Origin of the sequence: [Eubacterium] eligens ATCC 27750, assembly GCF_000146185.1 — a bacterium.
GTDB lineage: Bacteria > Bacillota > Clostridia > Lachnospirales > Lachnospiraceae > Lachnospira > Lachnospira eligens.
Genome location: NC_012780.1, coordinates 346029 through 461371 on the forward strand (window position 1 = coordinate 346029; position 115343 = coordinate 461371).

At 36.5% G+C, this 115343-nt stretch carries 103 protein-coding genes and 1 riboswitch (2 of these 104 cut by a window edge); of the genes, 11 read left to right on the plus strand and 92 right to left on the minus strand.

The window, feature by feature from the left end; all coding sequences use genetic code 11:
* From EUBELI_RS12140 to EUBELI_RS12265, 25 genes are all read right to left on the minus strand, one after another.
* On the minus strand, positions 1–910 hold the 5' portion of the coding sequence (locus tag EUBELI_RS12140) for a DUF1846 domain-containing protein (protein ID WP_012740662.1). It extends 578 nt beyond the left edge of the window; only the first 910 of its 1488 coding nucleotides appear in the window; its start codon is at positions 908–910; the stop codon falls past the left edge of the window.
* A 35-nt stretch (positions 911–945) separates the two neighbouring features.
* Positions 946–2235, minus strand: coding sequence for an amidohydrolase family protein (locus EUBELI_RS12145; RefSeq protein WP_041688938.1), 1290 nt, complete (start codon positions 2233–2235; stop codon positions 946–948).
* Positions 2236–2318: 83 nt separating this feature from the next.
* Positions 2319–4655 (minus strand): ferrous iron transport protein B, encoded by a 2337-nt coding sequence (gene feoB / locus EUBELI_RS12150; RefSeq protein ID WP_012740664.1) that lies wholly within the window; start codon positions 4653–4655, stop codon positions 2319–2321.
* 152 nt (positions 4656–4807) lie between these two features.
* A complete protein-coding gene (locus EUBELI_RS12155; RefSeq protein ID WP_012740665.1) occupies positions 4808–5974 on the minus strand; it encodes a hypothetical protein in 1167 nt (388 codons plus the stop codon).
* A gap of 22 nt (positions 5975–5996) precedes the next feature.
* Positions 5997–7079, minus strand: coding sequence for a phosphodiester glycosidase family protein (locus tag EUBELI_RS12160; RefSeq protein WP_012740666.1), 1083 nt, complete (start codon positions 7077–7079; stop codon positions 5997–5999).
* Between the two features lie 464 nt (positions 7080–7543).
* Positions 7544–8251 carry an EAL domain-containing protein gene (locus EUBELI_RS12170; RefSeq protein WP_012740668.1) on the minus strand — a complete coding sequence of 236 codons (708 nt, stop codon included), beginning with the start codon at positions 8249–8251 and terminating at the stop codon, positions 7544–7546.
* 111 nt (positions 8252–8362) lie between these two features.
* Positions 8363–9763, minus strand: coding sequence for a MocR-like pyridoxine biosynthesis transcription factor PdxR (gene pdxR, locus EUBELI_RS12175; RefSeq protein ID WP_012740669.1), 1401 nt, complete (start codon positions 9761–9763; stop codon positions 8363–8365).
* A 94-nt stretch (positions 9764–9857) separates the two neighbouring features.
* Entirely contained in the window at positions 9858–11201 is a 1344-nt protein-coding gene (locus EUBELI_RS12180) for an MATE family efflux transporter (protein WP_012740670.1), read from the minus strand.
* A complete protein-coding gene (locus tag EUBELI_RS12185; RefSeq protein ID WP_012740671.1) occupies positions 11194–11643 on the minus strand; it encodes a MarR family winged helix-turn-helix transcriptional regulator in 450 nt (149 codons plus the stop codon). Before EUBELI_RS12185 ends, EUBELI_RS12180 begins: the two co-directional genes overlap by 8 nt.
* 555 nt (positions 11644–12198) lie before the next feature.
* A complete protein-coding gene (locus EUBELI_RS12190) occupies positions 12199–14505 on the minus strand; it encodes an ABC transporter permease (RefSeq protein ID WP_041689122.1) in 2307 nt (768 codons plus the stop codon).
* 14 nt (positions 14506–14519) lie between these two features.
* Positions 14520–15218 (minus strand): ABC transporter ATP-binding protein, encoded by a 699-nt coding sequence (locus tag EUBELI_RS12195; protein WP_012740674.1) that lies wholly within the window; start codon positions 15216–15218, stop codon positions 14520–14522.
* Between the two features lie 228 nt (positions 15219–15446).
* Entirely contained in the window at positions 15447–15842 is a 396-nt protein-coding gene (locus tag EUBELI_RS12200) for a C-GCAxxG-C-C family protein (protein WP_012740675.1), read from the minus strand.
* Positions 15843–15873: 31 nt separating this feature from the next.
* Positions 15874–17235 carry an MATE family efflux transporter gene (locus tag EUBELI_RS12205; protein WP_012740676.1) on the minus strand — a complete coding sequence of 454 codons (1362 nt, stop codon included), beginning with the start codon at positions 17233–17235 and terminating at the stop codon, positions 15874–15876.
* On the minus strand, positions 17228–17440 hold the full coding sequence (locus tag EUBELI_RS12210; protein ID WP_012740677.1) for a hypothetical protein: 213 nt from the start codon (positions 17438–17440) through the stop codon (positions 17228–17230). The genes EUBELI_RS12205 and EUBELI_RS12210 overlap by 8 nt, the downstream gene beginning before the upstream one ends.
* 3 nt (positions 17441–17443) lie before the next feature.
* Complete coding sequence (locus EUBELI_RS12215) at positions 17444–18811, minus strand: Y-family DNA polymerase (protein ID WP_012740678.1); 1368 nt, start codon at positions 18809–18811, stop codon at positions 17444–17446.
* Positions 18812–18886: 75 nt separating this feature from the next.
* Positions 18887–19363 (minus strand): chemotaxis protein CheX, encoded by a 477-nt coding sequence (locus EUBELI_RS12220; RefSeq protein WP_012740679.1) that lies wholly within the window; start codon positions 19361–19363, stop codon positions 18887–18889.
* Positions 19364–19397: 34 nt separating this feature from the next.
* Positions 19398–20351: an SseB family protein gene (locus EUBELI_RS12225; RefSeq protein WP_012740680.1), complete on the minus strand. Its 954-nt coding sequence runs from the start codon at positions 20349–20351 to the stop codon at positions 19398–19400.
* Between the two features lie 80 nt (positions 20352–20431).
* Positions 20432–21322 (minus strand): L-asparaginase family protein, encoded by an 891-nt coding sequence (locus tag EUBELI_RS12230; RefSeq protein ID WP_012740681.1) that lies wholly within the window; start codon positions 21320–21322, stop codon positions 20432–20434.
* Positions 21323–21370: 48 nt separating this feature from the next.
* Complete coding sequence (locus EUBELI_RS12235) at positions 21371–22771, minus strand: sodium-dependent transporter (RefSeq protein ID WP_012740682.1); 1401 nt, start codon at positions 22769–22771, stop codon at positions 21371–21373.
* 123 nt (positions 22772–22894) lie between these two features.
* The gene (gene carB / locus EUBELI_RS12240) at positions 22895–26113 is read right to left on the minus strand and encodes a carbamoyl-phosphate synthase large subunit (RefSeq protein ID WP_012740683.1); all 3219 of its coding nucleotides are present in this window, start codon (positions 26111–26113) and stop codon (positions 22895–22897) included.
* A gap of 4 nt (positions 26114–26117) precedes the next feature.
* A complete protein-coding gene (locus EUBELI_RS12245) occupies positions 26118–27191 on the minus strand; it encodes a carbamoyl phosphate synthase small subunit (protein ID WP_012740684.1) in 1074 nt (357 codons plus the stop codon).
* Positions 27192–27452: 261 nt separating this feature from the next.
* Positions 27453–28949: an InlB B-repeat-containing protein gene (locus EUBELI_RS12250; protein WP_041688939.1), complete on the minus strand. Its 1497-nt coding sequence runs from the start codon at positions 28947–28949 to the stop codon at positions 27453–27455.
* A gap of 152 nt (positions 28950–29101) precedes the next feature.
* A complete protein-coding gene (locus EUBELI_RS12255; protein ID WP_012740686.1) occupies positions 29102–30529 on the minus strand; it encodes a WD40/YVTN/BNR-like repeat-containing protein in 1428 nt (475 codons plus the stop codon).
* A gap of 15 nt (positions 30530–30544) precedes the next feature.
* Positions 30545–31360, minus strand: coding sequence for a hypothetical protein (locus EUBELI_RS12260; protein ID WP_012740687.1), 816 nt, complete (start codon positions 31358–31360; stop codon positions 30545–30547).
* On the minus strand, positions 31347–32021 hold the full coding sequence (locus EUBELI_RS12265) for an ATP-binding cassette domain-containing protein (RefSeq protein ID WP_012740688.1): 675 nt from the start codon (positions 32019–32021) through the stop codon (positions 31347–31349). The genes EUBELI_RS12260 and EUBELI_RS12265 overlap by 14 nt, the downstream gene beginning before the upstream one ends.
* A gap of 158 nt (positions 32022–32179) precedes the next feature.
* On the opposite strand from EUBELI_RS12265, the gene EUBELI_RS12270 reads away from it, so the two are divergent.
* Positions 32180–32827, plus strand: a complete 648-nt coding sequence (locus tag EUBELI_RS12270) for a phosphatase PAP2 family protein (protein WP_012740689.1) — start codon at positions 32180–32182, stop codon at positions 32825–32827.
* Here the strand turns inward: EUBELI_RS12270 and phnE are convergent.
* The 9 genes from phnE to EUBELI_RS12325 all read right to left on the minus strand — a co-directional run bounded on the left by phnE (position 32824) and on the right by EUBELI_RS12325 (position 42850).
* On the minus strand, positions 32824–34365 hold the full coding sequence (phnE, locus tag EUBELI_RS13815) for a phosphonate ABC transporter, permease protein PhnE (RefSeq protein ID WP_012740690.1): 1542 nt from the start codon (positions 34363–34365) through the stop codon (positions 32824–32826). The two genes, EUBELI_RS12270 and phnE, sit on opposite strands and share 4 nt — an antisense overlap.
* Positions 34349–35101 (minus strand): phosphonate ABC transporter ATP-binding protein, encoded by a 753-nt coding sequence (gene phnC / locus EUBELI_RS12285; protein WP_012740691.1) that lies wholly within the window; start codon positions 35099–35101, stop codon positions 34349–34351. Before phnC ends, phnE begins: the two co-directional genes overlap by 17 nt.
* A gap of 33 nt (positions 35102–35134) precedes the next feature.
* Positions 35135–36184: a phosphate/phosphite/phosphonate ABC transporter substrate-binding protein gene (locus tag EUBELI_RS12290; RefSeq protein WP_012740692.1), complete on the minus strand. Its 1050-nt coding sequence runs from the start codon at positions 36182–36184 to the stop codon at positions 35135–35137.
* The gene (gene bioB / locus EUBELI_RS12295) at positions 36184–37146 is read right to left on the minus strand and encodes a biotin synthase BioB (protein ID WP_041688940.1); all 963 of its coding nucleotides are present in this window, start codon (positions 37144–37146) and stop codon (positions 36184–36186) included. The genes EUBELI_RS12290 and bioB overlap by 1 nt, the downstream gene beginning before the upstream one ends.
* A gap of 116 nt (positions 37147–37262) precedes the next feature.
* Positions 37263–38048, minus strand: coding sequence for a PocR ligand-binding domain-containing protein (locus EUBELI_RS14855; protein WP_012740694.1), 786 nt, complete (start codon positions 38046–38048; stop codon positions 37263–37265).
* 118 nt (positions 38049–38166) lie between these two features.
* Entirely contained in the window at positions 38167–39342 is a 1176-nt protein-coding gene (locus EUBELI_RS12305) for a phosphoribosylaminoimidazolecarboxamide formyltransferase (RefSeq protein WP_012740695.1), read from the minus strand.
* Between the two features lie 15 nt (positions 39343–39357).
* Entirely contained in the window at positions 39358–40077 is a 720-nt protein-coding gene (locus EUBELI_RS12310) for an IMP cyclohydrolase (RefSeq protein WP_012740696.1), read from the minus strand.
* Positions 40078–40295: 218 nt separating this feature from the next.
* A riboswitch (ZMP/ZTP riboswitch) is annotated at positions 40296–40396 on the minus strand.
* 23 nt (positions 40397–40419) lie between these two features.
* Positions 40420–41646, minus strand: coding sequence for a UTP--glucose-1-phosphate uridylyltransferase (locus EUBELI_RS12320; protein WP_012740698.1), 1227 nt, complete (start codon positions 41644–41646; stop codon positions 40420–40422).
* A gap of 61 nt (positions 41647–41707) precedes the next feature.
* Positions 41708–42850, minus strand: a complete 1143-nt coding sequence (locus EUBELI_RS12325; protein WP_012740699.1) for a bifunctional chorismate mutase/prephenate dehydratase — start codon at positions 42848–42850, stop codon at positions 41708–41710.
* A gap of 131 nt (positions 42851–42981) precedes the next feature.
* Here EUBELI_RS12325 and EUBELI_RS12330 point away from each other — a divergent pair, with 131 nt between their 5' ends.
* Positions 42982–44004 carry a DUF5050 domain-containing protein gene (locus EUBELI_RS12330; RefSeq protein ID WP_012740700.1) on the plus strand — a complete coding sequence of 341 codons (1023 nt, stop codon included), beginning with the start codon at positions 42982–42984 and terminating at the stop codon, positions 44002–44004.
* 68 nt (positions 44005–44072) lie between these two features.
* On the opposite strand, the gene aspS is transcribed toward EUBELI_RS12330, so the two are convergent.
* The 11 genes from aspS to EUBELI_RS12385 all read right to left on the minus strand — a co-directional run bounded on the left by aspS (position 44073) and on the right by EUBELI_RS12385 (position 57989).
* A complete protein-coding gene (gene aspS, locus EUBELI_RS12335; RefSeq protein WP_012740701.1) occupies positions 44073–45869 on the minus strand; it encodes an aspartate--tRNA ligase in 1797 nt (598 codons plus the stop codon).
* A 30-nt stretch (positions 45870–45899) separates the two neighbouring features.
* Positions 45900–46538, minus strand: a complete 639-nt coding sequence (locus tag EUBELI_RS12340; protein ID WP_012740702.1) for an HD domain-containing phosphohydrolase — start codon at positions 46536–46538, stop codon at positions 45900–45902.
* Positions 46528–47823 (minus strand): EAL domain-containing protein, encoded by a 1296-nt coding sequence (locus tag EUBELI_RS12345; RefSeq protein ID WP_041688941.1) that lies wholly within the window; start codon positions 47821–47823, stop codon positions 46528–46530. The genes EUBELI_RS12340 and EUBELI_RS12345 overlap by 11 nt, the downstream gene beginning before the upstream one ends.
* An 82-nt stretch (positions 47824–47905) precedes the next feature.
* Positions 47906–49345, minus strand: coding sequence for a polysaccharide deacetylase family protein (locus EUBELI_RS12350; RefSeq protein ID WP_228003392.1), 1440 nt, complete (start codon positions 49343–49345; stop codon positions 47906–47908).
* 106 nt (positions 49346–49451) lie between these two features.
* Positions 49452–51101 (minus strand): ABC transporter ATP-binding protein, encoded by a 1650-nt coding sequence (locus EUBELI_RS12355; protein WP_012740705.1) that lies wholly within the window; start codon positions 51099–51101, stop codon positions 49452–49454.
* Positions 51091–52842: an ABC transporter ATP-binding protein gene (locus EUBELI_RS12360; protein ID WP_012740706.1), complete on the minus strand. Its 1752-nt coding sequence runs from the start codon at positions 52840–52842 to the stop codon at positions 51091–51093. The genes EUBELI_RS12355 and EUBELI_RS12360 overlap by 11 nt, the downstream gene beginning before the upstream one ends.
* Positions 52843–52972: 130 nt before the next feature.
* A complete protein-coding gene (locus tag EUBELI_RS12365) occupies positions 52973–53398 on the minus strand; it encodes a hypothetical protein (RefSeq protein WP_012740707.1) in 426 nt (141 codons plus the stop codon).
* Positions 53395–54144: a zinc ribbon domain-containing protein gene (locus EUBELI_RS12370; protein ID WP_012740708.1), complete on the minus strand. Its 750-nt coding sequence runs from the start codon at positions 54142–54144 to the stop codon at positions 53395–53397. Before EUBELI_RS12370 ends, EUBELI_RS12365 begins: the two co-directional genes overlap by 4 nt.
* Entirely contained in the window at positions 54144–54947 is an 804-nt protein-coding gene (locus EUBELI_RS12375; RefSeq protein ID WP_012740709.1) for a zinc ribbon domain-containing protein, read from the minus strand. The genes EUBELI_RS12370 and EUBELI_RS12375 overlap by 1 nt, the downstream gene beginning before the upstream one ends.
* A 56-nt stretch (positions 54948–55003) precedes the next feature.
* Positions 55004–57208 carry a hybrid sensor histidine kinase/response regulator gene (locus EUBELI_RS12380; RefSeq protein ID WP_012740710.1) on the minus strand — a complete coding sequence of 735 codons (2205 nt, stop codon included), beginning with the start codon at positions 57206–57208 and terminating at the stop codon, positions 55004–55006.
* Positions 57198–57989 carry a substrate-binding periplasmic protein gene (locus tag EUBELI_RS12385; RefSeq protein ID WP_012740711.1) on the minus strand — a complete coding sequence of 264 codons (792 nt, stop codon included), beginning with the start codon at positions 57987–57989 and terminating at the stop codon, positions 57198–57200. The genes EUBELI_RS12380 and EUBELI_RS12385 overlap by 11 nt, the downstream gene beginning before the upstream one ends.
* 299 nt (positions 57990–58288) lie before the next feature.
* On the opposite strand from EUBELI_RS12385, the gene pdxS reads away from it, so the two are divergent.
* The 3 genes from pdxS to EUBELI_RS12400 all read left to right on the plus strand — a co-directional run bounded on the left by pdxS (position 58289) and on the right by EUBELI_RS12400 (position 60877).
* The gene (gene pdxS, locus EUBELI_RS12390) at positions 58289–59167 is read left to right on the plus strand and encodes a pyridoxal 5'-phosphate synthase lyase subunit PdxS (protein WP_012740712.1); all 879 of its coding nucleotides are present in this window, start codon (positions 58289–58291) and stop codon (positions 59165–59167) included.
* Between the two features lies 1 nt (position 59168).
* On the plus strand, positions 59169–59732 hold the full coding sequence (pdxT, locus tag EUBELI_RS12395; RefSeq protein ID WP_012740713.1) for a pyridoxal 5'-phosphate synthase glutaminase subunit PdxT: 564 nt from the start codon (positions 59169–59171) through the stop codon (positions 59730–59732).
* A gap of 227 nt (positions 59733–59959) precedes the next feature.
* On the plus strand, positions 59960–60877 hold the full coding sequence (locus EUBELI_RS12400; protein ID WP_012740714.1) for a calcium/sodium antiporter: 918 nt from the start codon (positions 59960–59962) through the stop codon (positions 60875–60877).
* A gap of 74 nt (positions 60878–60951) precedes the next feature.
* Here the strand turns inward: EUBELI_RS12400 and EUBELI_RS12405 are convergent, their stop codons facing one another.
* From EUBELI_RS12405 to EUBELI_RS12475, 15 genes are all read right to left on the minus strand, one after another.
* Positions 60952–61281, minus strand: coding sequence for a type II toxin-antitoxin system RelE family toxin (locus tag EUBELI_RS12405; protein WP_012740715.1), 330 nt, complete (start codon positions 61279–61281; stop codon positions 60952–60954).
* The gene (locus tag EUBELI_RS12410) at positions 61278–61601 is read right to left on the minus strand and encodes a type II toxin-antitoxin system Phd/YefM family antitoxin (RefSeq protein WP_041688947.1); all 324 of its coding nucleotides are present in this window, start codon (positions 61599–61601) and stop codon (positions 61278–61280) included. The genes EUBELI_RS12405 and EUBELI_RS12410 overlap by 4 nt, the downstream gene beginning before the upstream one ends.
* Before the next feature lie 74 nt (positions 61602–61675).
* The gene (locus EUBELI_RS12415) at positions 61676–64111 is read right to left on the minus strand and encodes a 6-pyruvoyl-tetrahydropterin synthase-related protein (RefSeq protein WP_041688948.1); all 2436 of its coding nucleotides are present in this window, start codon (positions 64109–64111) and stop codon (positions 61676–61678) included.
* Between the two features lie 27 nt (positions 64112–64138).
* Positions 64139–64603: a 6-carboxytetrahydropterin synthase gene (locus EUBELI_RS12420; RefSeq protein WP_012740718.1), complete on the minus strand. Its 465-nt coding sequence runs from the start codon at positions 64601–64603 to the stop codon at positions 64139–64141.
* 31 nt (positions 64604–64634) lie between these two features.
* A complete protein-coding gene (locus tag EUBELI_RS12425; RefSeq protein WP_012740719.1) occupies positions 64635–65717 on the minus strand; it encodes a hypothetical protein in 1083 nt (360 codons plus the stop codon).
* A 1-nt stretch (position 65718) separates the two neighbouring features.
* The gene (locus tag EUBELI_RS12430; protein WP_012740720.1) at positions 65719–67116 is read right to left on the minus strand and encodes a TIGR03111 family XrtG-associated glycosyltransferase; all 1398 of its coding nucleotides are present in this window, start codon (positions 67114–67116) and stop codon (positions 65719–65721) included.
* A complete protein-coding gene (gene xrtG / locus EUBELI_RS12435) occupies positions 67097–67696 on the minus strand; it encodes an exosortase family protein XrtG (RefSeq protein ID WP_012740721.1) in 600 nt (199 codons plus the stop codon). Before xrtG ends, EUBELI_RS12430 begins: the two co-directional genes overlap by 20 nt.
* 5 nt (positions 67697–67701) lie before the next feature.
* Positions 67702–69447 carry a Firmicu-CTERM sorting domain-containing protein gene (locus EUBELI_RS12440; RefSeq protein ID WP_012740722.1) on the minus strand — a complete coding sequence of 582 codons (1746 nt, stop codon included), beginning with the start codon at positions 69445–69447 and terminating at the stop codon, positions 67702–67704.
* 520 nt (positions 69448–69967) lie between these two features.
* Positions 69968–70261, minus strand: a complete 294-nt coding sequence (locus EUBELI_RS12445) for a hypothetical protein (protein WP_022098168.1) — start codon at positions 70259–70261, stop codon at positions 69968–69970.
* 99 nt (positions 70262–70360) lie between these two features.
* The gene (locus tag EUBELI_RS12450; RefSeq protein ID WP_012740724.1) at positions 70361–71272 is read right to left on the minus strand and encodes an alpha/beta hydrolase; all 912 of its coding nucleotides are present in this window, start codon (positions 71270–71272) and stop codon (positions 70361–70363) included.
* The gene (locus EUBELI_RS12455) at positions 71269–71826 is read right to left on the minus strand and encodes an NUDIX hydrolase (RefSeq protein ID WP_041688950.1); all 558 of its coding nucleotides are present in this window, start codon (positions 71824–71826) and stop codon (positions 71269–71271) included. The genes EUBELI_RS12450 and EUBELI_RS12455 overlap by 4 nt, the downstream gene beginning before the upstream one ends.
* A 179-nt stretch (positions 71827–72005) precedes the next feature.
* Positions 72006–72848, minus strand: a complete 843-nt coding sequence (locus EUBELI_RS12460) for a zinc ribbon domain-containing protein (protein ID WP_041688951.1) — start codon at positions 72846–72848, stop codon at positions 72006–72008.
* A 31-nt stretch (positions 72849–72879) separates the two neighbouring features.
* Positions 72880–73122 carry a zinc-ribbon domain-containing protein gene (locus EUBELI_RS12465; protein WP_041688952.1) on the minus strand — a complete coding sequence of 81 codons (243 nt, stop codon included), beginning with the start codon at positions 73120–73122 and terminating at the stop codon, positions 72880–72882.
* A 59-nt stretch (positions 73123–73181) separates the two neighbouring features.
* Positions 73182–73367: a hypothetical protein gene (locus tag EUBELI_RS12470; RefSeq protein ID WP_041688953.1), complete on the minus strand. Its 186-nt coding sequence runs from the start codon at positions 73365–73367 to the stop codon at positions 73182–73184.
* Positions 73368–73719: 352 nt separating this feature from the next.
* On the minus strand, positions 73720–75120 hold the full coding sequence (locus EUBELI_RS12475) for an AAA family ATPase (RefSeq protein ID WP_041688954.1): 1401 nt from the start codon (positions 75118–75120) through the stop codon (positions 73720–73722).
* An 867-nt stretch (positions 75121–75987) separates the two neighbouring features.
* On the opposite strand from EUBELI_RS12475, the gene EUBELI_RS12485 reads away from it, so the two are divergent.
* Positions 75988–77202 carry an IS256 family transposase gene (locus EUBELI_RS12485; protein ID WP_041687873.1) on the plus strand — a complete coding sequence of 405 codons (1215 nt, stop codon included), beginning with the start codon at positions 75988–75990 and terminating at the stop codon, positions 77200–77202.
* Here EUBELI_RS12485 and EUBELI_RS12490 read toward each other — a convergent pair.
* From EUBELI_RS12490 to EUBELI_RS12510, 5 genes are all read right to left on the minus strand, one after another.
* Positions 77169–77924, minus strand: coding sequence for a hypothetical protein (locus tag EUBELI_RS12490; protein WP_012740732.1), 756 nt, complete (start codon positions 77922–77924; stop codon positions 77169–77171). The two genes, EUBELI_RS12485 and EUBELI_RS12490, sit on opposite strands and share 34 nt — an antisense overlap.
* Before the next feature lie 17 nt (positions 77925–77941).
* On the minus strand, positions 77942–79768 hold the full coding sequence (locus EUBELI_RS12495) for a dynamin family protein (protein WP_012740733.1): 1827 nt from the start codon (positions 79766–79768) through the stop codon (positions 77942–77944).
* 23 nt (positions 79769–79791) lie between these two features.
* The gene (locus EUBELI_RS12500; RefSeq protein ID WP_012740734.1) at positions 79792–80976 is read right to left on the minus strand and encodes a hypothetical protein; all 1185 of its coding nucleotides are present in this window, start codon (positions 80974–80976) and stop codon (positions 79792–79794) included.
* 57 nt (positions 80977–81033) lie between these two features.
* On the minus strand, positions 81034–81984 hold the full coding sequence (locus EUBELI_RS12505) for a helix-turn-helix transcriptional regulator (protein WP_041688955.1): 951 nt from the start codon (positions 81982–81984) through the stop codon (positions 81034–81036).
* Positions 81985–82147: 163 nt separating this feature from the next.
* Complete coding sequence (locus tag EUBELI_RS12510) at positions 82148–82438, minus strand: hypothetical protein (RefSeq protein ID WP_041688957.1); 291 nt, start codon at positions 82436–82438, stop codon at positions 82148–82150.
* 254 nt (positions 82439–82692) lie between these two features.
* Here EUBELI_RS12510 and EUBELI_RS12515 point away from each other — a divergent pair, with 254 nt between their 5' ends.
* On the plus strand, positions 82693–83013 hold the full coding sequence (locus tag EUBELI_RS12515; RefSeq protein ID WP_041688958.1) for a helix-turn-helix domain-containing protein: 321 nt from the start codon (positions 82693–82695) through the stop codon (positions 83011–83013).
* On the opposite strand, the gene EUBELI_RS12520 is transcribed toward EUBELI_RS12515, so the two are convergent.
* The 3 genes from EUBELI_RS12520 to EUBELI_RS12530 all read right to left on the minus strand — a co-directional run bounded on the left by EUBELI_RS12520 (position 82987) and on the right by EUBELI_RS12530 (position 86016).
* A complete protein-coding gene (locus EUBELI_RS12520; protein ID WP_041688960.1) occupies positions 82987–83235 on the minus strand; it encodes a hypothetical protein in 249 nt (82 codons plus the stop codon). The genes EUBELI_RS12515 and EUBELI_RS12520 overlap by 27 nt on opposite strands.
* Positions 83236–83427: 192 nt before the next feature.
* Positions 83428–84603, minus strand: a complete 1176-nt coding sequence (locus tag EUBELI_RS12525; protein ID WP_012740739.1) for a M20 family metallopeptidase — start codon at positions 84601–84603, stop codon at positions 83428–83430.
* A 21-nt stretch (positions 84604–84624) separates the two neighbouring features.
* Entirely contained in the window at positions 84625–86016 is a 1392-nt protein-coding gene (locus tag EUBELI_RS12530; RefSeq protein ID WP_022098173.1) for a YfcC family protein, read from the minus strand.
* 187 nt (positions 86017–86203) lie between these two features.
* Between EUBELI_RS12530 and EUBELI_RS12535 the strand changes: the two genes are divergently transcribed.
* A complete protein-coding gene (locus EUBELI_RS12535) occupies positions 86204–87124 on the plus strand; it encodes a LysR family transcriptional regulator (protein WP_041688961.1) in 921 nt (306 codons plus the stop codon).
* Positions 87125–87180: 56 nt separating this feature from the next.
* On the opposite strand, the gene EUBELI_RS12540 is transcribed toward EUBELI_RS12535, so the two are convergent.
* The 19 genes from EUBELI_RS12540 to EUBELI_RS12630 all read right to left on the minus strand — a co-directional run bounded on the left by EUBELI_RS12540 (position 87181) and on the right by EUBELI_RS12630 (position 110178).
* Positions 87181–88095: an FKBP-type peptidyl-prolyl cis-trans isomerase gene (locus EUBELI_RS12540; protein ID WP_012740742.1), complete on the minus strand. Its 915-nt coding sequence runs from the start codon at positions 88093–88095 to the stop codon at positions 87181–87183.
* Positions 88096–88163: 68 nt separating this feature from the next.
* Entirely contained in the window at positions 88164–88367 is a 204-nt protein-coding gene (locus EUBELI_RS12545; protein WP_012740743.1) for a hypothetical protein, read from the minus strand.
* Positions 88368–88389: 22 nt separating this feature from the next.
* Positions 88390–88611: a Lar family restriction alleviation protein gene (locus tag EUBELI_RS12550; RefSeq protein ID WP_012740744.1), complete on the minus strand. Its 222-nt coding sequence runs from the start codon at positions 88609–88611 to the stop codon at positions 88390–88392.
* Between the two features lie 100 nt (positions 88612–88711).
* Entirely contained in the window at positions 88712–90589 is a 1878-nt protein-coding gene (locus tag EUBELI_RS12555; RefSeq protein ID WP_012740745.1) for a fructose-bisphosphatase class III, read from the minus strand.
* Positions 90590–91030: 441 nt separating this feature from the next.
* On the minus strand, positions 91031–92911 hold the full coding sequence (locus EUBELI_RS12560) for a cytidine/deoxycytidylate deaminase family protein (protein ID WP_012740747.1): 1881 nt from the start codon (positions 92909–92911) through the stop codon (positions 91031–91033).
* 363 nt (positions 92912–93274) lie between these two features.
* Entirely contained in the window at positions 93275–93646 is a 372-nt protein-coding gene (locus tag EUBELI_RS12565; protein ID WP_012740748.1) for an ASCH domain-containing protein, read from the minus strand.
* 76 nt (positions 93647–93722) lie between these two features.
* The gene (locus tag EUBELI_RS12570) at positions 93723–94772 is read right to left on the minus strand and encodes a hypothetical protein (protein ID WP_012740749.1); all 1050 of its coding nucleotides are present in this window, start codon (positions 94770–94772) and stop codon (positions 93723–93725) included.
* A 243-nt stretch (positions 94773–95015) separates the two neighbouring features.
* Entirely contained in the window at positions 95016–95879 is an 864-nt protein-coding gene (locus tag EUBELI_RS13820) for a hypothetical protein (RefSeq protein ID WP_012740750.1), read from the minus strand.
* A gap of 686 nt (positions 95880–96565) precedes the next feature.
* Entirely contained in the window at positions 96566–97060 is a 495-nt protein-coding gene (locus tag EUBELI_RS12580; protein ID WP_012740751.1) for a mannose-6-phosphate isomerase, read from the minus strand.
* Positions 97061–97118: 58 nt separating this feature from the next.
* On the minus strand, positions 97119–97250 hold the full coding sequence (locus tag EUBELI_RS14860; protein ID WP_265416931.1) for a hypothetical protein: 132 nt from the start codon (positions 97248–97250) through the stop codon (positions 97119–97121).
* A gap of 396 nt (positions 97251–97646) precedes the next feature.
* On the minus strand, positions 97647–99212 hold the full coding sequence (locus EUBELI_RS12590; protein WP_012740754.1) for a BCCT family transporter: 1566 nt from the start codon (positions 99210–99212) through the stop codon (positions 97647–97649).
* Positions 99213–99932, minus strand: a complete 720-nt coding sequence (locus tag EUBELI_RS12595) for an NTP transferase domain-containing protein (RefSeq protein ID WP_012740755.1) — start codon at positions 99930–99932, stop codon at positions 99213–99215. It lies immediately after the preceding gene.
* Complete coding sequence (locus tag EUBELI_RS12600) at positions 99933–101702, minus strand: NTP transferase domain-containing protein (protein ID WP_012740756.1); 1770 nt, start codon at positions 101700–101702, stop codon at positions 99933–99935.
* Between the two features lie 6 nt (positions 101703–101708).
* A complete protein-coding gene (locus EUBELI_RS12605; RefSeq protein WP_012740757.1) occupies positions 101709–101993 on the minus strand; it encodes a hypothetical protein in 285 nt (94 codons plus the stop codon).
* A 182-nt stretch (positions 101994–102175) separates the two neighbouring features.
* Complete coding sequence (gene hemZ, locus EUBELI_RS12610; protein ID WP_012740758.1) at positions 102176–103591, minus strand: coproporphyrinogen dehydrogenase HemZ; 1416 nt, start codon at positions 103589–103591, stop codon at positions 102176–102178.
* 149 nt (positions 103592–103740) lie between these two features.
* Positions 103741–104364, minus strand: a complete 624-nt coding sequence (locus EUBELI_RS12615; protein WP_012740759.1) for an MBL fold metallo-hydrolase — start codon at positions 104362–104364, stop codon at positions 103741–103743.
* A 16-nt stretch (positions 104365–104380) separates the two neighbouring features.
* The gene (locus EUBELI_RS12620) at positions 104381–106681 is read right to left on the minus strand and encodes a RelA/SpoT family protein (protein ID WP_193359397.1); all 2301 of its coding nucleotides are present in this window, start codon (positions 106679–106681) and stop codon (positions 104381–104383) included.
* Between the two features lie 56 nt (positions 106682–106737).
* Positions 106738–107598, minus strand: a complete 861-nt coding sequence (locus tag EUBELI_RS12625) for a sugar phosphate isomerase/epimerase family protein (protein ID WP_012740761.1) — start codon at positions 107596–107598, stop codon at positions 106738–106740.
* A gap of 210 nt (positions 107599–107808) precedes the next feature.
* Complete coding sequence (locus tag EUBELI_RS12630) at positions 107809–110178, minus strand: beta-L-arabinofuranosidase domain-containing protein (protein WP_012740763.1); 2370 nt, start codon at positions 110176–110178, stop codon at positions 107809–107811.
* A gap of 174 nt (positions 110179–110352) precedes the next feature.
* Here EUBELI_RS12630 and nrdG point away from each other — a divergent pair, with 174 nt between their 5' ends.
* Both nrdG and dut read left to right on the plus strand, forming a co-directional pair.
* Positions 110353–110874, plus strand: coding sequence for an anaerobic ribonucleoside-triphosphate reductase activating protein (gene nrdG, locus EUBELI_RS12635; protein ID WP_012740765.1), 522 nt, complete (start codon positions 110353–110355; stop codon positions 110872–110874).
* A gap of 21 nt (positions 110875–110895) precedes the next feature.
* Positions 110896–111339: a dUTP diphosphatase gene (dut, locus tag EUBELI_RS12640; RefSeq protein ID WP_012740766.1), complete on the plus strand. Its 444-nt coding sequence runs from the start codon at positions 110896–110898 to the stop codon at positions 111337–111339.
* A 65-nt stretch (positions 111340–111404) separates the two neighbouring features.
* On the opposite strand, the gene EUBELI_RS12645 is transcribed toward dut, so the two are convergent.
* The 4 genes from EUBELI_RS12645 to infC all read right to left on the minus strand — a co-directional run bounded on the left by EUBELI_RS12645 (position 111405) and on the right by infC (position 113814).
* The gene (locus EUBELI_RS12645) at positions 111405–112457 is read right to left on the minus strand and encodes a trigger factor (protein WP_041688962.1); all 1053 of its coding nucleotides are present in this window, start codon (positions 112455–112457) and stop codon (positions 111405–111407) included.
* Positions 112458–112669: 212 nt separating this feature from the next.
* Positions 112670–113026 carry a 50S ribosomal protein L20 gene (rplT, locus tag EUBELI_RS12650; protein ID WP_012740768.1) on the minus strand — a complete coding sequence of 119 codons (357 nt, stop codon included), beginning with the start codon at positions 113024–113026 and terminating at the stop codon, positions 112670–112672.
* Positions 113027–113082: 56 nt separating this feature from the next.
* A complete protein-coding gene (gene rpmI / locus EUBELI_RS12655) occupies positions 113083–113280 on the minus strand; it encodes a 50S ribosomal protein L35 (RefSeq protein WP_012740769.1) in 198 nt (65 codons plus the stop codon).
* 39 nt (positions 113281–113319) lie between these two features.
* A complete protein-coding gene (infC, locus tag EUBELI_RS12660) occupies positions 113320–113814 on the minus strand; it encodes a translation initiation factor IF-3 (protein WP_012740770.1) in 495 nt (164 codons plus the stop codon).
* 313 nt (positions 113815–114127) lie between these two features.
* On the opposite strand from infC, the gene EUBELI_RS12665 reads away from it, so the two are divergent.
* On the plus strand, positions 114128–114997 hold the full coding sequence (locus EUBELI_RS12665; protein WP_012740771.1) for a DegV family protein: 870 nt from the start codon (positions 114128–114130) through the stop codon (positions 114995–114997).
* 18 nt (positions 114998–115015) lie between these two features.
* Here EUBELI_RS12665 and EUBELI_RS12670 read toward each other — a convergent pair whose 3' ends face one another.
* Positions 115016–115343, minus strand: partial view of a response regulator gene (locus EUBELI_RS12670; RefSeq protein WP_119211080.1) — the 3' portion only. Its footprint extends 47 nt past the window's final position; the window shows 328 of its 375 coding nt (coding positions 48–375); its start codon lies beyond the right edge, outside the window; its stop codon occupies positions 115016–115018.

The following is a 115343-nucleotide window of genomic DNA, read 5'->3' on the forward strand; positions in this document are numbered from 1 at the left end:
TAATCTCCATATTAGAAGCATAACGGCATGCTTCATCATCAACAATACAGTTACCAGCCATATTAACACCCATATCTGTTGGTGACTTATATGGACTCTCACCGGCAATGAGCTCGAACATAGCATTAAGCACAGGGAATATCTCGATATCTCTGTTATAATTAACCGTTGTTTTACCATATGCTTCCAAATGGAAAGGATCAATCATATTAACATCATTAAGGTCTGCTGTCGCTGCCTCATAAGCAAGATTAACAGGGTGCTTAAGTGGAATATTCCAGATTGGGAATGTCTCAAACTTCGCATATCCAGCCTTAACACCATGCTTATATTCATGGTAAAGCTGTGAAAGACATGTAGCCATCTTTCCGCTTCCAGGACCAGGAGCAGTAACAACTACAAGTGGTCTGGTAGTCTTAATAAATTCATTCTTTCCGTAACCATCATCACTTACAATCTTGGCAACATCATTAGGATATCCGGCAATCTTGTAATGCTTGAAATTCTTGATTCCATGTGCATCTAACACCTTGATAAAATTATCAACCTCTGGCTGCTGGAAATACTTAGTGATGCAGACACTGCCTACAAAAAGTCCATATTCCGTAAATTCATCTATAAGTCTTAATACTTCCTGATCATATGTAATTCCGTAATCGCCACGAATCTTATTACTTGCAATATCTTCTGCACTTATTGCAATAACAATCTCAGCCTGCTCCTTTAACTGTAAAAGCATCTGAAGCTTTGAGTCCGGCTTAAATCCTGGAAGAACCCTTGAAGCATGATAATCATCGAACAGCTTTCCGCCAAACTCAAGATATAACTTATTGTCAAACTTGGCAATTCTCTCCTTAATATGCTCAGACTGCATTTTTAAATATTTGTCATTATCAAATCCTATCTTCATAATCTTATTCCTTTAAGTAAATTTCTTTAATAAAATTAACATAAATCACAAAATTTATCCAGTTCTTTAGTGACAATATTTTTCGTTTTGAACTTCGGATTATTGTATAATCTGCCTCGTGCCATGACTAAATCCACGTTACGAAGTGCCCTGAGATCATCTAACGGATTATTCTTAGTTACAATCAGGTCAGCACATTTACCGGCTTCAACAGAACCCGTATCATCACCAATCCCTGCCATTACTGCACTGTTAAGCATAGCTGTGTATAATGCAAATGCATTGCTTACACCTACATATTTGTGGAAATAATAAAGTTCTCTCCAGAAATCATACTGTGTAATCCATGGACAGCCAACATCATTACCAAGTACGACCGGAATGTCGTTTGCAATTGCTGCCTTGGCACATTCCTTGATACCCTCAAACACGATATTGCCATTATATTGTTCAACCTCTGATGCATTAGATACACTTCTGTCAAAAAGTGCATATGGCAGTGCAGGTGATAATGTTGTGCATAAAAATGCATTATTCTCCTTAAACAAATGTATTATCTCATCATCAGGCTTTGCTCCATGCTCTATTGAATCAACACCATTTTCAAGTGCAACCCTTACACCCTCTGGCGACTCTACATGTGCAGCAACCTTGTATCCAAGTGCATGTGCCTTATCACATACAGCCTTAACCATCTCAGGTTTCATCTTAAGCTCACCAGGAACACCCTTAGCCTTTGCGTCGAGTACGCCGCCTGTAATCATAAGCTTAATAAGGTCAACATTCTGGCTTTTTGCAATATCAACCTGAACAAGTGCTTCATCTATATTGTTAGCAGCTACCGCAACCGAACCAGCCATATGTCCACCCGGCACAGAAATTCCTTCATTAGCTGCAAGTATTCTTGGTCCGTCAGCCTTGCCATTTCTGATATCATCCCTTACTCTTGTATCAAAATCCGCCAGGCCACCGACAGTTCTTATAGTAGTAACACCACTCATAAGCTCTGTCTTTGCAAAATCCTTTACAACCTTATATGTCACAGCCCTTGAAAGTGCTGTTCCCATAAGCAGCTTAACAGTCTTTTCATTATCTCTCTGCTTTTTCTGTGGCTTTCCATTGCCTGCAAGATGAACATGCATATTAATAAGCCCCGGCATAAGGTATTTACCCTCAAGATTAATCTCCTTAAAGCCGTCTGGTACAGTGTTACCCTTCACAACACCAGTAATCTTGTTATCTTCAACAAGCACAGAATGACCATCCAAAACTTTCATATCCTTAGTTCCATCAAGGATATGTCCATTAGTAAAAATGTATTTCATAACCATCCGCTCCTTGCTTTTAGCATAATCTTAGATTATTTTACCACATTTTCACCAGTAATGTCACATGAAATAAATGCTTTCTAGAATAGCATCACAACAGCATGCACAACAAATGCCATCACCCACGCAATCAGGCACTGCCATACAACCATTATAACAGCCCATTTCCCGCCAAGCTCACGCTTTACTGAAGCAATTGCTGCGATACAAGGTGTGTACAGAAGACTGAATACAAGCATTGCGGCTGCACCGGCTGTTGAAAGTGCTGCCTGTATACCTGTCCCGAAAAGTATCTGCATTGTTGATACGACACTTTCCTTTGCCATGACACCACACAGCAAAGATGTACATATTCTCCAGTCACCAAGTCCTAAAGGTGCAAATACAGGGGCTATTATTCCCGCAATAAGTGCAAGTATGCTGTCCTTTGAATCTGTAACAAGATTAAGGTGCAGATTGAAGCTTTGTAAAAACCAGACAATTACAGTTGCAACAAATATAACTGTAAATGCTCTCTGCAAGAAATCCCTGGCCTTTTCCCATAATAACTGCAAAACATTTTTCATGCCCGGAAGTCTGTAATTAGGAAGCTCCATAACGAAAGGAACAGCTTCGCCTTTAAACAATGTTCCTTTGTAAAGCAATGCCACAAGAATTCCCATAATAATTCCAAAGAAATATAAGCCTCCCATTATAAGTGCACCCTTTCCCGGAAAAAATGCACTGACAAAGAATGAATATATTGGCAGCTTGGCTGAACAGCTCATAAATGGTGTAAGAAGAATTGTCATCTTCCTGTCTCTCTCACTTGGAAGCGTTCTTGTTGCCATAACCGCAGGAACAGTACATCCAAATCCAATCAACATAGGAACAATACTTCTTCCTGACAGACCAATCTTTCTTAATAGTTTATCCATAAAAAATGCTACTCTTGCAATATAACCACTGTCCTCCATAAGTGATAAGAAGAAAAACAGTGTAACAATAATCGGCAGGAATGAAAGCACTGAGCCGACACCTGCAAATATTCCATCTATTACAAGACTGTGAATAACCTTATTCACGCCTGCCGCTGCAAGTGCATTGTCAACAACGCCAGTAAGTGCATCAATACCCATCTGCAGAACATTCTGTAAAAATGCACCAATCACATTGAATGTAAGAAAGAATATTGCAAGCATAATTGCTACAAAGCAAGGTATTGCCGTATATTTTCCAGTAAGAATCTTATCAATCTTCTGGCTTCGTATTCTTTCTTTACTTGCCTTAGGCTTAACAACATTAGCTTCACATATCTTCTCTATAAATGTAAATCTCATGTCCGCGATTGCCGCACTTCTGTCAAGACCTCTCTCATTCTCCAACTGAAGTACAATATGCTCAAGCATTTCTTTTTCATTCTCATCAAGCTGCAACAGTTTTAATATAAGAGGGTCACCCTCAATAATCTTACTTGCTGCAAATCTTACTGGAATATCAGCTCTCTTTGCATGATCCTCTATAAGATGAATTACTGCATGTATACATCTGTGTACTGCTCCTCCGAAATCATTCTCATCACAGTAATCAGTTCTTTCCGGCTTTTCCTGATATTCTGCAATATGAAGTGCATGCCTTATAAGCTCGTCAACGCCTTCATTCTTGGCAGCAGATATAGGAATAACCGGGATTCCAAGCATATTTTCCATGCCATTAATATCAATAGAACCTGAATTGCCTACTACCTCATCCATCATATTAAGTGCAAGAACCATAGGCACATCCATCTCTAAAAGCTGCATTGTAAGATACATATTTCTCTCAATATTAGTTGCATCAACAATATTAATAATCGCCTTTGGCTTCTCATTAAGCACAAAATTTCTCGAAACAATCTCCTCACTGCTGTACGGAGACATAGAATATATTCCCGGTAAATCCGTAACTGATGTATTCTCATGTCCCTTAATCATACCGCTCTTGCAGTCAACCGTAACTCCCGGAAAATTTCCGACATGCTGGTTAGAACCGGTAAGCTGATTAAACAGAGTTGTCTTTCCACAATTCTGGTTACCAACCAGTGCAAATGTAAGCTTTGTTCCTTCTGGAAGCTTTTCTCCATCTCCCTTAGCATGGTATTTACCAGTCTCACCAAGTCCCGGATGGTCAGACTTATATATTCGGTCTGGTCTTTCGTGTTTTCTTGTACGCTCATCTATAGGATCAATAGTAATCTCTCCTGCATCGGCAACTCGAAGTGTAAGTTCATAGCCATGTATCTGTAATTCCATTGGATCACCCATAGGTGCCAGTTTTACAAGCGTAACCTCCGCCCCGGGAATTACGCCCATATCAAGAAAATGCTGTCTTAATGCGCCTTCACCACCAACTGAGGTAATTCTTGCACATTGTCCAATCTTAAGTTCATTTAACTTCATGTGTGTTTTCCTTTTCTAAATAATCTGCCCAAATCATTATTGATAATTCTTCTCAATATTTATTGTAGCACATATGACAAGTGCAGGACACCCCTTAATTGGCATCCTGCACATTTTTCTTAATATTCTACTTCTCTTCTGCATGGAATAAATCACTTAGTAGTCGCAATCATATCCACAATCGCCCATCTGCCATCATATTTCACGAAATAGAATGTCGAATCAATAACATCTTTTCTCGCACCACCTGCGGTAAGTGTCATATTCTTTGTAAATGCAATATGGCATGAATAGCAGTCATCATTATATTCAATATAATTATCAACTGTCACTCCTGTATACGGATTTCCCGACAATGTGTGATCACTGATAAATGTAATATCCGCGCTTGAAGCATAATCTTTCGCGAGATTCCAGTAATAAGAATCCTCAATAAGATACTGCTGCACTGTTGCAAGTCCATGACCTGAACCACTTAAATCATTAGTAAGGAAATTATCCCATATTTTTGCCATATTAAGAGCTTCTTCTTTTCTTTCTGATGGCATATCGGCAGAATTGCCACTTGCAGCTACAGATACATTTCCCTTAGCATCTACATTTGCAGTAACTTCACTGCCTGATGCATTATATATCTTAATCTCTGGCTTGTTGACAAATCCTGTCAGCTTATATTCTACTGATTTTGGCATTGTTACATACTTCGAAACATTCACAAAATCAGGATTCTCTGTAACCTTACCAGTCTTGTAATCATCTGACACAGTTATTCCATTAACTGTAAATGTATATCCTTCCGGAATTGATACAGTATAATCGTTAGTCTTTGCTGAAAATACAGGCTCAATTGATTTAACCTTCCAGTCAAACACTGTGAGTATTCCAAGAACAACATGCTGGTCTTTAGCTTCCAGAGTCATTCTGGCAACCTTCTTGTCATCAGCATATATGTCATACATAGGCTCTTCTGTATTATAACTGCCCTCTGATTTCTTATATGTATAGTCAGTTGTACCATCTAATTCGGACATGTACATATTGACAAATGTATCTTTTCCCTCAAATTCACTGCTGGCTGGAAGCTCAATATTATCAGCTAATGTCTTATCAGCAGCCATCTTTGTAAAGTCATTAAGGAAATCATTCATTACCTTGTCCGACTGTGAATTCTCATATTTCTTAAGGCATGAACCCGTATATACAATCATACAGATTGCAAGAATAAGAAGAATCACTGCATATACGGCAATCCCTGTCCAGTAATTTAATGGTATATTGATTCCACCTATCTTTATAGACTTCTTAGCATTATTTTTCATATCTACACAGTTCTCCTTCCAATTACTTAGGCATTACGACAAATGCTGTTGGCAGCTTCCATGATGAATTCTGATAATAAAATGTTACACTTGTCATCTCATAGCCACCGTTATATACCATTGTTGAAGAACTTCCGCCATCAAGGTTGGCTGCATTGACTGCTCCATATTCCTGCATGACTGATATCAGGTCTGACGCAGTTGCACCAAGATGTCCTGAAGCACCTCTTCCATCTGTAACTAAAAGAAGTATTGCACCGTCAACTCTCTGTCCGATTGCTGTTCTTGGGTTAGCCCCGCTTCCCTGACCTTTCAATACTCTTGCTTCATTGTTAATAATAAGCGGAACAAAATGATTATTAGAATCAGAGCTTTCCTCCTGGAAAGCAACAGCATCCCTGATCCCGGCTTCATTTACATAGCTTTCAAAATCTGCTGCCGACATACCATCTATATCTTTAACAACTAAAAGGTTGTCCTTATTAAGTCCGATTAGGTAAAGACCGGAAAGTGCTGAAGGACTGTTATATGTAATCTTACCGTCCTGCACTACAATTCCAAGTGGTGAGCCGCCTCTGTTTCCTGATGAAACATACAGACCACCGTTAACTCCTGCAATAGCTCCTGCTCCGCTTACAATCTCATGAAGCTCCTTACCGTAATCTCCCCATGGGTATGTAGTTCCGACCTTAACCTGTGACGGATCTTTTATAATCAGCATTTTTCCAAAGAATGACCTTCCTGAAATCTCAACCATTCTTATTCCATTCCCGTCAAACTGCTCTACCTCTCCTTTATTGTCAACCGTCTGTGTATCTGTGTCTGTTGATATATTAATGAGAGATGTATCAATATCTGAATCCATTGACTCCATCTTATTAGCATTAATTACCTCATTAATCTGCGCATCTGTACAGAACCACGAAGCCAGAAACTTCATCTGACCTGATTCAAGAACTGTTGATATAAAAAGATTTCTGGCTGCAGGTGCTGAATCGCTGCATATTCTCTTAATCATAATGAATAAAGTTCCCACCAGCATTACTATAGTAACAAGTACCACCAGTAATACTCTGCCTATAATTCTGGCAATTTTCTTTCCCATAATTTTCTCCCTATTCTGTGTTATATATTATTCCAGCCTCATTGCATTAGATATCACTGAACCTGAAATACTGAAAATATTAATTATTATATCACTAATATGGCAGTGTTTGCCATATATAATTTGAAATACTCATTGCTGTCACTTTTTCTTATCTATTCTCATCGCTGTCCGCACGGACAGCTCATATGCCAGAACTGCGTTCTGGCATTGTCACGACGCTCCTCGAATATACAAGAAGAAGTCCCAGCCCATGCAAGCATGGCTGTCACTTCTTCTTGTACATTCTCATCGCTATCCGCGCAAAAAAAGAGCGACGGCAGATTAGCTCTGCCATCGCTCTCTTTAAAAATATGAGGGAGAAAAAATGTTTTCTTTACTCCATCATAATACAACATACTTTGTAATATGTTAATATATATTATATAAAGCATTTCTAAAAAAAGTATAAAATACCATTCTTCTTATTCTGGTCGTCCAAGATAAAATCCCTGCACTAAATCAATACCATTATCCCTTAAGAATTCATACTCTTCCCTAGATTCAATGCCTTCAGCAAGCACCTTAATGCCTCTCTTATGGAAGCTGTCTCTATAATAAAAATAATACTCCTGCTTATCAACATCATTCTCAATATCTGTTATAAGGCTTCTGTCAAGCTTAACGATATGCGGTGCAAATATATCCACTGCCATCATATTATTATTTCCTGTTCCAAAATCATCAAGTGCAATATTAAAACGGCTTCTGTTAATATTATTTTTCTTGGACTGCCATTTATCAATGTCAAGAGCTGTATATTCAAGAATTTCAATTATACCTTTATCACCAAGAACATCGGAATAAAATTCATCAAAAACAGCCTGTTCCTCTGCAGTGAATGATTCCGCAGGAAATGAATTAATTGCTATATATGAATGATATCCTCGCTTTGCATAACACTGTACCGCCCCAAATATGGTTGCAACCTCAAGTGTATGCAAATCATTCTTTGCCCTGAACTCTTCAATTAAATCCATAACCAAAATATTCTTAGGTCTCATTAAAGCCTCATATGCATATATATCCTTGCCATTCGGATAAAATATAGGTTGAAATGCATAACTTATTTCCAGCTTTGCAAGCTTGTCTTTAATCTCTTCATCTAGCGGAAAAATGCTGTAGTCTACCATACTTTTGTCAATACCCTCTCACATTATTTACAAATCACATAAACAGATTTTACCGCTTTATTACATTCTTTGCAACTGTTATATTCATTCACAATCAATCATAAATAATCATCATAAAGGTGTAAGTTCTGACATTTTACTGCATGCAATTCTGAAGTTTTCTATCTTCATATCAGAATAGCTGATAACAAAGCTGTGGCTGTATTCATCAGTATTATTATGATAGTACTCAGATAACGCATTTATATGGATGCCTTCTGCCTCAAGTTTTCTTTTTACCTCATTATCAGAAAGTAATGTATTAAGTTCAAGAATAAAATGCAGTCCTGAATCAGCCTCTCTTACTCTTCCAACACATTTGAACGGCTCCTCTTTAAGTACCGAAAGAACAGCCTCTCTCTGTTTCGTATAATACAGCCTCATTCTGTTTAAATGTTTCTCAAAATATCCTTCTTCTATGAATGCAGCAAGTGCATACTGCTCGAAATTAGATACAGTACATGCATAAAAATCAAGTTTTTCCTGATATGTTGCTGCAAGGTGTGGTGGCAGAACCATATAACTGATTCGGATTGTCGGTGTCAGTGTTCTTGAAAATGTATTCATATATATAACCTTTTCGCTTATATCTATGCTTTTCATAGTCGGAATTGTCTTTCCTGTCATACGGAATTCTGAATCATAATCATCTTCTATTATATATCTGTCCGGCTTTTCATTAGCCCATGCAAGCAGTTCAAATCGCCGGCTTACCGGCATTGTTATACCTGTCGGATAATGATGTGTAGGACTTATATGAACAATATCTGCCATACATTCTCTTACCGCTTCCGGTTTCATTCCTTCATCATCCATACCGGCATAACAGAATTTAACATTATTACTTGCATATATCCTGGCAATCTTAGAATATCCCGGATCTTCAACACAATACACTTTATCTCTTCCCAAAAGCTGTATAAGAAGACTATACATATATTCCGTTCCGGCGCCAATGATTATCTGTCCGGGTGTTACTTTCATATCACGAAATGAAGCCAGATGCATAGCAATCGCTTTTCTTAACTCCCATGTTCCTTCTCCCGGAGAAATTTTCATAAGATCATCCTGCCTGTCTGTTATAACACGTCTCATAAGCTTAGCCCATGTTGCAAATGGAAAGCTTCCAGGATCTGTCCTGTTTGATGATAAATCTGATTTATATCCAGTCTTCTTCTTTGCGGTTATTTCAGGAACTTCATATTTTACCGGCTTTATCCTTGCAACACCTGAAATATCTGATACATAATAGCCCTTCTTTGGAACAGAATATATATATCCTTCACTCATAAGCTGTCCATATGAATTCTCTACTGTTATGGTGCTTATTCCAAGATTGACAGCAAGCGTTCTCTTTGAAGGAAGATGTTCACCCTTAACAAGTCTGCCTTCTATTATATCTTTTTTGATACATTTGTATAAATATTCATATATTGATTCTTTTCCAATGTTTTCAAACGAGTATGTCAACATAATCTGACCTTATTTCTTTTTCAGAAATCTCCTTTTATATTAATGTCAGTTATTATAACATGCCTGATGAAATGTAGCAAATATTCTACAAATATTATATATATTTCTTATCTTTTCTGTTACACAAGATATAGAATACCACATTTAATACAATTCCAAAAATAGTTGCTACAGGAGCAGCCATACCAATCTTAGTAAGGCTCGCATCAGGCTGTATACTCATATAATACGCAAATGGCAGACGGACAAGCAGTGTCTGTGTAAGGCCCTGAATCATTACCCATACCGTCTTGTCATGACCATTAAAATATCCAATCATACTGAATAATATCGCAGTAACAATCGTCTCTAATGCAAATCCCTTAAGGTAATCATATCCATTCTGGATAACAGCCTCATCAGTTGTAAATATTGCTGTGAGAAGGTCACCCTTAAACATCACAAACAGGAATACTATACAGCCTATCACAAGTCCAACACCAATACCGGCAAACATCGTCTTCTTTGCTCTCTTTTCATTGCCTGCACCGACATTCTGTGAAACAAATGACGCCATTGACTGCATAAGTGAGCTTGGTATGAGCATTGCAAAATTAACTATTTTACATGCAACACCATATCCTGACGATGCCTGTAATCCCAGTCTGTTAACGAATGCGCATAAAGCAAGGAATGAAATCTGTGTAAGAAATTCCTGTAATGCAAGTGGAAGTCCGACCTTTAATGCTCTCCTGCAATGCCTGTTAATTGAGAAATCTTTCTTAGTTATCTTAAACGGAAGTTTTCTCTTAAAAAGTAATACAAGTGCAAATACAACACTTACCGCCTGTGCTGCGACTGTCGCAATAGCAGCTCCGGCAGCATTCATGTTAAACCCTGCAACAAGAACAAGATCCCCCACAATATTAATAACACATGCAACTGCAACGAATATAAGAGGTGATTTGCTGTCTCCAAGTCCCCTGAATATTGCTGAAAGAAGATTATATGCAACTATAAAGAATATTCCTGAGCCACATATTTTTACATATACAGATGTAAGACCTACTGCTTCTTTCGGTGCCTGCATTATAACTGCAATCTGTCTTGAAAAAATAATCATAACAACGAAAAGCACCACTGAAATCATTGTAAACACAACAATAGCTCCGCCTATCAGAGCGCCTATCTGCTCCGGTCTTTTCTCACCAATATATCTTGCAATAAGCACTGTAACCCCCATTGCAAACTGTGTTATAACAAATGTAACTAAATTAAGTACCTGGCTTCCTGTCGATACTGCTGAAAGGCCTTCAGTAGTTCCAAATCTTCCAACAACAAGCAAGTCAACTGCACCATATGCTGCCTGTAATATTAACGCCCCAAGTATTGGCATCATAAAAGGAATCAGCTTCCCTAATATTCTTCCCTGTGTAAAATCTGATTTTGAATTATTCAATGTCAACTTTCCTTTCGCTCATCACCTTGTAGAATTTTTTAATAGTTTCGATCATAGAATCAGCCTCTTCATCACTAATATCCGTAAGATATTTGCTAAGCCGGCTGTAATAGTCAGCATCATATTTCTTAGACAACTCTTCGCCCTTATCTGTAACCGTAATATAAGTTATCCTTGCATCTTCCTGTGAAGTAGTCTTCTTAAGATATCCCTTAGCTTCCATTTCCTTGACAGTACGGGTAACACCTGGTCTTGGCAGATTAAGCCAGTCACTGATGTCCGAAACCTTGACACAGTCATTTCTCTCTAACAGATGATGAATCACATCAATATACTGGATATAAGCAGGTGCAACCCCATCTGGCAGCTCCGGCAGCAGTTCCCTAATCCTTTTAGCCAGGTAACAGGCATCCAGCATTCTCTTAATCTTGTCTGGTTTCATAATACATTCGTCTCCTTAAGCTATATAATTATAGAATTGATTATCTTTGTTAATTATCATAGGTAATTATATATGCATATTCTTGTGGCGTCAACATGATTTCTATATAGAGATTCCTGCTTATCATTGTGAAATAAGCTTAATTTTGCTTATAACCTCTTGGTTTATGCCTCTTTTATTTTCATGCGGATTCTTTTATGTGATTTTTATTTTCGTATAGATTTATTCATGTGGAATTGCCGTTCCTATATATATCATTTTTCATAAGCATATATAGGTACTTTTTCACTCATTCCAATAATTTCCAACAAAAAAACACCTATAAATCCGCCGATAATACGACTACCTATAGGTATCACATCAAGGAAGCGATGTTCCCCGAAGGGGAACAAGCCCACACTCAGGCAGGCCTGTTTTATGGTGTGTTGCAGCTTCAGACCGTTGGAAGTGCGCCGGCACTTAGTGAACGCACTCCCGAAGGGAGCAGTGAACTTAGTACCGCTGCGCACTTCCACGAGCGGGAGCGTGTCTGAAGTGCAATACACCATAAAACCCTTACTCTACATTTTTCAAAGCATCCGTCTTAGGAATCTTAGAAATCTTCACAAGCTGAAGCACAGCAACAACTGCATAGCACACAATTCCAAGAATAACCATCTCAACAAAACAGCTTCTTCTTACCATATAAGGAATATATCCAGTCATCGAAGTGTACAGATATGATGAAAATGCCCATTTAAGCAAAGCATTTACTATAGGTACAGAAACAACCAGTGATATAACTACCATAATCGAAGTTGCAACTATATACAGTCCGCCAATCTCTCCATTCTTAAAGCCAAGAATCTTAGTCATAGAAATTGACTGTGCATTCTTTTCAATAATCTGTTTAGATAACAGATACATAAGAAGCACGAACATTATAATTCCAAAATACTTCAGTATATACATCATCTCGCCCATTGAAACCTTCATCTGGTTAGACACTTTGATAAGGTCTTCATATGTAACTATTGAAGCAACATATTTATCATCAATATCTGTGAGCTTCTTGTCTGTGAAGTATCCAGTGAAGTAATCATCAGCCTTGTCAAATGTATCAATAAAGTTTTTTCTTGTCATGAATACTGCAAGTGCAGCGTCATATTTATAGCTTCCTGCAATTGTGAATTCGTACTCTTCATCGGAATAAGGATCCTTCAATTTAAATGTATCACCTTTTTTAAGTCCGTATTTGACCATTACACCATTAGATACAAGTATCTCATCATCCTTGATATCCACATCAACATACCTGCTGTTATCCTGAATACCATATATCATAATATCATCTGTCATGTATTTTTCATCAGTTGTATCAAGCGATGTCACACAGTACTTTTCTGCACCAGAAACATCAGTTTCCGCCTGACTTTTTAACACATACTGATAATCACATATCTGTGACTTCTTAACAACATCAGCATAATCATCAATAAGCGGTTCAAACATGATGCTGAATACAACAAGTGCACCTGCAATCAGTATTCCTAAGAACAATGTCAGATAATTAGGTATATTCTGGAACATTATCCTTAATCTGAATCTTGTCATGAAAGGAAGCTTGTGGCTTAACTTTATAAGCTTCTTTCTCTTTCTGTTAGTAAGCTCATGTCTTAAGAATTTAAGAGGAGAAAGCCGGAGCTTCTTTTCAAGCACAATAAGATTAACAACAAAAATAATAATAATTGGAACAACTGTCGTATCAACAAATGCTTCTGCATTAAGCAGTGTCGTGTAAGTACACAGGCTGTAGCTGTTATAATATACATTTACAAAAAACTTTTCCAGAAGAGTGTAGCCAAGTATATTACCAACAACAGCAGCAACCAGTGTTACAACAACAGGAAGGACCATGTAATGTCTTACAATCTCACTTCTCTTATAACCTGATGCGCGAAGAGTTCCGATAACCCCTGCCTCCTGACTGATTGTGTTAGATGTTGTAACAGCGAATACAAATGCAATTACAACCACTACAATATAGTCAAAAAGCATAATTGTTGCCTTATCTGACCCCATATCATCTCCTGTAAAATTAATAGCCTTGTTAGTGTATCTTGGAAGATAATCAGAAACACTGATAATATCCGTATTACCACTCATTATAAGCTTTGTATCATATTCTTTGATAATATCGCCAAGATTTTCAAGAAAATCTTCAGAAGCCTCTTTTTCAGCCTTATCTCCTGTAACCTCTTTGTTATATTTCCATGCATAATTATATTTGACATGATTACTTGAAACATTTTCAAAGCCCTTATCAGTCATAACAGCAATAGAAAAATTAGTTGCGTCAAACATCATATCTGAATTATTTTCGAAAAGGCAGCTGTAATCAGGAACTGCAACAAAACCGGTAACCTTTAATTCCTTTCCTGCGAGCTTAATTGTGTCGCCTATCTTAATCTTCGCATTCTGTGCATACATACGGTCAAGTGCTATTTCATTATCGGCAGCAGGCATTTCGCCTTCCATAACGCACTCAAGATTAACCTCTGTCCTGTCTTTATACACTCTGATTGTATCACCGCTGTCAGCCTCATCTTCCTCAAAATATCTTAAGTCGTAAAGCTTGCTGTCAGTCTTATTCTCAATATCTTTTATAAGAGAACCGTCAGGCTCTTTATCTAATGCAAAATGTCCATCTTCAAGATTATATTTTTCAAAGCCCTCATCATATGAGTGCTTAACACTGTTGTCTGCTACAAGGAATCCGCTTACTAACGAAATCATCATAACCATAAATAAGAATATAACAAGATATTTACCAAAGTCATGCTTTAATTCTCTTGGCAGACGCTTATTTAAAGGATTTCTCATACTTAACTCCTCTCTTACCATTCAAGGTCTGCTGCTGCAATCTTATTATCATTAACATAGTTCTTACGGATTCTGCCATCTCTTAATGTAATAACCCTATCTGCCATATTTTTTATAGCGTCATTATGTGTAACTATTATTATAGTATTACCGTACTTCTTATTAACGTCTTCAATAAGCTTTAATATATCCTTAGATGTGTTGTAATCAAGTGCTCCTGTAGGCTCATCACACAACAGGATATCCGGATTTTTTATAATAGCTCTTCCAATTGAAGTTCTCTGCTGCTGACCGCCTGATAACTGGTTAGGCTTCTTATCAGCGTGATCTGAAAGTCCTAATGTATTAAGAATCTCATCTGTATCAAGTGCCTTGTCACTTAAGTAAGCACCAACCTCAATATTCTCTCTTACAGTAAGGTTAGGTATAAGATTATACATCTGAAAAACATATCCGAGATGCTTTCTTCTGTACTGTGTAAGACGCTTCTCATTCATATCAGCTGTCTTTTCGCCATCTATTGATATGTAACCTTCGTCTGCATCATCAATACCACCAATTATATTAAGCAGTGTTGACTTACCAGAACCTGATGGACCAAGTAATACAACGATTTCCCCTTTATTAACTTCTATGTCAATACCATTCAGTACTTCCACCCGGCTCTCGCCTTCTCCATAATGCTTTTTGATTCCCTTAATCTCTAAAAACATATATACCTCCTTCGTGTACGCCCTCTTATATTATTATATGAACACTTGTTCATATATTCATTATATTAGCACTTATTAATTTTGTGTCAATATATAAAAATTCATCATTAACAGGCACAAAAAAAGTAAGCATTGGTTAGAATGCCCTAACCACGCTTACTTTATCACATTTTACTATATAATTCACCACTTCTTATTGATAAAAGTTATCAATAGTTTCGCAGCATTTTATTTATCTTTATCAGTCAGCTCATCAATAAGCCTTATTGATTCCATAATCATACTGTCACAATGTGCCTTTTTTTCGCCACCCTTTAAAGCATTATCTCTTAAAAGGTCTGCACAGTTAGTCATTCCATCGTGATTATCCCTGATAGTTCTCTGAAATGTACCAACAGCAGCCGGACTGCTTACTCCTAATGCTCCAAGCACCATAAGTCCTCCGGTAATTGCGCCACATGTACCACCACATTTCATACCACCGCCGAAATTACATCCAAGGCATTCTGCCTGTGTCTCACTCAATCCCAGATCATCAGCATAAGCCATCATAATAGTTTCTGCACAGTTATAACATTTTTCAGGTGAACGGAGTTCTTTAGCTTTTTCTATATGTCTGTTCATATCTTATCCTCATCTTTCTGAATTATATCCGTTACTGTTCCATAAATGCGAACTTCTTCTTTCTTACCCTGATAAAGAAGAATACACTTAACGCGACTGAAGCAAGCTCTGCAATAGGCCATGCCCACCATACAAGATTAACATTCCCTGTTTTCGAAAAAATATAAGCACATGGCACAAGGAATATAATCTGTCTTACAAATGATACAAGCATGCTGTATATGCTGCTTCCAAGTGCCTGAAAGAACGAACTGCATATAATACATATTCCTGCAAATATAAAACTTATTGATATAGTCCTTAAAGCAGGAACTCCCATTCGTATCATATCTGACGATGCACTGAATATTGACAGCATTGGAACCGGGAATATCTGAACTGCAATCATAAAAAGTATCATTATTATCTCTGCATACATTACTGCAAGCTTAAGTGTCTGTATAACTCTGTCTTCTCTCTTGGCCCCATAATTAAAAGCTATTATAGGAACCATTCCACTGTTCATACCAAATATTGGCATAAATGCAAAGCTCTGCAACTTAAAATACACACCAAATACAGCAACCGCTGTTGATGTGAATACAACCAGAATCTTATTCATGCAGAATGTCATAACAGAACCAATTGCCATCATAATAACTGATGGAATTCCTATGAACAAGATATTGCAAATTCTTTTTCCTGATGGTCTGAATCCCTTAAAAGTAATATGTATCTCTTTATTAACCTTAATATTAAATATCACTGCCATAACGGCTGCAACAATCTGGCCCGCAACCGTAGCTACTGCTGCACCTACAATACCAAGCTTTGGTGCACCAAACAGACCAAATATAAGTATCGGGTCAACAATAATATTAATTATTGCACCTGTACCCTGTGTAATCATGCTGTAAAATGTTCTTCCTGTAGCCTGTAATAACCTCTCAAATATCATCTGGAACAGACAACCAAAGCTGACTATAAGAATAACTGAAAGATAATCATAACCATAGTCAGCTATCACTTCATTAGCACCCTGAATAACAAAAAACTCTCTGGCAAAGAAAAGCCCTATGGCAAGAAATATTATATAGCTGCAAGCCGTTATGAATATACCCTGCACAGCCATCTTATCAGCTTCTTCATGCCTTCCTTCTCCTAATGCCCTTGAAAGCAGCGCATTAGTACCTACACCCACGCCACCTGCAACACCAATCATAAGATTCTGCATTGGAAATGCCATTGAAACCGCTGTAAGCGCTTCCTCACTTATTCTTGCAACAAATATACTGTCAACAATATTATACAGTGCCTGTACAAGCATTGATATCATCATTGGCAGAGCCATATTAATAAGCAGCTTATTAACAGGCATTGTACCCATTTTATTTTCTTTCATTGTATTACTCATAAAATTCTTCCCCCTTATTCTCCTCGTCAAAATATTCGTATTCTTTCATATTATCTTTGGTTTTATTCTGCTCGTCAATAGCATTGCCAAGCCCCTTTAATGCTGAGAAAGGAAGGAATATCTTAGCCCTGCTTTCCATATCCATTCTTGGTCTTTTACTCGGCACCGGCCATTTCATATTGATTATATCATCATATTTTCCCATAAGCTATGCCCTGTGACCTCCTATCTGCCCGTTCCTTTCAATTGCAGTCGCTTTGCTCTGCAGATTATTAGCTTTCATCACCGCATTCTTACCGTATTTTTTCTTAATATCAAGCATTGCATGCTGCATCTTCTTTTCGCGTTCAAGCTGTGTCTGGTCTGTAAACATGTCAAACTGTTGAAAACCATCATTAGTAAGATTGGCAACTGTAAGATTTAACTTTCGGATATACAGCTTTCTGTCAGTATATTTGTCATATATATCAAGAAAAGCTTCTCTTAACTGTTTTGATGAAGATGTACATGTCGTAAGTGAAACAGATTTATTAAGTCCTTGTGGAACTTCCCTTCCATATCTGTCTACATGGATTTCACCCTTGTAAGTTCCTTTATCAACATTTACCCTGTCATAAGTTACATTTAACGCAATCGAATCGGTCACAAAACCTTTATCAACTAAATCCAATGCAAGCTCATCTGCCATCTCTCCAACTACAATTCTTGCGTCTTCAAATGTATATGGCTCTTTTAACACCTGTCCTGAACACAGGCTGCTCGCCTTGGGCTTATATTTCTTAATATCTGCAATTGTACACGGTTCATATCCCCATGCGTGGTCTATAAGAATCTCTGCGTCTACACCAAACTGCTTATACAGCCAGTCCTCATCTTCAAGGGACATTCTCGCAATATCACCCATAGTCTTTATCCCATGTTTTTCAAGCTGTCTTGATATTCCTGGTCCAACCCTCCAGAAGTCAGTAAGAGGTGTATGACCCCATAACATTTTTCTGTAATCATTAACACTTAATTCTGCGATACGCACGCCCTTGCTGTCTGCCTGTATATGCTTTGCAACTATATCCATTGCTATCTTGCACAGATACAGATTAGGTGCAATTCCTGCCGTAGCCGTTATCCCTGTCGTATCATACACATCCTCTATAACTTTTGCGGTAAGCTGTCTTGCTGTCATATTATACAGCTTCATATAATCCGTTGCATCAATAAATACTTCATCAATACTGTATACAGTTATGTCATCCTTGCTGAAATATTTAAGGTATATAGAATATATCTTTGATGAATATTCTATATAAAGCCCCATTCTTGGAACTGCTACTATATATTCAAGCTTTTTTCCTGTGCGTTTCTCTATTTCTTTTGCCTTCTGTTCTACCTCAAAAAGCCTGCTTCGTCCGGAAAGTCCATATTTCTTAAGAGAAGGAGTAACTGCAAGACATATTGTTTTGGCTGTTCTTGATTCATCAGCTACAACGAGATTAGTGGTAAGCGGGTCTGATTCTCTTTCAACACACTCAACACTTGCATAGAATGATTTAAGATCAATTGCAATATACACTCTTTCCATTACATCCTCCTATACTTAATCCTAGAAAAAGACACACCAGCATATACCAGTGTGTCTTGTAGTTTCATAATAATTCTAGCCAATTTTCATTGCAATATTCATTTCCATGAATACTTCCGAATCATCTGTAAGTAATGGTATTGCAATGTTCTTGGCATACATCGTATCTATCTTTCCAGTTCCCCGTCCAACAGTTGGAGGAGTAATATCAATGCCTATATTTCTAACTGAGAATACTGTTGCAGCATTACCCATTATCATATTACCAAGCTCGCTTATTGCACTTATAGCCATATCGTCTAATTCCGGAACAGGCATGCCCATCATCATACGCGAAGCAATCTCACACGCTTTCTTTTCATCTATGGATAATACAACCTGACCTCTCATCTCTCCGGTTACACCTATAAGGATTACCACCGTACCCTCTGTCAGTTCAACCATTTTGGCATATGGCTTTCCTATTTTTAATTCCACCTGACAGGCGTCTTTAACTATTGCAATCGCAGCCTCTAAAAATGGATTAATATAATTAACATTCATATCTGCCATAGAACTTCCTCCTTCGCCACATGCCCTGCTATATCTAATCAGCTATTATCTTTTTCATAATATCAAGTGGAACATAATAACTCACACCTAATGGATTAATAACTATTCCTGATGCACCAATCTCCGTCACTGACTTCAACAGTTCCATATATGTATATAACATATTCTCATGTTTATCAAAATAGCATTTATCAAGCTCTATACCATCTGTAAATACAGGAAGTGCCAATACCTGCTCGCCTTCTTTATGCTCTACCTTATCAGTTATATCCACATAAGGATGTGCAATCGAAACAGAATCATCTGTTTCTTCCTTAGTACAAGGAACCATAAAATCTGCATTGCGAAGTGCTACCTTTAAATCTGTCTCTTTAGATGCAAGAACTGGTGAATTATCATCAACTTTATCTTTTCTGAATTCCTGAAAGAAAGAAATAAGTGCATTCTGTAATGCAGGGTTAGTAACATATTCATCCTTAAAGAACATATCATATGTTGCAATTTCTTCTCTTGATATAGTAAGCATATTGTCCCTGCCATCTATAAATCTGATATTCTTAATACCATTTCTGTACATATGTCCAACTTCAGACATAATACCCTGACCATCTTCTATGCCAAATGAAATACTGAAGCCATATTTTTTAAGTCTTTCTTCAACTTTAAGATGATTAGCATAATCATAAAGTACAACAATATCATTATCTACAACATATGGATAGCCTGTATTATCGCAGTATATAGTCCATAAATGTTCTGCATTCATAAGCTTTTCAATAACAATTTTACGGTAAATGTCGTTAAGCCAGCTAAAGTAACCAGCATCATTAACATTCTTCTTTTCTTCCGCTTCATTAATTAATGCAGGAATAATTTTTGTAAGTACTTCAACACTGTCAGATAAAGCAAGGTTCTTAATATATTCACAGCCCTTATCCTCATCTTTAAAAATATGTCTTGTAATATCCTGTGCCTTTGTTGAATCCATTATATTCTCCAATCTTTTACTAGCTAAATCTTATACTGACAGAATACCACAATATTGATATTCTTTCAATAAATGATGTTTTAATCTGCCTTAATCAAAGCATTTTTTATAGAATCAGAATCGCTATTTTTATTCAGTAAAAACATAAGCATTAAACGTGACTTATATGGTTCTAAATCTGTATAATAAATATTATCCGCTGAGTTGTCTTTAATCTTGGTATCTAAAACATCTTTACTGCATGTGATAACCACCGGTGCAATATTCTTCTGTGATATAATTTCATAAGTTTCACTTGATATATCAGCACCAGCTGTTGATGGTATTATTACCATTCCATTGCTGATATAAATTTTCTTGGATAATTCATCCATGTTAGCACCTATATAATCATAGAAAATATCTACATCAGGCAATGTTTTTACAGAAGAAACATCAAATACATCAGATACATTTTTGTTAACCATACAATCCTGTGGCAGTGATTCTGCCTCTCCATTAATATATGACTTAACCTGTGATATAAGTGCTGCCTGCTTTGTATCATCATTAAGATTCTTAATTATAATCAACGGCTTTTTATCCTCAACAGTCAATGATATAAAATATGAAATATAATCAATATACTGTTCTTCTCCAATAAGTATTATTCCCTTTGTCTTATCGTCGTCTATATTTTCATTAATTTCTTTAACAGCCTTTAACATACCAGATACTGAATAATCTGACATCTTATCTGTACCCAATATATATATTCCATGATTTTCATTATCTTCTTCTGATAAAATCTGTTCATCAGAAGAAGTATCATTATTTCCTGTATCATTCTGTGATTCAGTCTGTTCCTGCCTTGTCTCATCCTGACTTATAACATATTTCATTGGATTACCAAACATTGAACTGCACCCTGTCAACATTAAGGATGCAATCACGAAACCTGACATTGTTATACAAAACTTTTTATTAATCATTTATTAACCTCTTGCAGAAACATTAGTAATCTGTAAACCTTACCTGTATCAGATTATAGTAAGAATTCCAAGTGATTTAAGAAGAAGAAGGAATAAAAGAATTGGAGCAACCCACTTTACCATAACTGTATAAAGGCCCTTTCTTCCCATCTTAATTCCTGTTTTCTCAACTTCATCTATAACAGTCTTTGGCTTAAGTATCCATCCAATAAGGATACATGTTCCTATAGAAACTATTGGCATAAGTACATTATTGCTGACATAATCCATAATATCAAGCACCTGTGCATGTACTCCGTTAGGGAGCTTAATATCAAATAACAGTTTATTATATCCTAAGCATACGATAACTGCAACAGCTATACCAATTACAGTTTCTATTGCTGTAGCCTTGTTTCTGTTTAACTTAAATTCATCCATAAAGCTTGAAACAATAGCTTCCATAATTGAAACTGCACTTGTAAGGGCTGCAAAGAACACCATTGCAAAGAATATTGCACCAATTACATTTCCTGCAAATCCCATAGAATCAAATACTTTAGGAAGCGAAACAAACATAAGACTTGGACCTGATGCTGTCATTCCATCTCTTCCCATGAATACAAATACAGCAGGAATAATCATTACACCTGCAAGAAATGCAACTATTGTATCAAATAGCTCAATCTGGTTAATTGACTTTCCAAGATTAGCATCATCACTTACATATGAACCATATGCAATCATAATACCCATAGCAACACTTAAACTGTAGAAAAGCTGTCCCATTGCGTCCATAAGAACTGTACAGAACTGCTTAACAGTAATTCCTTTCATGTTAGGAATTACATAAGCACCTAATCCCTGTAAACCTGTTCTTGTTGTGCCATCAATGTCTGTATATGAAATTGTAAGTGAATATACAGATACACCAAGAACAAGCACAATAAGTAATGGCATGATAATCTTTGATGATGATTCAATACCACTGTTAACACCACGGAATATAATAAATGCAACAATTATTGTAAACACAAGCATCATTATGATTGGTTCTGCTGTCTGACCGATAAATCCTGAGAAATATCCGTCCTGTGCTGCTGCATGTCCATTACCCGTAATATAAACAAGAAGATACTTAAGTACCCATCCACCGATTGTTACATAGTATGGAAATATCATTATAGGTACAATACACGCAATAATACCCAGTGGCTTCCACTTACTCTTTAACTTGCTGTAAGCTGTAAGCGGACTCTGCTTTGTCTTTCGTCCAATAGCAATTTCTGTTGTGAGTAGAGTAAAACCAAATGTTAATGCTAAAACAATGTAAATAACGAGGAATAATCCGCCTCCATCTTTAGCTGCCAGATAAGGAAATCTCCATATGTTACCAAGTCCTACAGCACTACCCGCTGCTGCAAGGACGAACCCTATAGAGCCCTTGAATGAATTACGATTTTCGTTCATTTCATAACCTTCCCTTTTTTAATATATACTTATAAATTATACCTAATAATATCAAGTCGGTCAACTGTTTAGCAAAAAAGAGACACCGTGTTTACACAGTGCCTCTTCATTAAATATCACATATTAATTATTACCACGATTATCAATCTTGGCAATATCAACTATAGATAATTCCTGATTATTGAATGCATGCTCAAGACTTGATATAAGTGCATGGGCTGTATCAAGACTTGTAAGGCAGTGAACGCCTGTCTCAATAGCATATCTTCTGATAAGGAATCCGTCCTTGGCTCTCTCAATTCCATTCTCTGGTGTATCAATTACAAGGTCAATCTTATGCTCTAAGATAAGGTCAAGAAGTGTAGGTGCTTCCTGTCCAATCTTATTAACCTGAATTGCATGTACGCCATTTTCCTTAAGAACCTTGGCTGTTCCTCTTGAAGCATATATCTTATAACCAAGTGCTTCGAATCTTTGTGCGATATCAATACCATCCTGCTTATCCTTATCTGCCAGAGTCATGATAATCTGTTTATGCTTTGGAAGTCTGATTCCTGCTCCCTCGAATGCCTTATAAAGTGCCTCATCAAAGCTCTTAGATATACCAAGACACTCACCTGTAGACTTCATCTCTGGTCCAAGGCTGATATCGGCGCCTCTGATCTTCTCAAATGAGAATACAGGCATCTTAATTGCATAGTAATCTGCTGCCTTCTGAAGTCCCGGCTCATATCCTAATTCCTTAATCGTCTTACCGATAATAACCTGTGTCGCAAGTTTAACAATAGGAATACCTGTAACCTTACTGATGTATGGTACTGTACGGCTTGAACGAGGGTTAACCTCAATTACATATACCTGGTCATTATATACGATAAACTGAATGTTAATCATACCCTTTACATGAAGAGCTCTTGCAAGTCTTCCTGTATAATCTTCAATCATGTCTACAATCTTAGGTGATATAGACTTAGCTGGATATACTGAAATACTGTCTCCTGAGTGGATACCGGCTCTCTCAATATGCTCCATGATACCAGGAATGAGAATATCCTGACCATCGCATACAGCATCAACTTCGATTTCCTTACCCATAAGGTACTTATCAACAAGGATTGGGTGATCCTGCTTAATTCTGTTGATGATATTCATGAATTCAACTACATCTTCATCAGATACAGCAATCTGCATACCCTGTCCACCAAGTACATATGAAGGTCTTACAAGTACAGGATATCCAAGCTCATTAGCTGCCTTAAGAGCTTCATCAACTGTAAATACAGTCTGTCCCTTAGCTCTTGGAATCTGTGTCTGCTCAAGAATCTCATCAAAAAGCTCTCTATCCTCAGCAGCATCTACATCTTCTGCCTTAGTTCCAAGAATAGGAACTCCCATCTTCATAAGTGCTTCTGTAAGCTTGATAGCTGTCTGTCCACCAAACTGTACAACTGCACCGTCCGGCTTCTCAAAATCTACAATTGATTCAACATCTTCTGCTGTAAGTGGTTCAAAGTAAAGCTTATCAGCAATATCAAAGTCAGTAGAAACTGTCTCTGGGTTATTATTTATAATAACTGTCTCGAAACCTTCTTTTTTGAATGCCCATGTACAATGAACTGAACAGAAGTCGAACTCGATACCCTGTCCGATTCTGATTGGACCAGAACCAAGTACAAGAACCTTCTTCTTATCCTTAGTCTCTACAGCTTCGTTCTCACTGCCATATACTGAATAATAGTATGGTGTTGTAGCTGCGAACTCTGCAGCACATGTATCAACCATCTTAAATGCTGCATGTATATTATACTTGTCTCTTAATTCCTTGATTTCTCTTTCTGTGTGACCTGTTAAATCGCCGATAACATTGTCAGGGAATTCAATTCTCTTAGCTTCTCTTAAAAGGCTCTCTGTAAGAGGTCCTCTCTTAAGAGCATTCTCCATATCAACAATAATCTGGAGCTTATCAATAAACCATAAGTCTATCTTAGTAATATCATGCATCTTGGCTGCAGAAATGTGTCTTCTTAAACCTTCAGCTATCTTCCAGATTCTTCTGTCATCTACAATTGCAAGCTCTTCAAGAAGCTCTTCATCTGTAAGTCCTGTAAAGTCATATGACATAAGGCTGTCAACATGCTGTTCAAGAGAACGTATAGCCTTCATAAGACCACCCTCGAAGTTATTAGAAATACTCATAACCTCACCTGTAGCCTTCATCTGTGTTGTAAGTGTTCTCTTAGCTGAGATAAACTTATCAAATGGAAGTCTAGGAATCTTAACTACACAGTAATCAAGTGCTGGCTCGAAACTTGCATATGTCTTTCCTGTAACTGCATTCTTAATCTCATCAAGTGTATAACCAAGTGCAATCTTAGCTGCAACCTTAGCAATAGGATAACCTGTTGCCTTAGAAGCTAATGCTGATGAACGGCTTACACGAGGGTTAACCTCAATTACACAGTACTCAAAGCTGTCTGGATGAAGTGCATACTGTACATTACATCCACCTGTAATGCCTAATTCATCAATAATTCTTAATGCAGATGTTCTTAACATCTGGTATTCCTTATCAGAAAGTGTCTGTGAAGGAGCTACTACTATACTATCACCTGTATGAACACCAACTGGGTCGATATTCTCCATGTTACAGATAGTAATACATGTTCCGTTGCTGTCACGCATTACTTCGTATTCAATTTCTTTCCAGCCGGCGATACAACGCTCAACTAAAACTTCGCCAACTCTTGAAAGTCTTAATCCATTCTCAAGAATTTCTCTTAATTCCTGCACATTGTTAGCAATACCACCGCCACTTCCACCAAGCGTGTAAGCTGGACGCAAAACTACCGGATAACCAATCTTAGCAGCAAATGCTTCGCCATCCTCAACGTTGTTAACAACAAGTGATGGTGCACATGGCTCACCAATCTTTTCCATAGTTTCCTTGAACATAAGGCGGTCTTCTGCCTTCTTGATTGTAAGTGCAGTTGTACCGATAAGCTTTACATTATGCTCCTCAAGGAAGCCTGTCTCTGCGATTTCCATTGCAAGGTTAAGTCCAGCCTGTCCACCAAGTGTAGGTAAGATGCTGTCTGGCTTTTCCTTTAAGATAATCTGCTTTAATGCTTCAACTGTAAGAGGCTCAATATATACCTCATCAGCAATATCTTTATCTGTCATAATAGTAGCAGGGTTTGAGTTAACCAGTACTACTTCAATTCCTTCCTCTTTAAGAGAACGGCATGCCTGTGTTCCGGCATAGTCAAATTCTGCTGCCTGACCAATAACGATTGGACCAGAACCTATAACTAATACTTTCTTAATACTCTCAATCTTTGGCATGTTCTTAGTCCTCCTTCTTCATCATATCCATAAATCTGTCAAACAGGTACGCTGTATCCTGTGGACCTGCGCAGGCTTCTGGATGGAACTGTACTGTGAATATATTCTTACCAACATATTCAAGTCCCTCATTAGTCTTATCATTAACATTCTCAAATGCAGGTACTGCAACCTTACTGTCTAATGTGCTTTCATCTACAACATAACCATGATTCTGTGATGATATATAACATTTGCCAGTCTTTAAATCCTTAACAGGGTGGTTAGCACCTCTGTGTCCGTACTTAAGTCTGTGAGTATCAGCTCCTGTAGCAAGTGCCATAAGCTGATGTCCAAGACAGATTGCAAATATTGGTACATTGCTGTTATACAGCTTCTTAATTTCTTCAATTATCTCTACACATTCCTTAGGATCTCCAGGACCGTTAGATAACATAATTCCATCAGGATTAGATGCAAGAATCTCTTCTGCCTTAGTATATGCAGGATATACTGTAACTTCACAGCCTCTGTTATTAAGTGATCTTGCAATATTCTTCTTTGCTCCAAAGTCCATAAGAGCAACCTTAGGTCCTTTTCCTGTAAGGACATACTTTTCTGAACATGTAACCTTTCTTACAACACCCTTAACACTGTACTCCTTAATCTTAGGAAGTACCTCATCAAGATTGTAATTCTCATTAGTTGTAATCATACCGTTCATAGTACCCTTTTCTCTTAGTATCTTAGTAAGGGCTCTTGTGTCAATCCCACAAATACCTGGGATATCATTATCAAGAAGGAATTTCTGGATAGGATCTTCATTTCTGAAGTTGCTTGCCATTCTGGAAAGCTCACGTACAATATATCCATCTGGCCATGCTTTCTGGGATTCCATATCCTTATAGCACACTCCGTAATTACCGATAAGAGGATATGTCATTGTTACTGCCTGTCCTGCGTATGAAGGATCAGTCAGCACCTCCAGATATCCTGTCATAGATGTGTTAAAGACAATCTCACTAATAACTTCGCGGGTCGAACCTATGCTGGTTCCTTCAAAGACCGTTCCATCTTCAAGTATCAAAAATGCTTTCATGAATGCCACCTTAATTCCTTTCGTTTATTTAATTTAATCATATGCCAAGAGACGCTAAAATGACTTTTGCGCAAAAAAAAAGACACAAAAATGCCTTTTTTCTCTCAAACTTTACAATATGTTACCATAGTTAAATATAATTTTCAAGCAAATATTTAACTATGTTTTGCATAAAAATGCATACTTAAATGTATATACTGAATATAACAGCCCATAACAGTTCCAAACCTTTTTAAGACCTGTTATGGGCGGCATAATAAATTATCTAATCTGTGTTATTACCTGATCATTAACTGTCCATATCTGTATGCATTTATCATCCGGCACATTCCTTCCTCCATCACTCCCACCAATGCCATATTCATCAAACCAGTTCTTGGCATTATTATACACAGAATCATTTATAAGTTCTTTATTATATATACTGCTTGAAACTTTCAGACATATTCTCTTTTTCTTCGACCACTGTGCATATATATTATATATACCTCCATCGTCATCCACCAGCTTTGAAACAACAGCACCCTTTTCATATCTTGTTCCATCCCCATCCCTGTCAGAATTCCATGAATCAAGATTATATCCCGGTCTTAAAAGTTCATTAGGAAGATGATTATCCTGCTCATAACCTGTTACAATTATTGTATCATTTCCATATCCGCCATTGACATCAATACCAATGCTATATGAGTTTTCTTTCCACACAGCATTTAAATTCACTATATCTCCATCTATATAAGATAATGTATTTCTGGCATTTTTATATGGCATTATTAATGTGTCATCATTCTTTTTCCAGCATGTTCCTGTCCACCCTGAAATTCCATATATATCAGAAACTTCCGGAAGCTCTCCTGTTCTGTCAAACACAAACATCCTTTTATAGTACCCCGATTCATCCCACTGCCAGCCTGCAGCACTTCTGTTTTCCAGATTCCCGCTGGCATCTTGTGGTTTATTCCCATACAAATGAACCTCATAAACTATCGGGCGTATATAAATATTAACAATTACATCAGCTGGTACAGTACCACTAAATTCTCCACTACAATCCCCATCAACTTTCCAGCCCGGATTAGTATTTACACTGATTGAATATATAGAATCTCCTGTTATTTTTTCTGAATATTCATACACAGAATTCTTCTCTCTCTGACCATTAATGTCTATGTTCATTCTTGCATGACTGTTATAGCTTTCTTCCTTCTTCCACTCTTCATTATCAGACAAGTAAAATATATTAACCTTAACATCATAGTCACAGCGCTTCCACTTTGCCTTTATCGTAATGTTTTTATCTGTATAAGCACCGATATCAACCCGTACACCTGCTGCTCCAAAATCATTATATGATTTCCCTGCACCATAAACTTCCCAACCTTCAAATATATAGCCTTCTCTGTAAACTCCATTAATCCTTACATATGGAGTCACACCCACACAGTCATAACAATTAGAAACAGTTGTTCCATCTTTAGGTACAGAAGCATTATAACCTTTTATTGTGTGATATTTTCCATATTTATCAGCCAGATATTCACCTATCCTCAGATCTTTAAACCACTTCCCGGCATTGGGTCCCCTGTCTTCCTGTGATTCATAATATATATCTGTGCATTTACCACCACCTAAATCAATGGTTATACTATGTTCAACTTTATACTCATCCACTGCTGCAAATATAGCAGCTCCCGTTGCACACACTGCAATAATAAAAAATATGACTCCAATAGTAATTTTTCTTTTCAAATGTTTCATAGAATTCTCCTCATACATGCTCACAATTCACACATGGCAGCATCCGAAAAATTCATAAAACAAAATACGCGCATAACAGAATACCTTTACAGATATTATATTACCACGCGTATTTATATTATGTAAATATTAAAATTGTTTTTAATAAATTTTTAATCTTTTATCTCCATCTGGCCTATATACTTCCATGTGCTTCCATTATCTGAAGACTGGTATTTTGCTGCTGTTTTACCATCATTATACATGCCATTCTTTCCCTGTGTAAGATAAATAGTTATTAATCCCGTAGAATCAACAACCGGCACTAATGCTTCTTTGTATACGTCATTCCATTTCAGTTGTTCTGTTGATTCTGATGTTCCATATGTCGTTCCGCTGTCAGATTTTGTTTCCTGGTTCTGACTATTTGCTGCCGAACTATCCAGTTCCTGTGCTTCAAGCATCACCTTTGCAAATGTTTTTCCACCGTCATCAGTCTTATATAAATTGCTGTCCATGCCATCTACATAATCATAACAGAAAAAGCCGACATCCGCAGAAACATAAACAACTCCCTTTATAATATTAGTAGCAGGGCCGCTTCCCACCATGTCCCAGCTTTCACCTCCATTAGAGGTCTTATATATCTTTGATGATTCATTAGTGTCATTACTTTTAGCATATCCACATACAACAACTCCGTTATCAGAATCAAAGAACTTCACATAATAATAATCAGCATTATATATATTATCAAGTTCACATGTAGTCCAGTTTTCTCCCTTATCATCAGAATAAATAACTGTAACCGGAACCTTAGTACTGTTAGCGGTCTTCCCTCCATAAACAAATGCTGTTTTACCTGTTGTTATCATATAACTATCCTGTTTCAGGCTTGTTGTACTGTTATCTTCATATAAAAGATATGAATACGATACAGGTACAGTTATATATTTCTCGCCGCCATCATATGTAACATATAAAGAATTCTCTTTTATAGCATAATTAGCAAGCTCGTCCTTATTGGAATTAGTCGTGACCTCTGTATCGCCACCAGAATCAATACCAAGATTAGCATAATACTGTTTTAATCCATAATCTTCTGAACTCATCATAGATGTAACATAAAGTGTAGATGTTCCATTAAAATTATCGTCCATATAAAATGTCACAACCCATTCACATTTAAGTACCCCATTATCCATTATTCCATCCCATGATGAAAAATAATCAGAATTTGTATCCTGTGGTACAATCCAAAATGACAGAAGCACTGTATTACTTGCAGAATCAAGCATAGTGACTGAATCCAGACCATATTTTCTTACAGCCATGGAATATGAAATATATTTCTGCCTGAACTGGCTTATATATCCATCAAACCATTCCTTCGAAAGTTCTTTGATATTTCTTTCTGAATAGCCCTCATCATCAGCGCCAACATCTACACTGAATGTATATCTTGACTTTATATCCAGCTTTCCCATGTGATATCTTGAAATATAGCTGTATATAAAAATACCAATAACAATCAGGCAGAATACTACCAGAACACCATATGTAAGCATTCTTGTCTGAAATCTCTTACTTTTCTGGTTCATAGCTGCCTCCTGTCATTAAAATTCTCTTTTATTATGCATTGCTTCTCTTATAATCACCCTGTAATATTTATACCACCACAAGAAGTACATGGCACCAGCTCCAAGCACCAGCATAATTACAATCACAAACGGATGAATGGCATATATCCATGTTGCTGATACACTTCTGTTAAGCACCGGCAGACCATACGCAAGAAGAACACATATTGCCATAATTGTACCATTAAGCACACTTCTGTTCTCATATATTCCTCTAAAATGATCAAATGCTATAATTGCAAACATCTCTCCTATCGGTCTTGAACATACTGTAAGAATACACAGCATAAGACTGTTAAGCACCGGCACCTGGAAAATCATAAGAATTATAAAATAGAACACAAATTCTGTCACTATTTTGTATATGAACTTTCCAAGAAAATTCATGTATGGGCTTACGAGCATTACCCTTATCATAAGATAATCCCTGTCTCCCATTGCAAAAATCGTGGTATTTGAAAAGCTTCCACATATAGTTGATAGCATTACAAAAAGATAAATTATAGTTGTATCCTGATGAAGCTTAATCAACGGGAAGAAATGTGCCATAATCATATATGGAATAAACATAAACAGCCATACATACAATAATTTTCTTATAAACTCCCATAACAGCATAATTAGCTGCGATATAATTCCTACTGCCATCCTGCCCTTTGACTTTTCACCAAAGGCATCCTCCTTTATATGCTTTTTCACTAAAGGAAGACTCTTTATCAGACGTATACCTCCCTCTGTACCCTCATAGTATCGTAATATTTTCTCAGCAAACAGCTTTCTAAATAATCTCATTGTCTGCCTCCCCAAGTATATCTAATACAGCCTTCTTAATTTCAGGAATCTGCATCGTCTCATATGAAATCAGATTAAGTTCTCCATTATTAAGCACAAGCACATCCCGTGAAATCCTGTGTGCAATATCAAGAAGTCCTGTTGACATTAATATAATATGTTCATCCTTCACCTCATTAAGCACGTCGAGCATATCATCAATATATTCTTCAGTACAATAATCAAGAGCCTCATCAAACATCATCACATATGGCTTCTGTATAAGAAATGCCGCAAGCTGCAGTCTTTTCTTCTCTTCAAAGCTATAATCTCCAATATGCTTATCCCTTATTTCTTGTGAAAGCTTAACCTTTTCAAAATAGTACTCCGGTTCTTCGCTATTCTTATTCATATCGCATAGCATGCTTATAAACTGATATCCTGTTATAAGCATAGGCAGAACGCTCTGTTTTGCGGCAAAAAACAATGTACTTTTCTCCTGAGTCTTAACCTCGCCTGAGTCCAGAGAAATATCCCCTGCTATACACTCAAAAAGAGTAGTTCTTCCGGCACCCGGACCTCCAAGAATAGGATATATCCCACCTTTATTAAATATATATTCAACATCAGTAAGAATCTCTGTCTTACCAAAACTTTTCTTCAAATGATTCAAATGTAACATTTATAAATCTCCTGCATCCAATGTGTCATATCATTATATTACATATTTATTTGGTTTGTAAACCTTCAAAACCTTATTATATTGCATTTATTCAGCAACAATGATATAATCTTGAAATATTTTGCTAATAATATAAAAAAATGTAGAGGTGTACAGTATTGAAAGATTTTTTTAAAAGAAAAGGCTGGAGAATATGCTTTGCAGCATATATATTTATATACCTTCCATGGTTTTCAACTCTTGAAAAAGTAATTAACAGTGATTATCCCGGGCTTCATATCATCAATATTCCTTTTGATAATATGATACCTTTCTGTGAATACTTTATAATTCCATATGTATTATGGTTTTTATATGTGGTTGCAGCTTGCATATATATGTATTTTAAGGCAGATAATAAAGAATTCATACAGTTTGCGTTATCACTCATAATCGGTATGTCACTCTCTCTTACTATATGCATGATATATCCTAATGGTCTTACATTAAGACCTGATTATATCCCTGATAACTTCTGTGGAAAGATAATCAATGCACTATATACAATAGATACTTCAACAAATGTATTTCCAAGTATACATGTATACAACTCACTGGCAGTTAATTTTGCATTACTGCGTTGCAAAGCTTTAAAGGGACATATAATAACAAAGACATTATCTTCCATTCTTTGCATCCTTATATGCCTTGCAACCGTATTTTTAAAGCAGCATTCTGTAGTCGATGTAATCGGAGCAATAATTCTTTATATCGTTCTTTACATTTTCATATATGTTATTGACTACAGCCGGTTAAAGAAAGCTTAGTGGATTCTCTTTAAACATTTTGAAAGAAGTTCTATAAGAAGAACTACAACAAATAATACAATAAGAATTGAGCCAACGGCGTCCCATCTGTAATTGTTCATGTAGACAATCAGTGGGGCGCCGATTCCGCCTGCTCCAACAAGTCCTAATGTACTTGCCGATCGCACATTCACATCCAACCTGTACATCACAGCATCCTTAAACTGAATCTTAAGCTCAGGTACTGCCACATACCGTAGTCTTGCTATGAATCCTGTTCCTGCACATTTGCACGCATTCCACGCCGCCATGTTCCAGTTGTCAACCGCAACTGTAAATCTCTTTGTCAGAAGTCCAATACTGCACATCATCATTGTAAGCACCCCGGCAAAGCTGCCAGGTCCCGTAACCCTTATGAATATAAGTCCATACACATACACAGGTACAGTTCTTATTGCCATAACAACAAGCCTGCCAATAAAAGCCACCGGTGCCGGAACGAATTTTCTAGAATTAATAAGAGTAAGTATTGCTGCAAACACTGCTCCGGCACATGTTCCCGCAACTGCGATTGCAATAGTTTCAAGCATAAGATACATAACGCCACTCTTTCCGGTCATAAACATGTATTCCCAGTCCGGATGTGTAATTCCGTGCATAATCGCACCAACAACCTTAATACCAAGCTTTGATGTTGATACATCTTTAACTGCACTGAGACTGTATACAAAAAATACCATGATACATACACTTATAATCACATTTGCAGTTGTATTTCTCTTAATACGTCCATCAAGATATGCTTTCAGGAATGTGCTAATTCCCTCAATCACAAGCACTGCGACAAAAAGCATAACAAGAATCATTCCAACCCTGCTGTATTCACGCCAGCTTATCTTTTCATTAAGCAGTAGTCCTATTCCACCTGCACCTACATAGCCAAGTATTGCCGCATGTCTTATATTAGCTTCCAGTACATAAAGCGAATTGCTAAGATATCCCGGCAGCAGTTCAATAATAACTGTCCGTGAAAATGCTTTAAATTTTCCTGCTCCTATAGCTGTAACTGCTTCATATGGCTTCAGTGTCAGGCTTTCAATATCCTCACCACCAATTCTTGCCATTACAGCCCATGTCGATACAGCTATTGCAATCGTACCCGCTGCCGCACCAAGTCCCCATATAAATGTTGCTACAAGTGCGAGTATAAGCACAGGAATTGTTCTTACGCACTGTACAATAACTCTCACTACAATCCTTACATAAGGCTTCTTAATAAGATTACCTGCATATAAAAATGCTGTAAAAAGTCCAAACACAGCACCAATAAATGTACCCGCAATCGACATCTGCACAGTCTTAATAAGTGGTTCTATAATCTTACCACAATATCCTGTATCTGGTGGGAACATTCTTTTTATAAATAATAAAGCCTGACTGCCTCTCTTTATAATTACATTCATATCAAAGCCTGTTACAGCAAAACAGAATATTATTATAAAAAGCATTACCAGTGCCGTAATTCTTCTGATAACCTTCATTCTATTCATGCTTTTCATACACACCACCATATATGAATTCAATATTCTCATCTGTTACCTCTGACGACTTTTTATCAAGTACAAGACTGCCATCAGCAATTCCTATAATTCTGTCTGATTTCTTCAACGCAAGCTCTACCGAATGACTGTTCATAATAACTGTTATATTGTACTGCCTGTTAAGCTGTACAAGAATATCAGTAATCTGTTCTGCACTATATGGGTCTAGCGAAGCAACCGGTTCATCCGCAAGAATGATATCAGGCTTCTGCATTAGTGCCCTTGCAATTGCAACTCTCTGTTTCTGTCCTCCTGAAAGTTTTCCCGCATATGAATACATTTTTTCAGATAATCCCACTACTTCAAGCTGCTTCCTTGCATATTCCTTCTGTTCCTTAGTAAATATGCCAAAAAGTGCCTGAAAAGCATTTCTATCTGCCAATGCCCCATTAAGCACATTGTCTAAGCAGGTAATTGTATCAACAAGGCAGAAATCCTGATATATAGTGCCTATTGTTTTCTGAATATCTCTTTTCTTTCTTCCCTTAAGCTTTGTAAAATCCTGGTTATCAATAATAATACTGCCTGCAGACGGTTTAATCATTCCATTAAGCAAGCGAAAAAGAGTGGTCTTTCCAGCACCACTCTTTCCAATTACTGATATGAATTCTCCCTGTTCTACTGAAAAACTAATGTTATCAAGGGCTTTGTCTCCACCTTTATATAATTTACTCACACTGTCTATCTGTAACATATATATTGTCCTCCCAGACAGCTTAAAGGTGAATTATTTCTTTAACATATTCTGTGCCGCACGCTCTGCATCATAATCAGAGCTTTGGGCATACTGATATCCAATATGGCTTAATACATTCAAAACTTTAAGTCCGTCTTCACTTTTTCCTATATTAATACAAGCATCTGCAAATGCTTTCTTAAAGCCTTCTGACATAATATCTGAATTCTTACTAACACATATTGTATCATCCATTATCTGATCTGTCACTGCCAAAACTGCAGTCTGTTTATAACAATCATCTGTACCACCGAATTTGCTCATCCAGTTAGCTGCATATTTTGCTCTCATATGTGCAAATCCGACAATAACATCAACCTGTCCTGCTGCAAGCCTTGACATAGATGTTGTATACGAATCAGACTGTACGACATTGGCAAGGTCACTTATCTGCTTCCCATAATTATTGTAAAGCCACAGACTTGGGTATATATAACCTGATGCTGATGAAGCACCCATTACAGCCCATGTTGCACCATTCAAATCATCCCATGTAAGCTTCTGTCCTGCATTGACCTTGGCAGCAAGCTCCTGTCCCTTAGCACTTGGTCCTGCAAGAATTATTGAACGATAATATGTTGTAAGATTATCTGTAAATGCTTCCTCCGTTCCATCATTCCAGTCCTTGGCATTAAGAGAATCCTTGTTAATAGCTTTTCTCTGTGCAGTAAGCAGAACATCACAGTCATCATCATATGTAACATAAGTTCCGCCAGAAATAAATCCTGCATCTGCTGTTCCGGCACTTAAAGCTTCTCCTACTGCACTGTAAGAAGTTCCTACTGTAATCTCAACATTGCCTACATTATACCCCTGTGTAGCAAGTTCATCTTTAATCATGCCGCCAAGAGGCTCAAGTCCTGTAAGCAGCGTATCAGCATCCTGATACGGTGCAATCATTATTCTGAATGTATCAATATCCTTAGAATCTTCTTTAGTTGTATCTTTTCCACAGCCTGTCAGCCCTGCTGATAATCCCATGCAAAATGTCGCTGTAAGTAACACAGCCATTCCTTTTTTCAAATATTTTGTTAATTTCATTATTTTGTCTCTCTTCCAATTTCCTTTAACATATTCTTATCGCTTCTAATTGTAGCACATGCAACAGTAGTAAGCATATTACCTGTAATAGTAGCAGACGCACCAGACTGAAATGCCTTGATTCCGTCTCCTGTAAGAAGTGCTCTTCCTGCACCAAGTCTTATATCAGCCTCCGGGTTAATATATCTAAAGAATGCTATTGTTCTTAATATCTCAGGCTCAGTAAGTCTTCTCTCATTCTCAAGAGGTGTACCCTTAATTGGCATAAGTGCATTAAGAGGAATAGAGTCAACTCCAACTTCCGCAAGACTTATTGCCATATCAAGTCTGTCTTCCCAGTCTTCGCCCATTCCTATTATACCACCTGAACATGCCCACATACCTTCTGCTTTTACAAGCTTTAAAGTTTCAATCTTCATATCATATGTATGTGTAGTGCATATATTAGGGAAATTTCTTCTTGAAGTCTCAATATTATGGTGATAACTTGTAACACCTGCTTCATGAAGTCTGTGAAGCTGCTCAGCATTAAGAAATCCCATAGATGCACACAGCTCAATATCACATTCTTTATTCATAATTTCATAAGCATGAACAGCCTTTTCAAATTCCTCACCGGTAAGAGCTTTTCCAGCCGTAACAATCGAGAAACGATCAACACCTTCTGACTCATTCAGCTTACATGCCTTTACAATATCCTCTTCTGGAAGAAAATCATACACTTCACAATCTGTATGGTTATGTGCTGACTGTGCACAGTACTTACAGTCTTCTGGACATTTGCCACTTCTTCCATTAATTATAGAACATAAGTCAACCTTATCCCCAACAAAATGCTTTCTTATTCTGTCCGCACCCACGCAAAGCTCATCTAAGTCACAACTAAGGAAAAATGTTAAATCATCCTGTCTTGTAATTCTTCTTCCATTAATAATCTCTTCAGCCAGTTCTAATGGTGTCATAATTGATATACCTCTTTTTAAAATTTTTATTTGATTATAGAACTGAAAATAGCGAATGTCAACAAGTTGCATCTTCCAGTTGACATTCGCTATATGTAATTACCCGCTGATATTCTTTATCTATTACCTATATCTGCCATATCATGTATAACATCAGATATATTTTCTACTGTTGAGGTTATTCTGTTATTAAGATCTGTACAGCTCTTAGCAAGCTTTCCTACCTCTAATGCTACAACTGAAAAGCCTTTTCCCGCCTCACCGGCTCTTGCAGCCTCAATAGATGCATTAAGTGCAAGAATATTCTGCTTTCTCTGTATGCCATCAAGCTGCTTGGTATTCTCCTTGATATCTCTCACATACTCTTCACAGCTCTTAACACCACCTGTAAGCTTTGTAATCAATTGTCCATTGTACTTAGAATTATATTCTGAATTAATAAAATTATTAAGTACTGCTCCTAGCAGGTTAGCTGCTGCATTAATCTCCGTCTCTGTTCTTACTGTAACTTTTCCTAACGCCTCAATATACTCATCCTCATTAATACCCAGTTCTCTTGCAACGCCTCTGAATTTCTCTTCATCTGGATGCTCAGGTAAAACCTGACCTCCGATTACAGAGCCAAGCACTGTACCATCGCTTAACTTAAGCGGAATACCAAAATCCACAAGTCCAGCATGGCAATGATATACACCTTGTCCTTCAGCATCACATTTTTCACATCTTCTGCATCCTTCCTTACTTCCTCTGGTAAGCTTCATACAGAAATCTGTAAAGTTGTAACATTCGGAAATATACTTCCCATCAGCTCCAACTGCAACCGTAGCTAATCCTGTTGCCACAGCCCAGTCAGACATAATTGATTCAAATTTCTCCATATCAGCAAAATCTTGAATCTTCATGCTTAAACCACCTCTTTTTCAATTGTTACATGTATTGATTGAATAAATTTTAACAAATAAGACCTCTAAAGTCAATGAATATGAGTAATTAGCAACATTTTTATGTACTGGCTCTGTATTAATGATGGAACAGTCTCATTCCTGTAAAGCACATAGCCATTCCACGCTTATTGGCTGTTTCAATAACCTGATCATCTCTTACAGAACCACCAGGCTGTGCTACATACTTAACGCCTGACTTATATGCTCTTTCTATATTATCTCCAAATGGGAAGAATGCATCTGAACCGATTGTTACATCAGTATTGCCTGCTAGCCATTCCTTCTTTTCCTCTGTTGTAAATACAGATGGTTTCTCTGTGAATACTCTCTCCCAGTCATTGAGAATATCTTCATACTCATCACCAATATAAAGGTCAATTGCATTATCTCTGTCAGCACGGCCTACGCCTTCCTTAAATGGAAGATTAAGGACCTTTGGATTCTGGCGGAGATACCAGTTATCTGCCTTCTGTCCTGCAAGTCTTGTACAATGGATTCTTGACTGCTGTCCTGCTCCGATACCGATTGCCTGTCCATTCTTAACATAGCATACAGAATTAGACTGTGTATACTTAAGTGTTATAAGTGCAATAATCATATCAATCTTAGCTGATTCAGGAATTTCCTTGTTCTCTGTTACAACATTTGATAAAAGCTCCTTATCAATAACGAACTCATTTCTTCCCTGCTCAAATGTTACGCCAAACACCTGCTTTCTCTCGATTGGTTCAGGCTTATACTCAGGGTCAATCTTAATGATATTATAATTACCCTTCTTCTTAGACTTTAATATCTCAAGTGCCTCCGGTTCATAGCCAGGTGCAACAATACCATCTGAAACCTCATGCTGGATAAGCTTTGCTGTAGCAACATCACATACATCTGATAATGATATGAAATCACCGAAAGATGACATTCTGTCTGCGCCTCTTGCTCTTGCATACGCACATGCGATTGGGCTTAATTCTCCGATTGCTTCATCAACCCAGTAAATCTTCTTCTCGACATCTGTAAGAGGAAGTCCTACTGCTGCACCTGCTGGAGATACATGCTTGAAAGATGTAGCTGCTGGAAGTCCTGTAGCCTTCTTTAATTCCTTAACAAGCTGGTATCCGTTAAATGCATCAAGAAAATTAATATATCCTGGTCTGCCGTTAAGAATCTCTACAGGAAGGTCACTTCCGTCTTCCATAAATATTCTTGAAGGCTTCTGATTAGGGTTGCATCCGTATTTTAACTGAAATTCGTTCATATTCTTTCTCCTTAATTACTTTACATTCTTGTTAATAATTCTTGTTTCGTATTCACCTGTAGCAATATCAATATATCTTACAAAAAGTGAAACCTTGTTATCTGCATTAAGATTATCCCAGATCATCTGTGTGAATTCTTCAATATCACCTGATATCTTAACCCATGTAGGTTCTCCCTCATAGCTTGGAAGTGGATTGCCATCACCCATATATGTATGGATATAATGTCCTTCTCCTGCAAATGCTGCATCATATGTATATGTGTGTCTTTCACAGATGTCAGGATTACCATTATGGCTCTTTAATATTGACATTGCATATGAATATTCATTATTCTCAACATGAAGCACACTTGAAATTCTTGGCGTATAGTTAGGTGCATCATGCTCATATTTTCTTACTCTTAAAGATTCTTCAAATGTTTTTCCTTCTGAAAGGCCATCATAAACCGTATCAGTCTGGTCTCCATTAGTAACTATAGTATTATTGCCAAGTACTCTTACAGGGGCATAGATAATAAGCTCTGGTGCAACTAAAAGTGTTGATGGGTCAAAAGCTTCTGTTCTGATACCCTCTCCGTCCTGTACAAATACACGGTTACGGCTGCTCTCGCTTCTTCCCATAATAAAGTAAGCTGAAACTGCCTTCTTACCATCCTCTGACATACCGGCAACAATTCCTCTGCCCGGATAAGCACATCCTGATAATTCCTCTGAAAGGTTCTTAATTGTCATAACTGACCTCCTGTTAAATGTGATGACTGCGTTCGCTCTTCATGGTTCTTTTTCGCGAGTAGCGAAGATGCCAGAATTTCATTCTGGCATTGTCGCGGTGCTCCTCGAATATCCGTGAAAAATCCCCAATCCATGCAAGCATGATTGTGAATTTTCACTCCTATTCTCATCGCTACTCGCGCAAAAAAACCGACCATCTGGGAACGCAGCTTATAGCTTAACGTTGCCCAGGCGGTCGGCTTTTTTAATATAAACTGTACTCCCTGTGGGTTATCCCACAATGCCCATAAGGCATCTTCCGCCAGTTGTACAGCACTTATTAATAACATACAACAAAATATGTTAAATTGCAACACCATTCTTCTTAAGAAGTTCTCTTGCTGATTCAACTGAATCAACACCTGTTGCATTCTTAATTGGTGCAAATTCCTTTTCTCTTACTACCTCAAATGGCAGGCAACTGTCAAGCTCATGAATCATATCAAGAACAAGACCCTCAAACTTATATCCATTAGGCTTTTCCGGCTTAACAAGATCACCATTCGCATCAATATATGGAATCTTCTTCTCAACAATATGTAAAGGAAGATTCTTTCCAACAATTCTTTCAAGATCAGAAACCCTGAACAGATAGTTAAGAATAACTCCAAAATTATATGCAGGGTCGCCTTTTGCATTCTTAGCATCCATCATCTCTTTAGTAAGTTCATAATACTCAACAATAGAAGGCTTGCCATCTTCAAGGCACATAACACCTACCTTCTCATCAGGAGCTGCTTTTCTTACAACCTTAGAACCAACTGCACAGTGCTTTTCAATTGTAGCACCGATAAATACAGGGTCTGCAATTCTCTGAAGAACATTGTCAACAGCGAATACATTCAGCCACTCAATTCCGTTCTTCTCAAGAACCTCTGTTAATCCAGCCTTCTTTAAAGAGATATACCATCCACCATTACCATTAGGTGATGTAGCCATTCTTCCCTTTTCTTCAAGGTATATCTTACCTTCATAATCAGTAGCTGCTGCCATCTCCTGCTTGAAGAAATGTACATATTCACTCTTATATCCAAAGAAATCCTTTTCTTCAAAGAAAGAAACTGTAGCATCATTATTCTTCTCACTTGTCATAACAAATAAATGTATATAAGTTCCTGTTTCCTTAACAACATCCATAAGATTATTAATAAGGCACTCGAATATATAAAGTTCCTTGTTAACACCTACATTATACATTCCTTTAGGATTATCAGAACCAAGTCTTGTTCCCATTCCACCTGCAAGAAGAATTGCTCCAACCTTTCCGGCCTTAATTGCTTCTACACCTGTATTCTTAAATGTATCATAGTCTGCTTCTATCTCATCAAGTTCCATTGCATCAAGAGGTGTAATTTCACCTTTCTTAACAAGCTCAGACTTATGTTCAATTGCCGATAAAACTTCCATATCAGTCTTATCAATCTGTTCAAGAAGTGCTACCTTCTCATCATCTGATAATTCATCATAATATCTTAATATCTGTTCCTGACCGTACTTTGAAAGCTTAAGCTTTGCTTCTTCTAAATTCACTCTAATTTCCTCACTTATCTAATAACTTATTGTCTGACGACATCTTCATAATTCTAACACATTAATAGTTTCCAAGCAACTTAATTGACTCAGCTTCCTCTTCAATACCTCTTAATGCATTCATAACTCTTGGATCATCAATATTACCTGTAAAATCAACAAAGAAACGGAAATTCCATCTCTTTCCCTCTACATTACCCTCAATTGGTCTTGATTCAATCTTATTCATATTAAGACCATTATATATAATATGACTTAAAAGATTATATAGAGTGCCTGCTTCATTAGCTGTTTCAAACACAATACTCATCTTCTGTGCATTCTTAACAAACTTTCTTGTATTAGTAACAATAACAAATCTTGTTGTATTGCCCTCCTGATCTGTAATTCCAGACTTTAAGATATCAAGACCATAAAGCTCTGCTGCTTCCTTACTCGCAATGGCAACATGGGTCTTATTATGCTCCTGAAAAATCATCTTTGCTGCAAGTGCTGTATTAGCCTGACTTATTCTCTGCCAGTCCTTGTGAGTATCTAAGAATCTGTCACACTGCATAAGTCCCTGTGGATGTGAATATACAGCAGTTACATTTTCAAGGTCAGTTCCCGGAAGTCCAAGTAACAAATGTTCAATTTTAACATAAGTTTCTGCTATTATGTAATTATTATATTCCTGTAACAAATCATACACATCAGCAACAATTCCGGCATTGGAATTCTCTATAGGAAGAACCGCATAATCAGCTTTCCCCTGCTTAACTGCTTCCATGCACTCTCTCCATGTAGGAACATTGAAATTATCAACATCCTTGCCAAAGAAATTAATCATGGCAGCATATGAATATGCACCTGGAACTCCCTGATATACTACCTTGCAATCTTTCTTATTAATCTCATCAATAGCCTCATATGGCTCTCTTAAAGTCTGTCCCATCTTTTCAAGAAGCATATACTGATTCTTTCTTGAGTTAGCCATAATCTGTGCAAACAGGTCATCAATAGCATGCACATTATCAGGATTCTTAACAAGCTTCTTGACAGATTCTAACTTAGCTTTCTCGCGTGCCGGATCAAGAACCTTCTTTCCTGTCTCAATCTTATATTCTGCAACCTCAGTTGTCAGTTTCATTCTCTCTTCAAACAGTTCTACAAGCTGACTGTCGATTTTATCAATATTATTTCGTATTTCATTAAGGTCTAACATATACTTCTCCTCTTTAAAGCGATGTATTATTCTTATTGTATCACATTTTTAATGATATGCAATAAATGTACTTTATGTTATACTTAAGAAAATGTTCTTAAATAATGTACATAAGGGAGTAGTGATAACATATGAAAAAAGCCATCACAATAAGTGTAATAACCATTATAGGATTATTACTTGCAGTATTAATATTTCTATCTATACGAAGCAGCCGCCTCGTATACAACAATGACAATGCTATTGGCAATTCGGCAGGTAACCTCAATAACGGGGGTTTGTTCTGCGAGTACAATGACAAAATATATTTTGCCAATCCATACGATTATAACAAATTATATGTAATGAATTCAGACTGCACTAATGCCATGAAATTAAATGATGACAGTGTCGCATCCATCAATGTCTGTGGCAGTTACATATATTATGTCAAGAATAATTTCAAGCAGGAAACCATTGGAACAATATTCAGGGGACAGCTATTCGGTGTTTACCGCTGTGACCTAAACGGCGAGTCATTGAAAGCATTATACGACAGTCTTTCCGGAACAATAGCCTTATCTGGTAACTCGTTATATTACCAGCATTATAGTGATACAACGCCTCTGGCTTTCCATAAAGTAGACATTGCAGGAAAGAAGGATACCAAAATTTCTGACACACCTTACTCACCTGCGTGCGTCCATAACGGAACAATATATTTTTCTGATCCTGTCGGAAAACACAACATATTAAGTTACGATACCAAAACTGATAAAACCTCTGTATTATATGATTGCAATTCATATCTTGCAGATGTTGAGAACGGCTATGCATATTATATTGACTTAAGTAAAAACTATTCACTTGTAAGACTTAATACATCTAACAAAACTCTTGAATTATTGTATGGAGAAAAAGGAAACAAAGTCGTTAATTATAATGTGTATGGAAACAAAATATTTTTCCAGGTAGAAAGCACAGATGGAATGACAGGCCTTTACAGGATGAATATTGATGGAACACAGATTGAAACTATTGCTATAGGCAATATTACCAACATTCACTGCACATCAAAATACACATTTTTCCAGTATTATGAAGATCAGGGAGTCCTTTACAGAGTAAGCACAAGTGGTGCTGATACATCTGTTGAACAGATTACTATCAAATAACATTTTTATAAATATCATATAAAATGATGCCCCGCACTTTCAAATCAGTGCAGGGCATTTATTATATCTTACTCTTCAGTTTTCTCTTCTTCAATCTTAATTGAAAGCTCATCAAGCTGCTTAGCATCTACAACATCAGGTGCATTAGTAAGGAGACAAGTTGCATCCTTTACCTTAGGGAAGGCAATAACATCTCTGATTGAATCTCTCTTAGCCATAAGCATTACAAGTCTGTCAAGGCCATAAGCAAGTCCTGCATGTGGAGGAACACCATACTTGAATGCGTCAAGCAGGAATCCAAACTTTTCATTAGCAACTTCATCTGTAAGTCCAAGCGCCTTAAACATTCTGCTCTGAACATCAGCCTGATGGATTCTTACTGAACCACCACCGATTTCTGTTCCGTTAAGAACAATATCATAAGCCTTTGCACGAACTGCACCAGGATTAGTCTCAAGCATATCAAGATCCTCATCCATAGGCATTGTGAATGGATGATGCATAGCAACATATCTTTCTTCTTCATCTGACCATTCAAACTGTGGAAACTCTGTTACCCATAAGAACTTATAATCAGACTTATCAAGAAGTCCCATTTGATTAGCAAGTTCTACTCTTAAAGCACCTAGTACATTCCATACAATCTTATTTCTGTCAGCAGCGAATAAAAGAAGATCCCCTGCTTCACCATCCATAGCCTTAACAAGGGCATTCATCTGATCCTCTGTCATAAACTTTGCAAATGATGACTTATATGAACCATCTTCGTGAATTGCAATATAAGCAAGACCTTTTGCACCATATCCCTTAGCAAAATCAACAAGTGCATCAATCTTCTTACGAGGCATGCTTCCCTGTCCCTTTGCGTTGATTCCTCTTACAGAACCGCCATTCTCAAGTGCTCCCGTAAATACTCCAAAGCCACAATCCTTAACAATATCTGATACATTCTGTAATTCCATACCAAATCTTAAATCAGGCTTATCAGAACCAAATCTGTCCATAGCTTCCTGCCATGTCATTCTCTGTATTGGAAGCTTTACATCAACATCAAGAACTTCCTTAAAAAGGTATGCAAGAAGTCTTTCATTAACATCGATTACATCATCAACATCAACGAATGATAATTCCATATCTATCTGTGTAAATTCAGGCTGTCTGTCTGCTCTTAAATCCTCATCTCTGAAGCATCTTGCAATCTGCATATATCTGTCATAGCCAGAACACATAAGCATCTGCTTAAAGAGCTGTGGTGACTGTGGAAGCGCATAAAACTTACCTGGATGAATACGGCTTGGTACAAGATAATCTCTTGCTCCCTCTGGTGTAGACTTGGTAAGCATAGGTGTTTCAATCTCTAAAAAGCCTTCATTTGCAAGAAATGCTCTTGTAAGAGTTGCAACCTTGCTTCTCATAATAATATTAGACTGGATATCAGGTCTTCTAAGATCAAGACATCTGTACTTAAGTCTGATATCTTCCTTAGTCTGGATATTTTCCTCTATTGGGAACGGAGGTGTCTCTGACTCTGAAAGAATTCTTAAAGTCTTTGCAGCAATCTCAATGTCACCTGTCTTTAAATTCTCATTAACAGCACCACTTCTCTTAATAACTTCACCCTCAACAGCGATTACGAATTCATTACGAAGTGTATATGCCTTGTCGAAGCCTTCCTTACCAATTATATTTTCATCAAAAAGAATCTGAAGGATTCCACTTCTGTCTCTTAAATCAACAAAAATAAGTGAACCAAGATTTCTTCTCTTGGCAACCCAACCCATTACAGTAACCTTCTTACCAATATCAGCCGATGAAACCTCTGTACATCTGTGCGATCTCTTTAAGCCAACCATTGACTCTGCCATCTTACTTTACCTCTTTCCTGTAATTAAATACTAATCTGCGAAGGATAGAATATCTTCAAGACTAAGACTATCTAAATCTATCTTACTATTTCTTATTATCTCAAATGTTTCTTCCTCGTGAATCATTCGCTGAAACTCAATAAACACCCTCATATCAAGATTCTTAATCTCTTCAATAAGAATATTCACAGCCGTATCAATGTCAAATGCTTTCCTATACGGTCTTTCTGAAATCAGCGCAGCAAATTCATCTGTCACCTTAAGAATTCTTGCACCCAGTGGAATATCTGTTCCTTTAAGATTATCAGGATAGCCACTTCCATCATAGCACTCATGGTGATAGAGAACAACTTTCATTATATTATCTGAATAATCATAATTTTTCAATACATCAAAGCTGATTTTAGAGTGCATTCTCATATATTTCATCTCTTCGACTGATAATTCGCCAGAATTTCTGCCATATAAGTATTCTGATAATTTAAGTTTTCCAATATCATGCAACATTCCAGCTATTTTTAATTCATGGCACTCACTATCCGTAAGTCCCATTCTCTTAGCAAGCATATATGTAAGATTTGCCACAAGAATCCCATGCTGAACGCCGCTTTTAAAATCTTTTAAAATATATTCAAGCAGTTCTTCATTGTTAATATTATTATGTCCCATAGGTAGACTCCCTGCTGCCCTTATAGTATTTCTGTATAAATTCCTTTGCCGGAAGCGGCTTGTCAAAATAAAAGCCCTGAATAACATCGCAGCCATAAGATACGACTGTATCAAGTTCTTCCTTTGTCTCCACACCTTCAAAAACAAGCTCATAATTTACCATTTTAAGCATCTGGATTAACGACTTAATAACCTGTCTTCCCTTATCATTCTTCAATGACCTGCTTGCAAAAACGCGGTCAAACTTAATAACATCAGCAGGAATATTAGCAATCTGATTTAGTGACGAATAACCCGAACCAAAATCATCAACATTTATTCTGAATCCCTGCTTTCTCAATGCATTAATTGCATCTGTCATTGCATCCAGTGCATCTATAAATGTTGTCTCTAAAATCTCCAGTTCAACAAGTGATGCATCTATATCATATTTTTGCTGAAGCTCCATCACATAACCAAGCAAGCCATCGCTTGTGAACCTCTGTCTTGATATATTGACAGATATAGGAACCGGGCGGATTCCATTATTAATGCATTCACGCTGAAATGCAAATGTTTTATCCAGCATGATATCATCAAGCTTTTCAATCATTCCTGTATGTTCAAGTACCGGAACAAACCTTACAGGTGGAATCAGCTCTCCCTCCTTGTTTCTCATTCTTACGAGAGCTTCAGCACCCACAGCTTTTCCTTCAGACACAGAAATCTTTGGCTGTAAAAATATCTCAATCCTGTTCTCATTATATGCATGCACGAATTCATTAGACATATCCATATGTTCAAGGTATTCATTACAGTTATCTTCAGAATATATGCAACAATGGATATCAAATCTTCCTTTAGTTGATTTCTTTGCCAGATTTGCCCTGTCTACCGCCATTCTCACATCAAGTTCATGGTTATCATAAAAATAAAGTCCTACATAAACATGCTGGTATACAAGTGGGTATCGTTCTGATAATTCTGCCTCAAACTTCTCATTCTTTTTTGTAATATAACTAACAACATCTTCCTGAGTCATTCCATCCACATTATATGCTCCCCTGAACTGGTCAAATCCAATTCCGTGAGCAGCTAGGCACAGTGGTTCATTAATAAAATAATAATCCGCTATGTCCTGCATTACTTTATCACCCTCATCCATACCGTAAAAATCATTAATGTACTTAAAATTACTTATGTCCAGAGCCAGTAGAACAACACTATGTTCATTCTTATGTATAATATCTTTAACCTTATTATTAAACACATTATGCCCTGCCATCCCAAGATAACAGTTTTCCATATACCCCCCTCTTTTCTTAAAATATATCACATGCCTTAAATATGCTAAAATCATAACACATTTATCTCATTAATTCCACATATTAATTGTTAATTCCATGGTGTGACATAGGCGTAGTTGATGTTATAGGAAGGAATGTATATCCTTCTGATAAGCCCCATTGTATTATTTCTTCAACCGCATCCACACTGAACTTCTTTATATCATGCTGTAATACTATAGATATATTTCTGCCTTTAATTCCATTAATCACATTACAGATTACCTGTGACGCTGTATTAGCTGAGCCTGCATCACCACTGGATACATTCCAGTCACAATATCTGAAGCCTTTTGCCTCTACAGCACATACAAGCTGGCTCATTATTCCTTCACAATAGCTCCTGCTGACTGTATTAGATGAACCTCCTGGAAATCTGATAATATCAGCATACTTACCAGTCTGGGTCAAAATTATATTATTCATTTCATTCAAATCATCAAAATATGCATCAACGCTCTGATATATTCTTGAATAATCATGACTTGCAGAATGAATCGCAACCGTATGTCCTCTTGATGCTTCCTCTGCTATCAGGTTCTGATAATCAGGTTTTCCATTTGTTACAAAAAATGTTGCCTTCACATTATATCGGTCAAGTACATCAAGAAGTTCCTGTGTATACGGTCCCGGTCCATCATCAAATGTAAGATAAACCACTTTATCCCCCGGATTAACAACATTATCAGTCATAGGTTTATATACCCTTACCGTTCTTTCTGCCTCTGCTGTATTACCCGAAGAATCAGACACCTTGTATGAAACTGTATACGAGCCACACTCACTTGTATTGACATCTCCTGTAACCTGTACCTTGTCTGTTATATCACCATCACATATATCCTCTGCATAATATCCAGCTTCCATATATTCCGTACCACATTTAACATAACAGGTACTTCCTTGAGTTAAAGTTATCTGTGGAGGTGTAGTATCAACAATATGAACAGTTCTGTTCGCAACAGCCTCATTACCTGATGAATCTTTGACAGAATATGTAATAATCACATCTTGCTTTGTACATGTGTCTATATCATTATTTTTTTCGACCTTTTCCGTTAAATCCCCATCATAATTATCATCTGCACTAAATCCAGGTTCTTCATATTGTGTTCCAGCCTCAATTGTCATTTCACTGTCACCTGAAAGTTCAATAACAGGAGCTTCCACATCCGCTACCTCAACAACAATCTTTTTAGATGCTTTTTTATTTCCTTTTCTTACTATAACATCAATATCATAGTCGCCTATCTTTCTTGTATTAACATCTCCTTCAACAGTTATATGCGTTTTATTTTTCTTTTCATGTAAATGTTGATTTTTAATCACCTGCATGTTTGATATATCTATATTATCACCATATGATACGCAGATTTTGTCAGAAATTGTAAATACAATTTTATTTTCCTGCGATTTTTTATATGTAACCATCCCCAGTACAGCAAACAGCACACATGCTGAACCGATTAATAAATATTTCATTATTGCTTTTTTCATTATATATTACCAGCTTTCTCTTTAGAACATTCTATGTTTATTCATTATACTTCTTTCCTAAATAATAAGCCAGTGAAAAGCACTTGCAAAATCAGGCAATTTCTATAATTCTCCCCATTTTTGCATTGGTTCTGTGAGATATTGATATAACAGTCCTGTTCTTGCTTACCCTGTTTAATGCATCAAGCACATTTTTCTCAGTATCAGCATCAAGATTAGCTGTTATCTCATCTAGCAGAAGCAGTTCAGGCTTTGCTGCTGCAGCCCTTGCAATTGACAATAACTGCCACTGTCCCTGTGAGAAATCTTCTGGCTTGCATATAGTATCATAGCCGTTCTCAAGCTCCATGATTGCATCATGAAGACCTGCTGTCTTAGCTGCTTCAATTACATCTTCATCAGTAATCAATGTATCATACAGTGTAATCTGGTCTTTGACAGTTCCAGGAACCATATGGAAAGTCTGCTCGACATATCCATATACCTTTCTCTTTTCGCTATCTGGAATGGCTGTCGCCTTCTGACCTGCAATCAATACGCTTCCATTATCTGGATCATAAAGACCAAGAAGGAGCTTAAATATTGTACTCTTTCCTGCACCTGTTCTTCCTGACAGAGTAACCTGCTCGCCTTTTTTAATGCTAAAGCTTAAGTTCTCCACAACATTTTTATCATCATCATAAGAAAATGTTACATTGTTGAAGTCAACAAGCACATCACTGTCAGCTGCCATGGCAGTATTCTCTACGATGTATAAATCCTTCTTAACTGAGAATTCATCCAGCTCGAAAAATTCATTAATCCTGTGTACTCCGGCTATTGCTGACTGTATAGTCTGAATCTCCATGCCAAGATTCTCAACAGGAGCAAATATCTGTGAAATATAATTAATTACCGCAACTGCTGTACCTGCTGACATGCCAAAAAATGTAAGCACTGACTGGTTATCTGATGCTGAAAAAAGCATGACCACAGCAACAACAATAGCATTGAGAATAAGGATTACCGGTGAATATAAAGCATCATAAAAATTATTTTTTTCAATTGCTGTGTAGCTTTCACATATATATTCATCATATCTTTGTGCCATATAATTTTCTTTGCCAAGAGTATGTATTGTTCTTATATTATGAAGAGTTTCCGGAACGTGTCCTGATGCCCTTCCAACAGCTCTTCTGTTCTCAATCTGTGCTGCCAGCATATTTTTCTGAATAATTCTTGTGAATACAAACAGGAAAGGAAGAATAACGAGAAGCACAATGGCAAGTCCTTTATTCTTAAACCATATAACAGCAACAATACTTATTATCTTGCAGGCATCAGCAAACATACTGATAATTCCTGATGTAAACAGATTCTCAACTGTATCAGCATCACCAACGAATCTTGAAACAACAGTTCCAGGTTCCTGACTTGTAAGACCACTTGTTGTAAGACAGCTGTACTTATACATCAACGCACTTCTTAATGAGTGTGTAATCTTTTGTCCGAATACTGTAAGAAAAGTCTCTCTTGCACTCTCCATAAGACCTGTTATAAGAAGAAATCCGAAATACATAAGAACCATATAAAATTTGGGCATTGTACCTGATGTAATTGTATCAATAATCTTTGCAAGAATAAGTGGTGGAAACAGTGCCATTACGATTGCACCAACAACAGTAATTGCAATTCCTGCTGTAAGCAGCCACTTTTCTTTTATTGTGTTCAATATAACTTTGCCAACACTTTTATTCTTCATCAGATGCGCCTCCATTCTGTTCATTATAAAGAACCGCATACTGTGGGCATTTATTCATAATCTCATCATGTGTACCGGCTATGGTTTTTCCGTTCTCCATCCATATAACCTTATCTATCTGTGGGAACAGATATAATCTGTGTGAAATAAGAATCACAACACAATCCTTGGTGTATTCTTTAAGATTAGCAAATACTTTTCTTTCAGTATCCTTATCAAGTGCTGAAAATGGATCATCTAATATAATTAACGGCTTCTTATGGCAGAGTGTTCTGGCAAGTGCAAGTCTTTGTGCCTGTCCTCCTGACAATCTCACGCCAGTATTACCAACATAAGTTTCCTGTCCGTTTTCCATCTCATTTACTTCTTCGTCAAAACACACTGCCTTAAGAAGCTTATCCACATTCTCATCATCACCCATCAGAATATTATTCTTAACTGTATCGTTAAACAATTCCGGATCATGTCCAAGATATGCTACAAGCCCTGCTTTTTTTGCATCATCGAGTTCTGAAAGTTCATTGCCGGCAATCTTAATGCTTCCTTTATATGGATATTCGCATAAAAACACCTTTCCAAAAGTTGATTTGCCACAGGCAACAGAACCTGTAACGCCAATAATGTTGCCTTTTTCTGCTTCAAATGTTACATCTTCGAATATATCAGGACCTCCCGGATAAGCAAATGTAAGCCCTTTTACTTCAAGTGTTCCACACTTCACACTGTTATCTGCATTTTCATAATTCTCATGCTTCATAAGCGGTTTAATTCTCTTCCATGACACCTGTGCCTTATGTACTGCATTAAACAGCCTTGCTGCATGTGAGGACTTCTCAGAAAGCTTTGCAAAGCATGATACAAATGTAGCTAAAGCCGCAATATCCCAGCTCTTCCAGCCTGTTCCCAGAACATTCCTGCTTCCAAAATATAATATAAATATAACTCCGCCAAGTGCTATAACCTTGTATATCGGAGGAAATGCTGTTCCCCATATATTCGCCCTGACTGCTGATTTTTCATAGGCTGTAAGATTATCTTCATAAGCCTGTTTTCTTTCCTGCTCGCACCCATATACACGGTATGTAACTGCATTTTCTGCTCTGTCAAGCGTTGCAGTGCTAAGTCTTCCTGACTGTACCTTGTATTCTGCACCTGTCTTTTGTACAACAACCTTCATCTTCTCTGCAATGATATAAGATATAGGCGGGAATATCATACATATAAGTCCAAGTCTCCAGTCATAGAAAAGAAGCATTCCTGCATATGCTGCAAGTGCAACACCCGTATCAAATATCTCAGTCGTGAACTTTCTCATCCCTTCAGCACAGTCGTCAACATCCAGGATAGCTTTAGTAAGAATATCTCCTGCGCCTTCCTCCTGTAACTGTGGTCTGCTCTTATGTACAAGGCTGTTATACAGAACCTCTTTCATGTTCTTATTAACATTATTAGCGAATCTTCTTACATAGAATCTCTTGATATACCTTGATATCTGCACTACTGCAATTGCAATCACATAACATATTACAAGAATAAGCATATCTGTAAATGTTGATTTACCGCCAAGTATATTAACAAGACAGCCTGTCATTCGTCCTTCAAACCACGGACCTGCAAGAAGTCCGAGGTTATATATAAGACCGGATATTGTTATTGTCAGAAGTATATGCCATTGTGATTTAAAATAATATGATACCCTGTCGGTCATAATATTATTCTTTCCTGTGTTACTCATCTTCATTATCCTCTATTCCTATATGCGAAACTCTTTCTGACACATGTGTGAATCCTGCCCTTCATTTCTCCCTGGAACGCCAGTACTGCTTATCAGATAGTCCACAGAAGGTCTGTTTCCCGTTAAATCAGGAAATCTATGGCAGAATAACTATATATATTCTCTTTACATTTTCGAGTGCTTCCTTAAACAGCACATTATTAAACTGTGTGCTGTCTATATCTTTAATCACCTGTTCTGCCTTGTCCTTCTCCCCATTATTCATATACACTTTATAATTAAAAGCTTTCTTATACGCATTTGCAAATGTATAATAATCTTGCGTATCTTTATCAATATCTTTGCCTATGCCTGTGTTATATTCTGTCTTTTCAAGAAGCCCTTCATAATTATTCTCTATAAAATCATTATAAAGACTGTCTTCTTCATAGCCCGACATTCTTCCCTTTCCCCTGAATACATCACCTGATATATCAGCAATACATGGGATTATAATAATCATCATAATTACACACAGCACATAAGCCAGAAGTGATATATTAAATTTCTTCTTTTTTCTCATTCAAAGCTCCTCCTTGTAATGAGTGTAAGTATATCTGCCTGTGACATATCAGGAAGTCCGGCTATGTCCTCATCTGTCAGATTGCAGTATGCCTTTAACAGTTCATGTGATTTTTCATATATATCATTTATATACTTAATACTTTCTTTCGACACACTATGATACGATAAATTTAAACGTCTGCTGAGAATATCTTCCATGTCCGCAACAGCCCTTGAAATAGTATTCATATATTCGTCGCCATAATATGATGAATTATTCCTTTCCATCATACTTATTATACCTTTTCTTATATACACATAATCACCTGCGACATTGTAAAAATCATTCCATGCGTATTTATCATCATTATCCTTTATTGAACAATCTCCCACATAATCCATACTGTACAGAGTTGCATAGTCTCCTGCTTCTAACAGAAGCTTTAGTTTTGTCTGGATTTCATCACTATGGGATGAATAATATTTCTGCTGATTTTTTCTTGCTATGTCGTATCCAATCATTGAATTTTTACCAATAATAGCCAGTGTAAGTGCAGTCATTGTTATAACAAGAGCTGTTATTGGTGCAATATATTTCACAAACCATTTGCTGTTACCAATTACTTTGGAACGCGTGCTGTTAAACTTTTTATTATATTGTTCCATATCATCAATATGCTTCTTAAATTCCACATTTGGTGAGCCGCAATTAGGACAGAACTTCTGATTCATCTGTATGGGTGCGCCGCAATTATTACATTTCATCAGTTGTTCCCTCCTTCATTATATTTTTTATAAAATGACTCTTCGTAGCTCTTTCCAAGCTTGTAATCATAATAGCCATTCTGATACAATTCATTAAGCATATCATTAATTTCTTTGTCCGTCGCCTTTGCAACATTCTTAAGATAATTCTGTGCTTCTGCAACCCAGCCGTCCACAGTTTCTTTTTCTTCTGCCGTACAGCCCTCATACCTACGGTAATTATATCCGTTTTTATTATTAATGAAATATATCATGTCAAGTGACTCTTCAAAGCCTGTTCCAAACTGATAATCACTCAGTTTTTCGCCTTTTTGAACCATAATGTAGATGTCTGCCACTCTTTTATAATAATAATCATAAATATTAATAAAATTGTAATGACTCCACTTTTCCAAAACACTTGAACTGCCATTATAACTATCTGTCAGTTCTGAAATGCCTGCATAGTCCCGCTTTTCATATAATGAATTAAGTTCACCTATATTATTATTGTACCAATCTAATGACTGGTGTATCTCTTTCCTGTTGTGTGAAGAATTATACATGCTCTTATATGAACCATATCCAAACATACTTCCGGCAAGAACTGCTGCCGCTATTGACGCACATACTATACCTACACTTTTCATTGTACTTTTTATGATGTATTTTCTGGTATTCTTATCCAGCTTCTCCATTCCTTCATTCAGATTGTACAGGTCTTTCATGTACTTCTGTTCAGAATTCTCATACTGCATAGCACCACAATATGGGCATGCTGTCTCGTTATCTCCTATATCTGCTCCACAATTACTACATATCATAGCTATCCCCTTTTATCAGTTATTGTATTATGCAGAGGCTCCTTTATCCTGCATAATTATCTTTTATAATACTCTGCAATTGTACCAACTACAACATCCATCTGTAAAGGCTTCGACAGATGTGCATTCATTCCGGCTTCAACACATTTTCTGGCATCCTCCTCAAATGCATTGGCTGTCATTGCAATTATCGGAATCTCCACAGCATCAGGTCTTTCCATAGCTCTTATAGCTTTTGTTGCGGCAATTCCGTCAAGCTTTGGCATCATAATATCCATAAGAATCACATCATATGTATGTGGTGCACACCTTGTAAATTCCCTGACAGCCTGCTCACCATCACTGACAACAGTAACATTAGCGCCTTCATCCACCAGAAGAGTCTGTGCAATCTCAGCATTAAGTTCATTATCCTCTGCTAGCAGAATCTTAATTCCCGAAATATCATTACTGCTCTTTTCCTTATCATCCGTTATTTCTTCAACTTTGCTTGCAATCTCGAAAGGAATTCTGATTACAAATGTTGAGCCTTCCCCTTCCTTGCTTGTGACACTAATTGTTCCATTCATTTTGTCAACCAGACTCTTAACAATAGCCATACCAAGTCCTGTTCCCTGATAAACACTTCTGGCATCTGTCTTTTCCTGTACAAATGGTTCAAATATATGTTCAAGAAATTCTTCACTCATGCCAATTCCCGTATCAGTAACAGTCCATTCATATGTAACAATTCCATCCTGTGTTCCAATACATTTAAAATATGTTGAAACCATTCCTCCTGCTTTATTATATTTGATGCAGTTAGCGTATATATTTAGAAATAACTGGCGTAAATGCAGAGGACTTCCGTATACATATGGATACATAACTTTTCCTGCCACCTTGTCATACTTAAGATTGACACCTGAATCTGAGGCACGCTGTTCAACTATAGTAATAATATCCTTTGCAAGCTTGTTAAGATCCACAATCTCTCTTGAAAGCTCAATCTGGCCATCCTCTAACTTACTCATCTGGAGAATGTCATTAATAAGTGATAAAAGATGATTAGCAGCTATTGACATTTTCTTTCTGTTAGTATTAATCATATCTGTATCTTCTTTATGGCTCTCATCAATTCTTAACAATCCGATTATGCCATTAAGCGGCGTCCTTATATCATGTGTCATTCTTGATAAGAAATCAGTCTTGGCAGCATTAGCCTTTTCCTCTCGGCGTACTGCCTCCTGTAGCTGTTCATTTTTTTCCTGCAGTGTCTTTGCATACTGCTGCTGCATTTCATACTGTTCACGCTCATATCCCTGAACCGTTTTCCAGCGCATCATATTAAGTACAAGTACAGCAAACATATAGGCAACAAATGTATACTGCATATTTCTTGGTGTTGTCTTAAAAACATTTCTTTCCGGCATATAAACATACACATAATAATCTCTCCCACGTTCCATAAGACCATAATTATGTGAACCCCACCTTCTGTTACTATCAGCATGTACTATTTTGCCACTTGCACCAGTCTCCTTTATCTTCTTAATAACATTATATTTATCAATATCTTCACCAACCATACTGTCATCATTAGACGCTATTATCTGATTTCCCTTTGTAACAACAATCTTTCCATCTTCCCTGTCATCATAACCTGATAATATATGTGTAAATGAAAGATTGTAATTATTAACATACTCTGCCGGTGTGTGGTAATAAACAACAACTATCCCACTTGAATCCGCCATACCACATGCTGCAAGGTCAACATATGAACCATCTTCACAGTCAATTCTTATTGCGTATGTTTTTTCAGTATTATCAACAACATCAATAAGTGAAGTACTGTCAAGATATTCGTTAAGCTCATCTGCACCATATTCATCTGTATATTCCTGTGCTATAAGATTACCTTTTGAATCCATGATTATAACTGCCGTCAGATAACATTCCTGCATATTCTTTTTGATAAATTCTTCTGTAAATATATCTTTATCTGAAAGGCTGCGCTCATATGTGATATTATGTTTTATCTGCTGCGCACTTTCAATTACCCTGAGCAGGCTCTTGGTTTCTGACGCAAGATTAAGTCTTGTAAAGCTGTTGCACTGTTCATTAATATAATGCGCAGTATCTGAAAGTGTTTCCTGTGTAGTTTTTATATCAACATTTACAGCAATAAAAAACACAATCATCATTATAAACAGGCCTGCTATAATCTCAATCGGCCATATTCTTTTTCTTTTCTTTCTGGTAATGGTATTATTTTCCATAACTGTCCACCTCCAGATATTTATCAGCATCAGGAATATATCTGCTGATTATCTTCTTCTCTGTACCATCATTTCTCATCTGGTTAAGAATTTCTGTAAGCTGCTTCTCTATCCCACGGTCATCATTTTTGTCAAATGCTACTCCCAGTCCTACTGTCTCTAATGGTTCGTCAAGAATCCTGAACTTAATATTATAATCTTCCATGTACTGGCGTATTGCAGTTTCATGAGCTGCCAGAGCATCTGCATAGCCTTTGCTTAAAAAAGGATATATAAGTTCTCTCTTCTGCAAAGCTATTAATGACCTTATAGCCGGGATACGCTCATCAGTCTTGCTAAGAAATATCTTCTCAGGTCTTGTTGTAGTCTGTACTGCAATCGTCTTTCCTTCCAGATCCTCAAGAGAATATATATCACTTTCCATATTCACAGCAACAACCTGACGGCTGGTCATATAAGGTCCTGCCCATCTGTATTCATTCTCCCTGCCATCCATGCTAAAGCTTCCCCATGCACAATCAATTGTTCTGTCAGCAAGAAGATTCTTCTTATCCTCCCAGTCAATATATATGAATCTGGCCTTATAGCCCATTCTTTTAAATGCTTCCGTAGCAAGCTCAACATCAATTCCAGTAGCATTGCCATCTGTATCAACATAATTATATGGCGGATAGTTATCACTTCCTATGACTATTTCCGGCAATCCAGCCTCATTATTGTGGCTGTCTGACCATTCTTTTTTCCCACAGCCATAAAAAGAAGCTGCATATATGCTTAGCATACATATTATAATCAAAAAGCTTTTAATCCTACGCACTTACTTTCCATCTCCTACATATTTATAAAATATGTTCTATTATAATACAAAAAGCTGCTGATTACTAATCAGACTGACAGTTTTCGTTCGACATAATTCGACAATTTCTTTATAGTCAGTTTTCATCTGACCATATTCCTGATTTATTCTGACCTTATTCTGGCATGTGATATTTTTATTAAATTGGATATTTCTTTATGACCAGTTGTGCAATATTATATGTAAAAATCAATTCATAAAATTCATTTTCAAGGAGGTCAGCTATGACAACAAATTCACAATATGAATTAAACAAAGGACTTGCACAGATGTTAAAGGGTGGCGTAATCATGGATGTTACTACTCCTGAGCAGGCTAAGATTGCAGAGGCCGCTGGTGCATGTGCTGTTATGGCACTTGAGAGAATCCCTGCCGATATCAGGGCTGCAGGTGGTGTTTCGCGTATGAGCGACCCTAAGATGATTAAAGGTATTCAGGATGCTGTAAGTATTCCTGTTATGGCAAAATGCCGTATTGGTCATTTCGTTGAAGCACAGATTTTACAGGCAGTTGAGATCGACTATATTGATGAATCTGAAGTATTATCTCCTGCTGATGATATATATCATATTGATAAAACCCAGTTCAAAGTACCTTTCGTATGTGGTGCAAGAGATTTAGGAGAAGCATTAAGAAGAATCAATGAAGGTGCTTCCATGATAAGAACAAAAGGTGAACCTGGTACGGGGGATGTTGTTCAGGCTGTACGACACATGAGAAAGATGAATTCTGAAATCAGAAAAATAACATCTATGCAAAAGGACGAGCTTTTCGAGGAAGCTAAACAGTTACAGGTTCCATATGACCTTGTCCTCTATGTACATGATAATGGAAAGCTTCCTGTAGTAAACTTTGCTGCCGGAGGTGTTGCTACTCCTGCAGATGCTGCTCTTATGATGCAGTTAGGTGCTGAAGGTGTATTTGTAGGTTCTGGTATATTCAAGTCTGGAAATCCTGCTAAGAGAGCTTCTGCCATAGTTCAGGCTGTCACTAACTACACAGATGCTGCACTTATTGCTAAATTATCAGAAGATTTGGGCGAAGCCATGGTTGGTATTAATCCTAGCGAAATACAGATAATCATGGAAGAAAGAGGCAGATAATATGAAAATAGGCGTACTTGCTGTGCAGGGTGCATTCATTGAGCATGAACATATCATTGAAAAAATCGGACATGAAGTAATTGAAATACGTCAAAGAAAAGACCTTGAAGGAATTGACGGAATTATCCTTCCAGGTGGTGAAAGCACTGTTCAGGGACAGCTTCTAAGAAAGCTGGATATGCTTGATACAATTAAGTCTTTAATAGCAGATGGTCTTCCAACACTTGCAACCTGTGCCGGTCTGATTCTTTTAGCCGGACGCATTGACAATGACGACAGTATACATATTGGAACTCTGCCTGTCACTGTAAAAAGAAATGCATATGGAAGACAGTTAGGCAGCTTTGCAATAACTGCTCCTATGAAGGGCTTTGATGAATTTCCAATGACATTTATCCGTGCGCCATACATTTCATCAATTAAGGATAACGTTGATGTTCTTGCAGCTGTTGATGACAGAATTGTTGCTGTTCAATATAATAACCAGATTGGTCTTGCATTTCACCCTGAACTTTCAGGTGACACTAGAATTCATGAGTATTTTATATCACTCTGTGAAAAATAATCCAAATTATAATATTTAATTGACACATTTATATATATATATTAGTATAATGTTAATAAGAGGGAGTAGTTAGCATCGTATCCGGTGCAATAGTAATCGTCATCACGCTGAACAGCCGGTTATTATTACAATTAACGAGACTTTTATCAATTCATTTTTGATGCGATAAAGGTCTCTTTTTATATTTTATATTATTCCATTCCTTTATCGCAAGAAAGGAGCTTATTATGGAATATTTGTTACTACTCATCGGTTTCATGCTATTAATAAAAGGCGCGGATTTCTTCGTGGAGGGAAGTTCTTCCCTTGCCAAAATCCTTAAAGTACCAAGCGTTATCATCGGACTTACCATTGTTGCAATGGGGACCAGTGCCCCTGAAGCATCTGTTAGTATTAACGCTGCCCTTTCTGGCAGTAATGACATTGCAATCAGCAATGTTGTTGGTTCTAACATATTTAATGGTCTTGTCGTTGTAGGTATCTGTGCATTTATAGCAGGATTTTCTACTAACCGTGACATTCTCAAGCGTGATATGCCTGTTAATATCATAATAACTGCTATTCTTTGCTTTATGTTTATTGATGGCAGACTTTCAAGAATTGAAGGCATTATTCTCCTTGCCGGAATGGCAGCTTACATCACATGCATGATAATATCAGCACTTAAAAACAGGGAAGAAGCTGAGGATTGTAAAATAATGCCTCTGCCTAAGAGTCTTCTTTATATTGCCGGTGGTCTTATAGCAGTAATATTCGGTGGTAATCTTGTTGTAGATAAAGCCTGTATCATAGCTGCCAACTTTGGTGTAAGCCAGAATTTCATAGGTCTTACAATAGTCGCAATCGGAACATCCCTGCCTGAGCTTGTAACTTCTATAGTTGCCACAAGGAAAGGTGACAGCGGACTCGCACTTGGCAATGCAATCGGCTCTAACATATTTAATATATTATTTATCTTAGGAATGTCTGCTGCGATACAGCCTCTTCACGTTCTTTCTGAATCACTTATTGACTGTATCATACTTCTTGCCAGTGGAATTGTATTATTTCTCTTCGCATTTACCAAGAAGACAATGAGCAGATGGGAAGGTGCTGCATGTATTCTTATGTATGTGGGATATACGGCATATCTTTTTGTACGCTAAAGGTATTTTAAATTAATTATGCATAAATAAATGCACCGTAAGTATATCTCTAACATACTTACGGTGCATTTGTGTTAAATATTATGTTCTTTTCTTTTTTTTGACGCTTCTTTATAAACCTGCTCATCAGTACGCGCTGAAATAACAATTATTTTCATAACCTCATCGACATACTCTATCTTGTATACCACTCTTATTCCTATATCCCTAAACTTAATCTTCATCAAGTTAGTAAGATTAGTATTTTCTTTATTCCCTAATGGCTTTCCATAACTGCCTTGACTTACAGGCAATGGATTCTTACTCACCTTTTTTGTCCCCTTAAGAACCTGAATCTGAACGGAATGGTCGAGCCTTTTCATATCCTTCTCTGCTTCCTGTAAAAACTCAATCCCCCATATCATTCGATATCAATATCCTCCGCATTTTCAAGCTCTTTTTCATCTATCCCAAGATTTCTCATAACATAATCCATAGAAACCGTTTCTTTATTGCCATTATCTTCAATACGCTTAGTAGCTTCAATCAGAAGATAATAATCCTCTTCAATCTCCGTTAGTCTTGTATATTCCTCTGGTGACAGAATAACTGCTGATGGCTGATTATTCTTCAAAACAATCAGCTCCTTTTCATCATGAAGTCTGTCAAATATCTTTGAAGCCTGACCTTTATTAAATTGAGAAATTGGAATCAGACATTGTAAAATATTAGTTGCTATTGCCACATTTACCACCTCCATATATTTTCTATATATAGAGTATTCTTTTTTGTAAATATGTCAACAAATTTGTTGTAAAATTAATTGTTATTTCTTCTTTTAACAATCAGCCACACAACCATTAACACAACTCCTGCAGCACTAACTAAAGCCCCCTGCCACAGATACGGGTATCTCATCTTAATAACAGTTGTTCCCTTATTCACATACATAAGATTATTCCTATGTGTTATATCCGATGAAGAGCTGAATATATCGTGATATGCAAGTGTTGTATTAACATTATCATTATTAGATGTAATTGTAATCTCATTGTTTCCGTATTCCACCTTTAAAGGAACTATCTTTCTGTCTGGAAGTTCCTCTGATGATATACCACTCATATTACTAAGCAACTGTCCAACAGATACGTCATCAGTCAGACTATAGAAATATGTAAGATTAAGGCCAGTCATTATAATATTATCGTTATTAACAGTCCCATAAAAATCGAGATTCAATCCATTATCATAAAAAGTTCCCCACACAGTATCAAGTCCATCAATATACACTGTATTCCATGTAGTATGTCCCTGAGGAAACATATCTGGATATATCGTTCCAATTCTTGTATCCATATCCGGATATCCGTTGTGAAATGTTATCAAACTGCATGTTACGCCAAGGAAATTCTGACTATGTGTACGCTTATCCTTTGGTATGCCATCGGCATATATAATCACCTTAACTCCTGCTCTGCTTAGACGCAGTACAAGGTCTTCTGCTGTTTCTTTATCATCATATGTAAAACCATTCAGGAACACCTCTTTATATCCCGACAGTTCTTCATATGTGTAATCATTAAGATTAGCAGAATCTGCTGTTTTAACTGCAGGGAACTGCATTGATATTGCTGCTGCCCCAGAGCCTATCGCAACTGCCCTGTAACTGCTGATAACTCCCCAGTTGTCAGGTGTTTCAATATGGTAAAGAATATAATCACTGTTTTGTTCCACTTTCTTATATCCAACCGTATTCGCAGCTGCTTCAAGATCATATAAAGAATTATTATATTGTTTAAGCAATGATTTTTTCACAAGTACAGAATCATCACCCAGTTCTAAGCATCTGTCGAAGACATACAGGAAATCTCCCTGTGCAAATGCTTTGTTAAGATTAACTATATTAGCAGATGTATTAGCAGCTTCTCTTCCTGCACCAAATGTAGCATCAACCGGATTGCCATAATCAGAAACCAGCCATGAACCAGTTGCCCCCAGTATGCTCTCGTCCATCAGGGCAAGTCTCTGCTTTGTGACTGCCTGAGCACTTGAAATAAGAGTACTGTCCTGTCTTGCTGCCATTCTTTCCTGAACAGATATATCATTATGTTCACCAACAATAAGGCTTAAAGATGGTATAGTATCTACCACCAGTAAAACGCAAAGCATCAAGACCAGAGTCTTCTTTAGCCTGTCCCACATAAGAAAGCTCATAAGAATCATACATAATGCAATGGATATGAATCTTAACATCCATAAATACTGGCTTCCTGGCAAGTGCTTCAAAACGGCATATGCTGATTTAGTTGTCATAAGCAGTATAATGAATCCTGTTACAAAGCCTGTTCTCGATTTCTTATATCCAAATAAAATGCCAAATACAATAACAACCAAAGCTGCAAATCCGAAATAAAAATATTCAAAACCTCTTGTTAATCTTTCAAAAGGATTAATTGTTGTCCATAAATTCTGGAAGAAATTAGCCATATTTTCAGAATTATCAAGTGAAGTTATTCCACCTCTTAAGGACGCAACCAGCCATATTCCAAGCAGCATAAATCCAAAAATCATTGATATTACAACATCAAGTACTGCCTTCTTTCTGCCCTTCTGTATCATATAAACAATTCCATATATAATCACAGCTATAGCCACCATTCCAGCATATCCAAGATGACACAATTCCATAAGTAAAAATGTAAATACCATAAGCGGTATGTATCTTAATTTATGATTGTATAAATATTTATATACAGAATATATGAATACCGGCAGAAATATCATACTGAGACTTCTGGCAAGATTTCCTTCTATAAATATTGCACACAGATTATTAGGCATAAAGAACCAGAGGAGTCCGATAAATGCTCCCAGATAAGGTCTGTTAAAGCCTCTTCCGATAAATGGCCATACACATGCGCCTAAAAAACACACTCCTCCTATATAAAAAAGATATGCACCAAACTGGCTTCCACCCGCAAGATACTGACAAAATGCCATAACATAAGCAGGAAATGGAGACCAATACCTTAAAATCTCCACGCCGTTATACCATGCAGAATCATATAAAGGATACCAGTTGCCCGATTTAATCGCATTATATACATAATCTCCTCTGTAGACATGATACATAGTATCTGAACCTGAAGGATATATTCCACTTGTCTTTACCAGCCAGACAACAAAACATGCTGTTGCAAAATACACGAATGGCATAAGAAACAGCAGGTAAATTGCTTTATTTTTCTTTTTCAACTTCTTCTCCAATCCGTCTTAACAACATCACTGCTTAACAATATCGTCCAGCACTGCGTCCATAACCTCTGATATTATCTTTTCATCAGCTTTCTTATTCAATATTGAATTACGTTCCTGCTCCGCTATATTTACAATATAGCTTCTTGTAGGAGTTTCACTAGCCTCAACTCTTGTGAGCATGCCACCTGTCTTATATATAATCTTAAAAAATTCTTCTGCAAAATAATCAGTAACATTCTCAAGTGTAGGCATCATTGAATCAAACGGCTCTGCTTCATTAAGAATCTTATTCTGATACTGTTCAAGGAACTGCGAAATTCCCTGTTCAAATATATTGAATTCAACAAATAAATTTCTTGAAAACTTAATATCCAGTGCAAACTCCCATGTATGTGGGTGAGTTTCACCTTTAACCTCATTAATGATAATATAATGTCTCATATTAAGGTAAAATTTCAGTCTGTATTCCCTGTACATATTAACTGCCATAATTCCGCCTCCCTTATATTACCTGTCTATTCTATCTGACTTCATACTTAACTCTCAACTTATCTACATCCGCTTTGCTCTTAATAGTAATTGCATACATTATCTGCATTGAATTTTCCATTAAAAGCTGAAGGCTCTGCTTAGAATGCTTTCTGTTCATTCCAACAAATATAAGAACAATGTCATTATCTTCATATGTGAATCTCAAAACATTTTTATCAAGAATATAATTAGCTCTTGCTATAAACTTTGCACATTCCTTATTATCAGCACATGCAATATGCATAAATGTTACAGGATAAATATCTCTTGCCACTAATTTATCAAGAAAAGGCATAATTGCCGTATTATCCCAGACATTATTGCGCGTATCATGCAAATCCTTCTCTAAAAGTTTCTTATTCATCTTAGAAACCATACTGTTAAGCTCCGCAACCGTCTTATCAGATTCACTAATCGACTTCTGCATCCGTCTTAGCTTATGTGCAAGCAGCATAGCTGTTATTATAAGCACAAAAAGCAGAATCACCACATAAGTCTCCATCTGAATCTTAATCTGCATATAACTGTTATTATCCATAATTGCATTCCTGCCTGTAAGCAGGCACAGCTTATATGACTGGTTCTTATATTCAAATGTAACACCTGATGCTACATAACTATTCCCATCAATTTCTATGAAATCATGAGTAACTCTGTTATTCTGAAGATTATTAAGAAATTTCGTGGCACTCTCTGACTCATAATATGTAGCTGTGGTAACACCTTTATACCTGTTAGTTTCAAGAACATCTTTTACAAAAAGGATTGACTGATTCTTAGAAAATGTCCAGTATTTATTAGAAGATGAATTCATCGTCCCAAGAATATCATTAATAATCTGTTCATCATCACGATTGCTTTTAAGATTAATCTGGTCTAAAACAAGCTGCACATAAGCGTCCTGCTGTGTTGCACACACCTCAAGGACTCCTTCTTCGTACTTATTAATCCTTGTATATGCAAATACTCCGGCAATAACCGAGAAACATATTACATAAATAGTTGTGATAACAAGCACATTTTTCGGCTTTTTATTCTTCTTAACACGCTTCTTATTAAGCTTCTTTTCCATGTTATTCCCTCTGATTATTGTTATTATTATCTTCTACAACATCATAATTAAGTGCATTTCTTACTTTCTTTATTGCATTAACAGGCTTACTGAAATCACTTTTAACCACATCTGCAAATGCCCTGCATTCCTCTGACAGATTCATTGTTTTCCATGTGCTGTCAGTTTCAATACTGTTAATAATTCCTGCAAGTCTTATAAAGAATACAGCAAAATTAAAAAATGGCAGAAACAGTATGCACCACCAGTGCCTCGTGTAATATCTTCTTATATCCTTATTAATTCTTAGGAAATATGCTACAACAATAAAATACAGATATCCGATAAGCGTATATAAACCAAATATTATTGCTGTAGATAGAATAACCGTTTTCCCAGAATAACCCACAACAATCAGGCATATAAGTGCCAGATACCATATAAGTCTTGGAAATGCAAATGTATGGTCATACAAAAGAGTTTTGACACTTATATTAGTAAAAAGGTTCTTTACCTTGAAAGACTTGTCCATAAACATCTTGGATACTTCAAGGCTTCCTCTCTGCCATCTCTGTCTCTGTGTATATAGTTTATTAACATTTTCAATCGGATCAACAAAAAACAGTGCATCCTCACACACTTCAACCCGTTCTTTCTGAAGATACCTCATCTGAAATGTAATATGTGTGTCCTCACAGATAGTATCTGTGTTATACATCCATGACTTCAGAACTGCTGATTTTCTGAAAGCTGAAAATGCACCTGACAATGTATACACGGAGTTAAGCTCTGATGCATAACTTCTTCCCGCAAGGAAAGCCTGTGCATATTCCATAAACTCAAGTTCACGGAGCAGTCTTGATGGTCCTGCTTTATATTTCTTAATCTGCTCAGGCACTGTAAGAATAGATCCTGTCATACAGTTAATAGCCGTATCATTCTCAAATCTTGTAATCATATTGACAAGTGCATTCTTCTCAAGCATTCCATCACTATCCAGATTGATAATGTACTTTCCATCACTGTTATAAAGTGCCAGATTAAGTGCTCTTGACTTTCCCTGTTCAGAATTCATCCACTGCATCAGAAGTTCTGGAAATTCCTGCTGACACTGTGCATATATATCAAAACTGTTATCTTTTCCTTTATTATTAACCAGAAAAATTCTTATCCTGTCATTCGGGTAAGTACTGTCATTAATCGATCTGATACATCCATATAGTGTATCTGCCGAATTATATACTGGTATTATAAGCGTAATCTCTGGATAAACCTCAAGTTCCTTTTTATGGATTTTATGTCTCAGATTCCTTCTTATAAGAAGAAAAACGCTTCCTATCGCAGGAACAATTTCCATAATGAAAGGAATAATTATCCATCCGCCCCAGAAAAGAAATGAATTAAGAATTATTTTTACCATATGAGAAGTTTCCTACTTTCATCTTAACAATCTGTGGTTTCGTAAATACATAAAAATACAGATACACACTGAGTACATAGAAGAATATTCTTCCTATAAATGTATGAAATACATAATATGCATTCATGCCTAAAAAATGTACCGCAAGACATATCATTACTATTCTTAAAACATTACATAACATAATGTAACAGAAGCCACCAATTCCTATCATCAGCTTCTCACTCCAGTTATACACATTAAAGAATATTAGTAATGACAGAAATGCCATGATTTCAATGATTCCCGAACACTCAAAATCAATAAGCAGTGTCATTGACGATGCACCCGTATGTATAAATATAATTCCGTATTTAAAGTATGCTGTAAATGCACCTGTTACATCCCCCACAATACCTGCCATTGTTGCAACACATCTTGCAAGAGGCATTGTAAGCAACGGCTGTACCGTCATCATCATAATTACAAACAGTCCAAGACTTCCCCACATGAAGCTCCATGCATGAAGCTTTGCTCTCTTCGTTACAGAAAGTATATAAAGCCATATTATTATAATTGCAATTACTATAATAGGATTCATTCTGCTTATACCTGTATGCTGCCTTTCTTTTTCTTATATACAACTACTCCACATGTTCCAGCTATACATATGAAAAGTCCAAGCCATGCTCCAGATGATGCACCTGCTGTATTAATCCATTCCTGTCCCAGTCTACCAAACTGTGCACTAATCTGCTTGAAATCACTTACATCACAGCCAAGTTTCTGAGCAACCTTGTCAAGATCAAAATAAAACTCACATTCATCCCTGTTGCTTCCAACTGTAACTATCATCTTTCCATAACATATATCTGCATCATTAAGTTCATTAATATTCTTAGATGTTCCCCATGCACTTGTGTCAAACATATAGAATTCATATGTACCATCACTAAGTCCGTCACGTTTAGGGTTCCAGTTAATATTCCCCTGTTCGTCAACTGTTACAAATCTTGGATATAGTACCTGATTATAGCTGTCATTAAACTTAAATGTCACTGCCTGTGTAAACTCTCCTCCAGCTTCATTAAGATGCTCCGGCATAACTGTATACACATGTCCAAGGACAGTACTTCCATTACTGAATAATGCTCCCGCAGAATCCACCATATTATGATGTGTTCCGGCTGTAGAATACTGAATAGTTGTGTGTGGATAATATTCCCAGTCACCATACAATCCATCATACCTGATATCGTATATTATCTTATCATCCGAAGATCCATCATCTTTAATATTAGCAGTTCCTGATATAAAAGGCTCGGATCTGTATAATCCAAATGATATTGTCTTGTTATAAGCCGGCAGGGCACTCTTAGGAACTGCTATCTCCCACTGATTACCAACATGCCTGCAGTCAACACCGTCTACACCATTAACATATCCTTTGCTGTCAATCTGAAAAACAAGTTCGTAACCCAGATCAGTAGTTATCGAATACCTGCCATTACTATGAGTTCCGGCTCCTGAAGCATCACCACCAGTTCCATCCTTCACATACACATATACATAATCACCGTCAAACATCATAGCTGTCTTAGATATACATTCATTATGTGCATCATTAGGACATAATGCATCATACTTCTTAACAGCATCCCAGTCAGCAAACTCACCATCTATAACAATTCCATTATACACAGCTTCTGTATCATCTTTTTCAACCTTCTGTCCGTCTAATACTTCAATATCCTTAATATCTACAGTTGTTCCTGCAAATGTAATCTTAAAATCCGAATTAGCAAAAAAATCAAAAGGAATAGCTGCCTCAACCACATAAGGTCCGGCTGTATTACCATGTGCATTATTAACAGTTACAGTCTCCGAATTCTCTATATCCCCATACCATGAATTCTTTGCCTGTGCACTGTCTTTCCATCCAGTAAACTGAATCTTATCTGATATTCCCGTTGTTCCATCAGCATAAGTAATACTCACAGGATTACTTCCCATATAGCTGTAGTCCCATTCAGTCTGAACAGTTCCTTCATACATAAAATAAAGCTTTGAATAATCTGATGATACCGCTGCTTTCCACAGCTTAACACCAGCAGCATCTGCAGTTCTTGCTGTAATATCGTCCCAGTCATCTGTATCAGAATCGACCACAATATTACTTCCCTTAACAACTGGATTTCCCTTCAAAGCAGATGCATCAACACTCCCCAAAACATTTGATAGATTAGCAGTATATGTGTTCCTTATCTGTCCTGCATATACTGATACCGGCATTGAAACAAGCAACGCTGTCATACCAGCTAATGCAGTAATTCTCTTATAATTGTGTTTCATGGTAACTTCCTCCCGTCTTTAGCAATTATAATAAATAGCCGCATCTATTTAATCATTATCATTCAAATGTATTCAAAATTATTCATATCATTAGTATATTAAATCTTCTTATGTACATTTTAATTCATCGGCATATCTGTGTCAATTATTTAACAGAATTTTCACAAATGTATTGAATGTCTGGGGTCGGCTGGCTCAATGGCCTGTCGTCTGGCTCAATGGCCTGTCGTTCCTATAAATTTTATTTTTTGCTTCTTTTATAGGCATATTTCCTACAAAAATCACCTAAACTAATAAAAGCAACTCAAAAATACCCATAAAACAACATTTACATGCTATCTTATGGGTATTTCATAATAAAATCCACTTATAATATCAAAAATCGCTGAAATTCAACCTATAAATCTATCATCAATACGACTACCTATAGGTATCACGTCAAATCCTGCCTTATACAAACAGTTTATTGATGACCATCGGTTTATCTCCGGCAGGCAGTTTATCGATGACAGGCGGCTTATCAGCCATGAAGTCCAGCTGACTGACGAATCATATCCTCAACAACAATATCGTATATCTCCCCGATAGTACTGCAATACTCAAGTACCTTCCAAGGCTCATTAGTATGGAAATGAATCTTGATAAGATCCTCATCGCCTGCTGCAATCAGACAGTTTCCTTCAAAATGTTCTGTAATATAATCAGCAATAACATCCTCATCTAAATCTTCATCTCTTCTGTCAATAAGAAGCTGTGTATCATAACGGTATGCAAACTGATCATCCTCAACATCTACACTATGTATATCTGACATAAAACAATCCTCCATAATCTGTCTTTATGTGTGGCAGCCAGCATGTCTCACCCGACTAACCCGGGACATTATCTCATATATGAATCATAACTTCAAGCATCAGAATATTCTTCTGATAAAATTATATAATCCATTATTCCATACACTGACCTCATGCGCTCCCGGTCTTATATAGAAAATGTGGTTAATTCCATGACTTGTCATATAATCCGAATAGTTAATAGCAGATTCCTTGCAGTAAGGATCACTGTCGCCCGTTACAATAAGAGTAACCAAAGGCTGCTTCTCTCCATCCTTAACAAATTCAGGCAGAAGAAATCCTCTGTTTCCATAAACTCTTTCTCCATTTCCTGTATCAACCACTCCTCCTACCGGGGCAAATGCACCTACATATCCAAACACATCAGGATGTGCAAAACACAGGAAAAGCGATTCTCTTCCGCCAAGTGAATATCCTGCTATTGCAGTATTCTCTCTTCCCATTCTGGTAGAATAATGCTCGTTAATATATGGAATCAATGCATTAATAACATCATACTCACACGCATCATATTTTGCTGTAAGTTCAGAGAAATCATAGTCTGACTCCTGACCACCATCAGCATCTGTGAATACAGTAAAACTCACCATAATCACAGGATTCCTGTTGTAATCATCAACTGCATTCTGTGCAACATACAGAGCGCCAATTCTGTTATATTCAGAATAACTTCCGCTCATTCCATGCAAAAGATACACAACCGGATAACTCTGTGATTCATCATAATCTCTTGGAAGATATACATAAGCCTTACGTTCACTTCCGGTTGTCGGTGAATAATAGCTTATCTCATCAACATTTCCATATGTTACACCCGGTCTTTCATCATTATAATCATCTGGTATGTCATACTCTGTCGTCACTTCATTAGACACCGTTCTGCTCTTACAGCCTGACAATCCTGTCACTGTAAATGCTGTCACCAGTGCCATTAACACAGCACCTGTCTTGTACATATTTCTTGAAATCATAATCCGGTACCTCTGACAAACCTTCTTACAATCTCCAAGCCGCCAACCGGTGCACAGAATTTCTGATTATGCTTTCTGCACTCTTCATAGACATATTCAAGATTAAACCACTCAACGCCGTCCAATTCTTCCTTCTGCAATGTAAGTTCATCTATATTGACTGGCTTTGTGTATACATAGACAAATGCAATCTCACTGTCCTTAAACATCTTGCCATAAAATTCTTTTTCATATTGGATTACAAATGTATCAACAAACTGCAAATCATCAACAGAAGCCTTAATCCCAAGTTCCTCATGCAGTTCTCTTATAGCAGATTCCTCCGGTTCGTCACCAGCCTGAATATGTCCCGCCGAAGAAGTATCATATCTTCCAGGAAATGAGTCCTTATTCATAGCCCTTTTCTGCAACAGTACCTCTGCTCCCTCATCAGACTTTCTTACAATCCACACATGCGCCGTTCTATGCCTGATTCCCTCACTATGTGCAGTCTTTCGCTCAACAGTCTCACCTGTCGGCTTTCCATTCTCATCAACGATATCAAGTAATTCCATGTTAAATCCGTACTCCATAATAATAAAAAAGCCACCAGCTATCGCGAGTTCTACGGGAAAAATAAAGTGATTGAACCTAGACTCCGATAGTACCGCTTTCGCAGCACCCCTCCCAGGACTGGTAGCTTACATATTATATTACTATGTGATTGAAAATTCCATAGGGATAATATCACATTTTAAAAAGTCGCACTAAGCAGGAAGAACAATACATATATTGCAAATGTTTCTCCAACTGTATATAATGCGGTCTTTACCCATACATTAGGCTTCTCCACATGCTGTACAGTTCCAGCATTTGCAGTAATCTTTTTCTGATGTTCCTTAATAATCATGATTCCCACAACCGCACCTACAACGCAAGCAATTATGTACAAATAATATGAAAACATCGGTTTTGCCTGAACATAGCCACCATATTCGTCGTTCATTGTATTAGTAATAACAAAATACAGACTTATCAACGCAAGTGCAGATGAGCCAAATGCAGCAACTGCCTCCTTTCCCCAACCTTTTCCTTCATTCTTTACCATGCATATGCAAAATGCTGAAATAGGTGCAAGCAGGAATACAATCATTCCTACAGTGCCATTTTCTTCTTCATCTGAGTCATAATAATCATAATAGCTGTCCTGAGTTGTATCTTCCGTTTCAAATGTTAAATCAGCCATACTTACACTTCCAACATTAACCCCTGCACATGACACTGTAAACATAGGAAAAAAGAAGCATGCTGCAGCCACTATTGCAGCAATCTTCATTATAAGTCTGCCCTTAATCTTATGTCCTGCAATATTAATAGTCACATCCTTTTCTACAGGTTCTTCTACAGCTTTCTGACTCACCTGCTCTGGTGAAACATATTCATACTTATATTGTGGCTCGCTACTTTCACTGTTTTCAGGCTCTTTATCTCCAAATGCTCCTTTAAATTCAACAACATTGCTTCCAACTTCCGTCCCGCAATAATTACAAAAACGTACATTATCCTCTAGTTCTTTTCCACATTTTTTACAAAACATATGCATTCTCCCATTCTATAATTTCATACCGTTAAAACATCTCTGTAATGGCCATAATAATTATAACTATAACCATCATCACAAGCAGTACAGCGCCAATACACAATCTGACTTTTAGCTGGAATTTAAGTCTATCTTTCCATGTAGTCCTGTACATTTCAGGCTTTTGTGTAACCTTTAACTGCTCTCTTACCTCATCACTTATTGCAGTTCCACATTTCGGACATTTCACCCAACCATTCTGCACTTCAATACCACAATTTTTACAAAACATATGCATTCTCCCTTCATGTAACAAATTGTTTTATATCATGTCTAATCGATCATACATTGTTATCTTCTAAAAAATATTAATTTTATAATTGCAACCGGAATACATATCCACCCTAACATAAGTGCTGAAACTAACTTTTCAATAAAGATACCTCCTGTTTGGGTACTAAATAATATTTTATTCTTATATATAGTTTCCCCAACTGCCCAATATCCTAACGCCAAATAAATAATAAGACCTACCATACTTTTCTCCTTTGATTTATTCATAACTATAGTAAATTTAGTTGTAGACAATATACCATTTACATCTAAAAAAATCAATATATTTCTATTGTATTCTTCAATATTAATTCAAGGATTTTCTCTTAAAATGTATTTTAGGTACATGCCGTTGTTACCTTGTAACCTAATGATAACAATTAGGTGTGACATCATATGTCCAGGGTGTGAAATTTTTTATTTATTATCACATATCAATATCATAAAATATAAAAGCGGAAATAATAACTCCCCGTAAGCTGATTTTGCTTACGGGGAGTTATTATTTCCGCTCTTTATCCTGTATTTCCTCTAACAGACAAATTGGCAGGTTTGTCTATATTTCAATTTCACCTGCCTCTCTAAACGCTAAAGCTATCTCAAAATTATTGGTAGGATTATACACCTGCTCGCTTTGCTCTCCCAACACAATATCCCTATAATAAAAGTCTCTAAGATTATTAGTTCCTTTAACATTAGTTAAACGAATATATCTGTTTTTCTGATTAGTTGTTGTAAATGCAATAAATCCTTTATCAATTGTTTCTAATGGTCTGAGATTGTGAGATGTAAATATCAACTGACCTTTTCCCTTTTCAGAAATGATATTAAGCATTTCGCCAAGGAGATATTCAAACACACCGCTATCTAATTCATCTATTGCAACCGTAACAGACGGATTGTTATAGACTACAATTAACAGCTGTAAGTTTGACACAATCTTTTTTATGCCTTCTGATTCATAACAGAACGGAATCTGCTTGTTATTCTTCAGAGATATAAGCTGGATTTGCTTGGCAATTTTCCCATCTTTAGTCATTGTTGAACCTAAATCTACAACACCAATTCTAAGTCCCGGAACCAACTGTTCCAGAACAATATTCATATTCTTAATTACATTTTCAACAATTCCATAAGTATCCTCTGGAATCAATGCCGGCCCATTTAACGAAAGCAACACACCACCAACTGCTTCTGAAGTTTCATTTCTGTATTTAAATACCAGCGGAAGCGTATTCAAACTAATCAAACCAATACTCTCCGTATCAATAACAAACAACTCTCTATGTCCAAACATATACAAGCTTTCAATAAGTTTCATATAAAGCTCATTCCTGCAATTCCTGCGATATTGATTTATAAGTTCTCTGGAAAAAATAAAACTTCTTGAAGTAGCTTTTGTAAGTCTCTTCGTAACGAGCAAATCCATATACTTTTCTTTATCGTTGCCAACCAGTTCCTGCATCTTTGCCTTTGGTGTAAAAAGTTTATCTGTACGCGTATCAATCAAAGGTGCTTTACGCATCTTATCATTCTTAGATTTATAAGAAAATGCAAAAACCTCATCAAAAATTTCCACTTTTGTTGCAATTTCATTCGTTGTTTCAGCATTGCCCGCAGCACTTTCATCTATAACTTTTCTAATAGAAAACTGATACCATACATTATAGACAATTTCAGGATATCGAACCACAAACTTGTATTCTAATGTAGCATATTCTGTATCTACATTGATATAATCAGCATATTTCTTAGGAACTGCCTTACCGCATAGTGCTAATTTAAGCAAATGAATTGCATCAATCAATGCAGTTTTACCTGAACCATTCTGACCATATAGTCCTAACACACTTGCCTTATAATCCTTTCGCTTGTTTTCAAAATCAAGTGTTCCATGCGTTACATTCTTAAAATTATCTATAGTTATGCTCTCAATTCTCACGATACGACTTGCCATAATTCTATCCTCCTTACAGGCATATATTATCATTAATTCCCTAATAAATTAATACGAATTTAGTTTTTGACATTTTTTATTTCTTATAATCAATTCATCTGTATGTATTGATAGTATAAACCACAAACTCATATATAATACAGAAATGTGCAGAACCCGAAGAATCGGCTCTGCACATTTCTAACTATTAACAAAATCTTATATCAATTTTGGGAGTTTGCACAAAACTTGAAACTGTCCCTACTATGTATGATGCATCGACAGCCCATATGACCATTGTGTTTGCCCAATATATGTTACTCGCAATACAACAACGCGAAAATGAAAATCAGAGATTTCTTAGTGAATTGTTTTTCTATCTTGTCGATGAAATACCTGACATTACTTTCATCAGAATTTTCAGAATTCTGATGTATGCCTTGATGGCAAGCTTTCAGGAAATCTTAAAACTCAGTAATGATCAGCAGACTGCTTTTACTGCTGATTTCGAGACAAAACTGCAAAAATATCTGTGCAAAACACTCCATTCGAATATTATAGCAACATAAATCACTCTTTTGTTAGCTGAAATATTGTACTTTCAAGGTACAAATTCCATTTTAGTATGGAAAGTTTTAGTTAATAATTATATAATAATTGATTTCATTACACATTTCCATATGTTAATGTCCTTATACATTCCATATATGCGATATCTTTTACAGTATCAATTGCCTGATTTTCATAATAGTTCATATCGTTTTTATGCTCTTGGATAAAGTCCATATAATGGTGTAAATTACAAATTTATATAAAAAAGAGCCGAGAGCTCATCTTTCAGTTATAATTAAGTTACCACACAAAAACATAATTGAAAGGATGAAACTCATGGCTCAATTACATTTTACATTAGATAGTGATTTTTTTGTAGGACTTTTTTCAGAAACTAAGGATGAAGCTTTTGGCAAACTTATGGAAGCTTTACTTAATCAGGTTCTTCAGGCTGAATCTACTGAACAGCTTGGAGCAAGTAATTACGAACGATCTCAAGAACGTTCTGATTATAGAAATGGAGTTAGGACAAGAACATTAACCACCCGTATTGGAAAGATTGAATTACAGGTTCCAAGACATCGTAATGTTCCATTTAAAACTTCCTTGTTCGAAAATTATCAGCGTAATGAACAGGCTTTAATTACAACAATGATGGAAATGGTTGTGCAAGGCGTATCAACCAGAAATATAAAAAAAGTAACTGAAGAGCTTTGTGGAGAATCTTTTTCAAAATCTGCTGTTTCTGAAATCTGCAAGGAACTAGATGTCCCTGTTAAGCATTTCAAGGAGCGCTTATTGCCGGAACACTATCCGTTTATTATTGTTGATGCGATATATTTAAAAGCTCGTGAAGATCATCGTGTTAAATCAAAAGCGTTGTTTGTTGCAATTGGAATAAACAATACCGGGCACAAAGAAGTCCTGGGATTTGAAGTTTATGATTCAGAGAAAGTGAACACCTGGAGAGACTTTTTTGAAAATCTTAAAAGTCGCGGTTTGCGCGGTGTAGATATTGTAATATCTGACGCACACGCGGGGCTTGTTGAAGCAATAAAGGAGAGTTTCTCTGGCTCTTCATGGCAGCGATGTCAGGCTCACTTTACAAGAAACATCATAAATAAGTGTCCTAAAAAATACAGCACTGGTTTAGCTTCTGAGTTACGAGACATGTTTAACGCAGCTACTATTGAAGAGGCCCGTCGTTTAAAAGAATCTATATACGATGAATATCAGGATGTTGCAAATGAAGCAATGACTGTCCTTGATGAAGGATTTGAAGATAGTATTACCATCATGGCACTTCCCTCAAAATATCGTATAGCATTAAGAACCAGCAACATAATAGAACGCGAGAACAGAGAAATCAGAAGACGCGAAAAAGTTATTCAGATTTTTCCAAATACAGAATCTATTATTAGATTAATTGGTGCAGTCCTTCAAGATGATCATAATGAATGGAGTGTAGGTCATAAAATCTTTGATATGAAAGAGTACTATGATAAACTAAGCTCCATTCAGTCAAATCTTTTGAAGATAAAAGTAGCGTAGATAAAACCACATAACTGAAAGATGAATTTACACACAAATTTGGACTTGACTTGCTCTTGCAATTCTTTCATATTTTTTTCTAGCTTTTCAGCAATATTTTTTTCATTTATAAAATATGCTTCTAAATCATCACACATTTTTCGATATACAGCTATTTTTTTATCTCTACATTTATTGTGGAGCAAATTCAAAGCTTGATTAATTACCTTTTTCACATATTCATCAGTCTTTTCTTCTCGTATGGAATCATTCATATTCAGAATTTTTACAAATTCCTCAGAATCTTGTGAAATATGCCTTGCAACATAATCTGATACCGTATTGTGAATATCATCTTCAAACGCATCTCCAATACCATAATCAAATTCCACTAAAATATTGTCGGGAAAGACCTCCGATAAAGCATCGATAAAACCATTAATATCTTCCTCAATCTTATCAACAATTTCATCTTCATATTTTCTCGCTTGTGATGCTGCCTGCTGTCTTGTCTCTTCACACATTTTATGGACATCAATAGTATCCTGTACAGATGTAGATGAGCTATTTAAATCAACTTGCTTTTCAAGATATGGGTTATTGCACTGTATTTCATAACCTTTCATCTCAATATCAATATTACCTGTAATCTCACCAACTTTTTCTATTACTTTTCCAACACCTCTGCATGCTGCTCTCTTTACATTTGTTAAAGCTCTACCTAACGAAGAAAAAAATCCCATAATCAACCCTCCCAATATTACCTAACGATTATATTTTCTGAATTTGCACTTATTTCAATTTCTAAGTTTCTGCGAATTTTTCTAATTTTACCTTGTAAGATTTCTATATCACGATTACTTTGTTCTATTTTTTCAATTTGACTTTGATCGTACTCTCTATCCTCTGTCAGTTTCTTTAAATATGCCTTAGAATCATCCAGATAAAGTGATGCATTTTCATTTATCACTTTCATACACTTAATATAGTCATTTATGATTCCATTCACGATATAATTTCTTCTGTTGAGGAGAACCACTTTATTGATTCTATCAAATAAATCATTTACACTTGCATATTTCAAAATATCATCAGCTTTTCTTCTCACATCCGAGAATTCTAAATCTTCGTCAATTTCTAATAATGCCTTTTTAAATTTCTTTTTCTCTTCTGGTTCAAGATTAATTCCCTGAATTACCTGCGTTGTCATTAAATGCACTTCTGCCGCAACAAAAGCAAATCTGCTAACAGCCATACTATCATTGTTGTATAATTCTCCTAAACGAATCAAAAACTCTTTTTCTTTCTTTTCCCCTTCAGCATTTGTCAACATATCTTTCTTTGTTGCTACCACAAAAATTTTACTTACATCTCCACCTTTATTTGAAATAACTTTGCTTAAAAAATTAAATTCTGGCTGACATGATAAATTTTCTCCTGTTATACATGCCAAAATCCAATCTGATCTTTTAATATAACGTCTTGTTATATCAGAACGGTATCTTACCGGATCACTCAATCCTGGAGTGTCCACTAAAAACACATCATGTGGTATTGTATCACTCTGATAACCTACCTCAATTTCTTTTACAAAAAAGTGCTTCGGCGTATCTGATTTTGACCACTCCATCATAATACGTGGTAACTCTTCTGAAGAACATGTAATATATTTCTGTGGCTTATTCAGATACTCATATTTGATATTCTCTGCTCCCAACCTATCATACTCATTTCTGAAAACCGTTGCATTTTTTGCAGTACTCCATAATTTATTCCATTGTGCTTCCGTATAAAAGTTTATTTTCAAATAATTCCCTTCACTTGTGGTACGATATTTAACCAGAATTGATGTCTCTGGTGTCGGGTCAACACTTGCTAAATGAGTACCAATCAAAGCATTTATCAAACTTGACTTTCCAGCTTTAACAGTTCCCACTACAGCAATCTCAATTCTTCTTTTCCGATAATCAGAAAAAAATTTCTGTGTAAGTCCATATATTTTTCTATAGACTGGCGCATTTTCTTCTCCTTTATCTTTCATTGCCTTATATGCAATATTTTTAATCTTTTTCATTTTTCGAAATTTATCATCTAGCTCTTGATATAACCAATCATCATCATTGCAATTAGATTCTTTTATAATTTTTGCCAATTCTTCAACCTCCACCATACATTTCTTTTCAATATCAAAATCTACCAGTTCATATGGAAAAGATTTTGATAAGGCACCACAGAAACTACATACCAATTGATGTGATTCTATTGGATGTCCACAACTACCGCAAGTCGTTGAAACTGATGGCATCATTAACTCAATGTTCTCTGTTTTTCGTTTATACCTTGTAAGTGCTTTTTCTCCCGTTTCAACAATCTTATTAAGATCTTGTATCCGTTGCTGATTTTGTTGTTCTCCATCAATCATAGCATCTACAATTTTTTTGTTTTTCCGCTGGTTACGAGCCAACTCATCAATATGTCCACTGGTTTTACGAATTTGTTTAGCAGTTTCTTCATATTTCTTCTCAAAAGGAGCTGCACCGGCTTCCATTCCACATTTGTATATTTCCATTTGTTTTTTCTTACGCATGAATTATTTCCTCCCTAAGTGTTTTATTCTCCCAATACTATGCTGTACCATTGTTGTTCTAAGAATTCTTTTTTTACTTCACAAATAAAATTCCGATCCGATATCACTCTATAAACTGTAACCATAATTCCACCTATATCCAAGTAATTTAAGGATTTCTTTACAACCTCCGGGTTTCCAGAACTAACTCCCACTGCAGCAGCTATTGCAACCGCAATCACATTACTTGCTGAGGCTATCAGGTTGGAATAACTAAGTATTTTTCTTGTCTTTACTGAATATAGATTCTTATTAGGGTATATAGATTCATCATAATAAAGACCATGAATCATACCAATCAGAGAATTAATTAAAACTGCAAAACCTGCTTGTGATCCAACTTTCACTAAGTTTCCCATGTCCAATCCGTAATTTGCAAGTTTTCGTGCCGACTCAACAGAAATAGTTGAAATGATTGGTAGTGGAAGACTTGCAGTTGAATACATATCAGATTTCAAGTGAATTGCTTCCTTCATAAGAGATACACCAATTTTCTCTTTTCCTTCCACGCCTTCATCTATTAATTTACTTTTACACGAATTAAGAATTTTAAAAGTATCAGCATGCTTTGAAATTTTATCTCTGGTTGTACCATTTGAAGCAGTACCTGTCAAAACATGAAATGACTGTAGTCCCTCACTTACTGTAACTGTACTTGTCGCAATGTTCATTGTTCCAAAAATCCATCCAAGCAATGGATCGTGTCCGATTGTTTTAGCTCTATGCGTAAAACCACCACCAATGCCTAAACCATAATCTTTTCCACCATATATTGCATCAAATGGAACCGGATTAGTTATTATCTCATTTATTGATGGATTATATAATCTGTGTACTCTATTTGAATGTTCAACATTATGCCCTTTTGTATTTTTAGCTGCTGTTTTATCGTCAACCCTCTGAGTAATTGTCCCAATTATATACTGTCTGATACATTGCAGTGCCGTTGCAAAGAGAAGAAATGTAATATCTGTTTTATTAAGTTTTGTAGCTTTCTCGAATTGAGCATCAATATCTTCAATTATCGCTGAAGAATATTTTGCAATTTTAGCTGTTCTGTCTGCATCAATTGCAATCTTATTTAAGTCTGACTGCCATCCATAAATTTCTACAAGACTTTTCTCATTTATCTTTGCATTCTCCTTTTTTAATCGATTATAATTAACCATTCTTGCCCCTATCCTTTTATTTATATATAAGACAATTGGTCTTATTTATATTGTTTCTTATATCACTTCCACCATATCCCCTTGGCTTCTCAGCCACATATCAATGCCCTTGCCGAACACCTCTGCAGATATCGTGTATACGCCATCTTTTTCTTCCAGAATCTTCGCAGTTGGCAGTCTGTCAAGAACTGCTTCCACGCTTGAACCCTTATACCTGAATTTGACCTTTTGAAGCTTTCCACCATACATGAACTGGATTCTTTTTCTGAATTCGCCTTCTTTAAAACGATTTCCATAAGGAATCTTGAATTGCTTGTCAAGCACCTTATAGCCTGCAATCCTGTCGATTCGGTATATTGTTGGAAATGCATCATCAATCACATCAAAATCAGCTTTAACATCTTCATCCTCAATAAATGCCGTCAGGTAGAAATAATACTCTGAAAACATTATTGCCACTGGCTTTACCCTTCGTTTTACAATTGCTCCGTCTTTAGTCCTTTTGTAATCCATTTCAAGATAACGGTTCTGATGGATTGCCTGCCCGATATCCCACATCTTATCAACGAACTCTGATTTATGTGTCAGTTCTATGTAATGAAATTCTTCATTCTTAATAAGGTCCTGTACTATTGCCTTTCCTTCTGCCGGTGTGCAGCGGTCAACCAGTATATCGAGAATGTGCTCCATCCTTTCTCTGGTAAATGCCCTGCTGTCCAGCAGTATCTTGCATATTGCAAGTATCTCACTATTGGTCAGCCTTGTCCTGTATATCTGGCTGAGATAATGTCCGCCCCTTTTCTTATCGTATTCAATTGAATTAATTACCCCGCTTTTTTCAGTCTCCTGTTCAAAAAAATTATTAATTGCACTTATATCACGCTGGATTGACCTGGCAGATACGCCATATCTGGCAGCTTCCGCCTCTTTGTCAACCACTTTCCCTTCCATCAGGCGCTGATACAGGCTTAATACCCGACTTACCTTGTCATTGTAGTCATTTGCCATAAGTAGTTTTTCTCCTTTAAGTCGTTTGTAAGATTGCACTCATCAATTCACGATTTAATCTGTTAATATTTCAGCACTTTATCATAATAAATGCTAATATAAAATCATATTTTCTGCATTTTTATACATCATTTTCACAAAATTATGTTTGAATAATTATACATCACACAAATAATGAAAATATGTTAAAGCCTGTAAACATGTATATGATATAAAGTATCATTGCTGACATTGCAAACAGATACACCACCGCAAGTATCGGATACCCTATACTTCTTAGCCTTATAAGCCTGTATTCTTCGTAAAATTCTTCATAATTAATATACTGAACCTTGTCCTCCTCCGTCATCTTGTTCCATATTTCTCTTGAATTGTATCTGATATTGAACAGAAATGGTCTTTTCAAATACACATAAACTTCACTGCTATCATCTTCAATATTGTTGTCCTGCATAACTGCCTCCTTCGTTTTGTTTATTATTATGATAGCAGACAGGTCGGACATTATATGTCTTAGCGTCATATTTTGTCATAACATTTTTAATTCTTATAATCCGAACCTAAACATATCGTATGATTATTTAACGAAATCTTTTTTAAATGTGTGCCCGTGACTAATTTTGTTTTAGTTGTAGATAATTATATCATCAGCCAATCAATATTACAATTATATGTATTGTATTTATCATCTTTATTGTGGAGGATTTCATGAAGGATATTGATTTTGAAAGTATTGGAAAGAAGTTGAAAGAAATACGCTTATCTAAAGGTTTGCCGCAGGACGCTGTTGCCAGTGTTGCTGAGGTCAATACTTCTCATATAAGCAATATTGAGAATAACCGTGTGAAAGTTTCCCTGCCTACACTTATCTATATATGTAATGCACTAGGTGTAACTGTAGATTATGTGTTGTCCGGCGAGTATGCTTCTGACGATTCTGCAATTGACAGAGAAATTATGAAGGAACTTCAGTCTTTTTCAGATGACGAAAAAGAGCGCGTTCTACGAGTTGTCCGCGCCCTTAAGTAATCTCACAGCATAATTAAAACCTGCCATGAAACTTTCTTTCTTAGCTGTCTCAGCAACCGACACGTATTTGTCCCGTTCACATTCATAATCTTCCCACGTTGCAAGTTCCTGAAACTGCTGCAGTTCATGCTCAATCTGCTGCTCAATATGTTCATCCACATTTTTCATAACATCCGTCTCGCTTACAAGCATATTATACAATTCTTCCAGTTCATTCTGCATAAACATTCCACCTTATGTAATATTCTGCCAGCAGCCACAATTATGACTTCCGGCTCTTTTCATATGATAACAGACAGGTCGGACAGTTATTGTCATGTTAAATTCATTTATAAAAAAATCAGGCTTTGGATTTCTCCTCCGCCTGATTACAATTCTATTAATTCAATTCAATTTTATCGCTAAAACCACTCATCAGCCTTTTTCTCTTGCCACCTCAAACTCCTGCTTTATCTGCGCAAGAAGCTCAGGATTAACAAGAACATCGCATATTGAATCAGCCATTATCTTTGCTGCGTATACTATAGCATTATGCGCTGCATCACTCTTTCCTGCCTTAAGGTAGGCTTCTGAATGTGGCTGTGCATCCTTGTCTGTGAATGCAATTCTTATACATGAGCCTGGAACTTCATATAACACATTGCCAAAATCTGTTGAGCCAGTCCTTTCGCGTGGTGGCGCAATCGATGGGGCATTCTCATATGCTGCATTTGCCATAAGCAAGTCATTGACCTTATGGCACACAACCTTGCTCTTGAATGGAAGGTCTCTCTGAATTTCATATGTTGTTCCAGTCATAAGCGCAGCTCCTTTTAAAATGTTGTAGAATCTCTCTACAACTTCATCAAGGTATTTCGTGCTGTATGAACGGAGTGTATATTCTGCAACAGTAAGGTCCGGAACTACATTTGGAGGACCACCTGCATTACGGATTGTGTAATGCATTCTTGTGTCATCTTTAACATGCTCTCTTAACATCTCAATTGCATGGAATGATAATAACGCTGCATCAAGTGCGCTGCGTCCTTCTTCTGGACTTATTGCAGCATGGCTTTTTACTCCGTGGAATGTTACCACGAAATTCTCGAGTGCCATACATTTTTCATCTACTGATGTATTAGGTGAGCCATGCGACATAAATGCAAGATCAAGCTCTTTCATATAACCTTTATCGAGCATAATTATCTTACCGCCAAGAGTTTCCTCTGCCGGGGTTCCATACACAACAAGCCTGCATGGATAATCCTGAAGGCAGTTCTTTACTGCGATTGCTGCCCCTATTCCGGCAGGTCCCTGAAGATGATGTCCACACGCATGTCCGATTTTTTCAAGAGCATCATATTCAACAAGAATCCCAATCACCGGACCGTCACTTCCATTATCCCATGTTGCCCTGAATGCTGTTTCAAGTCCTGTTCCACGCTCTACCGCAAATCCTTCTTTTTCAAGATAACTGCACAGTATATCAGATGTCTTGTACTCTTCCCCGCTTATCTCCGCAAGGTCGAATATCTCATCTGACATCTGGCATAAATCTTCTTTATAGCTGTCGATAACCGCTCCAAGCTGCTTCTTAATATCGTCTGACATAATATCTGCTCCTAATCAATTCTAATATCCAATCATTAATGCGCCCAGCATAAACAGGCATCCAAGTGCTGTCCATATAAGGAACAGAGGCATCATGAACTTAAGCCATTTACTGTATGGAATCTTTGATACAGCAAGATATCCCATAAGTGATGATGACATTGGAAGTACTGAGTTAGAGAATCCGTCTCCTAACTGGAATGCAAGTACTGATGTCTGTCTTGATATTCCTACAAGGTCTGAAACCGGTACCATAAGTGGCATTGTAACTGCTGCCTGACCTGTTCCTGACACGATTACGCAGTTAATAAGTGACTGGCATAAGAACATGCCGACAGCCTTAATTGAATCTGGCATAACATTTACAATATTAACAATTCCATACACGATAGTATCAAGAATATTGGCATCACTTAAGATTACCTCAACTGTACGGGCAATTCCAATTATAAGACATCCTACGATAATGCCTTTAGCGCCTTCTCCGAATTCTCTGGCAATTCTGCTAGGACCGTAACCGCTGATAAATCCGCATATTACACCCATAAATATGAACAGACCTGACATTTCTTCAAAGTACCAGCCCTTCTTTGAAAGGCCATATATAAGTATTCCAAAGCCAAGTGCCATAACAATAAGAACTGCAATCTGTCTTACCGTAATTGTGTCTGTTGCATTGTCAAATGTGTACTCCTGGTCTTCAGGAATTCCATATATTACGCTTTTTTCAGGATGTGCTGCAACCTTTCTTGCATAGCAGATTATGTATGCACTTGTAGCAGCAAGAAGCACAACAAGAATAAATACTCTGTAAGCCATCCCGGAGAACAACTGTAATTCTGCTATATCCTGCGCAACTCCTACATTGAACGGATTAAGTAATCCGGCTGTGAATCCAACCGCTGCACCGAGTGCAATCATTGCTGTTCCTGTAACTTTATCAAGCCCTAAAAATAACGCAAGTGTAATTCCGATAGGAACGAATATCATAACCTCTGATGACATTCCCATTGTGAATCCGAATATAGAAAATAATGTCAAAAATACAGGAATTACAACATATTTGTGCTTAGAAAATGTCTTAGATAACTTCTTGCATAACGCTGTAAGTGCGCCTGTTGATGTAATTACCTGAAAAGCTCCGCCGATTATCAGCATAAATGTAATTGTTGACGCTGATTTCACAATTCCGGTATAGATTGCTGAAGGAATCTTTAACGGATTAAGCGGACTTGATGCTATTCTGTGATAACTTCCAGCTTCAACTAAAGTCTTGCCTGTTGCTGCATCTTTAAATCTTGTAAACTCGCCTGCTGGCACAATATATGTTGCCGCTGCAGCAATAAGAATAATTACCACAAGTATTACAAATGTATGTGGCGTTTTCCATTTTTTCTTTGCTTTTGTTTCCATGAACTTTTTCTCCCATAACAAATTTATATTTTTATACATTTTAATATAAATCATACTAAAAATAAAATTGTATGTTTTTATCGAAAGTATAAATCTAATTTATAGTTTCGATTGATTGATACATTTTAATTATGTATAATTATTACATTATTATTGAAACATGCACTATTTTAGAAAGGGAATTCATATGATTACTGAAAAAGACATGCAATATGTTCTTACAATTGCTAATTACGGAAATCTTACCAAAGCTGCCAATGCTCTATTCTTGTCGCAGCCGGCTTTGAGCATACATCTTAAACAGCTTGAAACTTCACTTGGCATACAGCTTTTTGAAAGAAAAGGTCGCCGCATGATTCTTACATATGCAGGCGAGGAATTCGTGAAATCTGCCAGAGATATTACTATGAAATGCTTTGAACTTGAGGACCGCATGATTGATATTGGCAAAAATGTGGCTGTTAAACTCCGCATTGGTTACATGGTACGTCAGGTTGAGTCTCTCTTTCCTTCTGTTATGACTGCATTTAACAGACTGTATCCACAGTCAGTTGTATATGCCATTGACGGACATCTCTCAGACCATGAAGAGCAGCTTCTTGTCGGTGACCTTGATATGTTCTTTGGATATAACAGCGTGAGCAACACCAGACTTTCCTATGAAACCATATATGAAGACTGTCTTGTTGCCATTCTTCCCAAAAGCCATCCTGCTGTATCTTTCGCAGAGTCTAAAGAATCATGCATCTATCCATGGCTTGATCTTGCACATGTACGAAAAGAAAGATTCATCCTGCAGCACAGCAACCAGAGTATAAGACAGCTTGAAGAAGACGCCCTTTTCTATGCTGATGTCCTGCCAGAGCTTACCTATAAGATAAGCAGTATTGACGCAGGAATCCGACTTGCTGAACATGGATATGGAATTGCATTTACACTAAACAGTTATCTTACTTCAATGAAGCTTTCACCTGATTCAGTTGTATTACAGGTTGGCGACCCAGACATGCGTATACCATTCTCCGCCGCCTTCAGAAAAGAAGATGAAAACCGGAAAGAACTGAAAGAATGGATACGGTTGACTAAAGAGCTTGTTTCCAGACAATAAAATAACCGGCTGATACTGCATTTAGATGTATCAGCCGGTATCTTAATATTATTCAATTATAATACTTCAACAAGCTCTATCCTGAAATTCAGTTCTTTTCCTGCCATCTCATGATTAGCGTCAAATGTGATATCTGTATCAGTTAAAGCAGCAACCCTTGCTGGGAATGGCTGTCCATACATATTCTGAAGATATACTTTATCATCAACTTTAAGTTCTTCTGCCCCAGGAAGCTCGCTTATAGGCAACGTTATGAAAGCTCTTGGATCAGCTTCGCCATACGCCTCCTCTGGCATAAGATGAACATCAATAACATCTCCGACATTCATTGTAGCAACAGCCTTGTCAAAGCCCTGAATCATCATTCCTGCTCCACAAGTAAATTCAAGCGGTTCACCTCTGTCGTAAGAAGAATCAAACTGTGTTCCATCGTTAAGTGTTCCTTTATAATGAACCTTTACCTTCTTTCCTACATTAGGTCCTTCAAATGATGGTGTAAATGTACCACAGCCACCGCTGCAGCCGCCACAACCACTACCACAGTCTGATTCACCTTCATCACTTCCACAATGTCCGCAACCTGACTCTTCATCTTCATGGCTTCCACAGTGTCCGCAGCCATGACCTTCTTCATGATCGTGATGATGGTCGCAATTAACTCCTGCTGATGTTAAATCGCCATTAAGATATGCCTCAACTGCTGCATCTGCTTCTCCATCTGCTCCTGAATATACATCAATTCCAGCTTCTGAAAGTGCTGTGACTGCACCGTTACCGATTCCGCCACATATAAGAACATCTACACCTTTATCCTTAAGAACAGCTGCCAATGCGCTATGACCAGCTCCATCAGTGCCAATTACCTCTGCACGGACAATATTCTTTCCTTCTGCCTCATAAATCTTAAAGCTCTCAGAATGTCCGAAATGCTGAAAAATCTGACCATTCTCGTATGTTACTGCTATTTTCATTAATAATCCTCCTGATTAATATTTATTCTCATACAACATATGAAAAATTATTTCAAAATCTTAAATAACTAAAATTCAATATCCACTGCTCCATTTGCATATTTCATATAATCAAAAAGCTTCGACGCCGTAAGAAGTTCAAGCGGATCTCTTTCAATATCATCTTCCTCAAATATCTTTGCGACTTCCTGTATTTCCGGATTAGAAAGAGAATTCATATATTGTCTCAGTTCAACTATCGGCATATTAAAAAGTTCATCTTTGCTCTTCATAAATAAAATCCTCCTTCAATATCTATTCAGTACGGCCTGTGTAAATTACCTTGCCGGTATTCCACAATTCTGCTGTTCTTCTTGCTGCATCAAGCCTGTCTTCATCATTTTTAAAACTAAATGGTGCAGACTGACATCCACAATCCATACACATTACATAATAAGAATGATCTTCTTCCTCTAATATAGAAGGTCCAAAACATCTTGGACAATCCTGCAAATCAATCATTTCATAAATTTCCATGCTACAACTCCTCATAATAATATTCTGATTTATCTTTCTAATTCTACATTCTATGTGATATAGAAATCAAGTAGAAATATCCATAACATATCTCACATTTTTATGTATTATACAATTTCAAAAGATTCATCAGATCATTAATTTCTTCAGTAATCTGCTTTCCGTTATCAGTATCCTTTACAAACACACGCTTCTTTTCCACATAAACAACCTGCGATTCAGACTCAATGTCCCTGTTACTGTTAATTGCCATATTAATACTCATAAACGGATGATGTTCTTTTATCTTCATTCCATGAGAATTATAAATAAGTGTATAACCGGCTATTCCTGTGGCAGCATGATATCCTTCGCAAAAACCGCCATCTATAACAATCAGTTTGCCATTAGCCCTTACCGGATGCTGTCCCTCCTTTGTCCTGACAGGAGTATGTCCATTTATAATATGTGCACTCTCATTGTAGAGATTAAACTCTCTTAAAATCATTTTACATATTCTTTCATTCTCATACAGGTCATAATACGGATTCTTGTCCTCTTTAATTGCATTCTTATAGTCAGCATTTCTATCCTTGTCCAGAAAAGTTCTTTCAAATGTTTTAATACACCTTCCGGTTACTGGTGATAATATATTACTCCATAAAAACCACATAAAATCAACTGCATCTGAATCTCTGGTTCTTGCCTGCCTTACCATTGATTCGCAATAATCAAGATACTCACGACCAGAATACGACTTGCAATCCACAACAATTCCATCAAATACCCCTTGTTCATCAAGTGGCACGCAACCGTGGAACAGAAGATTTCCATTATGAATCTTATAAATGCTGCCTTTTTCATATAGAAAATTGATATGCCTCTCAAGTGCCATACTGTTAATGAAATCTGCCCTGAATCTTCCCATTAGGAACATTTCTTCCATAGTAAGCTCATATGGATTATTCATATCTATGGTTGGAAATTCTGTAGTATTAAGGAAATATTCCTTATCACCAATTCTTACTGTTCCTTTATCCAGATTCATCTTATCCAACAGAAGTCTTCCTTCCATCCTGTATTCCGGGTGTCTCTTAATAAGCTGCCCTTCAAGCTTGAATAAAATCACAGAAATAGCTTTATAGACTGCATCATCAACATTTTTATCTGAATATGTATTAACTGCAAACTGTAGAAGGAACCTGAGGCTTATTCCATAACCATTCTCAAGAATCGACATAGTTTTATACTTAATATTATTTCTGACTACAAGTGCCATACACACCGGATTGCCACAAAAAGCTCCCATCCACAATATATCATGATTTCCCCACTGGATATCAACACTGTGATGTTCCATCAGTAGATCTAATATCTTATCTGCATGTGGTCCTCTGTCATATATGTCTCCCAGTATATGAAGATGATCCACGGCAAGTCTTTTAATCAAGTCGGTAAGTGCAACAAGAAATTCATCACCATTATGAAGACTCAGAATTGTTTCCATAATCTGCCTGTGGTACACACTCCTATTGTCATCTTCATCTTTCTGCGCATGAATAAGCTCATCAATGATATATGCAAAATCCACAGGCATTGCTTTTCGCACCTTAGATCTTGTGTACTTAGAAGACAGAAGCTTTGCAATCTGAATCAGCTGGTTAAGTACATTTCTGTACCATTCATCATTCACCTTATTCTCATCCATAAGAATAGAAAGCTTCTCTCTTGGATAATATATCAGAGTGCACAGCTCCTGCTGCTCATATACAGTAAGTTCATCTCCATACAGCATCGCTACCTTCTCTCTAATTACTCCCGAACAATTATTAATTATATGGTAAAATGCATCATATTCCCCATGAAGGTCACTCATAAAATGCTCTGTTCCCTTTGGCAGATTCATAATTGCATTCAGGTTAATAAGTTCGCGGTAAACTGACTGTTTTGTGGGATATTTTTCCTTTAATAACTTTAGATATTTATCGTATTCCTTCATAGGTTCTCCTTTTATCGTGTATTTGAGGTTTAAATTTCATCTTTCAAACTTTTTGATTTCATACGATTATTATAGGAGATTCATGTATAAAACACAATAATAACTAAGTCCGAGACAATGTCCCATATTTTGAAGCAGATGTTTTATCAGTATTTTCACGAAAAACTCGTACAAATCTTTCCTCTTCCGGAGTAAGGCTCACTTTCAAATTCTTTTCATCAGGTAATTCACATATGCACTTATATAACATTCTATTCTGCAGATTTATCGCTAACCCCCGTTCAATTAACGAAGGCAGTACAAAACTGGCTGTTGTTACAGCATGCAATAAAATTTCACGATAAAATTTCATGTAAGTGCAACCTTAAATTAAGTAATATTCATATAAAATTTCTATTAATCCACCATCATTAATCATAAATTAATTTAACCTGTTCATTATTATTTAAAACTTTTATCATATTTTTCTTTAATGTTTTTTGCTATATTTTTGGTTTTAATTCCTGTCACTAAGCTAATTTCGTCTTTATATGGCATTCTTGGTGCGTATAAAGATATATAAGCATTTCCTATTGCACCTTGAAAGAAAATCATTTTTGGATTTTCACTTTTTCCAAATGATAAAATATGTTTTCTTGAAATTCCTGGATATGGATCTATATAGTATATTTCTTTTATTCCTAACTGATATGCTTTTTTTGAACATAATTCACAAGGACTTGCTGTTGTAAATAATTTTCCTCCTTGAATCTTAGCCCCTCCATATTTAGCAATCTGCAAAAAAGCATTTTCTTCAGCATGTAATGCTCTTGTATGTACTTGATTTTTTTCTCCTGTCCAACCAGTATAAATATCTTTAAAACAATATGAAAAACATTTTCCCGCTTTTTTCTCCTGAATATCTTTCTCTTTAAGAGATTGATTAATTTCATTCATAATTTCACTAAAATATTCATCTTCGAGTTCATATTCACTAAAAGTCTCTTCATCCTTATTTTTACAATAATCCTCTACACATCTTAAATTACATGATACTTGTCCTTTAGGAACATCATTCCATCCAACTGACCGTATTGAAAAATCTTCTCCTGTTACTACAGCCCCAACCTGTCTAGATAAACAGCCAGAATTATATTTTGCATTAAAAGCTAATTGCATACATCGTTCTACATGTGTGGGGGTTATTAATCCCGGCTGTAATATCAAAGAAATATATTTTACAATCTGTTCAGTTAATTCGTAGTATTTATGATTCTCAACATTTGGATTATATAAATAAACATCTGAATTTTCTAAGCATGCTGAAATATTTTGATGATAAAATATATCATTATTATCTGGATATTCTATTTTATCCAAACCTATTAATTCTTTTCTATTTAATCCTAACCTATTTTGTCTATATTCATCTTCTGTATTAATAGCAAATGTATAAAATGCTCTATATCGATCTCTGAAATATTGTATTTCAAATGAATTTCTTAATGCATCTATGCATATTCTTGTTCTTTCTTTATCTTTATTTTGTAATTCCTCCAGTCTATTAATCATTTTGACAATATCATTAATTCTTTCAACTAAAGTTATCTCTTTTCCAATAACTTCACTATTATTATAATATTCACCAGAACTTCTAATATTATTTCCTACAGATTGCATAAAATATGAATACAAATTATATACATTTGTATTCTGAGATTTTGAATTTTTAGATTTTTCCTGAACTGTAATTGTATCTAACTTATTTTTAAATTTATTTTTAGCAGTTACAATATTTTCCGTAAAGTATTTAATCATTTTGTTTAACTGTTCTAAATTTTCTTTTTTTAAAGATTCCACATACTTTGGATTATTATTTAAATTTTTAATCCAATCTGCTAATTGTTTGTCAATAACTTCATTTTCAATTTCTTTAATATTTTCTACTTTTTCTTCTGATAAAACTTCAACTATATTCTTTTTTAATTCTTCTTTTTCTTTTATTTCTACTTCATTAGAAATTTTATCTATATAATTAAACAAATTTTTATATGTTCCTTGAAGTATAAATGAAAAAATAATTGAACTTGCTTCTATAACTGTAAATTTTTTCCATCTTTCATCTTCTGCCATAAATCTATATACAATACTATATTTCCTTTCATCAGAATGTTTGAAATCACATGTTTTACTATCTTTCAAATCAAGTTCATTAATATTATCTGTTGAAAGAATTTTGGCAACTGTTGTACAGCCCGCTCCAGTTCTTCCTGTTAAGCCAATTAAAATAAATTTATCCCTTTGTCTATATAAACACTTTACTGCATCTGCTTTATCTTTCATTATATCCCCCCATAATCTTATTTATTTAATATTAAAAACACAACAAGAGAGGTCTCTTCAACCTCTCTTTAAATCAAATATCATATCTTCAAAAATAGACTTCTTTTTTACAACATGAATTAACCCAACATTATCCATAACATAATACTCTCCTCGACATATATATCATTGAATTAATCCAAACAATTATTTTCACATTCCGACTTATTTAAAGTCTAACATACAATATAACATTTATCAATCTAATACCCTAAATAATTTAAGAATATCAAAATACATTTACCTTATAATATATTTTTAATATAAAATATAGAAAATTATTAAATTATGTCATAAAATTCTCGGCTTAATTAATAATTAAATTTAATCTATATACTGAAAAGACTGTGGTGCACTATTTACTCCGAAATCTTTTAATTCTTTTGGCTTGCCATATTTGATAACGTTTTTTAATTTATAAGCAACTGCTTGATCTCTATCTCTATAATATTTATCAAAAAAATTTTTATCAATTCCTGACTTTGCTTTTGTTTTTTCCCAAATAGTCTCTGGTTCATCAACAAGAACATCTTCGACTTCAGCTTCTCCTACTATTTTCATAATTGGAGTTGTAGAATAAATTAGGATCTTATCTACATGTCTTTTACATGCCTTTTTTCTAAATTCATATTTTTTACTTCCATTCAATATATTTTCTACATGATTAGGATTAATTGATAATAATATTGCACACATTATTTTCACTCCATTTCAAAATTTTATATAACATATTATACTGTAATCAATTTATGATTGCAACTCAGCCCAAACATTAGTTCTCGTCGATAAAAATTTCATTGGTCTCTCCCATATGAATTATTTTTTTAAACTGTTCATTGGTCATTTCAAAAAAGCCCCAATATTGATTTCTCTCTAAGCCAATTTCTTCAATCAAGTCATGACGTACAATCCTCTTTTTTAAAGCTGCATTGTAAGTCATTTTTATAGCTTTACATCCTCCTTGACGAAACCAATGATATAAATCATTCTTATCAAACACACTATATTTGCTTATATATCTGTAAAATTCTTCAAACGAATTAAATTCATTCTGGTTTTTCACTTCTTCTATAACACAAACAGATGTTGCTACTGCAGAATACTCCGCACTTTTCCCATTTTCAGCAGTTCTATAAATAATAACTATATCTCCATATTTCAACATTTCAACTTGTTTCATCGAACATACATATACTTTTTGAATTGAATTTGTATAAGAAGCATCTGTAATAATATTTTTATTCTCTGTGGTTAGAATAGAATCTGGAAACATAACTGAATGATATTTAGGATAAATACCCAACAAATATTTCTTTACTGATTTGTAATCTACTAAAGGAAAATCTTTTTTAATATCTCCTGTTATTATATTCATTCTTTTCAAATAAACATTTTCTTTATTTTCACCTTTTCCTTTTGTTCCATACAATTCAAAACCAAACTGTTGCACCAAATCGATAAGCGATTTATGTTTTTCATAAATAGTTACATAACACGCATCTACTTTTTCGCACAAAGCACAATCCATAATTATTTTGATAAATTGTTCTCCCATTTTAGTTCCATGTGCATCAATTTTAAAAGTTCCAACCTTTAATATTTTGTCAGCATAAATAGGTGGCACAACATCTTCAACATGCATTTTTTCAATTTTCAAATACAAAAAACCGACTAACTTTTCATCAATGTATTGAACAAATGCATTCTGATTACTTTTTCTTTTAAACCAATCATCAAAACCAGGATAATCTGCTCTTAAAGATTGAAAAAAAGGATCTTGTAAATTAATTTCTTCAAATGTCTTTTTTATAATATTATTCAATCTATCCCCTCCAATCTCATTAATTTTTCATAAATTCTGCTTTAGTACACCAATTCTAAAGAATATCATTATTGCCATTAAATAACATAAAAATCTGATAATGTATACTCTCTCTTATGTACTCTCGACGCTTCATTATACTTTCTCATAGCAACCGCAAGAACCATTTGGTACTGAAGTAATTCTTCACGAAATCATAGAATTTTACATTTATTATCTTTAAATTCTTTTTGCAGAAACTATTTACCTATACACAAGCTGTTTGTATGTTTTATTATCAACCAAAATTCTATTTGGAGAAATTACAGAAACATTTACTCCATTTTTATCTTTCTTCTTTCGGGTTATTTCTCCATACGCAATAACCATAATTTTATTGGGATGTTTTTGCACTAATTCTTTTACTTTGGATACATATATTTCAAATTCTTGCACTCCAGACGATAATTCATTTGAGTAGAATGCTTCTGGAAAAGCAATATTAACAGTACTATGTTTCGTTGCTAAATTAAAGTAAGCATATTTTCCTTTTTTCTTATCCTCTTCTAACTGAACATTACTTATAAATCCGTAAACTGATTTTCTACATCCAATATCATCAGTACTTATATATTCAGCATCTTCATAATAAATTCTTGGCAAACATTCACTCTTTTTCCCATTTTCATCACCTTCAAATACTGCAACTTCATCTTCGCCAATTACATCAACTTCCATACTACCATTAGGAGGATCAATTATATCTTCATCCGAATATTGTTTAAGTAATCCCTCCATTTTTCTTTTTAATCGTCGTAATATTATTTCTTCACTTAGCTCTATACTTTGATAATAAGCATTTAACTTTTTTCTTCCCATTTTACCCTTATAATCAACATGATAAGGACAACTTTTTTCATGTAAATTTCCCTCTTTATTCCATGTACTAAAGAATTTAATATCATTTTTTCTTTGTGTAAATTTTATTCTAGCTTGGCATCCCTTGATGCATGTTAAATACCCTTTGTATTTTGCTTCGTATTCGTTTTTCTCTAAATTTTCGCAATATATTTTCTTCTTGCTGTCTCCTTCAACATTTGATATTGCATACATTATTTTTCTTGCCATGTATTATACCTCCATTGTTTGGTATCCATTTTAAAAAAATTATTATTTATCAACCTATCATATAGTATCATTTTAATCGCAAATATTTTGCAACATATTATAATTTTCATTATCTACGACCATACAATTTAGCTTATGCCTTCATTATTGCGTTCAAAATATGACTCTTCAACTATTGCATATCACTTTATTAATAAAAATTTGATCAGTTAATAATTCTTTCACAAACAGTTTAGTTAAAAAATAAGCACATCAATTTCTCCTTCTTTTTAAAAATGGAATTAAATTACATGTAACACTTCAAGAGAGGCCTCATCAACCTCTCTCCATCATATATCCCAGTCCCCAAGGGGACTTCGTTTCACAACCTGAATTAACCCAACCTTACCCATAGTACATTACTCCTAACCTATGTATCTTTGAATTAATCCAAACAATTATTTTCGCAATCCGACTTGTCTAAATAATAACATATTATAATCAGTTTATCAATCAATATTACAATTCTCTACCTGAATTATCTGCTCCAATCACAAACCACATTCCAGAATAACAAAAAAACTCCGCCAGCAAAGCAAATGCTTCACCAACGGAGGTCAATTTCACATATATTGAATTAAAAATTTATGCATTATTTTGTGTCAATAACAAAACTAGAACTAGACAAATGCATACCTACATCTTAATCAGACCTTCGTAATAATAGCACCCCCGTTTCCCTCTATTTCCACAGTTTTATTACCTGCAATTATATAGAAACTATCACCCGCTTTATATGCCTTAACATCTTCTCCTACTCGGATAGTTCCACATCCTTCCGTGAATATCACAGAGCGGAAAGAAGCTGTATCGACATTAATTGATACTGAATCGGATATATCATGTTTATAACATTCAAAATATTTGCAGCTTACTAATAACTGACCTTCTGATGAGTCCGCTTCAATAGTTGCTGCGGCTTCATTCAAAGCTTCATCATATGCATTACTGCTGCTTTCATATGGCACATATCTTTTAGTATCAACAACATCAAGAGCCTTATCGACATGCAGCTCTCGTTTATTTCCGAACTTGTCCCTACGGTCATAATCATACATTCTGTAAGTACAATTTGAATTCTGCTGGATTTCACATATAAGGATTCCAGCTCCGATAGCATGAATCGTACCGGCTTTTACCATGACGCAATTGCCTTTGCTGACTTCAATCTTATTAAAAATTTATGTTATATATTTCATCCTATTCATTATCATTAATCCACTCATTATCATATGGTAAATCGTTAATATCAATAGCAATATTAAGAAGCTTTTCACGATTTTCATCCAAAAAATTTTTAAGATCTTTAATTGTTTTCTCTCTATTCATCAATCCACCTTCCATTTATTACTACGCTTTTATCATTATATAATTTCAACTTATACTTTACGCTTATCACGGTTAAATAAATTCTCTCATACTCCTCCAACACCAATCCTCAAGGATATAACCATCCCCATCCCCAATCCCATCCGTACACCCAGCAATCATCTCATCATCCGAAATATAATTTACAATATTACATATAGGAATATTCATAGTTACAAGTATATCTTGTAAAGGCAGTTTATTTTCTAAAAACATAAACCTGAATAACCATTTTCTGAAATTAGCGGGAGAAAAATTATTATAAAACCTGCCCCTTTATATCCAACTGCAAAAATTCTCATTATTATCAACACATTTTTATATTGTACTTTTAAAATTTAACATACTCTCCTGTCAAATTTATTTTTCGTTGTCAACATTGTCAACCTCTTGCTGACCTTTTTCTTCCACATTTTCCATATATTTTTTTGCATCCTTCATAAAGCTAACCGCAATCATCACAATTACCGCTCCAATCGGGAATGCCGCCACAATACTCACCGACTGAAGATTGTTCATAGAACTTTCTGCAAACAGCAAAGCAATTGGAAGCAAAATCAGCAAAATACACCACATAAACTGAATGCCCTTATTCGGTTGCTCACCATCTCTCAATGTGTGATAGCTGTAGCAGGATGCTGTCAATGCAATTGAGTCAAAAGACGTCGCATAAAAAGCAATCATTGTCAACAAAACAACTACCATAATAACAGGCGCACCAGGCATCGTCTTAATGATAGATACAATCATCCCGTACAGGTCACCGCTCTCCAGATACTGTGCAATAAAATCAGCTTTTCCGGTCACCTGCATTCCCATAGAGTAGTTACCCAGTACAATAAAGCTCGTCAATGTGGAACCAACACCAAATATATAGCCACCAAGAATTGTCTGACGCACTGTTCTACCACGAGAAATGCTTCCGATAAAGAACGGAGCAGCCACACACCAAACCATCCAATAAGCCCAATAGTAAATCGTCCAATTCTGCGGAAAGTTCGATGTACGGAGCGGGTCAGTAAATGTAGACAGATCAACAAAGTTCTGTATCATTCGACCAAGTGAAGAAAAACCAGTTTCAATAATGTACCGTGTTTCTCCACCAAACAGCAGCACAAAGGCAATCAGACCAAAGAACATATAAATACAAATGTTTGCCAACTTGCTGATCCCCCTAAATCCATGCAGTAAGGAATATGTATATACAGCGCAGGTAATCAGAAGAATAATAATGTTAATTACAGTACGACTAACGGCAACATGGAACAGTTCGCCAATAATAGTTGCCATAAGCGGTGTTGCCACGCTAAATGTGGTAGCAGTACCAGCAAGGAGTGCAAATACAGCTAACAGGTCAATAATGCGACCTACCCAGCCATCAGTATGCTTTCCAAGAATCGGGCGGCATGCCTCTGAATACTTCTGACGGTTTCTTTTTCTTACATGGAGCATAAAGCCAAAGGCAACAGCCAGTACCAGATAGAATCCCCACGGAATGAAGCTCCAATGGAACAGTGGATATACGCCTGCCCAATCCTGAATACTTCCCATCTCTGTCAGATGCGGATCAGTTGCATACAACACCCATTCCGAAAACGAATAGAACAGAATATCTGCTGCAAGACCACAGGTGAACATCATTGAACCCCACACAAAAAAAGAATACTTCGGCTTCTCATTTTGCTCGCCAAAAACTATGTTACCGTACTTAGAACCAGCAATATACAGAGAAAGAATGAAAATTCCCAATCCAATTACTAAGTAATATGTTCCAAAAGTATCACCTAAAAAAAAACGAATCTGGCTCAGTACTGCATTCGATTGTTCTGGTGCCAAAAAGAATAGAACACATAATGCAATTACGATTGCCAAGGGCACCAGTGTTATCATCCAGTCTATTTTTCCATGTTCTTTTTTAGTATTCATTTACTTTTCCTCCACATATTTTTTATAGCTGGCATCTAAAGCAATTAGCTCACTCAAATTATCCACCTCTGTAATATCGTCTCTATTCATAGGACGGATACCCAATTGATACTCCTTTGGGTAGCAGAACATCGCCACATCATCCCAGTAGATTTGTTGATTCTTCTTTTGTTCAAACTCAATTTCAAGATGACGTTTTAGTTTTTTCCCATCCTCTGCAGTCCAGCGAGAAATACTGTACAGCTGCCATCCGCCTTTTCCACCTGTCCGACTGCATGCCGTAACAATGCCATTCTCAACATTCTGAAGCCACTCATCCGTTTCACCATCTGTCCAAACACTGTTATAACCAGAGCGTTCAAATTCTGGTGCAAGAATTTCAGGATTATAAATAATCTGATCACCATCCAGAATAATCGCATTTTCAATATGCTCTCGTGCTACATAAAGGGAAGATATATTGTTGCAAGTATCATAGTATGGATTTTCAATCAACCTGACACCAAAATACTCCTTTTCAAGTGTCACAAACTGTTCTTTAAGATAACCGACAACAACATAAATTTCATAAATTTCATTTTCATGCAGACCATCAATGACTGTGTCGATCATTCGCACCCCATTCACTTTAACCATAGGTTTCGGTGTTGACAGTGTCACTGGGTGCATTCGATTTCCTAAACCAGCTGCCATAATAATAGCTCTTTCTACTTTTGGCATTTACTCTTCCTCCCCTTGCTTTTTCAATTCTTCTTGAACGATTCGATAGTAATCCTTTGCATATCGGTACTGTCGAAGCGAATACTCACCAAACTCCACACCGAGATTTCTCTTATACTCACACCAGTTGCTCCATAAAAGTCCGCAAGCTGCAATATAACAATAAATCTTGATTCTAATCTCATCACTACAGCCTTCAGTAAAGTAGGCTGCAATTAATCGATCAACCTGACGTTTATTATAAAGAGAATAAATACAGAACATTGCAACGTCCACATGAGGATCCTGCATTCCTGCATACTCCCAGTCAATCAGTCTGATTTCTTCTTTTCCGTCCTTCTCCACAAAAAGGAAATTATCCGGTACTGCATCAATATGAGTCAGAACTTTTTCTCCCACATGTACATCAATATAAGGCTTTAGTGACAAAACATTTGCTTTTGTTTTCTCATAATCCTTATAAATAGAAGGCGTTCCATCCCACAGTGTTTCGTAGAACTCCGTCTGCCAAAAAATATCAAACTCATGATTTACTTTTAATTTCAAGTCATGGAACGCATGTAGCCGCATCATACATTTCTTAACGTCTTCGTAGTTCAATGGATTGCATACTCTTGCGCCTTCCAAGAATTCCGTGATTTTATAGCCATTTTGTGGGTTGATATACGCAATATCATCGCAGATGTGCTTTCCGTCAATAACTTGATAAACTGCTGCCTCCTGACGACGATTGATAAGCTGGTCAGTTCCCTCTCCCGGAATACGCATGATATATTTTTTCCCTTTGCAAGTAAACAGAAAAGACCGATTTGTCATACCTTTTTTCAAAACAGTAATATCCATAACCGCTTCCGGCTTTGCTTTTAGAGCATTGCAAATCGCCTGAATTGCATCTGTTTTCAACTGATTAGAATCGCTGTCGATTTCCCGTAGTTGCTCATAAGTATTGATTTCAACTACATCTGCTGAATGAACCACGCGAGCTAGTACTATCATCCGATCCTTGTTATAAAGAGCTTCCTCCCAGAATGCTCCATCATACCGCTGATTTTTACATAACTCCTCTATACATTTCGCAACTGTATCGGCATCCTCTTTTACCAGATAGCAGATACCAATCATTGCATTGCCACCAGAACTTTCTGGCACAGTTACCAGTTCCATTTTACGATTAACGCGAACATTGCTTTCATTGACCACCATGTCACTAACCATATACCAGGAATACAATTCATGGCGATGAAACGGATTTCGATCACACCAGATATCACAAGGAATAATGTAAGCATTCTCCAAATGTTCTTTTACAAGTTTGATCGAATGTAAATTGTTCTTTACCGCATAATCATCATTAACTACGAGTTCTACACAATATTCATCAATCAAGTACTCATATTTTTCTTTCATGAAACCTACAACCACATAGATTTCTTTAATCCCCACTTCATGAAGCTGCTTGATAATACGTTCAATTAATGGCTCACCATTGACTTCCAAAAGACCTTTTGGCATTTCCGTATTAATGGGAACCATCCGCATACCGAATCCCGCTGCCAGGATAACAGCACGCTGTGGAGTTTTCTGTTTGAATTCTGTAATTGCTTTCACTGTTGGACGTATAGATTCATCTAAGTAATCAGCTTTGATAAGTTCCTTTAGTGAACGGTTTACTACTCCTAATGAATGACCTGATACTTCTGCTAGAATCCTTTGATTGATATATGGTTTCAATAAAAGCGTGTTCAAGATATCGCTTTCTTGTTTGTTCATTATTTTTCATTTCCTTTCTTTCATGATTTTTCTTATCATTCTTTTCGTGAACACATTGTTAAACATAAACCTCCATTTCTGGAGGTTGTGTTCATTTCTGTTTATATTTGTACTAAATTTCTCTATAATATTTTTTATAAAATCCGGTGTGGCAGTATTGGTGATTTCAAATGTAACTCCATTGGTTTTTATTACAGCTACTATCGTATTATCTTTAAAATAACTGTCATCATTTTTATTTTTACATGGATTGTATTCTTTTTTACATTCGTCTGTAATACCATCTTCCAACGTAATTCATCATCTCCAAGCTGAACCGTTGTTTCAAATGTGATTCTTGAATTATTTGAATTTCCTACCCTTGATTTTATATTATTAACAGACCAGTTTCGACGTTCTAATATTATTCTAAAATCATCTACTGTACAGTTAGCCAAAAATGATACTGCCCTCATTTCCAAACAATTATTCTGTCAAAACTCATTCTCCCCAAAGAACTTCCGCTTTCTCTCAATCATCTCATCAATTCTCTCGACATAGCTTCTAACATCTTTGACATTCTCAATTCTCTCAATACGCACAGAATGGTTTTCATCGCCTTCATTATGGAACACAACCTTGGTTGAAGCACCTGCGCCGCACGCAATTATTGTCTGCTTTTCTTCCATAATAAGAATATTATAAATGCATTCAAGTCCAGCAACTGCATAGCCTACATTTTCAAAATTGCCTGCCATATTCTTCTGGCGATACATATAATAAGGCTGCATGTTAAGATCTCTTGCTGTCTGCTCAGTCATTGCGATAATGCTGTCTGTGTTTTCGATTGAAAGCTCTGTGTACTGCTGACGCAATATGTTAAGTCTTGAAGCTCTCTTGATTGCAAGTGAATGAACGGTAAGACTCTCCGGCCGCATCGCCTTAATTTCATTAAGTGTATGGTAAACCTCGTCTACACCCTCTCCCGGAAGTCCAAGAATCATATCCATGTTGATATTATCAAGTCCTGCTTCTCTTGCCATTGCATAAGCATTCTTAATATCTTCAACCGTATGCTTTCTTCCAATCAGGTCAAGTGTTTTCTGGTTCATTGTCTGTGGATTAATAGATATTCTTCCCACATTATGAGCTTTAAGAACCTTGAATTTATCTGGTGTCACGCTGTCCGGTCTTCCAGCTTCTACAGTAAGCTCTCGGCATCTGCTCAAGTCAAATGCTTCTTCAACCACTGTCAGTACTTTATCTAACTGTGCTGCACTCAAAGTTGTAGGTGTTCCACCACCCATATACACTGTATCCAGTCTTCTGCCCTTCATAGTTTCAGCGACGAATCTTATCTCCTTAATAAGCGCATCTACATAATTATCTACATAATCTTTGTACGCACCAAGTGCATATGATGAAAATGAGCAGTACAGACATATACTTGGACAGAACGGAATTCCAATATACAGGCTGTAGCCTGTCTTATAATCCATATCTGTAAGTATATCCAGTTCTTTCCTCGCTACTGTGAGCGCAAGGTCAGCCTTTTCTTCACTTGCATAATGCTTGTCCATAAAATGTTTCTTAATCTGTTCCTTGGTTGCACCCTCTTCAAGCATTGTGTACGCAATCTTACTTGGTCTTACTCCTGTAAGATATCCCCATGGAAGCTTCTTGCCAGTTTTTTCTGAAAGCTTCTTATATAAACTGTCCTTAAATACTTCGTGGGCATTCTTCTTATCAAGCCCTGTGATATCAGGCACTTCTATTGAAAGAATCTCATCATTCTCTTCCGGCTTGGAATCTGCCTTAAGTGCCATAACCTCAATTCTTGGATAAAACGAGCGGACAAGTACAACCGCATCATCATAAAATACATCATTGTCAATCTTAATATATATCATCGTTGCTTCCTTTTCGCACTGATATTTGTGCTTTTATACTCGCAAACTCGCACTATCGTGCTTTCCAGCCTGCTTCGCAGGCGTTTGCTCGTTGATGTCCCGCGAAAAGTAAATAACGCTTCGCGTTGCTTCCTTTTCGCTTGCGGACATCACATAAACGGATTGTTCTGCTTTTCATATCCAATCGTTGTGAACTCTCCATGTCCAGGATATACATCTGTATCGTCAGGGAGCTTGCAGAGCTTGTCATGAAGTGACTCCATCATTGCAGCAGAGCTTGCTGTAGGGTAATCTGTTCTCCCAACTGAACCAGCAAAAAGTGTATCACCTGACATAAGCGTCTTGTCCGATTCGATATAGTAGCATGTTCCGCCTGCTGTATGTCCCGGTGTATGGATTGCCTTTATCTTAAGTCCTGCAAGTTCAAGAATATCCCCATCATTATGAAGTACATCTGCTGTAACCCTAAGACTCATGCCGTATGCATTTGACAGGTTTCTTGCCGGTGAAGCAAGAAGCTTTTCCTCATCACATGATGCATATATCTTAATTCCATAATGCTCACGCACCTCATTAGCCGCACCTATATGGTCAAAATGTCCATGTGTAAGAAGTATTGCCTGTGGCTTGCTTGCTGAACGCACAACCATATCATATATAGACTCCGGTGAATCTGCCGGGTCAACAATAATGCTCTCATTGTTATCTTTATTAATTATAAGATAGCAGTTAGTAGCTACCGGTCCCAATACTCTTGATTCTATCTTAATCATAATCTGCAAACCTTTCTTAGCCGGCAGTTCTTGTTATATCAGTAACTCCGTCTATCTTTCTTAATTTATCTATAATTCTGTTAAGTTCTTCCTTGCCGTGAATATCAAAGCCGACACTTATTGTCGCAACTTCCTTCTTATTAAGACGACAGTTCATAGACTTCACATCAATCTCTGCCTCTGTGAACATCCTTGATATATCAACAATAAGTCCAGTTCTGTTATTGGCAAATATATTGATTTCAACCTCATAAGTATCGCCTGCTGTCTGTCCCTGCTCCCATTCAGCCTCAATAAGACGCGCACGTTCATTAGCCGGGAAGTTGATTATATTAACACAGTCTGTTCTGTGAATTGATATGCCTCTTCCTCTTGTAACAAAACCAACAATCTCATCACCAGGAACCGGATTACAGCATTTTGAAAATCTGACAGCAACATCATGGATTCCCTTAACGACAATTCCACCTTTGCCTTCCTTCTTCTTTGACTTTTCCTTAGACTCAGCGGCAACGATTTCCTCAAGTACATCTTTATCTGTAACTTCTGCCTTCTTGGTCTTTAAATGCTCCTCATTAAGCCTGTTTACTATCTGGCTCTCTTTAAGTGCACCATGTCCGACAGCTGCAAGAATAGAATCCCAGTCTTTAAAGCCATATTTGTTAAGACATTTTTCAACATATTCAGGCTTGGTAATGTCAGAAAGAACGATTCCTTTAGTCTTACAGTAGTTAACAATCATTTCCTTGCCCTTAATGATATTATCTTCCTTTAACTCCTGCTTAAACCACTGGTTAATCTTATTCTTTGCCTGTGTGCTCTTTACAATTGAAAGCCAGTCACGGCTTGGTCCCTTGGAATTCTGCGATGTTATAATCTCGATTCTGTCACCATTCTTAATAACATAATCAATAGTAACAAGCTTTCCATTAACTCTTGCACCTACCATTTTATTACCTACAGCACTGTGGATACTGTACGCAAAATCTATAGGGCATGAACCTGCAGGAAGGTTCTTGACATCACCCGAAGGTGTAAAGCAGTATACGCTGTCTGAGAAAAGGTTAAGGTCATTCTTAATAGATGATAAGAATTCCTTGTTATCAGACATTTCCTTCTGCCATTCAAGAATCTGTCTTAACCAGCTAAGTTTTGCTTCCTCACTCTGGTTGTCCTTCTCGCCGGTTTTTCCCTCTTTATATTTCCAGTGGGCTGCAATACCATACTCAGCAATCTTATGCATTTCGTAAGTTCTTATCTGTATCTCAAACGGCTGTCCGTTAGATGCAATAAGTGTTGTATGGAGCGACTGGTAATTATTAGGCTTAGGCATGGCAATATAATCTTTGAAACGTCCCGGAATAGGCTTATACATTTCGTGTATTACACCAAGTGCCGCATAACAGTCTTTAACTGTATCAACCTTTATTCTTACTGCAAATATGTCATATATCTGGTCAAGCGTCTTATTCTGGTTGACCATTTTTCTATAGATTGAGAAGAAATGTTTAACTCTTCCGTCAATCTCAGCCTCAATACCGGCATTGCTTATATGCATGCCGACTTCTTTAATTATGCTCTTTATAAATGCTTCCCTGCCTGGTCTGTTTAAGTTGACCTGTTCAACAAGATCATTATATACATCAGGCATAAGATATTTCATTGATAAATCATCAAGCTCTACCTTAATCTTGGAAATACCTAACCTGTGGGCTATTGGAGCATATATTTCCATTGTCTCTCTTGATTTCTCAATCTGCTTTGCCGGTGACTGATACTGCATTGTACGCATATTATGCAGTCTGTCGGCAAGCTTTATAAGGATAACTCTTATATCCTTTGCCATTGCAAGAAACATTTTTCTAAGGTTTTCTGCCTGGACCTCAATCTTATCATGCTGGTAATTGAGCTGTGTCAGCTTTGTTACACCATCTACTAACAGTGCTACCTCATCACCAAATTCTTTTGCAACATCTTCACTTGTCATAACTGTATCTTCAACAACATCATGAAGAAGACCTGCAATAATTGACTCCTTATCAAGCTCTAATTCAGCCAGAATAATAGCAACACATAAAGGGTGGATTATATATGGCTCACCCGATTTTCTGAACTGTCCCTCATGTGCCTTTCTTGCAGTCTCGTATGCCTTCTCGATATCAGACAGATCTGTAGATGGGTGGTATTTCTTTATAGCTGCAATAAGATCCTTATATAATTCCTCAGGACTTGTAAAATCTGCTGGTGTATCCACCGCTCTTTCAACCTGATTAGTTTTGTTATGGCTTGCGCCTGGTAACTCTATATTCTCTGGCATACGTGCCTCCATTCTCTGGTAATTGTCCAGCGTTATAGTTTTCTTAAGCCCATTATTTATACACTGGCATATGTTCTTTCCATAAATTCTCTTGTAGCCACTGCATTCTCAGGAACAGTATTTTCCAGTGTGCAGTGTACATATGGCTTATGCTCCTTAATCTTCTTTAACAGAAGTGGATAATTAAGACCTCCTCCGGTCACCGGATTACCCTTTCCTGTACCTGCTGCCACTGACTTAAGCTCACTGCCTTCAACAATATAATCCTTGCAGTGAACAACAGCAATATCCTTTAATAACAGGTCAAATGCTTTCTCAATAATCTCATCCTGCTGTGCAAGATTATCAACACATAACAGGTTAACCGGGTCGAATATAATCTGAAGATTAGGTGAATCAATAGCGTCAAGCACCTTTCTTGCACGTTCGACAGTGTATACAATGTGCTTCCATACAGGCTCAATTGCTACAATAACACCAAACTGTTCAGCATATTTAACTATTGGCCTTAAATTATCAATAAAGCACTGAAGTGCCTCCTCACTGTGATTAGCCGGCTCATATTTGTACTCCTCATTAACTGCACCAGTCTCAGTACCAACAACTCCACAGCCAAGAATACTTGCAAATCTTATATGTGCCTTATACTTCTCAACAATCTCCTTATGCTTCTCAGGATTAGGATTGCAAAGGTTAAGGTAACATCCAAGTACTGCAACATCAACCTTATTCTCTGTACATAATTCCTTAATATACATAGCAAGTCCCGGAGTCATAGTCTCCACGCCCGGCTTAAACTCCTTAATAGACTTACTGAGTGCAATATGCATACAGTGAAAACCCTGTGCATGTATATTAGGTATAAGCTCCTCTAATGGAGCGTATGCAACATCATGTGCTCTTATTCCGATTCTCATAAAAAACCACCTTTCCGTCAATTACAAACACTTTTGAAAGATTATACTATATATTACATAAAAAAACCAGTAAATATCTGCGACTTTTCCAAGCTGTGAGGGCTTTAATGCTGCTATATACAAAAGAACGGTGAGAGAAAGCCCGCCCAAGCGAAACGCGTTTGCTTTCTCTCACCGTATTAAACTCTGTATGCACCTTTATCTCAATTATCAATACAGCTTTACATTATTAATTAATCCTGTATCTCCAAGTGCCTTATAATATGTAACAAGTGGTATAAAACTCTGTGCAAATCCTTTCGTGCTGTCACCGGAAACAATAACAGCATCATCTATAACCTTTTTAGAACCAACTCCTGCCCTGCCTGTGTTATTAATATTAGTTTCAAATGTTTTGAAACCATACTCAAGATATTTCTTATCACCTGTCAGTTCATAGGCAATTGCCAGTGATTCCAGAAGAAGTGTGTTATTTCCATTCCTTGAAAGTGAAGGAAGCTCCTTATAATAGAACAAACCATTATCAAGAGTACAATTCTCTACAATATCATCAATTGCTCTTATGAGCATCTGCTTAATATCTTCTCTTGGGAATACCCTGTAATATCTCATTACGCTTCCTGCAGCTACTGATATCATAAATCCTACTCTTATAAGAGTATTGTCCGTATATGGAGCAAGCCAGTTGCCATACTCCTCTTCCCATATCTTAAAGCTGTCAATAATCCACTCACACTTTGCAAGCCATTTTTCATCTCTTGTTTCCACATATAATGCAACAAGTGCACGTAAAGCCCAGCCAGTTTCTCTCGCATTGGCTTCTCCCGGTTTTGCATACATTGGTGTATCCAGAAGTCTTAATATGTTATCACCTATACTTATAGCTGTCTCAAGACCTCTCTCATCACCTGTAAAATGATAGTAATCAATCACTCCTTCAACCCATTCATGTGAGCATACCATTATTCCATTCTTACAATGGCCTGCTGTATGTTCCCACTGTCCACCTATTCTTAATGGATTCTTGCTGTAATGGCATACATCAACATCCATCTGATGCTTTGCTGAAACTATTAAATAGTCAAGGAATCTTCTGATTCCAGTTCTTGCATACATAAGAGCACATGAATGCGGATAATCATATTCATTATTACTCCATACAGGTTTTCCGCCGCCTCTTCCCTGTAAAGTATATCCCATATCAATAGAATCGCCCCAATTCAGCATGCCGTAGCATCTTGAATGATTATCAGCCCTTGCAATAAGTGCGATTTCAACTTCATTCACAAGATGTTCAGGGAATACATCCATACACACTTCTGCCTTCTTGAATTCCTCTGGTGCTATGCATGGTCTGTCAGGCATCTGGTATATTGTACTTCTGTTATCAAGCTCCCACATCTGCATATCCGGTTCATGGAAATGCATCAGGAATCTCTGTTCCTTTGCCATACCAGACTGCATAACAACATTTCCAATATCCTCTGGAACAAGCATAACAGCTACTCCGCCGTCATATGCCTTAACTGCCTTCGGATAATTCTGCTGTGCCTGATATACAGTTATACACAATCCATCATTTCCATCAGTATAATCTGCAAGAAATGTACCATAGAATACCTCTGCAAAATGTTCATTCGCTTCCTTTACAAGATATGCATCATCGATAATCTTATTAACCTGCACTCCATCTCTTCCAATATAGAAATCAGTCTTATAATTAGAGCTTCCAACAAGTGTTCTTACATTGGAAACAGGTGCTTTACCAGATATCATCTCTAATTCCCCGGTTCCTCTTGTGTGATACACAGGTCCATTCTCTTTAGAATTATCCGTAAGTACATCTCCACATCCGGTAGAATCATTACCCATATTAATGTGCATATCAAACAAATCATCACTTGCAGTGACTGTCTCATCAGGCTTTGCATAAAATACCAGTGATTTGATATGAAGTTCATCATAAGTCGTATTAATAATTCTGTATGAAACATCAATCCATGACTTAGCTGCATATGATGTAAGTGTTATCTCAAAATCAACTTTTTTATTATTAAGAATGTTACTTCCTTTAGCTCTGATTACACATTTTACAGGACCTGCGTCTATAATCTTCCACTCGCCAATATTAATGTCGTATAATCCCATATCATCTTTCAGATATGGTCCTTCAAAATTCTGAGCAGTATAATGTTTTCTTCCATCATCAAGTGTTTCAAATATATTCTGGGAATTATTATTTACTGTAAATGTAACACAACCTGTATCAACTCGCAGTCCCTGCTCAGTCTGAGTAACAGATACTCCTTTTTCTTCATACTTTCCATCAGACTCTTTTTCAAACTCTAGCACTGCGCCCTTATTAGCCGGAATATCAGCAAGAAAATCCACATACAGGTATCTTATGCTTCCATCTGGATGCTTTGATGTAATCTTTGGCTGAACCATACATTTTCTGCCATTCTGTGTAATGGCTATCCTGTCAGCACTCTTTAACTCACCTTCCTTAAAAGGAAGTGCTATGCCTGCCGGTTCCTGCAATCTGTCATACCTGTAAAGCTTGTCAAAATAAATTTTCATTATATGTACCCTCCATTGTTTGTCACGAGCAAATCTGCTATAATTGTACAACAGATTTTAATCATTTGCTATAGTCTTAATATAGCATTCATAATTCTGTAATTCATGTGATAAGATGTCATTATCAGCTAATAATACAGATTTATTGCAACTTTTAGAAAGAAGGTTTATATTATGCATTATGCCGAGATAAAAACCTGCGATATTGCTAACGGACCAGGGGTGCGCACCTCTCTTTTTGTAAGTGGATGCACCCACCGATGCAAAGGTTGTTTTAACGAAATCGCATGGGACTTTAATTATGGCAGGGACTTTACAGACGATACAATTAAAGAAATCATTGATTCCCTTGCTCCAGACTATGTTACAGGGCTCACACTTCTGGGAGGTGAACCATTTGAACACAGCAACCAACAGGGACTCCTTCCACTGCTGAGGGAAGTACGCAGAATATATCCTGACCTGAGTATATGGTGCTTTACAGGATATCTGTTTGACAAGGATATTGTTGGAAGAATGTGCAATGAATGGAAAGAAACTAAAGAAATGCTTCAATACATTGACGTCATAGTCGACGGAAAATATGAAGAAGACAAGAAGGATATGATGCTTCAGTTCAAGGGTTCATCTAATCAGAGGACAATCCTTGTAAAAGAATCTCTCGAATCAGGTAATATCGTACTTCTGTACGATTAATAATAAAAAGGAGTTTACACAATGTCACAGAAAGTTAATATTAAGAAATTAAGTCCTAACGCCTGTATCCCAACATACGGAACAGAATTCTCAGCCGGAGCAGACCTCTACTCAGGAATGTCCGAAGCTGTAACAGTTATGCCAGGCACAACTGAATTCATCAAAACAGGAATAGCAATGGAGATACCTGCAGGACTCGTAGGACTCATCTACGCAAGAAGTGGAATGGCATGCAAAAAAGGTCTTGCCCCAGCCAACAAAGTAGGCGTAATAGATTCTGACTACAGAGGTGAAATCATAGTAGCCCTCCACAACCATTCAGATAAACCTGTAACCATAGAACCAAAAGACAGAATCGCTCAGATAGTCTTAGCACCATACATCACAGCAGACTTCAACGAAGTAGAAGAACTTGACGACACAGAAAGAGGCGAAGGCGGCTTTGGCTCAACAGGCACAAAATAATACAGGAACCGGCAGCATAATAATATGCTGCCGGTTCCCACTCACAACCTAAATTCTTTCTTGCCTTACTTATAAGAAATATTGGCATGCTCAATAACATAATCCTGTGCCTTCTGCACAAGCATAGCCTTTACAATCTTATCTTTTCCGAATTTTTCAACAAATGTATCCGCATTAGAATATCCATTATCTGCCGCAAAATCATCAAGAGAACCTTTATAATCGTATTCTCTCATTGTCATATTGCGGTCTTTAACTATAGCCTCCATGATAAGCTGCTGTACAACAGATTTCTTAACAAAGTCATCAAAAGAAAGTCCATACTGCTTCTGACAGTATTCATCCTTTGAAAGATTTGAAAAATCCGCATAGAAACCAATAGATGTTTCAAGTCTGGATCTTGTTTCTTCCATAAGTGAATCAGGATAACTGCTTATCTTGAATGTATCCTGTAAAGAAGATAATACATCTTCCTGTATCTTGTTCTCAACCTTTGAATTAATATCAGTTTCAAGAGATTCCTTTATTGACTGTCTATATTCTTCAACGGTATCATATCCAAACGCTTCCTTAACATATGCATTAGTTATCATTGGAACATTTGCCTGTGCAACTGTCTGCATTGTAAGTTCAAATACAACCCTCGTGCCCTTATATAAATCCGAACTATAATCCTCAGGTATATCAACAATAAGTATCTTTGTCTGACCTGGGGTCATACCATATAAAGCCTGATCTAACTCATCAAGTTCAAGTCCGAGAGTATCCGTTCCAAGAATCATTGTTTTACCATCTGTATTAGTAAGTCCGCTAAGAGATGCGCCTGAAGATGTAGCAGTATATGTAACAAGAATCTGATCAGAAGCTATCGCACCTCTGTCAACTTCTGTATAAGTAGTATTATCTTCTACATCCTGTTTAATTTTACTCTCTATAAGTTCATTCTCTATTGAAGTTTTATCTACCTGGACTGATATGTTTTCATACTGTCCAAGCTGAACATAATCTTCAACATTATAATCATACTTAACATCAATCTTACTATTACATGCCGTTACCATAAGCATAGAAACTGATAATAAAGCAACTGCTGTCTTCTTCATAAAACTTTTTTTCACAATAAACCTCCGCTCTTACTTCATTATATTATATAGAAGTAAAAAATTGACTTTCATAATATACCATATAAAAGACATTTTATCCATATCTATAAGCATTAGTTCACAAAATTATCATATATTCACATTCAAACATTTAGCAACCAATACATTAAAACAGGCTGCCGCAAAAACGACAGCCTATTAAATCAATATATTTAATATATAATCAATTATGCAAGCTTAGACTTAGCAACCTCTGCGAGCTTTGCAAATCCTTCTGCATCGTTAACAGCCATCTCAGATAATACCTTTCTGTTAAGATCGATATTAGCTAACTTAAGACCATACATGAACTTGCTGTATGAAAGTCCGTTAATTCTTGCAGCAGCATTGATTCTGGCAATCCATAACTGTCTGAACTGTCTCTTCTTCTGCTTTCTGCCCTTATAGCTCTCTGTAAGAGCTCTCATAACTGACTGCTTAGCAACTCTGTACTGCTTAGATCTTGCTCCTCTATAACCCTTAGCGAGCTTTAATACTCTGTTATGCTTCTTCTTTGCGTTTAATCCGCCTTTAATTCTTGCCATTTTATAAATTCCTCCTTAAACTATATCTCTAAATAAATGTTGTTATACCATTAATCTTAGAGATAAGGCATAATCTTCTTCATTGTCTTAACATTAGTTGCATCAGTCATAGCTGCCTGTCTAAGATTTCTCTTTCTCTTAGTTGACTTCTTTGTAAGAATGTGGCTCTTGTATGCCTTCATTCTCTTTAACTTACCTGTTCCAGTTACTTTAAAACGCTTTGCAGCTGCTCTTTTTGTCTTTACCTTTGGCATAATAATCCTCCTAAAAATACCTGTTAATTGTTATTTATTTTAACGTTTTTCAGTTAAAAACATCATCATGCTCCTGCCTTCCATCTTAGGAGCCTTCTCAATTACTGCTATATCGCTAAGCTTCTCTGCAAAGTCTTCCAGAATATGCTTAGTGGAATCGATATGAGCCATCTCTCTTCCTCTGAATCTTAATGATACTTTAACCTTGTTACCTTTTTCAATGAACTTTCTTGCTGAATTACACTTAGTGTTAAGGTCATTGACATCGATGTTGGGTGATAAACGAACTTCCTTAACTTCTACTGTCTTCTGCTTCTTCTTAGCTTCCTTTTCCTTGCGGAGCTGTTCGTACTTGAACTTGCCATAATCTACAATTCTGCATACAGGTGGGTTAGCTGATGGTGAAACCATTACTAAATCAACTCCTGCATCCTTAGCCATGTTTAAAGCATCTCTTGATGCCATAACTCCAAGCTGCTGTCCTTCTTCTCCAATAACACGAACCTCTTTGCATCTGATCTGTTCGTTAATCATTAACTCGTTAATAGCGGTACACCCCCATATAAAAAATTAAAGTGAATAGCATAGCTATCCACTTTCTTTAATCAAAACACAATCCTAATATTATGTGTAATTCTTAAATATCAACCCGAGTCGCCCTGTGCGCTGAGGTGAGAGTGGATACTCTGCTTTGCTTTGCAACCATTGCATGATATCATTCCAGTTAACATATGTCAACCCCATTTTCAAAATTTCTTTAAAAATGTAATAAATCTTATATCTTGGAATATCACTTCAATAATGATATTATAATACATGAAATAAATCAAGAAAGGATCTGACAGTTATGAAAGATTTTCTTATATCTACTGACACAACTGCTGATTTACCTGACAGTTATGTCAAAGAAAACAACATCGACATTCACACTCTATTTTATGCATTTGGTGAAGTCATCTATGGTACAGATAACATTATGCCTGAGAAGGAATTCTTTGACCGTATGCGTAATGGCGACATGCCAACAACTATGGCATGTAATCCCGAAGACTGTAAAACTATATTTGAAAAACGTGTTAAAGAGGGCTTCGATATCCTTCACATCGCATTTTCATCAGCACTTTCAAGCAGTTACAACAATGCCTGCATAGCTGCGAATGAAGTCATGGAAGAACATCCCGAGGCAAGAATCGTTGTAGTAGATTCGTTAGCTGCCTCAATGGGCGAAGGTCTTATCGTATATAAAGCTGTTGAAATGAAAAAGTCAGGAAAATCCATGGACGAAATAATAAATTTTGTCAACAATCACAAGCTTAATGTAGTACATAATTTTACGGTTGATGATCTTAACCACTTATACAGAGGCGGTCGTGTTTCTAAGACTACTGCCATTATTGGTACGCTTGCCAATATCAAGCCAATCCTTCATGTAAATAATGAAGGCAGACTTATTAATATAGGAAAGATCCGTGGCAGAAAGAAATCTCTCATTGCTTTAGTTGACCGTATGGAGGAACATATCGGTTCATACAGAGATAAGAATGATGTCATATTCATCAGTCATGGCGACTGCTTACAAGATGCACAGTTTGTTGCCGGACTTGTAAAAGAAAGATTTGGTATTGATAACATATGGATTAATTATATATGTCCTACAATAGGAACGCATTCAGGTCCTGGAACAGTTGCCCTTTTCTTTATGGGTGATTCAAGATAGGAGAAATGGCAGGGTGTATTACCACCCTGCCATTTCTCCTATCTGCTCTGCCAATGTTGCAACATCTATGGGCTTTGCAATAAATCCGTTCATTCCATTAGCATGTACATAATCCTTATCAGTTTCAAATGAATTAGCTGTCATTGCTATTATAGGTACACTTCCTCTGCTCCCCTGTCTTATGACTCTTGTTGCCTCCATACCGTCCATAACAGGCATTCTTAAATCCATAAGAATTGCATTAACATTTGTACCATCCTGTGACTCCATGAAATCAACTGCAGATTTACCATCTGCTGCCTCATAAACAACAATATCCTCATCTTCAAGAATATCTCTCACAAGT

What these genes read in the sequence shown, in the direction of transcription:
- EUBELI_RS12520 (WP_041688960.1), bottom strand. Translation starts at nt 83,235, where the DNA reads ATGCAGAATGAACTGGAAGAATTGTATAATATGCTTGTAAGCGAGACG.
- bioB (WP_041688940.1), bottom strand. Translation starts at nt 37,146, where the DNA reads ATGACACCATTAGAACTGGCTGAAGAGATTATTAATGGAAGAAGAATT.
- EUBELI_RS12560 (WP_012740747.1), bottom strand. Translation starts at nt 92,911, where the DNA reads ATGAAAGATAAAGCAGATGCAGTAAAGTGTTTATATAGACAAAGGGAT.
- EUBELI_RS12510 (WP_041688957.1), bottom strand. Translation starts at nt 82,438, where the DNA reads ATGCAGGACAACAATATTGAAGATGATAGCAGTGAAGTTTATGTGTAT.
- pdxR (WP_012740669.1), bottom strand. Translation starts at nt 9,763, where the DNA reads ATGTTGACATACTCGTTTGAAAACATTGGAAAAGAATCAATATATGAA.
- phnC (WP_012740691.1), bottom strand. Translation starts at nt 35,101, where the DNA reads ATGTTACAGATAGACAGTGTGAGTAAATTATATAAAGGTGGAGACAAA.
- EUBELI_RS12225 (WP_012740680.1), bottom strand. Translation starts at nt 20,351, where the DNA reads ATGGATTCAACAAAGGCACAGGATATTACAAGACATATTTTTAAAGAT.
- feoB (WP_012740664.1), bottom strand. Translation starts at nt 4,655, where the DNA reads ATGAAGTTAAATGAACTTAAGATTGGACAATGTGCAAGAATTACCTCA.
- EUBELI_RS12290 (WP_012740692.1), bottom strand. Translation starts at nt 36,184, where the DNA reads ATGAAATTAACAAAATATTTGAAAAAAGGAATGGCTGTGTTACTTACA.
- EUBELI_RS12445 (WP_022098168.1), bottom strand. Translation starts at nt 70,261, where the DNA reads ATGTCAGATATACATAGTGTAGATGTTGAGGATGATCAGTTTGCATAC.
- EUBELI_RS12535 (WP_041688961.1), top strand. Translation starts at nt 86,204, where the DNA reads ATGATTACTGAAAAAGACATGCAATATGTTCTTACAATTGCTAATTAC.
- pdxT (WP_012740713.1), top strand. Translation starts at nt 59,169, where the DNA reads ATGAAAATAGGCGTACTTGCTGTGCAGGGTGCATTCATTGAGCATGAA.
- EUBELI_RS12550 (WP_012740744.1), bottom strand. Translation starts at nt 88,611, where the DNA reads ATGGAAATTTATGAAATGATTGATTTGCAGGATTGTCCAAGATGTTTT.
- EUBELI_RS12465 (WP_041688952.1), bottom strand. Translation starts at nt 73,122, where the DNA reads ATGTTTTGTAAAAATTGTGGTATTGAAGTGCAGAATGGTTGGGTGAAA.
- EUBELI_RS12305 (WP_012740695.1), bottom strand. Translation starts at nt 39,342, where the DNA reads ATGAACGAATTTCAGTTAAAATACGGATGCAACCCTAATCAGAAGCCT.
- rpmI (WP_012740769.1), bottom strand. Translation starts at nt 113,280, where the DNA reads ATGCCAAAGGTAAAGACAAAAAGAGCAGCTGCAAAGCGTTTTAAAGTA.
- EUBELI_RS12430 (WP_012740720.1), bottom strand. Translation starts at nt 67,116, where the DNA reads ATGGTAAAAATAATTCTTAATTCATTTCTTTTCTGGGGCGGATGGATA.
- xrtG (WP_012740721.1), bottom strand. Translation starts at nt 67,696, where the DNA reads ATGAATCCTATTATAGTAATTGCAATTATAATAATATGGCTTTATATA.
- EUBELI_RS12475 (WP_041688954.1), bottom strand. Translation starts at nt 75,120, where the DNA reads ATGGCAAGTCGTATCGTGAGAATTGAGAGCATAACTATAGATAATTTT.
- EUBELI_RS12600 (WP_012740756.1), bottom strand. Translation starts at nt 101,702, where the DNA reads ATGAACAAACAAGAAAGCGATATCTTGAACACGCTTTTATTGAAACCA.
- EUBELI_RS12260 (WP_012740687.1), bottom strand. Translation starts at nt 31,360, where the DNA reads ATGAGATTATTTAGAAAGCTGTTTGCTGAGAAAATATTACGATACTAT.
- hemZ (WP_012740758.1), bottom strand. Translation starts at nt 103,591, where the DNA reads ATGATATATATTAAGATTGACAATGATGTATTTTATGATGATGCGGTT.
- EUBELI_RS12230 (WP_012740681.1), bottom strand. Translation starts at nt 21,322, where the DNA reads ATGATTAATAAAAAGTTTTGTATAACAATGTCAGGTTTCGTGATTGCA.
- EUBELI_RS12540 (WP_012740742.1), bottom strand. Translation starts at nt 88,095, where the DNA reads ATGAAAATAGCAGTAACATACGAGAATGGTCAGATTTTTCAGCATTTC.
- carB (WP_012740683.1), bottom strand. Translation starts at nt 26,113, where the DNA reads ATGCCAAAGATTGAGAGTATTAAGAAAGTATTAGTTATAGGTTCTGGT.
- EUBELI_RS12450 (WP_012740724.1), bottom strand. Translation starts at nt 71,272, where the DNA reads ATGATTTCAAGAAATATGTACAAGACAGGTGCTGTGTTAATGGCACTG.
- EUBELI_RS12380 (WP_012740710.1), bottom strand. Translation starts at nt 57,208, where the DNA reads ATGGAAAATAATACCATTACCAGAAAGAAAAGAAAAAGAATATGGCCG.
- EUBELI_RS12515 (WP_041688958.1), top strand. Translation starts at nt 82,693, where the DNA reads ATGAAGGATATTGATTTTGAAAGTATTGGAAAGAAGTTGAAAGAAATA.
- EUBELI_RS12245 (WP_012740684.1), bottom strand. Translation starts at nt 27,191, where the DNA reads ATGAAAGCATTTTTGATACTTGAAGATGGAACGGTCTTTGAAGGAACC.
- EUBELI_RS12495 (WP_012740733.1), bottom strand. Translation starts at nt 79,768, where the DNA reads ATGCGTAAGAAAAAACAAATGGAAATATACAAATGTGGAATGGAAGCC.
- phnE (WP_012740690.1), bottom strand. Translation starts at nt 34,365, where the DNA reads ATGAAAAGCATGAATAGAATGAAGGTTATCAGAAGAATTACGGCACTG.
- EUBELI_RS12590 (WP_012740754.1), bottom strand. Translation starts at nt 99,212, where the DNA reads ATGAATACTAAAAAAGAACATGGAAAAATAGACTGGATGATAACACTG.
- EUBELI_RS12375 (WP_012740709.1), bottom strand. Translation starts at nt 54,947, where the DNA reads ATGATATGTAGTAATTGTGGAGCAGATATAGGAGATAACGAGACAGCA.
- EUBELI_RS12625 (WP_012740761.1), bottom strand. Translation starts at nt 107,598, where the DNA reads ATGAGAATCGGAATAAGAGCACATGATGTTGCATACGCTCCATTAGAG.
- EUBELI_RS12485 (WP_041687873.1), top strand. Translation starts at nt 75,988, where the DNA reads ATGGCTCAATTACATTTTACATTAGATAGTGATTTTTTTGTAGGACTT.
- EUBELI_RS12210 (WP_012740677.1), bottom strand. Translation starts at nt 17,440, where the DNA reads ATGGGAAAATATGATGATATAATCAATATGAAATGGCCGGTGCCGAGT.
- EUBELI_RS12215 (WP_012740678.1), bottom strand. Translation starts at nt 18,811, where the DNA reads ATGGAAAGAGTGTATATTGCAATTGATCTTAAATCATTCTATGCAAGT.
- EUBELI_RS12400 (WP_012740714.1), top strand. Translation starts at nt 59,960, where the DNA reads ATGGAATATTTGTTACTACTCATCGGTTTCATGCTATTAATAAAAGGC.
- nrdG (WP_012740765.1), top strand. Translation starts at nt 110,353, where the DNA reads ATGCATTATGCCGAGATAAAAACCTGCGATATTGCTAACGGACCAGGG.
- infC (WP_012740770.1), bottom strand. Translation starts at nt 113,814, where the DNA reads ATGATTAACGAACAGATCAGATGCAAAGAGGTTCGTGTTATTGGAGAA.
- EUBELI_RS12525 (WP_012740739.1), bottom strand. Translation starts at nt 84,603, where the DNA reads ATGTCAGACGATATTAAGAAGCAGCTTGGAGCGGTTATCGACAGCTAT.
- EUBELI_RS12470 (WP_041688953.1), bottom strand. Translation starts at nt 73,367, where the DNA reads ATGGTAGGTCTTATTATTTATTTGGCGTTAGGATATTGGGCAGTTGGG.
- EUBELI_RS12365 (WP_012740707.1), bottom strand. Translation starts at nt 53,398, where the DNA reads ATGAGAAAAAAGAAGAAATTTAATATATCACTTCTGGCTTATGTGCTG.
- EUBELI_RS12460 (WP_041688951.1), bottom strand. Translation starts at nt 72,848, where the DNA reads ATGTTTTGTAAAAAATGTGGAAAAGAACTAGAGGATAATGTACGTTTT.
- EUBELI_RS12160 (WP_012740666.1), bottom strand. Translation starts at nt 7,079, where the DNA reads ATGGGAAAGAAAATTGCCAGAATTATAGGCAGAGTATTACTGGTGGTA.
- pdxS (WP_012740712.1), top strand. Translation starts at nt 58,289, where the DNA reads ATGACAACAAATTCACAATATGAATTAAACAAAGGACTTGCACAGATG.
- EUBELI_RS12155 (WP_012740665.1), bottom strand. Translation starts at nt 5,974, where the DNA reads ATGAAAAATAATGCTAAGAAGTCTATAAAGATAGGTGGAATCAATATA.
- EUBELI_RS12595 (WP_012740755.1), bottom strand. Translation starts at nt 99,932, where the DNA reads ATGCCAAAAGTAGAAAGAGCTATTATTATGGCAGCTGGTTTAGGAAAT.
- EUBELI_RS12235 (WP_012740682.1), bottom strand. Translation starts at nt 22,771, where the DNA reads ATGAACGAAAATCGTAATTCATTCAAGGGCTCTATAGGGTTCGTCCTT.
- EUBELI_RS12340 (WP_012740702.1), bottom strand. Translation starts at nt 46,538, where the DNA reads ATGGGACATAATAATATTAACAATGAAGAACTGCTTGAATATATTTTA.
- EUBELI_RS12325 (WP_012740699.1), bottom strand. Translation starts at nt 42,850, where the DNA reads ATGTTAGACCTTAATGAAATACGAAATAATATTGATAAAATCGACAGT.
- EUBELI_RS12545 (WP_012740743.1), bottom strand. Translation starts at nt 88,367, where the DNA reads ATGAAGAGCAAAGATGAACTTTTTAATATGCCGATAGTTGAACTGAGA.
- EUBELI_RS12500 (WP_012740734.1), bottom strand. Translation starts at nt 80,976, where the DNA reads ATGGTTAATTATAATCGATTAAAAAAGGAGAATGCAAAGATAAATGAG.
- EUBELI_RS12265 (WP_012740688.1), bottom strand. Translation starts at nt 32,021, where the DNA reads ATGTTACATTTGAATCATTTGAAGAAAAGTTTTGGTAAGACAGAGATT.
- EUBELI_RS12580 (WP_012740751.1), bottom strand. Translation starts at nt 97,060, where the DNA reads ATGGTAAAAGCCGGTACGATTCATGCTATCGGAGCTGGAATCCTTATA.
- EUBELI_RS12145 (WP_041688938.1), bottom strand. Translation starts at nt 2,235, where the DNA reads ATGAAATACATTTTTACTAATGGACATATCCTTGATGGAACTAAGGAT.
- EUBELI_RS12200 (WP_012740675.1), bottom strand. Translation starts at nt 15,842, where the DNA reads ATGAACAGACATATAGAAAAAGCTAAAGAACTCCGTTCACCTGAAAAA.
- aspS (WP_012740701.1), bottom strand. Translation starts at nt 45,869, where the DNA reads ATGGCAGAGTCAATGGTTGGCTTAAAGAGATCGCACAGATGTACAGAG.
- rplT (WP_012740768.1), bottom strand. Translation starts at nt 113,026, where the DNA reads ATGGCAAGAATTAAAGGCGGATTAAACGCAAAGAAGAAGCATAACAGA.
- EUBELI_RS12370 (WP_012740708.1), bottom strand. Translation starts at nt 54,144, where the DNA reads ATGAAATGTAATAATTGCGGCGCACCCATACAGATGAATCAGAAGTTC.
- EUBELI_RS12530 (WP_022098173.1), bottom strand. Translation starts at nt 86,016, where the DNA reads ATGGAAACAAAAGCAAAGAAAAAATGGAAAACGCCACATACATTTGTA.
- EUBELI_RS12490 (WP_012740732.1), bottom strand. Translation starts at nt 77,924, where the DNA reads ATGGGATTTTTTTCTTCGTTAGGTAGAGCTTTAACAAATGTAAAGAGA.
- EUBELI_RS12665 (WP_012740771.1), top strand. Translation starts at nt 114,128, where the DNA reads ATGAAAGATTTTCTTATATCTACTGACACAACTGCTGATTTACCTGAC.
- EUBELI_RS12170 (WP_012740668.1), bottom strand. Translation starts at nt 8,251, where the DNA reads ATGGTAGACTACAGCATTTTTCCGCTAGATGAAGAGATTAAAGACAAG.
- EUBELI_RS12250 (WP_041688939.1), bottom strand. Translation starts at nt 28,949, where the DNA reads ATGAAACATTTGAAAAGAAAAATTACTATTGGAGTCATATTTTTTATT.
- EUBELI_RS12190 (WP_041689122.1), bottom strand. Translation starts at nt 14,505, where the DNA reads ATGAGAAATCCTTTAAATAAGCGTCTGCCAAGAGAATTAAAGCATGAC.
- EUBELI_RS12385 (WP_012740711.1), bottom strand. Translation starts at nt 57,989, where the DNA reads ATGCTAAGCATATATGCAGCTTCTTTTTATGGCTGTGGGAAAAAAGAA.
- EUBELI_RS12620 (WP_193359397.1), bottom strand. Translation starts at nt 106,681, where the DNA reads ATGCCAGAGAATATAGAGTTACCAGGCGCAAGCCATAACAAAACTAAT.
- EUBELI_RS14855 (WP_012740694.1), bottom strand. Translation starts at nt 38,048, where the DNA reads ATGAAGATTCAAGATTTTGCTGATATGGAGAAATTTGAATCAATTATG.
- EUBELI_RS12555 (WP_012740745.1), bottom strand. Translation starts at nt 90,589, where the DNA reads ATGAAGGAATACGATAAATATCTAAAGTTATTAAAGGAAAAATATCCC.
- EUBELI_RS12205 (WP_012740676.1), bottom strand. Translation starts at nt 17,235, where the DNA reads ATGAGTAATACAATGAAAGAAAATAAAATGGGTACAATGCCTGTTAAT.
- EUBELI_RS12330 (WP_012740700.1), top strand. Translation starts at nt 42,982, where the DNA reads ATGAAAAAAGCCATCACAATAAGTGTAATAACCATTATAGGATTATTA.
- EUBELI_RS12630 (WP_012740763.1), bottom strand. Translation starts at nt 110,178, where the DNA reads ATGAAAATTTATTTTGACAAGCTTTACAGGTATGACAGATTGCAGGAA.
- EUBELI_RS12405 (WP_012740715.1), bottom strand. Translation starts at nt 61,281, where the DNA reads ATGATATGGGGGATTGAGTTTTTACAGGAAGCAGAGAAGGATATGAAA.
- EUBELI_RS12345 (WP_041688941.1), bottom strand. Translation starts at nt 47,823, where the DNA reads ATGGAAAACTGTTATCTTGGGATGGCAGGGCATAATGTGTTTAATAAT.
- EUBELI_RS12255 (WP_012740686.1), bottom strand. Translation starts at nt 30,529, where the DNA reads ATGAACCAGAAAAGTAAGAGATTTCAGACAAGAATGCTTACATATGGT.
- EUBELI_RS12440 (WP_012740722.1), bottom strand. Translation starts at nt 69,447, where the DNA reads ATGAAACACAATTATAAGAGAATTACTGCATTAGCTGGTATGACAGCG.
- EUBELI_RS13820 (WP_012740750.1), bottom strand. Translation starts at nt 95,879, where the DNA reads ATGGCAAGAAAAATAATGTATGCAATATCAAATGTTGAAGGAGACAGC.
- EUBELI_RS12185 (WP_012740671.1), bottom strand. Translation starts at nt 11,643, where the DNA reads ATGAAACCAGACAAGATTAAGAGAATGCTGGATGCCTGTTACCTGGCT.
- EUBELI_RS12350 (WP_228003392.1), bottom strand. Translation starts at nt 49,345, where the DNA reads ATGAAATATTTATTAATCGGTTCAGCATGTGTGCTGTTTGCTGTACTG.
- EUBELI_RS12310 (WP_012740696.1), bottom strand. Translation starts at nt 40,077, where the DNA reads ATGACAATTAAGAACCTTTCAGAGGAATTATCAGGATGTGCTTATCCG.
- dut (WP_012740766.1), top strand. Translation starts at nt 110,896, where the DNA reads ATGTCACAGAAAGTTAATATTAAGAAATTAAGTCCTAACGCCTGTATC.
- EUBELI_RS12505 (WP_041688955.1), bottom strand. Translation starts at nt 81,984, where the DNA reads ATGGCAAATGACTACAATGACAAGGTAAGTCGGGTATTAAGCCTGTAT.
- EUBELI_RS12360 (WP_012740706.1), bottom strand. Translation starts at nt 52,842, where the DNA reads ATGAAGATGAGTAACACAGGAAAGAATAATATTATGACCGACAGGGTA.
- EUBELI_RS12420 (WP_012740718.1), bottom strand. Translation starts at nt 64,603, where the DNA reads ATGGCAGTTAATATGTACAGGGAATACAGACTGAAATTTTACCTTAAT.
- EUBELI_RS12615 (WP_012740759.1), bottom strand. Translation starts at nt 104,364, where the DNA reads ATGATTAAGATAGAATCAAGAGTATTGGGACCGGTAGCTACTAACTGC.
- EUBELI_RS12425 (WP_012740719.1), bottom strand. Translation starts at nt 65,717, where the DNA reads ATGGAAAAGAAGCTTAATAAGAAGCGTGTTAAGAAGAATAAAAAGCCG.
- EUBELI_RS12220 (WP_012740679.1), bottom strand. Translation starts at nt 19,363, where the DNA reads ATGGCAGATATGAATGTTAATTATATTAATCCATTTTTAGAGGCTGCG.
- EUBELI_RS12195 (WP_012740674.1), bottom strand. Translation starts at nt 15,218, where the DNA reads ATGTTTTTAGAGATTAAGGGAATCAAAAAGCATTATGGAGAAGGCGAG.
- EUBELI_RS12455 (WP_041688950.1), bottom strand. Translation starts at nt 71,826, where the DNA reads ATGGAATTACTTGATATCGTTGATGAGAATGGAAAGCCGACAGGTGAG.
- EUBELI_RS12355 (WP_012740705.1), bottom strand. Translation starts at nt 51,101, where the DNA reads ATGAAGAATAAAAGTGTTGGCAAAGTTATATTGAACACAATAAAAGAA.
- EUBELI_RS12565 (WP_012740748.1), bottom strand. Translation starts at nt 93,646, where the DNA reads ATGTGTGCAATATTATTATCAATTAATCCTAATCATGTAGAAAATATA.